Consider the following 95,024-nt stretch of genomic DNA (forward strand, 5'->3'; position numbering starts at 1 on the left):
GGGCAGGAAGGCGAGGCTGACGGCGGCGGGCAGGCGCACGGTCGCGCCGGCGGTGGCGGCCTGGCCGACGCCGAGGCCGGTCACCAGGATGGCGATCCGCGGGCCGGTGCCGGGCTCCTCCGCCCGGGCATAGACGTCGAGGGCGCGGACCCGGCCCTCGCCGAGCTTCGGCATGATGCCGTGGCGGCCCTGCTCGCTGATCCGCGGGTCGGGCGCCGCGGCGAGCCGGGGCGCGTTGGCCGGCGGCACGCGGATCACCACGGCCTCGCTCGGGCCCGAGCCCGGGGGACGCACCACGGTCACGCCCGAGGCGGTCTCGATCTCCTCGGCGCTGCGCTGCTGCGAGCCGCCGGCATTGACCACCACCGGCCCCGGGGACTCCGGGACCGCCGCGACCGGCGCCGGGGCAGGGCGCGCCAGCGGCTCGCGCAGGGTGATCGCGACCTCGACCCGCGGCTCGCCGCCCTGCGGGTCGCCCAGAGCCAGCACCAGCCCGCAGGCCGCGAGCAGGCCGCCGGCGATCGCGCCCGCCGCGACCTTCGGCCGGCGCAGGGGCGCGACCAGGCGCGCGAACCGGCCCAGGGGCCGTTCCGGCGCTCGCGCCTCCGGCACCCCGAGGGGGCGCGTGAGGATATCGTCGGTGGGTTCGGTCAAGCGGCACTCGATGCGGATGCGCGTCCCACGCCCGATAGCAGCGGCGCGAATCCCGGCGATCATTGCCGGCCGGTATGGTTAATCTTCCGCTAACGCCCCGATCGGCCACGAAAAACCCCGCCCGGCCCATGGGCCGGACGGGGTCGTGTCGGGATTTCACTCAGGCAGAAGGGATCAGTTCGGCACGCTCGGCTTCGCCGGCGCCTGGGTGCCGTTGGCGGCGCCCTTCTGGATGCCGTGAAGGAAGTCGATCGCCGAGAGGAGCTGCTTGTCCTTGGCCGGATCCGGCGGGATGTAGGCGGAGGAGCCGCCGCGCTCGTCGGTATCCTTCTGCTTCAGGTGGCCCTTCAGCCCGGCCTCGCCCTTGGTCTCGTCCTTGCCCTTCAGCTCGTCGGGCACGTCCTGCAGCACCTCGACGTCGGGCTCGATGCCCTTCGCCTGGATCGAGCGGCCGGACGGCGTGTAGTAGCGCGCCGTGGTGAGACGCAGGGCGCCGGAGCCGCCGAGCGGGATGATCGACTGCACGGAGCCCTTGCCGAAGGAGCGGGTGCCCATAATGGTCGCGCGCTTGTGGTCCTGCAGGGCGCCGGCCACGATCTCGGAGGCCGAGGCCGAACCGCCGTTGACCAGCACAACCACCGGCTTGCCCTTGGTCAGGTCGCCGGCCTTGGCCGAGAACCGCTGAGTCTCGTCGGGGTTGCGGCCGCGCGTCGAGACGATCTCGCCGCGGTCGAGGAAGCCGTCGGAGACCATCACGGCCTGGTCGAGCAGGCCGCCCGGGTTGTTGCGCAGGTCGACCACGTAGCCCTTGAGCTTGTCGGCGCCGATCTCGCTCGAGAGCTTCTCGATCGCCGCTCGCATGCCGTCGAAGGTCTGCTCGTTGAACTGGGTCAGGCGGATATAGGCGACGTCGCCGCCCTCCACCTTCGAGCGGACCGGCTTGATCTTGATCACGTCGCGGGTGAGCGTGACGTCGATCGGATCCTTCGACTCCTTGCGGGAGATCTTGAGCTTCACGCTCGAATTCACCGGGCCGCGCATCTTGTCGACCGCCTGGTTCAGGGTCAGGCCCTGGACCTGGTCGTCGTCGATCTGGGTGATGATGTCGTTGGCCAGCAGGCCCGCCTTGGCGGCCGGGGTGTCGTCGATCGGCGTGACGACCTTGATCAGGCCGTCTTCCATGGTGACCTCGATGCCCAGCCCGCCGAACTCGCCGCGGGTGGTGGTCTGCATGTCACGGAACGCCTTGGCGTCCATGTAGCTCGAATGCGGGTCGAGCGAGGTCAGCATGCCGTTGACGGCGGCCTCGATCATCTTCGACTCGTCGGGCTTCTCGACGTAGTCGGTGCGGACCTTCTCGAAGACGTCGCCGAACAGGCTGAGCTGGCGATAGGTCTCGGCCGAGGCGGCCACCGCCCGCGGTCCCGACAGGAAGTCGGTCTGGGTCGCCACCATGGAGGTGCCGGCACCCAGGAAGGCGCCGAGCATGATCAGGGATGTCTTGCGCATCAGCCGCGAACCTTCTCGCCAAGTATCTTATCACTGGGGCTCTTCGCCCACCACGGCTCCGGATCGACGGAGCCGCCATCCTTCTTGAACTCGACGTAGAGGGTCGGCTCACCGTCGGACCCGGGCGAGCCCGCGCTACCCTCGCCCATGCTGCCCACGGGTTCCCCCGCGAGTACGAACTGGCCGACCTCTACGCTAATCTGATCCATCCCCGCCAGCAGAAGATAGTAGCCATCGCCCGCGTCGATGATCAAGAGACGCCCATAGGACCGGAACGGCCCGGCGAATTTGACCCAGCCATCCGCCGGCGAGGAGACCAGCGCCTTCGGCCGGGTCGTGAAGGACACGCCGCGCGTGATCCCGCCATTGCCGTCGGGCTGGTTGAAGCCCCGCATCAGCCGTCCGCTGACCGGCCGCGGCACTTCGCCCCGCGCCTCGGCGAAATGCACCTTCGGGGCCAGCCGCGCCGGGTCGCGGAAGCCCGCCGCGGCGAAACGCTCCTGCGTCACCCGGGCCTCGCGCTCGGCGGCCGCCTTGGCCTCCTCGGCCGAGCGCTTGGACGCGGCGACCTCGGCCTCGGTGCGGTCGAGCAGGTCCTTCAGCGATTTCGCCTGGGCGCCGAGCTCGGCCGCGCGTCGGCGCTCCGCGGTCAGGCCGCTCTCGACCTCCGCCTGCCGGGCACGCCGGGCGGTCACGAGGGCCTGGAGCCGCTGCTGCTCGCGGGCCCAGCCGGCGAGGTCGTTGGCCAGCCCCTCCTTGTCCTGCGCGATCAGGCCACGCAGGCGGATCATCTCGGCGAGGTCCGCGGCCAGGGTGTCGACCTCGCCGCGCAGCTCCGGAACCACGGCGCCGAGCAGCATCGAGGTGCGGATCACCGCGAGCACGTCCTCCGGGCTCACCAGCACGGCCGGGGGCGGCCGCCGGCCCATCCGCTGCAAAGCCGCCAGGATCTCGGCGACGATGCCGCGGCGGGCATGCAGCGAGCGCCGGATCGCGGCCTCGCTCTCGGTCATCGCCTTGAGCCGCTCTTCCAGGCGGCTCAACCGGTCTTCGGTGGCCTGGGCCTGGCGCCCCGCATCGAGGAGGGCGCTGTCGAGCTTGGCCCGGTCCGAGCCGATGGCGGCGATCTCGGCCTCGAACTGCGCGCGCTGGCCGGCGCTGGCGGCGAGCGCGTCTTGGACCCGCTTCAGGTTCTCGGCCCGCCGCTCGCGCTCCTCGGTGGCGCGCTGGATTTTTTCCGCGTCGGCATTGGGAGCGGGATCCTCGGCGCGCGATGGTCCGCCCGAGCAGGCCAGGGCGATCAGAACGAGAGCGCGGAAGGCCGATCGCTGGATCGAGACGCCACGGGCTGCACCATCACACTGCACGGCGTCTCAGCCCGGCTCGCCGCGGTGATACGGATGGCCGGCCAGGATGGTCAGGCTGCGATAGATCTGTTCCAGGGCGAGCACGCGCACGAGTCCATGGGGCAGGGTGGCGGCCCCGAACGACAGGATCAGCTCCGCCTTCGTCCGAATTGAGGCATCGAGGCCGTCCGGCCCTCCGATCGCGACCATCAGCGCCGGCCGACCGGCATCGCGCCAGCCGGCGATCCGCTCGGCGAGGGCTTCGCTGGCGATATCCGACCGTCCCCGCTCGTCATAGGCGACCAGCACCCCGCCGGGCGGCAGATGCGTCAACAGGGCGGACGCCTCCTCGGCGCAGCGGTCCGGCGCCCGGCGGGCCCGAGATTCGACGATCTCGACGCTGTCGCAGGCGGGAAAGCCGAGCCCGCGGCCGAGCTGCGCGGCGCGGTCGCGGTATCGTGACGCGAGTTCACGCTCCGGGCCAGCCTTCAACCGGCCGATGGCTGCCAGGACGAGGCGCACGGGGCAGGGAATCTCTCGCTGTTTCGGGACGGGTTCGATGAGGCTTGCCCCAACCCTGACCCTCATCCCGAGGTGTGAGCGAAGCGAGCCGCGAAGGAGCCCTCCCGCCGGCCGCGCGATCCCTGGAGGTCTCCTTCGAGGCCTCCGCTGCGCCGCAGCACCTCAGGATAAGGGGGGTAGGTGGGACAGATGTTGCCCCGCCGTCATTGCGAGCGCAGCGAAGCAACCCAGGGCAGCGCGCGATCTCTCGACGTCGCGCCCCCGCCGGATTGCTTCGCTGCGCTTGCAATGACGGTGTAGGTCGGGCGACCGCTAATCCGCCGCCAGGCCCACCGGGCGATCCGCGCCCCACATCTTCTCGAGATTGTAGAAGCCGCGCACTTCCGGGCGGAAGATGTGGACGAGCACGTCGCCGGCATCGATCAGCACCCAGTCGCAGGCCGGCATGCCCTCGACCCGGGCATTGCCGTAGCCGCGATTCTTCATCTCCTGGATGAACTTGTCGGCGATCGAGCCGACATGGCGCTGCGACCGGCCGGAGGCGATGATCATCGTGTCGGCGAGCGAGGTCTTGCCCGCGAGGTCGATCGCGATCGTCTCCTCGGCCTTCATCTCGTCGAGGCACGAGAGGGCGAGCGCCTTCAGGTCGTCCGAGCGCGCCATTCCGGGCTCTTCCGGAACGGGGGCATGTGTGCGGATGGTCTCCGTGCGAATGGTCTCGGGCAGCGTCCTGATTCCTCGTGATGTCGCGCCGCCCTCTCAGGGTTCGCGAACCGGTATGAAATTGGCTGTATCGTGCGACGATTGCAACTGCGTCGCATTCGAGCCCTCAGCGTCCCCGTTTGCCGTTGCGGATCTGGGTCGAGGACAGGGGCGACCGCGGTCCGTGGAGGAACACCCAGGCCGGGGGTGGGCGCGTCGGCAAAGTATGGGCCGCCGCCTCGGGGATCCGGGCCCCGGCCAGCCTGTGGGCGGCCCGGGCGCTGAGCGGCGTCATGGTGAAACCCGGCCGGTCGATGATCGCGATCGGCACGAGCCGGGCGATCTCGGCGAATCCCTTCCAGCGGTGGAAATTGCCGAGCGAATCCGCCCCCATGATCCAGACGAACTGCACGCCGGGGCAGCGGCGGGTCAGGTAGCGCAGGGTCTGGACCGTGAAGCGCACACCCAGCGCCGCCTCGATGCCGGTCACCGCGATGCGCGGATGGCGGGCGATCTCCCGGGCCTGGGCGCAGCGCGCCTCCACGGAGGGCAGGGCGATCCGGCTCTTGAGCGGGTTGCCGGGGCTCACCAGCCACCACACCCGGTCGAGCCCGAGCCGGCGCAGAGCCGTCACGGTGACGTGGCGGTGGCCGCGATGGGCCGGGTTGAAGGATCCGCCGTAGAGGCCGATCCGCATGCCGGGCGCGCTCGGCGGCAGGATCAGCCGCACGCCGGGACTTCGGGTCGGATCACGGGCGGATCTGCCCGCTGCCGTGGACGCGGTACTTGAACGTCGTCAGCTGCTCGACACCCACCGGGCCACGGGCATGCATGCGCCCGGTGGCGATGCCGATCTCGGCGCCAAAGCCGAACTCGCCGCCATCGGCGAACTGGGTCGAGGCGTTGTGGGTGACGATCGCCGAATCGACCTCGGCCAGGAAGCGGTTGGCCTCGGCCCGGTCGGCCGTGATGATCGCGTCGGTGTGGTGCGAGCCGTAGGTCTCGATATGCTCGATCGCCGCGTCGATCCCGTCGACCACCCGCGCCGCGATGATCGCGTCGAGATACTCGGTGTGCCAGTCCGCCTCGGAGACGGGGGTCACCCGGGGATCCACCGCCTGTGTCTCGGCGTCGCCGCGCACCGCGCAGCCGACATCGAGCAGGGTGCGGACGAGGGGGGCGAGATGCGTCGCCGCGCAGGCACGGTCCACCAGCAGGGTCTCGGCGGCGCCGCAGACGCTGGTCCGGCGCATCTTGCTGTTGAGCAGCACGGCGAGCGCCATGTCGAGATCGGCGGCGGCCGCCACGTAGACGTGGTTGACGCCGTCGAGATGGGCGAAGACCGGCACCCGGGCCTCGGCCTGGACGCGCTCCACGAGGCCGCGCCCGCCCCGGGGCACGATCACGTCGATGCAGCCGTCGAGGCCGCCGAGCATCAGCCCGACCGCAGCGCGGTCCCGGGTCGGCACGAGTTGGATCGCGTCGGCGGGCAGGCCGGCCTCGGCCAGGCCCTCGCTCATCGCCTTGGCGATCGCCAGGGCGCTGCGATGGCTGTCCGAGCCGGCACGCAGGATCGCGGCGTTGCCGGCCTTGAGGCAGAGCGCGCCGGCATCTGCAGTGACGTTCGGGCGGCTCTCGAAGATGACGCCGATCACGCCGAGCGGCACGGCGATCCGCTCGATCAGCAGGCCGTTCGGCCGCTCGATCGCGGCGAGCTGGCGCCCGACCGGATCGGCCAGCGCCCCGACCTTCTCGACGGATTCGGCGATCGCCGCCAGGCGGCCGGCATCCAGGGCGAGCCGGTCGACCAGCGCGGCGCTCTGGCCGGCTTGGCGGGCCGCGGCGACGTCGCGGGCGTTCTCGCGCAGGATCTCGTCCGCATTCGCCCGCAGCCGCTCGGCGATGAGACGCAGCGCCTGGTCCTTGGTCTGGGCGGAGGCGAGCGCCATGCGCCGGCCGGCGACGCGCGCCCGCCGGCCGATCGCCGCCATCAGCTCCGGCAGGGCCTCGGCCTCGGCGAGATCGGATCTCAGATTCAGGACGGGCACGCTGGCGTCCTCGGTGTTCGGGGGCCGCGAAGACCGGCCCGACAGGGGATGAGCGGGTCTTTGCACATCGGGCAACGGGCCCACAAGTGTGCTGACTCACCGGGCGTGACAGAGATCGCGCCTTCTACAACTAGACAAGAACTGATCGGAATCAGTCCAGTCTAAAATATCGCGAGATCATCGCGATGCACCATCCAGGCCCGGCCCGGATAGTTGAGCAATTCCGGTATGCGCGTGCTCGGATGGCCGATGATGAGGGCCGCCTCGGCGCTGTCATAGGCCACGAGGCCGCGGCCGAGCACGCGGCCCTCGGGATCGCGGATCATCACGGCGTCGCCCCGGGAGAAGCTGCCCTCGATCGCCCGGACGCCCACCGGCAGCAGGCTGGCGCCGCCGAGCAGGGCCTTCGCGGCACCGGCGTCGATGGTCAGCGTCCCGCGCGGCTCCAGGGAGCCGGCGATCCAGGTCTTGCGCGCCGCGGTCGGCGTCGAGCCCGACAGGAACCAGGTGCAGCGCGCACCCTCGCGCACCGCCTTCAGGGGGTTCTTGCCCCGCCCGTCCGCGATGACGAGGTGCGTGCCCCCGGAGGCCGCGATCTTGGCTGCCTCGACCTTGGTGCGCATGCCGCCCCGGGACAGTTCCGAGGCCGGGCCGCCGGCCATTGCCTCGATCTCCGGGGTGATGCGCTCCACCACCGGCAGGTGGCGCGCATCCGGGTCCGATTGGGGCGGCGCCGTGTAGAGCCCGTCGATATCCGAGAACAGCACCAGCACGTCGGCATCGATCATCGTGGCGACCCGGGCGGCGAGCCGGTCGTTGTCGCCGTAGCGGATCTCCGAGGTCGCCACCGTGTCGTTCTCGTTGACCACCGGGACGGCGCGCATCTCCAACAGCTTCAGCACGGTCGCCCGGGCGTTGAGGTAGCGGCGGCGCTCCTCGGTGTCCTGCGGGGTCACCAGGATCTGGCCTGCCACGATGCCGTGATGGCCGAGCGCTTCCGCCCAGTGCCGGGCCAGGGTGATCTGCCCGACCGAGGCCGCCCCCTGGCTCTCCTCCAGCCGCAGGATCCCCGGCGGCAGGCCGAGCACCGTCCGCCCGAGGGCGATGCTGCCGGACGACACGACCAGCACGTCGACGCCCCGCCCGTGCAACTCGGCGATGTCCTCCGCCAGAGCCGCCAACCAGGCGTGGCGCAGCCGGCCGGCATTGCGATCGACCAACAGGGCCGACCCGACCTTGATGACGACGCGGCGGAATTCTTCGAGGGCCGGGATCATAATTCTTCGCAGAGACGAGGCATCGATGCGGTTTGGACGAAGTCCGCGCGAATGAACAGCGTGCGGAAGCGCGACGGCCTTTCGAAGACGCCGAGCCCGGCATTGCCGCGGTCCTGCGGGATTGAACCCCTCGGCCGATCAGGCGCGCGGGTTGTAGGCCGGCACCAGATCAGTGTGGATGAAGTCGTTCCCCTTGAAGAGGAGGGGCACCGCATAGACCTTGGCCACCGCGTAGGCCAGGCAATCGCCGAAGTTCAGGTAGGCAATGTGCCCCTGGCCCTTTCCATATTGCCTGAAGGCATCGGCAGCGGCACGGAAAGCGTCCAGGCCAAAATTCGTGGTTCGGATACTCGGCATCGCGATGAGCCGATCAAGAAACGCATCGGCGAATGTTGGCATCAGCGAACCAAGCACCATGCGTGTTTCTAAAAGCGTCGGCGCTCCGATGATCGCCCGATGACGAACAATCATCTCGGCGAAGATCCGTCCCTCGGGCTCATCGAGAGCAATGGCAACGAGCGCGGAGCTGTCCAGCGCAATCATGCCGGCATGCCGTTCCAATCGTAGAGCCAGCCATGATCGTTTTGAGCTCCGGGAACGATGTGGGGACGTGCCTCGGCCACCAGAGCTCGAAGAGCGTCAAGTTCAGCCTGCTGCGCAAAGTCGAGGCCGCGATCCGGCCCCGTACGACGGTCCAGATCGTGGAGGGCTTTCGCCACTGCATCATCCAAAGAAGTCCCGAGCCGGCCGGCAATGTCGCGGGCCAGCTCAAAATCCTCGTCGCGAATCGTCAGTTGCTGCGTCATCGGGATTTCTCCGACGCCAGATTAGCCCGCGCGTCCCGCCCCGTCACTCACGGCTGCCAAGCCACCGCCGGCCGGGCGTCCGCCTCCGCGGCTGTGCTCGTGTCGATCTCGGTCTGGATCGCCCGGAGCGCTTCCGGCACGCCCTTGCGGCTGGCCGAGGACAGGACCAGCGGCGCCCGGCCGGCGGCGCGCTTCAGCTTGGCGACCTGGCTCTTGAGCGTCTCGGCATCGAGCGCGTCGGCCTTCGAGAGCGCCACGATCTCGGGCTTGTCGGCCAGGCCGTTGCCGTAGGCCTCGATCTCGCCGCGGACGAGCTTGTAGGTCTTGCCGGCATGCTCACTGGTGCCGTCGACGAGGTGCAGCAGCACCCGGCAGCGCTCGACATGCGCCAGGAACTTGTCGCCAAGCCCGACGCCCTCGTGGGCGCCCTCGATCAGGCCGGGAATGTCGGCCAGCACGAATTCGCGGTTGTCCGAGCGCACCACGCCCAGGCCCGGATGCAGGGTCGTGAACGGGTAATCGGCGATCTTCGGCTTGGCCGCGGTGACGCTCGCCAGGAAGGTCGACTTGCCGGCATTGGGCAGCCCGACGAGGCCGGCATCGGCGATCAGCTTGAGCCGCAGCCAGATCCACATCTCCTGGCCTTCCAGGCCCGGATTGGCGTGTTTCGGGGCGCGGTTCGTGGAGGTGGTGAAGTAGGCGTTGCCGAAGCCGCCATTGCCGCCCTTGGCGAGCCGGATCTTCTGGCCAACCTCGGTGAGGTCGGCGATCAGGGTCTCGCCGTCCTCGGCGAAGATCTGCGTGCCGGCCGGCACCTTCAGCACCACGTCGGAGCCGTTGGCGCCGTGGCAGTTCGAGCCCATGCCGTGCTCGCCCTTCTTGGCCTTGAAGTGCTGCTGGTAGCGGTAGTCGATCAGGGTGTTGAGGCCCTCGACGCACTCGACCCAGACGTCGCCGCCGCGCCCGCCGTCACCGCCGTTCGGGCCGCCGAACTCGATGAACTTTTCCCGCCGGAACGAGACGCAGCCGGGACCGCCGTCACCGGAGCGGACATAGACCTTGGCTTCGTCGAGGAATTTCACAGCTCTATCCCTTGTCGAGCACCGTCCCGGATCCGGAATCCGAGCCGATGCTCTAAGTACCTAGGTGGCATCATCATTGTCCGAAAGTCCGAAACCCTTCGGCGATGACGCTCTCCGATGCGGATCAGCGACCCGCACCCTCATTCCGTCGGCGATTGCGCTCCATTGCCAATGTCGAAGGCCGCGCGCTCAAGCCGCCTCCGTCAACACCGCCTCGGCGGCGCAGGCCCGCCACCGGGCCCGATCCAGATGGAACAGGTCCACCGGCAGATCGCCGCCGCGGGCCGGGAACAGCTTCGTGCCGGTGCCGGCATGCACGAACCCGCAGGCCTCCAGCACGCGCCGGGAGGCCGGGTTCACGATCCGCGCCGAGGAGGCGAGATCGGTCCCGCCCGCATAGGCGAAGAACGCATTGCAGAGAGCCCGCACCGCCTCGCGCATCAGGCCGGCGCCCCAATAGGGTTGGCCGAGCCAGTAGCCGAGCTCCGGCGTGCCGTCGCTGCCGGGATGGATGGCGACGACACCGATCAGGCTCGCCGGCGCCGAGCGCCGCGCCAAGGCCAGCGTCAGGCCCGCGCCGGTCGCGTTCTCGGCCCGCGCCTGCAGCAGGAACGCGTCGACCACCGGGGCCGGCAGCGGGTGCGGCACCCGCGCCAGCATCTCGGCCACCGCACGGTCGCCGGCCAGCTTCAGAATGGCGTCCCTGTCCTTGGCCGTCGGCCAGCGCAGCCAGAGCCTGCGCGTCTCGATCCGGAAGACATCGTCGCGGGTGAGATCGGGGAACATCGTGCCCTCGCAGGGCGGCGTTCCCGGCTCCGGGGCACCGCCTCAAGACGACGAAGGGGAGGATGGTGCCCCATCCTCCCCGGTGTTCCGTCCGATCCGTCCCGTGAGGGGCTCGGCATCGACGTCTCCGGTCCGGTGTGGGACACCGGGCGGGACGCCAGCTTCGCCGCTCGGGCGCCCGCCTGTTATTCCGCGGCCTGGGCCAGCGGGGTTACGGCCACGAAGGCGCGCCCGCGGCGCGTCTCGAAGCGGACATGGCCCGGTACCAGCGCGAACAGCGTGTGGTCCTTGCCCATGCCGACATTGCTGCCGGGATGCCATTTGGTGCCGCGCTGGCGCACGATGATGTTGCCCGGAATCACGGCTTCCGAGCCGAACTTCTTGACGCCGAGGCGCCGGCCTTCCGAGTCGCGGCCGTTGCGGGACGAGCCGCCTGCTTTCTTGTGTGCCATGGGATCTGCTCCGAATGCGTGTGGGTCGCGCGGATCGCGGGCCTCGCCTGGGGCCCGCGCTCGATCACGCGGAGATGCCGGTGATGCGCACCACGGTGTGGTGCTGGCGGTGACCGCGCTTGCGGCGCGAGTTCTGGCGGCGGCGCTTCTTGAAGGCGATGACCTTCTTGTCGCGGCCGTGGCTCACGATCTCGCCCGTGACGCTGATGCCCGACAGGGTCGGCGCACCGACCTGCGTGGCGCCCGCACCGTCGGCGAACAGGAGGACCTCACCGAAGGTCACGGTTTCACCGGCCTCGCCCGGCAGGGTGGCGATGGTGATGGTGTCGTTGGCGGCGACGCGGTACTGCTTGCCGCCCGTCTTGATGACTGCGAACATCGTTGCTCTCGTGTTCTCGAACGGCCTCCGGGGCGGCTGCCCCTGGACCGGCTTCTTGTTTGAAGTCATTGCACGGGCGGACCCGGACAACGCGAAACGCGCGGACCTCGTCGAGGAGGCCGCGCGCCATGCCGGGTCAGTAGGGGCGGGGTGGCTCCGTGTCAATCCTGCACAGGGTCAGCGGATCGGTGCGCCGGTCGCCAGGATGCCCTTGGCGACGCTGCCCTGAGGACCGAAGGCGGCCAGCGCCTGCGTGCACCACGCCTCCCGGCCGTCGGCCGCGAGCTGCTGGCGGACCTGCGTCGCCCGGGTCCGCAGCTTCTCCTGGAGGATCGGTTCCTGTGCCGCGCCGACCTTCGTGGCAAGACGCAGGGTCGTCAGCTGCCCGGCCTTCACCTGGATGCCCGGGCAGGCCTGTTCGGCGATGATGGTCGTCGCCGCCGCCTCGGCATAATTGTCGAGCGGGGAGGGCGTGGGCGGCGCAGGCGCTTGCGCGCAGGCCGGACCCGCCAGCACCAGAGACCAGATCAGCCAAGCACCGCGCAACGCTCAGACCTCCATGGCAACGATCGGCGCGCCGACCGCGACGGGCGCGGCCCTCTCGGGCGACCGGTCCGAACTAGGCGCACGACCGGCGCTGCCTATACCGGCCCGGGCGCCAAGGCCATCTCGGCGCCGGCTCGATCTCCCGCCTTCGCGGAGCCGAGACTCAGGGCGCCGCCTTGAACTCGCCCTCGATGCGCAACGACACCTCGTCGCCCAGAGCGGGCAGGTAGGCGTTCACGCCGAAATCCGACCGCTTCACCACGGCGCGCCCGTCGAAGCCGACGGTGTAGCGCTGGTCCACCGGGTGGATGCCCGCCTGGTTGAAGGTCGCGTCGATCGCCAGCGGGCGGGTCACGCCGCGCAGGGTGAGGTCGCCGGTGATCCGCGCGGTGGTCGGGCTCGTCGGCTCGACGGCGGTCGCCGTGAAGGTCGCGCTCGGGAACTTCGCGGTGTCGAAGAAATCCGGCGCGGCCAGGTGCTCGTTCAGGCGCGGGCTGCCGGTGACGACGCCGGCGAGCGGAACGGTGACCTCCAGGCGGCTCTTGTCCGGGGCCTTCGGGTCGAGGTCGAGCTTGCCGGACAGGCCGGTGAACTGACCGTAATAGGTCGAGTAGCCGAGATGGCTGACCGACCACGTGATCTTGCCGTGATCCGGGTCGAGGACATAGGCGCCCGCCCGGACCTGGGTCGGATCCTTGCTCGGGGCGGCTGCGGCCGGGTCGTCCGCCGCCCGGGCGGGACCGAGGCACAGGAGGCCGATCAGGGCGAGTATGGGCGCGCGCATGGTCGTTTCCCCGCTCGTCCGGCCCGGCAGGATCGTCTCGAAGCCTGACCGTTACGGCCCCCTGATTTCACGAAGTGCCCCGGGGCTCAAGCGCGTCTGGCGGACGCGCCCCGGCTTCTATAGGCATCGCCACGACAGCGGACGGGCACAGAATGATCGGCAAGCTCAAGGGCGTGGTGGATTCGTTCGGCGAGGATTTCGTGATCCTCGACGTCTCCGGCGTCGGCTACATCGCACATTGCTCGGCGCGCACGCTCCAGCGCATGCCCAAGGTCGGCGAGGCGGCGGAGCTGTCGATCGAGACCCATGTCCGCGAGGACATGATCCGGCTCTACGGCTTCCGCTCGGATGCCGAGCGGGAGTGGTTCCGCCTGCTCCAGACCGTCCAGGGCGTCGGCGCGCGGGTCGCCCTGGCGATCCTGTCGGTGCTGGAACCCGACGCCCTCGCGAACGCCATCGCCACCGGTGACAAGGGCACGATCAGCCGGGCGCCCGGCGTCGGGCCGCGCCTGGCGGCCCGGCTCACCGCCGAGCTGAAGGACAAGGCCCCCGCCTTCGCCCCGGTCGATCCGGCGCTGATCGCGCTGACCGGCGCCGTCGAGGAGGGCGCCGCCCCGAGACCCGTGGCCGACGCGATCTCGGCGCTGGTGAATCTCGGCTACCCGCAGGTGCAGGCGGCTTCCGCGATCGCGGCGGCCCTGAAGGGCGCGGAGGAGGGGGCCGAGGCCAAGGTGCTGATTCGGCTGGGCCTGCGCGAACTCGCCCGCTGAGGCCGGATGTCCCCCGTGACGCCTCCGATCTTCGAGGCCTCTGACCGGATCTGAGGAATCGCTCGCGACGCAGTGATTGGCTTCGCCTTGACCCGCCGGGGCAGCGGTGCCATCTCCCCGATGACCAGTAAGATATTGAAAAGTCTTCTACTTTTCAGTCGTTCTAATCTGGTAGGTCCGAATTGCCTGGCCCGACGCGTTCGGGTCTGGCCCGAGGAAGACGGGTTCTGCACCGCGCATGATCGTCTGTTCTTGCAACGTCCTGTCCGATGGCGCCGTTCGCAGCTGCCTGTCGCCCGGCCCAGGCTGTCCCCGCACCCCGGCGCAGGTCTATGCCTGCCTCGGCTGCAGCCCGAAATGCGGGCGCTGCGCCCGGACCATCCGGGAGATCATGCGCAATGCGCAGAGAGAAGCGGCGGCCGATCAGGGCAGCCATGAATGCTCCACGGCTTGCGCGAGCGCTTGCAGTTTGGTTTTATTCCAAACTGCGGAGGACGGGATCACGGCGTGACGCCAATGCCCCCCCGCTAGAATAGCTGTAAGGAGTACGGGGGCATGAAGGGCGACACCAAGGTCATCGAGTACCTGAATCGCGGCCTGAAGAGCGAGCTGACTGCAGTCAGCCAGTACTGGCTGCATTTCCGGATGCTCAATGACTGGGGCTATATCGATCTCGCCAAGTTCTGGCGCAAGGAATCGATCGAGGAGATGAACCACGCGGATCGGTTCATCGACCGGATCCTGTTCCTCGACGGCTTCCCGAACCTGCAGGAGCTGGAGCCTCTGCGAATCGGTCAGACCGTGCAGGAGATCATCGAGTGCGATCTCGCCGCCGAGAACGGCGCGCGCAGCCTGTACCTCGAAGCTGCCCAGTACTGCGAATCGATCAACGACCGCGTCTCCGAGCGCCTGTTCGAGGATCTCGCCGAGGACGAGGAAGGCCATATCGACTTCCTCGAGACCCAGCTGGAGCTGATCAAGCAGATCGGCCTGCCGCTCTACGCGCAGAAGCATATCGGCGGTCTCGAGGCGATCGCCCCCGAGAAGGACTGATTGTAACGCAGGCTCCCGCGCCCTTTTCATCGGAGAGAGGCTGCGGGAGCCCCCGCCCGAAACAGTCCCGGCCGGCGTCCAGCCCATTGATGGCGCGCCCGACATCGGCCAGGCTTGTCCGGGACTGAACGACGACAGGACAACATTGATGCGGCTCGTGGTGGTCGGCGCGGACGGGCGCATGGGGCGGATGCTGGTGCGGGCGGTGGCCGAGGCCGAGGGCTGCACCCTCGCGGCGGCGATCGAGCGCGAGGGCTCGCCGGTCCTCGGGCAGGATGCCGGCGTGCTGGCCGGCCTGCCGCCCCTCGACGTTCCGGTCACCGACGACCCGCTGAAGGCCTTCGCCACCGCGGACGGGGTGCTCGACTTCACCGCCCCGGCCGCCACCGTGCAATTCGCCGAGCTGGCCGCCCAGGCCCGCATCGTCCATGTGGTCGGGACCACCGGCCTGTCCGACGACGACCTCGCCAAGCTCCGGGCCGCCGCCTACCACGCGCGCATCGTCCGCTCGGGCAACATGTCGCTCGGCATTAACCTGATGGCCGAGCTGGTGCGCCGGGTCGCCAAGGCGCTGGGCGACGAGTTCGACATCGAGATCGCCGAGATGCACCATCGCATGAAGGTGGATGCGCCCTCCGGCACCGCGCTTCTCCTCGGGGAGGCCGCCGCGGAGGGCCGCGGCGTCGACCTGAAGGACGTGCGGGTCTCGACCCGGGACGGGCATACCGGCGCGCGCCGCCCCGGCGATATCGGTTTCGCCACCCTGCGGGGCGGCTCCGTGGTCGGGGACCACAGCGTGATCTTCGCAGGCGCCGGCGAGACCCTGACCATCAGCCACCATGCCGCCGACCGCGGGCTGTTCGCCGCCGGCGCCGTCAAGGCCGCGCTCTGGGCACACCCGAAGCCGCCGGGGCTCTATTCCATGGCGGATGTGCTCGGGCTCTAGACCACCAACCAGGGATACGATCTGCCGATGGAGCGACTGCTCGTCCTCGCTCGCCATGGCCAGAGCGAGTGGAATCTCAAGAACCTGTTCACCGGCTGGCGCGACCCCGGTCTCACCGAGCGCGGCGTCGACGAGGCGCGTGCGGCCGGTCGAGCCCTGAAGCAGGCGGGCTACGGGTTCGATATCGCCTTCACATCTGAACTCGTCCGGGCGCAGCGCACCTGCGCGCTGATGCTGGAGGAAATGGGCCTCCCGGATCTCGACGTGCAGCGGTCGCAGGCCCTGAACGAGCGCGATTACGGCGACCTCGCGGGGCTCAACAAGGACGATGCCCGCGCCAAATGGGGCGCGGAGCAGGTCCACCTCTGGCGACGCTCCTACGACGTGCGGCCGCCCGGCGGTGAAAGCCTGAAGGACACCGCCGCCCGGGTCCTGCCCTATTACATCGAGACGATCCTGCCCCGGGTGATGGCCGGGCAGCGGGTCCTGGTCGCGGCCCACGGCAATTCGCTGCGCGCGCTGGTGATGGTGCTCGACCATCTCGGCCCCGACACCATCGCCGGCCTGGAGATCAAGACCGGGGAGCCGCTGGTCTACCGGTTGGCCGCCGACACCACGGTCGCCTCCAAGCAGATCCTGGCCCGCGACGGCGAAGCGGACCGCTGATTGGCGACCGAACTCGCGCCGGGCCTGATCCACCATCCGGGCTTCCTCGATCCGGCCGCCCGCGCCCGGCTCGCCGCCGAAGTCGCGGCGGTCCTGGCGGCCGCGCCACCCGTCACCCCGTGCATGCCGCGCACCGGAAAGCCCTTCTCGGTGCGGATGTCGAATGCCGGGCCGCTCGGCTGGGTCTCCGACCGGAGCGGCTACCGCTACCAGCCGAACCATCCGGAGACCGGCCAGCCGTGGCCCGCGATCCCGCCCTGTGCGCTGGCCGCCTGGGACGCGCTGGCGGCGTTTCCGGCACCGCCCGAAGCCTGCCTGATCAACCTCTACGCCCCGGACGCCCGGATGGGCCTGCACCAGGACCGGGACGAGGCCGATTTCTCCGCCCCGGTCGTCTCCCTGTCGCTCGGCGCCACGGCCCTGTTCCGCTACGGCGGCCTGCAGCGCTCGGACCCGACCCGCTCGATCCGCCTCCATCCCGGCGACGCCCTGGTGATCGGCGGCGCCTCGCGCCTGATCCACCACGGGGTCGACCGCCTCTATGCGGTGAACGACCTGCTCGCGGAGAATCCGCTGCCGGGCTTCCTGCCGGATGGCGGGCGCTGCAACCTGACCCTGCGCCGGGTCACCGCCGGCGTCACCGGAAAGCCATGACGGTGATTCGCTCTCTCGGCCGCAACCTTACGGGATCCAGCCATGCGGCCAGCCTCTTTCGCGCGACGTGACAGCGCGGCGGCGCAATGGCCGCCCATCGCCCGGTTCATCGCGGCCGAGCACCGCCTGGGCGACGCCGCTGCCGCCCGCGGGCCCGTCGCGGCGGCGCTCTACGAGTTCCTGCGTTTCGGCGTGAAACAGGGCTGGGCCTGCCTGTTCGGCGGCCTGCTGCTCGCGCTGATGATCGGCACGCGCCTGGTCTGGCCGGCCCACGCGCCGCTTGCGCGCTACGACGCGCTGTTCCTCGCCGCGCTGGCGCTTCAGGCGATCCTGCTCGCGACCAAGATGGAGACCTGGACCGAGGCCAAGGTCATCCTCGTCTTCCACGTCATCGGTACGGTGATGGAGGTGCACAAGACGGCGATCGGCAGCTGGGTCTACCCCGAAATCAGCGCCTTCCGGATCGGCGGTGTGCCGCTCTTCACCGGCTTCATGTACGCCGCCGTCGGCAGCTACCTGGCCCGTGTCTGGCGCCTGTTCGACTTCCGGTTCACCCGGCACCCGAACCTGACTTTTCTGTCGGCCCTCGCGGTGGCGATCTACGTCAACTTCCTGACCGATCACCTGGGTTACGACCTGCGCTACGGCCTCCTGGCGGTTGCGGTGGTCCTGTTCGCGCCGGCCACGATCCATTTCCAGGTCTGGCGATCCCATCGCAGGATGCCGCTCCTCCTCGGCCTGCTCCTCGTGGCGCTCTTCATCTGGTTCGCCGAGAATGTCGGGACCTTCACCGGCACGTGGCTCTACCCGAACCAGAAGCTTCATTGGTCCCCCGTCCCGCTCGCGAAACTCTCGTCCTGGTTCCTACTGATGATCGTGTCCTACACGCTGATCGCGCGGGTGAACGGAATCAGCCGCCTGAGCGCTCGGCCCCTCGCTTCCCCGGCATCGGCGGGCGTGGCCGTGCCATGAGCCGGACACGCTCCCTCGGCGCAGCCGCGGCGTTCATCGGCCTCGGTCTGCTGTTGCGGCTGCCAAAGTGGAATCTGCCCCTGGCGATCCACCATTACGGCGGCGGCATCCTCTGGGGTGCGATGCTGTTCGCGCTCGTTGCTGCCGTGCGGCCACCCGGCTGGCGCGTGCCGGGCTGTTGGGTCGCCGCGGGCGTCATAGCGGCCGGCATCGAAGGCAGCCGCCTGTTGCACGGTGCCGAGCTCGACGCGTTCCGCAGGACGCTGGCCGGCCAGCTGCTTCTCGGCAATATCTTCTCGGCCTGGAACCTGGCGGCCTACGCATGCGGTATCAGTCTCGCCGCGTTGATGATCGTCTCTCCCCGGACCGATCGCGCGTCCGCCTCATTGTCGGCTTGACAGATAATGGCCGCGGGCAGACCCATCGCACGAAGCGGGCCCGCTCGGGTCCTCGCGCGTGGAGAACCGGTTTCCGATGCTGGTGCGTAACCTGACGCTGCGTCTCGGGCGGGTTCTGTCCCTGGCCGTCCTGATGGCCGGGCTCGGATCCGCGGCGTCTGCCGCCGATCCGGTCTATCCACCGGGCTCCCGCTTCGGTTTCGAGCCGCCGGCCGATATGGCGCTGTCGCGGCGCTTCTCGGGCTTCGAGCGCAAGGAGGGCGGCGCCACCCTGTCGGTGGTCGAGCTGCCGCCGAACGCCTTCGCGGAACTGGTCAGCGGATTCACCGACGCCAACCTCCTGAGCCAGGGTTTCGCGGTGGAGAAGCGCGAGGAGGTGAAGGTCGGCGACAACGAGGGCATGCTCTACACTGGCGAGCAGCCCGCCGATCCCAACGCCACCGCACCGGCGATCCGCAAATGGATCCTGGTGGTCGGCACGCCGACCGTGACCGGCCTGATCATCGCCCAGGCTCTGCCGGATGCCGAGACCGAGGAGACGATGCGCAAGCTGGTGACTGGCGTCACCCTGCGCCCGCCGCTCACCCTCGACCAGCAGGTCGAGGCCCTGCCGTTCCGCATCGGCAACATGGCGGGCTTCCGACCGATCCGGGTGCTGGCCGGCAATTCGGTCCTGCTCACGGCGGGCCCGAAGGACCAGATGCAGAATCTGGAACAGCCGATCCTGGTGCTGGCCCAGGCGGTCCAGCAGCCGCCCGCCGCCGAGCAGCGCGACGGCTTCGCCCGGGCGGCCCTGGCCTCGAACCAGACGATGAAGGATTTCGTGATCGAGCGCGCACAGAGCTACCGCTCCAACGGCGTCGACTGGCACGAGATCGTCGCCCGGGCCGTCGACATGCCGACCAACGTTCCCGTGGTCGTCTCACAGACCATCCGATTCAATCCGGACGGGTACCTGCGCGCCCTGGGCGTCGTGCGCGAGGATCAGCGCACCGGCGTGCTGGCCAAGTTCCGTGAAGTCGTCGACAGCGTGCAGGTCAAATAAGCGACGCAGTGCCGAGGCCGCGATCGCCTGCGACGCGGATCGATTACGAAGGGCTCAAGTCGGCGGTCGCCCGACCCTCCTGCCGCACCCTAAGGAGCCCGCGTCTGCGCGCCTCGGAGGAGCGCGCCGGGGCCCACATGGGCCGCTGAAGAACTCCTTTGACGCTCGCACCTCAGGATGCGGCGGTGCGTGACTGAGCCCCAAAAACGCGAAAAACGCGGACCCGAGGGCCCGCGCTTCTCACCGTCAGGGATAGGGCTCGGCTTAGTACGGGCGGCCGTACAGCGGCGAGGTCGGGTCCAGCCGGTCGACGAACGACAGGTCGACGTTGCGGACGGCCGTGGAGCGCGCGCCGATGAACGGGCCGTTGGTGATCGGGTCGGGCAGGATCCCGCGGCCGAAGCGGTCGTTCGGGCCGAAGGCCGGGTTCAGCTGGTTCGACGCGGCGATCAGGTAGGGGTTCAGGGCCGGGTTGCCCGAACCGCCGGCGCCCGGAACGTTCGAAGTCAGGGGCACGTTGCCGGCGTCGAGCCAGCTGCGCGGACGGACGCGGATCGGGAGCGGACGGCTGACGCTGTAGACGCGACCCGGGCCGAAACCCTCCTGGGCCTGGGCGGGCGCAGACGCCAGGGCGCCGAAGCCGGTGGCGGCGATGACGCCGAGAAGAGCGATCTTAAGCGAGCGCATGGCCAACCTTGTCTGTGAGTGCCATCAGTATGGCGACCGAAGCTTAACACTTCGCCGCCTTTGATAGAACGACGCTTGAGTGGGGCTGTGGTTCCGCGAAAATGGCCGAGCTTCGGCGATTTGCCGTATTCTGGCCCCATTTTTTCGTGTGCGATCGCCGACGACCGATCGATCCGGTCGGTTCGGAGGCATCCGCGACCGTCGTTACTGGACATCCCTGATCCGTCCGGGGGGCCATGAAGGCCGCGGTCGCGTCGGGATCCGCCGGGTCGTCGAGGCTCAGCGCATCGACCATGCAGCCCAGGGTTCGCGCCTCGGGGGGATGCCCCAGCGGTGCGCAGAGCCAGCCGTCCAGCCGGAAGGCGGTCTCGCGGCTGACGAAGCCCAAGCAGGTCCGCCGTGTCGGGCCGCCGAGGGTGACCTCCAGTGTCTCCACGGCGCCGAACTTGGTGGCGACCGTGCCGCCCGGCCCGGTGCGGATCACGGCCAGCGCCGGCCCATCGGTCGCGGCCCGCCGGGCCAGCAGGATGAACAGGCCGGGTGCCCGCCCGGCCGCGTCGCCGCGGGTCAGCGTCACCCGAAGGGCCGGGGCTTCGAGCGCCTCGAAGGCACCCCGCGCCAGCGCATCCTCGCGTAGACCGGTCACCGGATCGATCCGGCCGGCCGCGACCCGGACCGGGTCGAGGCCGGGCTCCGAGAGCTCGAACCGCACCGGGGCGGCCGGGGCGGGCGCTTTCGGCGCGGGCGTCGCCGGTACGAACGCCGCCGTGACGGGCATTGCCACCTGCGGCGCCATCGGCGCGTGCCGGGCATAGAGACAGAGACCGGCGATCATCGCCGAGGCGACGACGAGGCGCAGGCCGAGGCCGACCAGCGAGAGGGCGCGCCGACCCTTGGGCGCGCCGGAAGCGCCCACCTCATCTGTGCTCGGTCGGTCGGTCTGCATGATGCCCCGTGCGGACGGCCGCTCGTCCTGGCCGCCCGCGATCATCACCGCGCTAAGTTGATCACCACCCTCCAACCGGCCGTCATGCCCGGCATTCCCGCCACAGGGTGAATCGAGTCTTGCGGCCTCAATCCCGGCCTTGACAGCCCCACGCCTTGGGCGCCTTGCTCGGACAGGCCGTCGCCCCCACTTCGTGAGGGTTCGCGGCCGCGCCCGTTCGCCGGGCGCCCCTTCGGCGCGAACGATCCTTCGGCCGAGTTTGCTGGCAAGAGCGCGGCACCCGGATCGGTCGGGGTTTTCCGCGCGGAGACGAGAGATGGGTTACAAGGTCGCCATCGTAGGCGCCACGGGCAACGTGGGCCGTGAGATGCTGGATATCCTGGCCGAGCGGGCCTTCCCCGCCGACGAGGTCGTGGCGCTGGCCTCGCGCCGCAGCCAGGGTCAGGAAGTCTCCTTCGGCGACAAAACGCTCAAGGTCAAAGCCCTCGACACCTACGATTTCTCCGACACCGACATCTGCCTGATGTCGGCGGGCGGCGAGACCTCCAAGGAATGGTCGCCCCGGATCGGCCAGCAGGGCTGCGTGGTGATCGATAACTCGTCGGCGTTCCGCTACGACGCGGACGTGCCGCTGATCGTCCCCGAGGTGAATGCCGACGCGGTGGTGGGCTTCACCAAGCGCAACATCATCGCCAACCCGAACTGCTCGACCGCTCAGCTGGTCGTCGCCCTCAAGCCGCTGCACGAGGCGGCCACGATCAAGCGCGTCGTGGTCTCGACCTACCAGTCGGTCTCCGGCGCCGGCAAGGAGGCGATGGACGAGCTGTTCAACCAGACCCGCGCCGTCTTCACCGCCGGCGACATCAAGGAAGGCGGCAAGTTCACCAAGCGCATCGCCTTCAACGTCATCCCCCACATCGACGTGTTCATGGAGGATGGCTACACGAAGGAAGAGTGGAAGATGGTCGCCGAGACCAAGAAGATGCTCGACCCGAAGATCAAGCTGACCGCCACCGCGGTCCGCGTGCCGGTCTTCATCGGGCATGCGGAGGCGGTGAACGTCGAGTTCGAGCGTCCGCTCTCGGCCGAGAAGGCCACCGAGATCCTGCGCTCGGCGCCGGGCGTCCTGGTGATCGATAAGCGCGAGAACGGCGGCTACATGACCCCGCACGAGGCGGCGGGCGAGGATGCCACCTACATCTCGCGCATCCGCGAGGACGCGACCATCGAGAACGGCCTGAACTTCTGGTGCGTGTCGGACAACCTGCGCAAGGGCGCCGCGCTCAACACGGTGCAGATCGCCGAGGTGCTGGTGAACCGCAAGCTGCTGAACCGGGCCAAGCCCAAGGCCGCGTAAAGCAGCAAGAGTCTGAAGTTGGGCGGCCGCGATCGGAGACGATCGCGGCCGTTGCCGTTTTCAGGGCTGCGATCGGCTCAGTGGCCGCCGCCGAGATAGGCCGCCCGCACCGCCGGGTCGCTCTTGAGCTGGGCCGCCGGGCCCTGGAAGCGGATCCGGCCGTTCTCCAGCACGTAGGCGTGGTCGGCGACGCCGAGCGCCGCCATGGCGAATTGCTCGACCAGCAGCATCGTCACGCGCTCCTCCTTGAGCTGGCGGATGATGCGGAAGACCTCCTCCACCAGCTTGGGCGCCAGCCCCATGGAGGGCTCGTCCAGCAGCAGGATCTCGGGTCGCAGCATCAGGGCGCGGCCCATGGCGAGCATCTGCTGCTCGCCGCCCGAGAGCGTCCCGGCCAGCTGGGTGCGCCGCTCCTTGAGGCGCGGGAACAGGCTGAAGGCGCGCTCGCGGTCGGCGGCGACATTGCCCTTCGGCCGGGACCCGGTCAGCCGCGGGAAGGCGCCGAGCGTCAGGTTGTCCTCCACCGACAGGGTCGGGAACACCCGGCGGCCCTCCGGCGAATGCGCCAGCCCCTCGCGGGCGACGTCGTGGCTGTCGAGCCCGCCGATGTCGCGGCCGTTCAGGCGGATCGTGCCGGCGCGCGGGCGGATCATCCCTGAGAGCGCACGCATGGTCGTGGTCTTGCCGGCGCCGTTGGAGCCGATCAGCGTGACCACCTGGCCCTTCGGCACCTGGAACGTGAGGCCGTGCAGGACCTCGATCTGGCCGTAGCCGGCGTGGAGATCGGAGACCTCAAGCATGGGCGTGCTCCGGGCTGCTGCCGCCCATGTCGTCGGGGGCGCCGAGATAGGCCTCGATCACCTTGGGATCCTGCTGCACCGCGCGGGCGCCGCCCTCGGCGATCTTGTGGCCGAAATCCAGGACGCTGACCCGGTCGCACAGGCCCATGACCACGTCCATGTGGTGCTCGATCAGGATCACCGTGATGCCGGCGTCGCGGATCTTGCGGATGATCGCCACGAGGTCGGCGATGTCGGGCGCGGTGAGGCCGGCGGCCGGCTCGTCGAGCAACAGGAGCACGGGGTCGAGGGCGAGGGCGCGGCCGATCTCGAGCAGGCGCTGCTTGCCGTAGGGCAAGTTGCGCGCCTCCTCCTGGGCGAGGGCGCCGAGCCCCATGAAGTCGAGGATCGACATGGCCCGGGCGCGGGCCTCGCGCTCCTCGCGCCGGCGGCGGGGCGTACCGAGGATCGCGTCGAAGATCGTGCCCCGGAAGGTGTGGTGCAGGCCGACCAGCACGTTCTCGAGCGCGGTCATCTCGTGGAACAGCTGCACGTTCTGGAAGGTGCGGGCCACCCCCGACAGGGCGATCTCGGAGGGCGTGCGCCCGTCGAGGCGCCGGCCGCCGGCCACCGCCAGCGTCACCGAGCCGGCCGTGGGCTTATAGATGCCGGTGAGCACATTCATCATCGTGCTCTTGCCCGAGCCGTTCGGCCCGATGAGGCCGTGGATCGTCCCCGGCTTCACGGTGAGGTCGATCCCGGCGAGCGCCTTCAGGCCGCCGAACTGCATCAGCACCTGCTCGAACTTCAGCAGCGCGTCCCCGCCTGCATCGCCGCGCTGGGCGATCAGCGCCGCGCCGCCGGCGGCGAGGTCGCGGCCCTCCGCCGTGTGGGCCGGCCGCAGCGCCGGGATCTTCTGGCGCAGGAAGCCGACGATGCCGTCCGGCAGGTAGTAGACCACGAACAGGATCATCAGGCCGAAGACCGTCAGGCGGAAATCGGTGACCGATTGCAGCGCCAGGGTCGCCGGCAGGAACAGCACGCACAGCACCACCGGCACCAGGATCGCGTAGCGGTTCGGCTGCTTGCGGATGAAGGCGAGGGCGCCGACGATCACGGCCGCGGCCGCGATGAGGCCTGCCATGATCCGAACGAGCTCGATATCGGCCAGGATGTTGGGCATCATCACGATGATCGCGGAGCCGATCAGCGGCCCGGAGCGCGACTTGCGCCCGCCCATGGTGACGGCGAGCAGGAATAGCACGGTGAGCTCGAAGCCGTATGAGTTCGGCGCGACGTAGCGCTCGGACCAGGCGAACAGCGCCCCCGCGAGGCCGGCGAGCGCCGCCGAGACCACGAAGGCGTAGACCTTGTAGCGATAGACGCTGACGCCCATGCAGTCGCAGGCGATCGGCGAGTCGCGCAGCGCCTCGAAGGCCCGACCGAAGGGCGAGCGCACAACCCGGTTCACCACCAGGATGGTGAGCAGCAAAGCCGCGCAGACGAGATAGTAGAATTCCAGCTTGCGCCCGGCCGCGCCCCAGGGCGCCTGCATGCCGATCAGCGAGAAGTCGAGCACCCGGGCCGGCGGCAGGGTGATGCCAAGCGGCCCGTTGGTGATCGGGGTCAGCTCGTTGATGAAGATCTGGATGATCGTGCCGAAGGCCAGGGTCACCATCGCCAGGTAGGGCCCGGTCACCCGCAGGGCCGGGACCGCCAGCAGGACGCCGAAGGCCGCCGTGACGCCGATGCCGGCGAGCAGCCCCAGCCAGATGCCGATCTTGAAGTGCAGGAACAGCGTCGCGGCCGCGTAGGCCCCGATGCCGAACAGGCCGGCATGGCCGAGGGAGACCTGGCCGGTATAGCCGACCACGATGTCGAGCCCGAGGATCAGGATCGCGTAGATCGCGATCACGGTCAGCAGGTGGATGTAATAGGTGCTCGTCACCACCAGGGGGAACGCCACCAGGGCGACGACCAGCAGCACGGCGCCGATCAGCCCGAGGCCGCGGGCATTCGTGGCGGGCGGGTGCGCGGCGGCGGCGGGCGCGAGGGCGGAATGCGCCATGACGGTCAGACCTTCTTGATCACGGCCTTGCCGAACAGGCCGACCGGGCGGATCGAGAGCACAACGAGGAGGAGGATCAGGCCCGGCACGTCCTTGTAGCCGGTCGAGATGTAGAAGCCGGTCAGCGTCTCTGCGACGCCAAGGATGAGGCCGCCGACGATCACGCCGAGGCCGGATTCGAGCCCGCCGATGATCGCCACCGCGAAGGCCTTAAGCGCGAGCACCGCCCCCATCGTGGCGCCGGTCAGCGTCACCGGGGCGACGAGCACCCCCGCGAAGGCCGCCGTCATGGCGCTGATCGAGTAGGACAGGGTGATGATCCGCTTGGTGTTGATGCCCATCAGGCCGGCGGCGTCGATGTCGTTCGAGGTGGCGACGACCGCCTTCCCCCAGATCGACTTGCGGTTGAAGATCTCGACGCAGAGCATCATCAGCAGCGCGCCGGCGACGATCAGCATCTCCATCGGCAGCACGCGGATGCCGCCCATCTCCACGGCCGCGTCGGGCAGCGGGGAGGGGAATTTCAAATCGTCCCGGCCCCAGATGTTCTCCGCGAGGTTCCGGAAGATGATGCCGAGCGCGATGGTGGCCATGATCCACCCGTACTCGGACTTGATCTTGATCGCCGGGCGGACCGCGAGGCGCTCGACCACCGCCCCGAGGGCGAAGCCGAAGACCAGCACCAGCGGGATCATCAGCCAGTAGCCGGTGAACGGCGCCAGCGTCAGGCCGAATAGGGCGCCGAGCGCCAGGGCCTCGCCCTGGCCGAAATTCAGGGTCTTCGAGGTGGCGAAGGTGAGCTGGTAGCCGAACGCGATGGCGGCGTAGATCATGCCGACCGCGACGCCCGAGGCGACGAGCTGAAGGAAGATGGTCATGGTGTCGAAGCCGTCCCAGGCGTCACGGGGTAGGCGGGCAGCCGGCCGTTCTGGCTCAGCTGCCCGTCGTTCGGACCCGTGCCGGGGGGCACGGATCCGCGCGCGTCAGTTCGAGGACTTTTCCTTGACGCGGACGACGCCGGCGTTCTTCGCGTCTTCCGGCTTGGCGTAGACGATCTTGCCGTCCTGGACTTTGCCGAACACGACCATGTTGCGCGAGATCGCGTTGTGGTCCTTGGCGGTGAACGGGTGATCGTAGGTGGTCACCACGCCCTCGACCTTGGTGTTCAGGTTCTCGAGCGCTTCGCGGATCTTCGGGCCGTTGGTCGAGCCGGCCTGCTTGATCGCCGCGGCGATCAGGTAGACCGAATCGTAGCCCTGGGCGCCGGCTACCGGGGTCGGGATCTTGGTCACGCCGTAGGTCTTGTAGTAATCGTCGAGGAACGACGCACGCTTGGCCAGCGTCTTATCCTCGATGAACGTCTGGGGCATGATCACGCCGTTGCCGTTGGTGCCGGCGATATCGATGAAGCTCTGCATCGAGGCCGGCCAGGACGCGATGATCGGCACCTTCCAGCCGAGCTTGGCCATGCCGTTGGCGACCTGGGCCAGCTCCGGGCCGATGCCGTAGGCGAGGATCACGTCGGCGCCGGCCTGCTGCGACTTCAACAGCTGGGCCGTCATGTCGACGTCCTTGATGTTGAACTTCTCCACCGCGACCGGCTTCACGCCCTTGGTCGCGAGGTACTTCTCGATATCCTCGCGGCCGAGCTGGCCGTAATTCGTCGAATCCGCCAGGATGGCGATCTTCTTGAAGTTCTGCGCCAGCGCCTCGTCGACCATCATGCCGGCCTGGAGGACGTCGTAGGCCGAGTTCCGGAAGACGTAATTGACGTCGTAATCCGGCTCCTTGAACTGATTGGTGATCACCGTGCCGGTGGCGACGTTGTTGAACACCGGGATCTCGGCTTCCTGGTAGAAGCGCTGGGCGGCCAGGGCGACGCCGGTGTTGATGAAGCCCACCGTGGCGACGACCTTCTCCTTGTTGATCAGTTCCTGCGCGACCTGGGCGCCGACCTCGTTCTTGGCCTCGTCGTCGCGCTCGATCAACTGGATCGGGCGGCCGAGCACGCCGCCGTTCTTGTTGATCTCGGCGGCGGCCAGCTTGGCGCCGTCGCGCATCGAGACGCCCATGGACGAGGAGCCGCCCGTATAGGGGCCGGTGAGCCCGATCTTGATCGGGTCGGCGGCCTGCGCCGGCACGAGCCCCAAAGCCGTGGCGCCGAGCAGGGCGCCCATAAGGGCGCGTTTCGTCAGGATCATCGTTTCCTCTCCCAAGCGCGTCCCGGGCCGCGTTTCGATCGGCGGATCCCGTTGTGGCGTATCGATCGTGTTGGATCCGCTGTGCGCCTGCAGTCGACGCGCCGATCAAGGCCGCGTCTCAAGAGCGTTCAAGCGTCCGCGGGCTGCCCTTCAATGTGGCATACCGGATGCGGTTACTCACTCTTTCAGCAAAGATCGCGCTAACGTCAAGGTCTCAGCGACGACGTTACGCGACGGCCGCCGTTCTCTGTGGAAGAGGCGCGGTCCTCAGCATTTAACCGCCGGCACGATCATGTGAATGGACCGGGCGAGGGCGGATTAAGACTCGGCCCGGTACGTATTTCCGCGGTTCTCCGGGGCGGCTTCAGCCGATCGCCCAGTCTTGCGCCTATCTGGCGGCTGAACCCCTGCAGGCCTGGCAGCGCTCAAACGCCGGGTCCCTGTCATGGCGCTGTAATCTTCGCCGGCCACGCCGCTGCCCGGATCGGTCGGAGATTCGTCATGCGTCGCGTCATCGTTGCCTGCCTCGTCGGATTGTGCGCCTCCGGCGCCGCCCGTGCCGAGACGCGGCCCCACAACGTCATCCTGTTCGTGGCCGACGGCCTCCGGGCCGGGATGGTGAACCCGCAATCCGCGCCGACCATGGACCGGCTGATGAAGACCGGCGTGCGCTTCACCAACACGCACTCGATGTTCCCGACCTTCACCATGCCGAACGCCACCGCGATGGCGACCGGCCACATGCTGGGCGATACCGGCCAGTTCGGGAACACGATCTACACCGCTTTCCCGGTGCCCGGCGCCGGCGACAGCCTGACCCCGTTCCTGGAGAGCGACCCGGTGCTCGGCGACGTCGACGAGCACTTCGCCGGCAATTACCTCAACGAGGAGACGATCCTGAAGGCCGCCCGGGCCAAGGGCTTCTCCACCGCCAGCATCGGCAAGCTCGGGCCGTCCCAGGTCTTCGACCACACCGAACGCACCGGCCAGTACAACATCCACATCGACTACAGCACCGGCCGGGCCGGCGGCATCCCGCTCGGCGACGCGTTCCGCGCCCGACTCAAGGAGGTCAACCTGCCGGATCAGGCGCCGACCCGCGGGGCGAACGGCCAGGCCGGCACCGCCGAGACGCCCGGCACGGTCGCGGCCAATGTCGGGCAGCAGGGTTATTTCGCCGCCGTCGCGACCAAGGCCGTGCTGCCGCTGTTCAAGGCCCGGCAGAAGCCGTTCGTGCTGGTGTTCTGGTCGCGCGACCCCGATGGGACGCAGCACAACCAGGGTGACAGTCTCGGGCGGCTGGTGCCCGGCATCAACGGGCCGACGAGCCTGGCCTCCATCCGCAACGCCGACGACAACCTCGCCACCCTCCAGGCCGCCCTGCGCGAGCAGGGCCTGGCCGAGACCACGGACATCGTCCTCACCTCGGATCACGGCTTCTCCACGATCTCGAAGGAGAGCGCGACGAGCTTCGCCGCGTCGCAGACCTACAAGGGCGTGCCGGCCAAGCAGCTGCCGCCGGGCTTCCTCGCCATCGATCTCGCCCACGACCTCGGCATGACCCTGTTCGATCCGGACGCGAAGGGCGCGAAGCTCGATGCCGGGGTTTTCCCGAGCCGGGCCAACGGCCTGATCGGTTCCGATCCGGCCAAGCCCGACGTGGTGGTCGCGGCCAATGGCGGCTCGGACCTCGTGTACGTGCCGAGCAACGACAAGGCGCTCGCCCGCAAGGTGGTCGAGGCCCTGTCGCGCCAGGATTACGTCAGCGGCCTGTTCGTCAGCGACTCCCTCGGGGCGATCCCCGGAACCCTGCCGCTCTCGTCCATCGCCCTCGACGGGTCGGCCCTGACCCCGATGCCGGCGATCGTGGTGAACTTCCGCAGCTTCTCGACCGGCTGCGCCGATCCCACCACCTGCGGCGTCGAAGTATCGGACACCACCCTGCAGCAGGGCCAGGGCATGCACGGCAGCTTCGCGCGCTCGGACACCCGCAACGTCATGGGCGCGGTCGGCCCGAGCTTCCGGGGCGGCCTGGAAAGCGACATCCCGGCGAGCAACGCCGATCTCGGCAAGACCATCGCCCGGATCCTGGATCTCGACATCCCCAACAAGGGCAAGCTGGTCGGCCGCGTCCTGACCGAGGCGATGGTCAACGGCGCCAAGCCGGCGGCCCAGAAGCATATCCGCCGCTCGGAGCCGGACGCCGCCGGCATCGTGACGGTGCTGAACTACCAGACAGTCGGCGAGACCCGGTATTTCGACGCCGCCGGATATCCGGGCCGGACCCTGGGCCTCGTCGAGGAGACGCACGCCGCGGGCGGGCATTGAACGCTCATCCAACCCGCCTTTGCCATCCGCCACCTCATCCCGAGGTGGCGTAGCAAGGCGGAGCCCTCGAAGGAGACCTTCAGCCTGCCGCGCGATCCCTGGACGCTCCTTCGAGGCTCACTGCGTTCGCACCTCAGGATGAGGGCGCGAATCGGGATTTCCAGTCGAACACTCTTCGGGGTTTGGGGCGGCGCAACCCTCAAGCTGAGACCCGAACGAGAAAAGGCCGCACCTGTTTGGGTACGGCCTTTTGCAGTCTCAACGTGATCCATCCGCCGACCGGCTATCCGGCTCGGCGGCGGCTGGGGCTACGCCATGCCGAGGGCCTGCATGTAGAGCTCGAGGATCGCCTCCTGCTCCTGGCGCTCGCTGTGATCCTGCTTGCGGATCCGGATGATCGTGCGCACCGCCTTCGCATCGAAGCCGCGGCCCTTCAATTCGGCGAACACCTCCTTGATGTCGCCCATGATGCCGGCCTTCTCCTCCTCGAGGCGCTCCAGGCGCTCGATGAACTGCTTCAGCTCGTCGGCGGCCACGCCCTCGGCCGACGAAACGTCGCCGCCGGGCCGCTGGGCTGCTGCGGTGGGCATCGAATGGGCGTTCATGGGGCTCTCCGGGATGCGCGGCGCGGTTGCGCCCTGGACCGGTGGTTAACGGGCCGAACTTACCGGAAGCTTAGCCGATTCTCGCGGCCCCTCTCGGCCGGTCAGTGATCCTTGGTTTGCGACGCCGAAAAACCCGCCTGCTGCTTGGGGCTCGCCTCGGTCTGGTGCTTCGCCTTCCAGTCGCTGTAGGGCATCCCGTAGACCGCCTCGCGGCTCTCGTCCTTGGTGAGCGGCACGCCCTTTTCGTCGGCGGCATCCTTGAGCCAGTTCGACAGGCAGTTCCGGCAGAAGCCCGCCAGGTTCATCAGGTCGATGTTCTGCACGTCGGTGCGGGTGCGCAGATGCGACACGAGCCGGCGGAACACCGCGGCTTCGAGTTCGGTCTGGGTCTGCGGGTCGATCTCGGGCATCGTGGGAAACGCTTTCAGGTGAGGGCCGTCGGCACGGATCTCGGGATCGGCCGCGTCCGGATCAAGCCGCGATCAGCGGGCGCAGGATGCGGGCGAAGCGCTCGGCCCATTCCTCCTGGCCGGCCGCGCCGGCGATGAGGTCCTGGCGGATCTCCACCAGGGCGTTGGGCAGGCCGCGGGCGGTGGCGTGGCGGTCGATCGTGTCGCCCGGCAGGCCGCCGCCATAGGGCTGGTTGTCGCCGACCGTGAGACCGGCCGGATCCGCCTCGAGCGCCGCGATCAGCGGCCGGGCGAAGCGCTCATCCCGGTCGTACAGGATGCCGACCTGCCAGGGCCGGGCGATGCCGCGCCAATAGGGCGTGAAGCTGTGCATGGTCAGGATCACCGGCGGGCGCCCGGCAGCCTCGGCAGCCGCCACCGCCTCGTCGATCGCCGCATCGAACGGCGCGTAGAAGCGCGCGATCCGGGCCTGCTTGCCGGCTTCGTCGATCCGGGCGTTGCCCGGCACCACGGCGCCGTCGGACAGGCGCATCACCAGGGTCGGGTCGGATCGGCCGCGGTTCGGGTCGATGATCAGGCGAGAAAAGTTCGTGAGGATCGCCGGCACGTTCAGCCGGGCCGCGAGCCCGCGGGTCACCGCCGCCGCGCCGATATCGTAGGCGATGTGCCGGCCGAACTCGGATTCCGGCACGCCGAGCTCGATATCCGCGGGCACGAAGTTCGACGCGTGGTCGCAGGCGATCACGAGGCCGCAGGCGGGATCACCCGGGATGATCTCGCACGGGTGCGGGGCCGGGGGGCGCGCTTCGATCTCCGGACGGGTCACGGGGCTCCGAGGGTTGGATCTGTGGGACGGCGCCGATCGCGCTTGCCGTGAGGCGGCGGCTCGGGCAGATCACCTGACAAGGCGCGATGCCTATCAAAGAACGTGCGCTCACGGCAACAAACGGGCCCGCCGCCCACCAATGAATGGGCGGGGATCGCACGCGCAAATCACAGTGAGGAGCCCGTCCGACGCCATGCCCGAGACCGTCCCGCCCATCGCCGATCCCGCCATCCTCAAGCAGCGCGCGCTGCTCGAGACCCTGCTGTATGCCGGCATTCGCGCCGCCCATCCGGATCTGTGCCTGCCCGCGCACCTGCCGGCGCCGAGCCCGGGGCGCCTGATCATCCTGGCGGCCGGCAAGGCGGCGGGCAGCATGAGCGCGGTGGCGAGCCGGTTCTACCGGCAGCAGCACGGGCTCGGCGACGACCGGATCGTCGGCCTCGCGGTGGCGCGCCACGGCTACGGCCAGGACGCGCCGGGCATCCACATGGTCGAGGCCGGCCACCCGGTCCCCGACGAGGCCGGCATCGCCGCCACCCAGGAAGCCCTGCGGCTCGCCACCGAGGCGGGGCCCGACGATGAGGTGCTGGTCCTGCTCTCGGGCGGCGGCTCGGCCAACTGGATCGCCCCGGCCGGGGACCTGACCCTCGCCGAGAAGCAGGCGATCACCCGGGCGATGCTGCGCTCCGGCGCGCCGATCGGCGAGATCAACACCGTCCGCAAGCACATCTCGCGGATCAAGGGCGGCCGGCTCGCCATGGCGGCCCGCAACGCCCGGCGGATCCTGACGCTCGCGATCTCCGACGTGCCCTTCGATGATCCGGCGGTGATCGCCTCGGGCCCGACCGTGCCCGATCCCTCGACCCTGGCGGATGCCCGGGCGATTTGCGAGCGCCGGGGCATCCCGCTGCCGGAGACGGCAATCCGTCTGCTGAACGACCCGAACAACGAGACCCCGAAGGCCGGCGATCCCGCCTTCGCCCGGGCCGAGTACCGCATCATCGCCCGGCCGATCGACGCCCTGGAGGCTGCCGCCGCGGCCGCCCGGGAGGCGGGCTACGAGCCGATCATGCTGGGCGCCGACCTCGAAGGCGAGGCAAGGGAGGTCGCCGCCGTGCATGCGAGCGAGGCCAAGCGCTACAAGGCCGCCGGCCAGCGCGTGGCGCTGATCTCGGGGGGCGAGCTGACCGTGACGATCCGGGGCGAGGGCCATGGCGGCCCGAACCAGGAATACGCCCTGGCGCTGGCGGTGGCCCTCGACGGCGAGCCCGGCATCTTCGGGATCAGCGCCGACACCGACGGCACCGATGGCGGGCGCGGCCTCGCCACCGACCCGGCCGGCGGCCTGGTCGACCCGACCACCCTGGACCGCGCCCGCGCCGCCGGCCTCGACCCCGCCGCGATGCTGGCGCAGAACGACTCGACCGCGTTCTTCGCGGCCCTTGGCGACCTCGTGAACCCCGGCCCGACCCGTACCAATGTCAACGATTGCCGCATCATCCTCGTCGGGTAGATTTTTTGGGAGCGGAGCCGCGTCGCCGCTCATGCTGTCGGTGGTCCTGGGGGTCGGCGTCGCTCTGCTCGGCGTCGGCCCCGCCAGGGCGGACCTGCGCCTGTGCAACCAGACCGCCAGCAAGGTCGGCATCTCGCTGGGCTACCGGGACCCGCAGGGCTGGGTCACGGAGGGCTGGTGGGATCTGGCCCCAAAGGCCTGCGAGACCCTGCTCAAGGGCGCGCTGGCGGCGCGGTTCTACTACGTGTTCGCGGTCGACTACACGCGCGGCGGCGAGTGGAGCGGGCGCTCGCTGATGTGCACCCGCGATTCCGAGTTCACGATCCGCGGCGTCGAGGATTGCCTGGCCCGCGGCTACGACCGGAACGGCTTCTTCGAGGTCGATACCGGCGAGCAGAAGAGCTGGACCATCCAGCTCACCGATCCCAACCGGGCGGACGCGCCGGCCAAACCGTGAGGGCGCCGCCGCGCCCTTGACGCTGCCCCGGGCGGGATGCCTACACCGCCACCCAACGAACCGAACCGACGCCGTCGCGGGCCGAGCCTGCGCGGACGCGGCGGAACACCCGGAGGATCACGCTTGAAACGCTCGCGCCGCACCAAGATCGTCGCCACCCTCGGGCCGGCCTCGGATTCGCCGGAGATGATCGAACGCCTGTTCCGGGCGGGCGTGGACGTGTTCCGGCTCAACATGAGCCACCTTCCGCGCGAGAAGCTGCCCGAGAAGGTCGAGGTGATCCGGGCGATCGAGCGCGAGGCCAAGCACCCGATCGGCATCCTGGTCGATCTGCAGGGGCCGAAGCTCCGGCTCGGTACCTTCGCGGAGGGCGCCGTGATGATCGAAACCGGGGCCACCTTCGTGCTCGACGGCGACCCGACGCCCGGCGATGCCGGCCGGTGCCACCTGCCGCATCCGGAGATCCTGGAAGCCCTGGAGGCCGGCCACGCGATCCTGCTCGATGACGGCAAGCTGCGCCTCAGCGTGCTCGAGACCTCGGAGAACCGCGCCGTGACCCGCGTCGAGGTCGGCGGGAAGATCTCGAACCGCAAGGGTGTGTCGCTGCCCCACACGGTGATCCCAGTTCCGGCGATGACCGAGAAGGACCGGGCCGATCTCGATGCCGGCCTCAACGCCGGGGCCGACTGGATCGCCGTTTCCTTCGTGCAGCGTCCCGAGGACGTGGCCGAGGTCAAGAAGGTCTGCGCCGGCCGCGCCCTGGTCATGGCCAAGATCGAGAAGCCGCAGGCCCTGACCCGCCTCGACGAGATCATCGAGATCTCGGACGGGTTGATGGTCGCCCGCGGCGATCTCGGCGTGGAGATGCCGCTGGAGCAGGTCCCCGGCGTGCAGAAGCGGATCACCCGCAGCGCCCGCCGCTTCGGCAAGCCGGTGGTGGTGGCGACCCAGATGCTCGAATCGATGATCACGGCGCCGGTCCCGACCCGCGCCGAGGTCTCGGACGTGGCCACCGCCGTCTACGAAGGCGCGGATGCGGTGATGCTCTCGGCCGAGAGCGCGTCGGGCGCCTTCCCGGTCGGGGCCGTGGAGACGATGAACCGCATCGCCGAGCAGGTGGAGCGGGACGCGGTCTACTGGTCGATCATCCGGGCGCAGAGCGCGACCCCGGACGAGACCGCCGCCGACGCCATCGCGGCGGCCGCCCACCAGATGGTCGATGCCCTGAACCTCGACGCGATCATGGCCTGGACCAATTCGGGCTCGACCGCCCTGCGCCTGTCGCGCGAGCGCCCGAACGCCACGGTGATCGCCCTCACGCCCCGGCGCGAGACCGCCCGCCGCCTGGCGCTCGCCTGGGGCACGCACCCGATCGTCACCAAGGATGCCAGCGACGTGGACGACATGTCTTTCCGCGCCGCCAAATTCGCCGTCCGAGAGAAATTCGCTGCGGTGGGCGACCGGGTGATCGTGGTGGCCGGCCTGCCCTTCGGGACGCCCGGGGCGACGAACCTCGTGCGGCTGACCTTCATCACCCGGGAGCACGCCGAGAAGGCGTGAGGTCTAATCCCTGACGAGAGGAGCGGCCTCGCGCCGCTCGCCGGCGAACCGGGCGATCTCGTCGGTCAGGCGCTCCGCCGCCACGAAGTGGAGCATGTGGCCGATACCCGGCAGCAGCACGAGCCGTGCGCCGGGGATCGCCTTCGCCAGGGGGACCGCCTGGGTCTCGCTGCGCACGATCGGATCGGCCGCGCCCGAGATCACCAGGGTCGGGACGCACAGGTCGCCGTAGCGCGGGCTCTGCGCCGCCAGAGCGGCGGGCAGGCCGACGAGATCCTGCACGTTGGCGAGCAGGGTTCCGGGCCGCAGCACCAGGGCGGCGCGGACGGCTTCCGCGTAGCGGGGGACTTCGAACTGCGGCTGAAAGACCCGCTTGGCCGTCTCGGGGAGATAAGACTGTGCGAGCGGCGGCCCGATGGTGCGGCTCAGCAGCCAGGCTATCGGCGGCTGCAGCGCGAGACGCCAGTACCAGGGCAGCACCAGCATCTGCGCCGGCATCGGCATCGCCACGGGCGCCGCGAGCACGAGGCTCGACACCCGCGCGGGATGGTCGAGGGCGAGCGCCAGGGCCAGCGCGCCGGCCCAGGAATGGCCGAACACTATTGCCGGCCCGACGCCCAGCTTCTCCAGCCCCTCGGCGATGATCCGCGCCTGGACGGAGGGCGCGGCGGCCTCGCTCCCGGCGATGCGGTCGCTCCAGCCGAAGCCCGGCCGGTCGAAGGCGATGACGCGGAAACCCTTCTCGGCGAGACGGCGGCCGAAACCCTCCATCGGGTCGGAGGCGTTGGCCGAGGCCCCGTGCAGCAGGATCACCGGCGGGCCGTCGGCCGGCCCGGCCTGGATGGTCGCCAGCCGTCCGCCGGCAACCTCGACGAAAGGTCCGGCCGGCGGATTCTCCGCACCGGCCCGCAGGGCGATGACGAGGCTCGCCACCGCGCCGAGCGCGAGGACCAGGCCCAGGATCGCGAAGGGGAGGGCGAGGATCGTGATGAGAAGTGCGGCCACCCGGCTCACAGGTCGCGGCCGTCAACCTCCGGGGCAAGGCGGTCGACCGCCTCGCCGATCTTCTCCATCTTCGGATAGAGCGCCTTGGCCCGGCGGAAGGCGGCCAGAGCCCGGGCCTTGTCGTCGAGGGATTCGTAGATCCGCCCCATGGCGGCCCAGGCCTCGAAGTGGCGCGGCTCCAGCACCAGGGCGCGGCGCAAATCGGCGATGGCGTCGTCCTTGTCGGTCAGGAGCCAGAACACCGTGGCGCGCCGGTTCCAGCCCTCGGACCAGTTCGGCTCCAGAGCGGTGACCCGATCCATCAGCTCGGCTGCCAGGGGAAAGTCGTGGGCCGCGATGGCCTGCCGGGCGCGGTCGGTGAGCAGGTCGGCGGTCGGGCTGCCCGAGGCGTCGAGGCGGCGCTCGATCAGCTTGGCGATCCCTTTCGCCTCGGCCGGATCCTCGCTGGCGCGCAGGCGCGCGAACAGCTCGTCGAGGCTCACGGGCTTCGGCGCCGGCTTCGCCCCGGGCGCCGGGCGGCCGGTATCCGGGGCCGCGGCGGCGATCGGTGCCGCGAAGACCGGCAGGCAGACCAGGGCGGCGAGGAGACGGGTCGGCTTCATCATCCCAGAGTGTGCGCGGCTGTGGGGCTCGTCAACGTGCCGCGGTGCCGCGCACGCGAAAGCAGCCGCAACCCGGTCGGGCGCGGCTGCTTTCGCGTTGACTGACCCGACCGAGGCCGGGGGCAGGCTTCAGCCCTGGCGGGCCTTGAAGCGCTTCTGGGTCTTGTTGATCACGTAGACCCGGCCCTTGCGGCGCACGAGCTGGTTGTCGCGGTGACGGCCGCGCAGGGACTTGAGGGAATTACGGATCTTCATCGGTCTCTCGAGCCCGGGTGGGCCGTCCATTCACGGGGGATCGGGAACGTGGTCGCGAGGCAGGACGCGAGGTCGCGTCCAGCGATCACGGCACACGCATCGCGGGATGGCGCCGCCATATCAGGATTCGCCACCGCAAGGCAAGGCGTCGCAGGCGCGGCGGCTCAATGGACGCTGTCGGAGGCCGGCACCGCGGCGGTGACGACCAGCTGCCGGCCGATCTCATGCAGCAGCGCGTCGATCAGCGGCTTCAGCCGCTCGAAATCGTCGATCGCCAGGCTTTCGGCCACGGTGAACAGCGCCAGCGCCAGCTCGGCAACCCGGTCGATCCCGCCGCCCGGGGCGTCGATCGCGCAGAAGGTGGCCGGGTCGAGGAAACCGTCCCGGCTGCTCTCGGTCACGTCGATGACGATGCCGCGGGCCTCGCTCACGATCCCGTCCGGGCCCATGACGAAGCGTCCGCGCGCCAGAACCCAGCGCACGTCGTCGGGCGCGATCACGGCGCGGTACTGGGCGACGTACAGGCCGCCGTGACGCTGCAGGTCACCGACAATCGCGGCGATGCGCGGCCGGTCCTGCGGATGGATCCGGTCGAAGAACATGGCGTAGGTCGTGCCCCGCCCGGCCGCCGCCCGGGGAATGCCCAGCATCGTGGCGGCGACGGAATCGCAGCGCACGACGTCGTCGGCGATCCGCCACTCCCACGTCCCGACATTCGACGCGGCGAGCGCGCGCGCGATGATCTCGCTGTCCCGCCGCTTCGGCGACGCATCGACGCCCACGGATCTCGTCTCCAGAACGGAAGGAAAGTCTCTGATCGCCACGGCGATATTTTGTCGACACAGTAACGCGCGGCGCTCGGCCGTACAACGCGAACGGCTTTTTGGCCGCCGGCCAATCCAAGCGCCGCGATACCCGGCCTCAGACCCGCGCGTAGGTGCCGATCAGCCGTCCCTTGCCGATCACGTGGCCGCGCATCGCGTCCAACAGGGCGGTGCGGCCGGGGTTTTCGGGAACGTCGAGTGCGTCGCGAAGCGCGTACAGCTGGAAAACGTAGGCGTGGCTTCCGTGGCCGCTGGGCGGATCGGGCGGGAGCCATTCGGATCGCAGGAAGCTGTTTTGGCCGAGGCTGAGCGGGCTGGACCGCTGATCCGGGCTCGGCAACGCTCCTTCCGCGAGGCTTCCGGCGGCGATCGACAGGTTCCACACGATCAGGTGAACGAGCGGTTGCGGCGTCGGGCTGCCGGCATCCTCGACCAGGAGGACCAGGGACGAGGCCCCGGCCGGCAATCCCTCCCAGGCGAGCGGCGGCGATGTCCCGGGCCCGTCTGCGGTGAAGCGCGCCGGGATGTCGGCGCCATCTGCGAAGGCGGGGCTCGTCAGCTGCAGCGTCTCCGGAATGTCGGCGAAGGCCGCGTGATAGGCGGTCTTCTCCATCCCGGCCTTGAGGCCGGACAGCGCCGCGCCCACCGCGGTGGGGATCTTCTCGAGCATGGTTCGGGTCTCCGCTGCGGTCTCAACCGGGAAAGGAGCCTCCGGTTCAGGCCCGACGCTCGGCCGCGACCATGTAGTTCACCGCCTTGTCCCGGCTGGTGCGCCAGCCGTCGGTGAGCGGGTTATAGGCGACGCCGATCGTATCGGTGACGTCGAGGCCGCCCGCCCGGATCGCGCGGCTGAATTCCTCCGGCGTCACGAACTTCTCCCAATCGTGCGTGCCCCGCGGCAGCCAGCCGAGGATGTATTCGGCGCCGACGATGGCCATCGCAAAGGAGCGCATCGTCCGGTTGAGGGTCGCGCCGAACAGCATGCCCCCGGGCTTCACCGCCGCGCAGGCGGTGCGCACGAAGGCGGGCATGTCCGCGACGTGCTCGATCACCTCCATGATCAGCACCGCGTCGAAGGTCTGGCCGGCGGCGACCACGGCCTCGATGGTCTCGCCGCGGTAATCCACCGGCACGCCGGCGGACTCGGCGTGGGCGCGCGCCACCGCGATGTTCTGCTCCGCTGGATCGAGGCCGGTGACCTGAGCGCCGAGGCGGGCGAGGGGCTCGGACAGCACTCCGCCGCCGCAGCCGACATCGCAGATGGTCAGCCCGTCCAGCGGGAAGGGCGTCTGCGGATCCCGGGCGAAGCGCCGGCACAGCGCGTCGCGGATATAGGCTAGCCGCACCGGGTTGAAGCGGTGCAGCACCCGCATCGGGCCCGCTTCGTCCCACCAGGTGGCGGCGAGGGCGTCGAAGCGCGCGACCTCGCCGCGATCGACGAATCCGTCCGTCCCGGGGTTCGTGGCTGCCCTGTCCATGCGCGTTCCGTCCAGAAGATGCCGGCCGTGTCCGGGCGATGCCCGAGCGCCGGGCGCTCGACGCGTGATCCGGATCGGGGCCATCGGCGGGACCTGTCGGGGTCGCCATAGCACGCCTGACCTAGGGCCGTCGCCGCGACGCCGGAGCCATGCCCGAGCGGTTGTTGACACCTCAACGAGCCGCTTGTACCCGCCGGGCACTGTCCGGGGCCCGCCAGGGCGGTCCCTCTCCCAGACGTCGGGAACCCGCGAAGAACCAACATGCCCCGTCTGGTGATGAAATTCGGCGGCACGTCCGTCGCCAATGTCGACCGCATCCGCAACGTGGCCCGCCACGTCGCCCGCGAGGTCGCGGCCGGCTATGACGTCGCCGTGATCGTGTCGGCCATGTCCGGCAAGACCAACGAGCTGGTCGACTGGGTCAAGGACGCCAACCCGCTCTACGACCCGCGCGAGTACGACGCCGTCGTGGCCTCGGGCGAGCTGGTCACCGCAGGCCTGCTGGCGGTCGCCCTGCAGAAGGATGGCCTCAAGGCCCGCTCCTGGCAGGGCTGGCAGATCCCCGTGGTCACCTCGGACGCGCATGGCTCGGCCCGCATCGCCGAGATCGACCCGAAGAACCTCGAGGCGGGCTTCGCCAAGGGCGAGGTCGCGGTGATCGCCGGCTTCCAGGGCATCCATGCCGAGACCGGCCGGGTGACCACCCTCGGGCGCGGCGGCTCGGACACCTCGGCGGTGGCCGTGGCGGCCGCGATCCAGGCCGAGCGCTGCGACATCTACACGGACGTGGACGGGGTCTACACCACCGATCCGCGGATCGTGCCGAAGGCCCGGCGCATGGAGCGCGTCACCTTCGAGGAAATGCTGGAGATGGCGTCGCTCGGCGCCAAGGTGCTGCAGGTCCGCTCGGTGGAACTCGCCATGGTCCACCGGGTGCCGACCACGGTCCGGTCCTCCTTCGATCCGCCGGACGCCGCGCGCCCTGGCACCCTCATCTGCGACGAGGACGACATCGTGGAACAGCAGATCATCACCGGGATCGCGTTCTCCCGGGACGAGGCGCAGATCACCCTGCGCCGGGTCAAGGACAGCCCCGGCGTGGCCGCCGCCATCTTCGGGCCGCTGGCCGACGCGAACATCAACGTCGACATGATCATCCAGACCGTGTCGGGCGACCAGTCGACCACCGACATGACCTTCACGGTCCCGGCCGCCGAGTACGAGCGCACCCGCGCGATCCTCGACCAGGCCAGCCCGCAGATCGGCTATGCGCAGATCGAGGGCGCCACCGACGTGGTCAAGGTCTCGGCGATCGGGGTCGGGATGCGCAGCCATGCCGGCGTCGCCGCCAAGGCGTTCCGGGCTCTGGCCGAGAAGGGCATCAACATCCGCGCGATCACCACCTCGGAGATCAAGTTCTCCGTGCTGATCGACGCGGCCTATACGGAGCTTGCCGTGCGCACGCTTCACTCGCTATACGGCCTGGATCAGGCCTGAGCCTGAGAGGGTCTAGATTAGCGCGCCCCGGGGCCGGAACGGATGCTGGTTCGGTGACGGGCGCGCGCTGAAACAAGGACTTGGACTTAAGCCTGGAATCGTGTCCGATCGGGCGGGATCCAGGAGCGGATCGGGTGTCTTGAACTAGAACAGTCACGGGCCGGTCCGCCGATCCCAGAGGTGCTCTGGGGCATGCGGCACGGTCCATCGGGCGCCTTCCGTTTCGATGGTGGCGCCAAGGTTGCAGGGTGGTCGACGCCAAGGCCACTCGCCACGTTGGAACGACGAACCGATGCCCGCTGCGCCCGGAGGCCCGCGCCTGCTGCTGCGCCGCCTCCGCGAAGCGATGGCGGAGCCGGTCAGCCCCCAGGCGCGCCTCGACCGCATCGTCGTCCTGATCGCCGCCAACGTGGTCGCCGAGGTCTGCTCGGTCTACGTCCTGCGGGACGACAACACCCTCGAATTGTTTGCCACCGAAGGCCTCAACCGTGAGGCGGTGCACCTGACGCGGATGCACGCCGACGAGGGCCTCGTCGGCCTGATCGCCCGCACCGCCGAGCCGCTCTCCCTCTCGGACGCCCAGAACCACCCGGCCTTCTCGTACCGGCCGGAGACCGGGGAAGAGGCCTACCACGCCTTCCTGGGCGTGCCGCTGCTGCGGGCCGGCAACACGCTCGGCGTGCTCACGGTCCAGAACAAGACCTACCGGGTCTATTCCGAGGAGGAGATCGAGGCGCTCCAGACCACCGCGATGGTGCTCTCGGAGATGATCGCCTCCGGCGAGCTGGAGGGCCTGGCCCCGGATGCCGGCACCGCCGCCCGCCGACCGGTGGTCGCGCGCGGCATCGCGCTCGCCGACGGGATCGGCCTCGGGCACGTGGTACTCCACGAGCCTCGCGTCGTGGTGAAGACGCTGATCGCCGAGAATGTCGAGCGCGAGGTCGCGCGGCTCGACGCGGCGATCGAGGAGGTCCGCTCGGCCATCGACGCGCTCGTGGAGCGCGGCGACCGGATCGGCACCGCCGAGTCGCGCGAGGTGCTGGAGACCGTCCGGATGTTCGCCCACGACAAGGGCTGGCTCCGGCGCATGCGCGAGGCGGTAGCCTCGGGCCTGACCGCCGAGGCCGCGGTCGAGCGGGTGCAATCGGACAATCGCGCCCGAATGATGCGCCAGTCGGACCCGTATCTGCGCGAGCGCCTGCACGATCTCGACGACCTCGCCAACCGGTTGCTGCGGGCCCTGATCGGCCCGGAGGCGGCCGGGATCGTGGTCCTGCCCGAGAACGCCATCCTGGTGGCGCGCACCATGGGCCCGGCAGCGCTGCTCGACTACGATTCCTCGACCCTGCGCGGCATCGTGCTGGAGGAGGGCGGGCCGACCAGCCACGTTGCCATCGTCGCCCGGGCGCTCGGCATCCCGGCGGTGGGCGAGGTCGAGAACGCCTCGGCCCTGTGCGACGCGGGCGATGCCATCATCGTCGACGGTGTGGCCGGCGAGGTCCATGTCCGGCCGGGCCCGGAGGTCGAGGCCGCCTATGCCGAGATGGTGCGGCTGCGCGCCCGCCGGCAGGAACAGTATCGCGCGCTGCGCGACGTGCCGGCCCAGACCCGGGACGGGGTGCGGGTGGCCCTGCAGCTCAATGCCGGCCTGCTGGTCGATTTCAGCCACCTGCACGAGACCGGAGCCGAAGGCGTCGGCCTATTCCGCACCGAATTGCAGTTCATGGTCGCCCAGCGCATGCCCTCGGCGGCGGAGCAGCAGGAGCTCTACCGCAAGGTGTTCGTCGCCTCGGCCGGCAAGCCCGTGACGGTCCGGACCCTCGATATCGGCGGCGACAAGATCCTGCCCTACATGGCCAAGCTCGAGGAGGAGAACCCGGCGCTCGGCTGGCGGGCGATCCGGATCGGCCTCGACCGGCCGGCCCTGCTGCGGATGCAGTTGCGGGCGCTCCTGAAGGCTGCCGACGGCGACCCGCTCAAGATCATGTTCCCGATGGTCGCCACGGTGGACGAGTTCGTGCGCGCCCGCGGCATCGTCGAGCGCGAGAAGGCCTATCTGCGCCGCCACGGCTACCAGCTGCCCACCGAGTGCCGCCTCGGCGCGATGGTCGAGGTGCCCTCGCTCCTGTTCCAGATCGACGAGATCGCCCGGGAGGCCGACTTCCTCTCCGTCGGCTCGAACGACCTGATGCAGTTCCTGTTCGCGGTCGACCGCGAGAACCGTCGGGTCGCCGACCGGTTCGACCCGCTCTGCGTCGCGGCCCTGCGCGCGTTCCGGCTGATCGCCGAACGGGCCAATGCCGCCGGCTGCCCGGTGACGGTCTGCGGCGAGATCGGCGGACGGCCGCTCGACGCCATGGCGCTGATCGGCCTCGGCTACCGCAGCCTCTCGATGTCGCCGGCCGCCATCGGCCCGGTCAAGGCGATGGTGCTGAGCCTCCATGCGGGCGCGGTCTCGGAGCTGATCGAGACCGAGATGGCCCGGATGCAGGACGGCGATTCCCTGCGCCCGGCGCTCACCGCCTTCGCGCATGCCCACGGCGTACCTATCTAACCCGTCATGCGACCCTTGCCGAAGGTTCGGCCGGGGTTGTACGGCAAAGCCACGACGATTTCGGTCGATGCGCGGCGGCCTCCGCTCTCGAAGGGAAGCGGTGTCGGGTAGGGGATTTGTCTCGCCGCGTCGGTCAGCTCCCTGATCCCGCGCTCGCACCCCTGAGACGAGACCCCGCCCCGCCCGGAACGCCGGACGTCAAAACCTGCAGAAACACGGGCGATGATCCCCTTTCCCACCGAGCGCCTCGACGCCATCCTGGCGCGGCACGAATTCGTCACCGCGCAACTCGCCACGGGCGAGGGTGAATCCGAGACCGTGATCCAGCTGTCGCGGGAGCTGTCGGACCTCGATCCCGTGGTGGACGCGATCCGCACGTACCGGGCTGCGCTCGCGAACCTGGCGGATCTCGAGGTGATGATCGACGAGCCGGGCACCGATCCGGAGATGCGCGCCCTGGCGGCCGACGAGAAGCCGGAGGCCCAGGAACGGCTCGAGGAGACCCACCGGGCGCTCCAGCTCATGCTGCTGCCCAAGGACGCGGCCGACGAGAAGAGCGCGATCCTGGAAGTCCGGGCCGGCACCGGCGGCGACGAGGCGGCCCTGTTCGCCGGCGACCTGTTCCGGATGTACGCGAAATACGCCGAGTCGAAGGGCTGGCGGGTCGAGGTGATCTCCGAGAGCGAGGGCACGGTCGGCGGCTTCCGCGAGGTCGTGGCCGAGGTGAAGGGCAAGGGCGTGTTCGCGCGCCTGAAATTCGAGAGCGGCGCCCACCGGGTGCAGCGGGTGCCGAACACCGAGACGCAGGGGCGCATCCACACCTCGGCGGCCACCGTGGCGGTGCTGCCGGAGGCCGAGGAGGTCGATATCGTCGTCAACGACGCCGACCTGAAGATCGACACGATGCGCGCCCAGGGCGCCGGCGGCCAGCACGTCAACAAGACCGAGTCGGCGATCCGCATCACCCATCTGCCCACGGGCATCGTGGTGTTCGTCCAGGAAGAGCGCTCGCAGCACAAGAACCGGGCCCGCGCCATGGCCCTGCTGCGCGCCCGGCTCTACGACGCCGAGCGGACCGCCAAGGATTCGGCCCGGGCCGCCGACCGGCGCGCGCAGGTCGGGTCCGGCGACCGCAGCGAGCGGATCCGTACCTACAACTTCCCGCAGGGGCGGGTGACCGACCACCGCATCAACCTGACCCTCTACAAGCTGGAGGAGGTGATGGCCGGCACGGCGCTCGACGAGGTGGTCGACGCCCTGATCACCGAGCACCAGGCCGAATTGCTGGCCTCCGAGGGCATGGCCTGAGCGGCGCCGTGACGGGCGATACCAGTCAGGGCCTGACGCGCCGGGCGGCCCTGCGCCGGGGCACAGCCCTGCTGAGCGAGGGCGGCATCGCGGAGGCCGCGGGCGACGCGCGCTTCCTGATGCTGGGCCTTCTCGGCCTCGAGACCCGCGACCTCCTGCTCGACGGCGACGAAAGCCTCGGCGCGGACGAGGCGAGACGCCTCGATGCCGCCCTGGCGCGGCGGCTCACCGGCGAGCCGGTGGCGCGCATCCTCGGCGCTTGGGAATTCTGGGGCCTCCCGTTCCAGCTGGCGCCCGAGACGCTGGTCCCGCGCCCCGATACCGAGATCCTCGTCGAGACGGCGCTGGCATCCGTGCCGGACCGGACGGCGCCCCTGCGCTGCCTCGACCTCGGCACCGGCTCGGGCTGCATCCTGGTGGCGCTCCTGAGCGAATTGCAGAACGCATTCGGGATCGGCCTCGACCGCTCGCCGGGCGCCTTGCGCGCGGCGCATCACAATGCCGTGGCGAACGGGGTCGGCAGCCGTGCCGCCTTCGTGGCGGGGGATTGGTGCGATGCCCTTCGGGGCGGCTTCGACCTCGTGGTGTCGAACCCGCCCTACATCGCGCAGGATCTCATCGCGCATCTCGACCGGGACGTCCGCCAGCACGATCCCCGCGCGGCCCTCGACGGCGGCCCGGACGGGCTCGACGCCTACCGGCGTATCCTGGAGGGCGTGCGTGCGTGCGCGCTGCTGGCACCGGGCGGGACGCTTTTGTTCGAGATCGGCTACGACCAGGCCGATGCCGTCCGCGCCCTCGCGCGCGGGGCCGGCTTCGCCGATCGCGGGCTCACCCAGGACCTCGCGGGCCATGACCGGGTGCTGGCATTCAGCCTCTCACCGGGTCTTTCTTCCGGCCACACGGATGCCTAACTCGGCAACGACGATCGGTGCGTTGAGAAAATGCTTGTTGCATCTCCTTGGGAACGCTAGACTCCGCTTGAAGATCGCGAACGGTTCGTTAAGACGGACGACTGTAAGGTCGGTGACGATCTCTGGTCGCCGCTTGGTTCGCTGATCCCCCGTACCGTTGGACTTGAGCGCGCGTGCGACTGCGCGGCGGTTCGACAGCACTCGAACCTGACAATCGACTGGTTTCTGGCGTCTGTGCCCGGGCGCGCGGTGCTGAGGGATGGTCAGGCAGACGCGCGGACCGCGGAGCGGTCATACGTGCGGCTCCACCGGGTGCATTTGGCCGGAGCGCGTCTGAAGATCGACGCCGGGCGCCCCGAAGAACGTCGTTTGCGTGAACGAGGGTCACTGAAGACCGATGAGACCAAACCAGAATCGACGGATGCGCGGCCGCAACCGGCCGAAAGGTCCGAATCCGCTGACGCGCTCGTACGAATCCAACGGCCCAGACGTCAAAATTCGCGGCACGGCGCAGCACATCGCCGACAAGTACGCGCAGCTGGCCCGCGACGCGCAGGCGGCCGGTGACCCCGTCGCGGCCGAAAACTATTTCCAGCACGGCGAACACTATTTCCGGATCGTCTCCGGCGCCCAGGAGCAGACTCGCCCGGCCAATACCGGCGGCTATGCCAGTCGCGCCTACGACGACGAGATGGACGAGGGTGACGACGAGGGCCAGGGCAACGGCTCGGGCCCGAACGGCCACGCCTATAACGGCTACGACGACAACGATCCCGGCCAGCAGCCTCAGCCCTACGAGATGCGCCAAGAGCCGAACCAAGACGGCCGTCAGCAGGGCCGCGACCGGTTCCAGAACCGGGACCAGCGCCGGTTCGAGAACAACGGCCGGCAGGATTACCGGCGGCAGGATCAGCCCCGGCAGGACTACCAGCGCCAGGATTCGCCGCGGCAGGATTACCAGCGCCCGGACTACCGGCAGGATCGGCAGGAGAACCGGCAGGACGCGCGCCAGGATTACGGCCGGCAGGATTACCGCCAAGACCGCCAGGACAACCGTCAGGATGCCCGCGGCGACCAGAACCGCTACGAGTCCGGGCGCTCCGAGACCGCGCGGCCGGAGGCTCGCCAGCCCGAGAACCGATCGCAGGAGAGCCGGGCCGAGGCTCGCTCGGAGGAGCGTCCGCCGCGCCGGTCCGCCGAGCCCCGGGGCGAGGCTGCTCCCCGCGCCGAGACGCCGCGTCAGGCCGAGCCGGCGCCCCGCCGCGAGCGCCGTCGCGAGGCAGCCCCGGCTCCGGTCACCGCAGAGGATCCGGCGAGCCTACCGGCTTTCCTGATGACGCCGCCGCGCCCCGTGGCCGCCACGACGCCGGTCGAGCAGCCGGCTTCCACCCCGGCCCCCGAGGCCGCGGCCGAAGAGGCGCCCGTGAAGCCGCGTCGCCGCCGCCGGCCGCGCTTCGAGGGGATCGCCCCGGAGGAGGGTGAGGCGCGCACGCCCACCGAGGACGCGCCGACCGAGTAAATCGGAGCGCCGTCGCCGTCAGACAAAGCCGCCCCGGGCAACCGGGGCGGCTTTTTTCCTTTTCGATGCACCGCTCGCATTCATTGCGCGCGTCCGCGAAGCGAACCAGCGATGCGCTGCATTCCGGGACCGCGCGCCGCCCTGGGCCGCTTCGCGCCGCTCGCAATGACCCTGTCGGCCCACAACCCGGAAGCCGATCAGCCCCGGGCGGCGCGCCAATCCGGATAGGCGTGGACGCGATGGATCAGCCGGCGGCGCCGGCTGACCTCGCCGAACGGCGCGAGTTCCCAATCCCAGGCCTCGGTCGGCGGCGGCAGCATCACGCCGAACATCAGGTCGAGACTGTCGGTCACCCGCCCGGCCCGGTCCTCCGCACGCTGGACCGTGTCGGTGATCAGGCAGATCCGCTCCACATGGCCCGCCAGCCGGTCGAGGGCGGCGAGATGGGTCTCGACGATCTGCGTGCCGAGCCGCGGCGGTGCCTCAAGGCTCCGCGCCTCGTAGGCCTCGATCGGGACGATCGGCAGTTGCGACAGGAGGTTGGCCGAGACGATCAGGTCGGCGGCCGCGCAGAGTCCCGCGAGGCCGGGATCCGTCAGCCTGGCGCTTATCTCGGCGGTCGTGAGGGCGACGTTGCCGTGCCGCCGGGCGGCGAGCCGCGCCGGCCAGGGATGCACCGCGTCCACCAGGGTCACCCGGTCGAACAGCTTTGCCAGCGCATCGAGCGGCACGTCGTCGAGGAGCCCGGAGCCCAGCACCACCGCCGAACCCCGGCCCACCGTCGCCTCCGCGGCGGCGAGGATGACGCTGCGCGCCCGCACCAGGTGCGGCGCCCAGGCAGCGCGGCAGCGGCGGGACCGGGCGTGGAGCAGGCCGCTCTGTCGGACGTAGCCGCGCCGGCGCAGGCGCAGCGGCGCGGGATTGACCAGCGATAGCGCCCAAGCGAGCAGCATCGCGGCGGGGTCAGGCCTCGTCGGCCGTCGCGGCTCGGGCGGCGACGCTGCGATAGCCGGTGGCCAGCACGTAGAGCTCGCTTGAATCGGAGCGGCTGGCCGCCGGCTTCACGTGGCGCACGGTGGTGAAGTCGCGCTTCAGGTCGGCCAGCAGGGCGTTCTCGGTGCCGCCCTGCAGCACCTTGGCCAGATAGGCGCCCCCCGGGGCCAGGATCTCCCGGGCGAACTCGGCGGCGGTCTCGGCCAGACCGATGATCCGCAGGTGGTCGGTCTTCTTGTGGCCGGTGGCGTTGGCGGCCATGTCGGACAGGACGAGGTCGGCCGGGCCGCCGAGCAGCGTCGTCAGCTTTTCCGGCGCCTCGGGATCGAGGAAGTCGAGGGTGATGAACTCGACGCCCGCCATCGGCTCGATCTCGAGCAGGTCGATGCCCACGACCCGCCCCGTGGCCCCGACGATCCGCGCCGCGACCTGCGACCAGCCGCCGGGGGCGGCGCCGAGATCGACCACCCGCTGGCCCGGCCGCAGCAGCTTGTAGCGCTCGTCGATCTCGATCAGCTTGTAGGCCGCGCGCGAGCGATAGCCCTCGCGCTTGGCCCGGGCGACGTAGGGGTCGTTGAGCTGGCGCTCCAGCCAGCGCTTCTGCGACAGCGTCCGGCCGCGGCCGGTCTTCACCCGTTGCTTGAGGTCGCCGCGCACGCCCCCGGTGGAGCCCGCGCCCCCGCGCCGGTCCGTCATCGCCGAATCCTCATCGAACGGCCTTCCGGTTCCAGACGCCGTCCTCCCGCATCATGTTCATCAGCAATCCCTCGCGCAGGCCCCGGTCGGCGATGCGCAGACGGTCCGACGGGAAGGCCCGCCGGATCGCTTCCAGGATCGCGCAGCCCGCCAGTACCAGATCCGCGCGGTCCCGTCCGATGCAGGGATTGTCGGCCCGCTGCTCCAGGCGGGTGTCGAGCAGGTCGTCGATCGCCGTCGAGACCTCGTGGTCGCTCATCCACAAGCCGTCGACGCGCCGCCGCTCGTAGCGCGCCAGGCGCAGGTGCATGGCGGCGATGGTCGTTACGGTGCCGGAGGTGCCGAGCAGGTGGAAATGCGGCGCCGTGGCCGCGGCCGCCGCGCGGATTGCGAAGGCGGACAGCTTTTCCGCCACCTCCTCGACCATGCCCTCGAACATCCGCCGGGTCACCTCGGCCCCGCCATGGCGCTCGGCCAGGGTCACCACGCCCACCGGCAGGGAATCCCAGGCGCGGATCCGCAGGGTCGGGTCGGTGGACGGGTTGGCGGCCTCGCCGTCGAGCCAGGCGATCTCGGTGGAGCCGCCGCCGATATCGAAGATCACCACGGATTCGGCCGCCGGGTCGGCGAGCGCGGCGCAACCGGTGACCGCCAGATACGCCTCGGTCTGCCGGTCGACGATCTCGAGATCGAGCCCGACGCCGCGGCGGACACGGTCGACGAAGGCCGCGCCGTTCACCGCGAGGCGACAGGCCTCGGTGGCGATCACCTTGGCGCGCCGGACGCCCCGGGTCTGCATCTTGGTCCGACAGATGCGCAGGGCCTCGACGGTCCGCTCGATCGCCGCCTCGTTCAGCCGGTCCGAGGTGCCCAGTCCCTCGCCGAGCCGGACGATGCGCGAGAACGCGTCGATCACCCGGAAGCCGCTGAAGGTCGGCTCGGCGATCAGCAGGCGGCAATTGTTGGTGCCGAGATCCAGCGCCGCGTAGGCGACGCGACGCCGGTCGCGGCCCGGCAGCGGGGCCGGAGTCTGGAGCGGCGCTGCGCCGGTCGATGGGCGGGACGGCGCGGCCGCGGCGGTCTCGTCCCTCATCGGCGCGGCCGTCGGTCCTTCGGGTCGGCCATGAGCGTCGCGCTCGGCCATTCTTGGTGAAAGACCCTACAGGGTCGGTCGGGAACTGCAACGTCCGATCGAGACCGTACTCAGGCGACCGCCTTCATGGCGCTGGTCCGGCGCGGGATCGGCCGCAGCAGGCTCTTCACCTGCGAATAGGGGCGGGGCCGGTTGATGACCTCGTCGAGCCGGGACCACAGGGTCTTGGGCGAGAACGGCTTCGCGATGATCTCGTTGACCCCCAGCGCCACCGCGCGGTCGACCACATTCCGGCGCGGCTGGGCGAGCATCAGGATGATCGGGATGGTCGGGCAGGGGGAGGTGGTCGGGGTACGGGCCAGACGGATGAACTCCTCCCCCGACAGAATCGACAGGTCCCAATCGATGATGCTGATATCGGGCTTGCTCTCGGCCAGCACCCCGAGGGCCTCGGCGCCGTCCGGCGCCTCGAGCACGCGCTTGATGCCGACCCGCATGAGCATGTCGCGCACGATTCGCCGGATGTAGAGGCTCTCGTCAACGACGAGGGCCGAGAGATCGGGGAATGTCGGGGTCGCGATCATGGCCGGGTGCCGTTACGGGGCGCGACGCGAGTCTAGCCGAACAGCCTTTGCGTTTCGCTAACGCCCTCGTCGGCAAGGCGAACGCCGCGACGAGCCGTCCTGTCGCCCTGCGTTGTTTGCCGCAAGAAAGTAACGAAACCGGCGCGTCTTGGCCAAGAAGGTCCTTGCGGTCAAGGCCCGATTGCGTCAGGACTGGGGCGTTATTCTTGGTTACCGCGACCGGGGGTAATGATAGTGCGGGGCGTGGGCTGTCTGGGATGGCGCGCACGCGGTATTCGAGACCAGGGCGGCGGACGGTTTTTGCGAGCTTTCGATGGGACGTGGTCGTGATTTCAGGGGGCCGCAGAAGCGCGGCTTCGACGAGGCTGGCGAGCCGAGATGGCCTGATCAGGCTCCCCCCAGCGGCGGATACGGCGGTGGTGGTTTCGGTGGTGGCGGCGGTGGTGGCGGTTTCGGCGGTGGCGGTTTCGACCGTGGCCCGGCCCGCGGCGGCGCGGCACCGGTGGCAACCGGGCCGGAGCGTGATGCGACGGTCAAGTGGTTCAACAAGGAGAAGGGCTTCGGCTTCGTCGAACTCGGCGACGGTTCGGGCGATGCCTTCCTCCACATCCGCGCCGTCGAGGCTGCTGGCCACGCCGATCTGATGCCGGGCACCCGGCTGACGGTCACCACGGCGCAGGGTCAGAAGGGTCCGCAAGTCACGAGCGTCACCAGCGTCGACACGTCCACGGCCGAGGCGCCCGCGCCCCGGCGTGAGATGCGCCCGCGCACTGGCGGCTTCGGCGGCGAGCGCTTCGGCGGTGGCGGCGGCTACGGTGGTGGCGGCGGCGGTTACGGCGGCGGTGGCGGCTACGGCGGTGGTGCCGGCGGCGGCTTCAGCGGCGGTGGCCGTGCAGCCTCCGGCCCGTCGGTCGAGATGAGCGGCACCGTGAAGTGGTACGATCCCGCCAAGGGCTTCGGCTTCGTCTCGGTCAATGACGGCGGCAAGGACGTGTTCGTCCACCGTTCGGCTCTGTCCCGCGCCGGCCTCGAATCGCTGGCCGAAGGTCAGCAGGTCACCCTCGGCGTCGTCGAGGGCCAGAAGGGTCGCGAAGCTTCGAGCATCAACGTCGAAGATTGATCGGTGTCGCGGCCGTCTTGCTGCCGCGATCCGTGAGAATGCTGGAAGGCGGCGTCCCCGAACCGGGGGCGCCGCCTTCTGCGTTTCGGGACCGCCATGCGTACTGTGTTGATGCCCGCGATCCTCCTCATCCTGGGCCACACGGCCGCGCGGGCTGAGGATTTCAGCGGCTTCTATGCCGGGGTGAATGCCGGCTATGCCTGGGGCAAGGGGCGCGACCGCAGCTTCGCCGCACCCGTGACCGGACCGGGCGCCGAATCCGGCCGCAACGGGAGCGGCCTGGACCTGCCGCCGAGCGCGCGGGACGCGGCGGCCGCGCTGCAGCGATCGAGCCGGAGCGGCGTCGGCGGAACACGCTGAGGTCGGGCAGAGGGCGGATGGGCGCGAACCGATTCGCCGTTGAAAGCACAAATCCGGCGCGCGGCCGGATGAACCCGTAGCCGGCGGTCGCGGCTATCGGCCGGCCGCCTAAGCGGCTCTCGCCACACTGGAATCGTTCCCAAACATAGCCGTTGCGAGTCCCGGTCGGCCGCTGCTAGGCCGCGATATGGGATCACGAAATCGGGAAACCGTGCGATGAGCGCCCGCTCGATGCCGGGGCTGACCTACCGTCTGGCGGTGGCCGGGCGCGTGATGCTGGCCGCTGTCGGCGGCTACGGCGTCGCGGCCTTGTCGGCTGCTCTCCTGGCTTTGATCCTGCCGATGGCGCGTTCCGAGGCGGTCTCGACGGGCACGCTGGCGAGCTTCGCGATCATGGCCGGCGCGGTCGTCTGGGTCTTCGCCGCGCGGAATCTGGCGCGTGCGGCTTTGGTCCTCGGAGGCATTGCGGCCTTGCTGGCCGGGGGCCTGTGGCTCGCCGGGGCGTTCTCCGCGGCGGTGGCCTCATGAGCCGGCCCGGAAAGAGCGTCCGGCAGTCGATGGCATGGCTGCACACCTGGTCCGGTCTCGTGGTCGGCTGGGTGCTGTTCGCGATCTTCGTCACCGGCACCGCGAGCTACTACCGCGCTGAGATCTCGCACTGGATGCGGCCGGAGCTCAGCGAGCCGACGGCCGATCCGGCGACGGCGGCGACCCGCGCCGCGATCTATCTGAAGCGGCAGATGCCCGATGCCCTGGCCTGGTCCGTCAAGCTTCCGACCGCCGAGCACCCGTCGACCGAGATCTATTGGTGGAACCATCCGGCCGGACCGTATCACCACGCGCTGCTCGATCCCGCCACCGGCGAGGCGTCTCAGGCGCGCGACACGCGGGGCGGCGATTTCCTCTACCGCTTCCATTTCGAGCTGAGCCTGCCGCCGATCTGGGGACGCTGGATCGTCGGGACCTGCGCGATGATCCTGCTGATCTCGTTGATCACCGGGATCATCACCCATCGGCGCATCTTCGCGGACTTCTTCACCTTCCGGCGGGACAAGTCGGCCCAGCGCGGCTGGCTCGATGCCCACAACGTCGTCGGCGTGCTGGCGCTGCCGTTCCACCTGATGATCGTCTATACCGGCCTCATCGAGCTGGGGCCGATGCTGATGCCCTGGGGCGTGAAGGTGGCCTATCGGCACGATATCCTGGCCTATTACGCCGAATCCGGAATCATGGCGGCGACGCGCAAGCCCGCGGGCCAGCCCGGCAGCCTGATGCCGCTCGGCGACATCGTCACCCGGGCGATGGCGGCCCACGGCGAGGCGCCCGAAGTCGTGATGGTCACGATGCCGGGCGATGCGGCCGCGAGCGTCACCGCGTTCTTCGAGGAGCCCCCCGGCCTGGCCCATCTGCATCCGCAGATCGTCTATGCCGGCGATACCGGCGCCGAGTTGTCGCGCACCGGCGAGGTCGGCGCGGCGACCCGCACCGGCGCCGTGATGGTCGGCCTGCACGAGGCGCATTTCGCCGCCGCGCCACTGCGGGCGCTGTTCTTCCTCTGCGGAATTATGGGTGCGGCGACCATCGCGTCCGGCCTCGTGCTCTGGACAGTCGCGCGGGCGCCGAAGGGCGCGAACCCGGCGGGCTTCGGCCTGCGTCTGGTGCGGGTCCTGAATCTCGGCACCATCGCCGGCCTGCCCACGGGTCTGGCCGCCTATTTCTTGGCCAATCGCCTGTTGCCCGTCGACCTCGCCGAGCGCGCCGGCTGGGAGGTGCGCGCCTTCTTCACCGCCTGGATCCTCGCCGCCCTGGTGGCGTCCCTGTACCCGAAGGCCAAGGCCTGGCCGTTCGCCTTGGGGATCGCGGCGCTCGCCTTCCTGGCCATCCCGGTCGCCGACACGCTCACCGTGGGCCAGGCGCGGTTCCTCGGCTTCGACGCGGCGATGCTGGTGGTCGCCATCCTGCTCGCCGTCGGCGCGCGGCTCGCGGCCAAGCGGCCGGAGCGGTCGCGGGTCGCCCGGCCGACCTTGTCCAGGGCGGTGGAAGCGTGACCGCTTCCGCGCTCGCCCTGAGCCTCTGCCTCAGCTTCTCGAGCTTCGCCGCCCTGGCGCTTAGCCTCGACCGGCACCACCGCGCCGCATTCCGGGTCCCCGCGCCGCGGGCGCGCATCCGGAGCCTGCGGGCAGCCGGATGGTCTGGACTCGCGGTGGCCTTCGCCGCAGCGGTCGCCTGCAGCGGTTGGAATTTCGGGCCGGTGCAGTGGATCGGCGGCCTGACCGGGGGGGCGCTGCTGGTCGTGGCGGTGATGTCCTATCGCCCGGCCTGGCTGCGAGCCGCCGCGGTCGCGGCGTTGCCGCTGGCGATGCTCGCCCTGCCGTTCGCCCTGGGCCCCTGAGAACCGTCTCAAGCGTCTGCCAAGCTAACGCTCAAGGTCAGCACATCGGCTTTGCAGGAATGCGACAGTGTTGGCCGAGCAATCGGCGGCTGGGCGCCGCGACGGGCCGGTCTTCGCATGGCTGCCGGGCACTTCAGAACCGGTCCAAAATTGTCCCCTCGCGATCCTGAACAGGAGGGCGTAGACTCGCCCCACTCGCGCACTGGCCAAAAGTCCACCTTGATTCGGCAGGCCAAAAGCCATTGGCTGCCATCCGAGCCGAACCGGACCGACCTGAGATAAGCGGCGGTCCGCGTACCAGCTTCAGCCCAAGAGCCGCGGTTCGCGAGGCCGGGGCTTATGGAGGGAACAGAGCCATGAACAAGCCGGAATTCCTCGGCGACGCCCGGACGAAGTCACCCTTCTCGGCCCGCTACGACAATTTCATCGGCGGCCAATGGGTCGCCCCGACCGCCGGTCGCTATTTCGAGAACACCTCGCCGATTACCGGCAAGGTCATCTGCGAGGTGGCGCGCTCCGATGCCTCCGACGTGGACAAGGCGCTGGACGCCGCCCACGCGGCTAAGGAAGCCTGGGGCCGCACCGCCCCGGCCGAGCGCGCCCGCATCCTCAACAAGATGGCCGACCGGATGGAGGAGAACCTCGATCTGATCGCGCTCGCCGAGACCTGGGACAACGGCAAGCCGATCCGCGAGACGACCAACGCCGACATCCCCCTGGCGATCGACCATTTCCGCTACTTCGCCGGCTGCGTCCGCGCGCAGGAGGGCTCGATCTCCGAGATCGACCACGACACGGTGGCCTACCACTTCCACGAGCCGCTCGGCGTCGTCGGCCAGATCATCCCGTGGAACTTCCCGATCCTGATGGCGGTCTGGAAGCTCGCCCCGGCGATCGCGGCCGGCAATTGCGTGGTGCTGAAGCCCGCCGAGCAGACCCCCGCCTCGATCCTCGTGGTGATGGAGTTGCTGGCCGACCTGCTGCCCCCGGGCGTGATCAACATCGTCAACGGCTTCGGTCTCGAGGCCGGCAAGCCGCTGGCCTCCTCGCCGCGCATCGCCAAGATCGCGTTCACCGGTGAGACCACCACCGGCCGCCTGATCATGCAATACGCCTCGCAGAACCTGATCCCGGTGACCCTGGAGCTGGGCGGCAAGTCGCCGAACATCTTCTTCGCCGACGTGGCCAACGAGGACGACGACTTCTTCGACAAGGCCCTCGAAGGCTTCACCATGTTCGCCCTCAACCAGGGCGAGGTCTGTACCTGCCCGAGCCGCGCGCTCGTGCACGAGTCGATCTACGACCGCTTCATGGAGCGGGCGATCAAGCGGGTCGAGGCGATCACCCAGGGCTCGCCGCTGGATCCCGCCACGATGATCGGCGCCCAGGCCTCGGGCGAGCAGATGGAGAAGATCCTCAGCTACATCGATATCGGCCGCCAGGAAGGCGCGCAGCTGCTCACCGGCGGTGAGCGCAACGTCAAGGACGGCGAGCTGGCCGAGGGCTTCTACGTGAAGCCGACGGTGTTCCGCGGCCACAACAAGATGCGGATCTTCCAGGAGGAGATTTTCGGCCCGGTCCTGTCGGTCACGACCTTCAAGGACGATGCCGACGCGCTGTCGATCGCCAACGACACCCTCTACGGCCTCGGCGCCGGCATCTGGACCCGCGACGGCACCCGCGCCTACCGCTTCGGCCGGGCGATCCAGGCCGGCCGCGTCTGGACGAACTGCTACCACGCCTATCCGGCCCATGCGGCCTTCGGCGGCTACAAGCAGTCCGGCATCGGCCGCGAGACCCACAAGATGATGCTCGATCACTACCAGCAGACCAAGAACATGCTGGTCAGCTACTCGGCCAAGAAACTCGGCTTCTTCTGAGTTCCGGTCCGGGTCATCCCCCGAGCTGACTTCACCCCGGCCTCACGGCCGGGGTTTTTTGTTCGGGGGAGGGGGCGCCATCCCGACGCGAGGGTTATCCAGTTCTAAACCCCTCATCCTGAGGCGGCGACGCTTCGCTTCGGCACCTCAGGATGAGGGCGGGGGTGGGAATGTCCGCTTTCGCAGCAGGTCAAATCCTGCGCGTCGTGGAAATTCGAATTCCAGCACGCATATCCAACACTCAGCACGGGAGGGCAGTATGAGCGCGGTCTCGACGCAAGAAGCCACCACCGCGGAGCAAACCGGGGCCGACGGGACGCCGCTGCGGGTGACCGCCACCCCCGCGGCTCTGGCGCTGATCGACGAGCTTCGCTCCGAATACGGACCGGTCATGTTCCACCAGTCCGGCGGCTGCTGCGACGGGTCCTCGCCGATGTGCTACCCGGTCGGCGACTTCATCATCAGCGACGGCGACGTCCATCTCGGCACCGTCGGCGGCGCGGACTTCTACATCTCGCGCTCGCAATTCGAGGTCTGGAAGCACACCCACATCCTGCTCGACGTGGTCCCGGGGCGCGGCGGCATGTTCTCGCTGGAAAACGGCCGGGAAAAGCGCTTCCATATCCGCTCGCGGCTGTTCACCGAGGCCGAGAACCGGGCGCTCGAGGGCGCGTGCAAGCTCTGAGGCGGGGAGGGGATCAATGGCCACCGTGAAGCTGTTGAGCGACGCCGAGGCGGAGGCCGATCCGCGGGTGCGGGCGGTGTTCGCCGACATCCGGGCGACCCGCGGCTCGGATTTCGTCAACAACTTCTGGCGCGGCCTCGCCAACGATCCGGGCCTGCTGGAGCGGACCTGGGCCAGCCTCAAGACCGTGATGGGACCGGGCAGCCTCGACCCGCTGACCAAGGAGCTGGTCTATATCGCGGTCTCGATCGCCAATGGCTGCCCCTATTGCATCCACTCGCACACCGCGGCGGCGGGCGCGAAGGGCCTGACCCCGGAGCAGCACGGCGAGTTCCTGGCGGTGGTCGGCATGGCGAACCAGACCAACGCCCTGGTCAACGGCATGCAGATCCCCGTGGATGCCGCATTCAAGGTGGGGGAATGATGAGCGACGAATTCGAGACCCGGAAGCCGGGCCTGGTGGTGCTGCGCGAGAGCGCGCCGTTCCGCGGCAAGCAGGGCCATATCTACCGCCCGGCCATCTCGGCGGAGGCGGTCGGCGCCAAGGCCCTGCATCTCCAGCTCCTGAGGATCCCGCCCGGCGAGCGCGCCCACGCCCACAAGCACGAATCGCACGAGACCGCGATCCACGTCCTGTCCGGCATCTCGGGCTGCTTCTGGGGCGAACACCTGGAGCACCACGTGATCGCCGGCGCCGGCGAGTTCGTCTACATCGCCGCCGACGTTCCGCACCTGCCCTACAACCGCAGCCAGACCGAGCCGGTGACCGCGGTGATCGCCCGGACCGACCCGAACGAACAGGAGAGCGTGGTCCTGCTGCCCGAGCTCGAAGCCGGCGTCGATTGGTCGAAGGCGGAGGGGTAGGCTGCCGGTCTGTTCGCCCGGCGAACGCATTTCCAAACAGAACACCTCATCCTGAGGTGCCGAAGCGTAGCGGAGGCCTCCTTCGAGGCCCCGCAATCTTCGATTGCCGGGCACCTCAGGACGAGGGCGTGGGTGGGAGAGATCCAACCCGTACGGTCCGGCTCTTCCCGCCCCAGCGCTACCGTTGCTCGATGCGCTCGTTGGCCAGCCGCTCGGCGCGGGTACGCTCCTCGCCGCTGAGCCCGGACAGGGCCTGGTCCAGCCAGGCGTCGGACAGGCCCTGCGCGGCGGCGGCGAGGTTCCAGGCCGCGGCCTCGATCGGGTTCTTGGCGACGCCGCGGCCAACCGCGTAGAGCCGGGCGACGCGGTTCTGCGCAATGGCGTTGCCGCGGGAGGCCGCGTGCAGGAAGTAGCGGGCGGCCGAACGCTCGTCCTTGGTCACGCCGTTGCCGTTGAACAGCAGGATCGCGTACTCGACCTCGCTGGCGAGATCGCCGTTATCGGCGCCGCGCCGGAACCACTGGGCCGCCTGGCTGGCATCCTTGGGGACGCCACGGCCCTGGAGATAAAGCACACCCAGATCGTGCTGGGCCGGCCCGATCTCGGCCTCCGCGGCCTTGCGGAACTGCGCGGCGGCCGCCACCTCGTCGGCAGTGGCGCCGGTGCCGATCAGGATCAGGCCGAGATTGTAGGCCGCCGTGGCCGAGCCGTTGGCGGTGGCCTGCTCCAGCCAACGCCGCCCGGCCTTCGGGTCCTTGGGCATGCCGCGCCCGTCGAGCGCCATCAGGCCGAGCGAGGACATCGCGGCAGCGTCGTTCTGGGCGGCGGCGAGGCGGTACCATTCGGCCGCCTTCACGGGGTTCTGCTTGACGCCGAGTCCCTGGTTGTAGAGCTCGCCCAGCAGCGTCATCGCCGCCGCATCCTTGGGATTCGCCTCGATGCGCTTGGTCGCCTCCCGGAAGGCGGTGACGTACTGGCCGCGCTGGTAGGCGCCGTAGGCGAGGTCGACTGGCTGGCCGCTATTGGGCGGCACGGCGCCCCGGGAGTAGTTCGGCGTGTAGGGGCTTGGAAGTTCCGGCGTCGTCTTCTTGTCGGACGGGGCGGCGGTCTTGGCCGGATCGAGGGGACCCGGGGCGGCGAGCGCCGGCACCGGCAGCACCGCGACCAGGAGCACCGCGAAACGCAGGACGCGAAGGCTCACGCGGCCTGCCCCGCGAGCACGGCCTGCGCCCGGGCCACGGCGTCGGGCTCGTTCAGCCATAGGCTGCTCTCCAGGCCGACGAACTCGGCACCGGTGGCCGCGAGCGGGCCGATCTCGTCCGGTGCCGCGGCAACCGCGACGCAGGGCGTCTCGAAGATCTCGGCCCACCATTCGGCCCGGGCCAGCACGGTCTCGGCCTCGGGGGCGACACCGTCCGGATAGAGGCCCCCGAACATCAGGTAATCGATGCCGGCCTCGCCCGCCTCCATGGCGCCGTGCTTGGTCTCGAGGCCGCCCGCCCCGAGGATGCGGCCGTCCCGGAGACGGTCGCGCAGGTCCTTCAGGTCGCGCGGCTTGTCGACATGCACCCCGTCGGCGCCGCCCCTCGTCGCCACCGAGACGAGGTCGCCGGTAAAGCCCGGGCAGGCCACCACCAGCGCCGCGCCGCAGCCCTGGGTGATCGGCGCGATCTGCTTCACCCGGGCGGTGAGCCCGCGCTCGTCGGTGGCGGCGAGCCGCAGGATCACGGCCGCGACATCGCCCGCCTTGCAGGCCGCGTCGAGCGCGACCGCGAAGGCGTCGATGCCGTCGGCATCCAGGTTGTGGGGCCCGAGCAGGGCGAGGCGCTGTTGGCTGCTCATCGAACCGGCCGGCCGGCGCGTTACTGCGTTCCAATCTTCGGATCCAGCGCGCCGCTGGCGTAGCGCTTGGCCATCTCGGAGACGGAGATCGGCCGGATCTTCGAGCCCTTGCCGGCAGTGCCGAACTCCTCGAAGCGCTGCTTGCACAGCTTGGTCATCGCCTCCATGGCGGGCTTCAGGTACTTGCGCGGGTCGAACTCGGACGGGTTCTCGGTGAGCACCTTCCGGATCTGGCCGGTCATCGCCATGCGGTTGTCGGTGTCGATGTTGATCTTGCGCACGCCGTGCTTGATGCCGCGCTGGATCTCCTCGACCGGCACGCCCCAGGTCGGCTTCATCTGGCCGCCATACTGGTTGATGATGTCCTGCAGCTCCTGCGGCACCGACGAGGAGCCGTGCATCACCAGGTGGGTGGTCGGCAGGCGGCGGTGGATCTCCTCGATCACGTTCATCGCCAGAACGTCGCCGTCCGGCTTGCGGGTGAACTTGTAGGCGCCGTGGCTGGTGCCCATGGCGACCGCGAGGGCGTCGACCTTGGTGGCCTCCACGAACTTCACCGCCTCGTCCGGGTCGGTCAGCAGCTGGTCGTGGCTGAGCGTGCCCTCGGCGCCGTGACCGTCCTCGGCCTCGCCTTGGCCGCTCTCCAGCGAGCCGAGCACGCCGAGCTCGCCCTCCACCGAGACGCCGGCCCAATGGGCCATCTTGGTGACGTTGCGGGTGATCTCAACATTGTAGTTGTAGTCGGCCGGGGTCTTGCCGTCGGCCTTGAGCGAGCCGTCCATCATCACCGAGGTGAAGCCGTACTGGATCGCGGTGGCGCAGGTCGCCTCGTTGTTCCCGTGGTCCAGATGCATGCAGACCGGGATATGCGGGTAGATCTCGACCAGGCCGTCGATCAGCTTGGCCAGCACGACGTCGTTGGCATAGGCGCGGGCACCGCGGCTCGCCTGCAGGATGACCGGCGAGTCGGTGGCATCGGCCGCCGCCATGATCGCCAAGCCCTGTTCCATGTTGTTCAGGTTGAACGCCGGCACGCCGTATTCGTGCTCAGCGGCGTGGTCGAGAAGCTGCCTGAGGGTGATCCGTGCCATCGTCGTCTGTCTTCCCGCTTACCGTCTGGTGGTCCGCCCGATCGCCCACGGCGACGGAAATCTAGTGTGCCTCGTTGTCCAGGCTGGCGATCAGGTTGTCGATGTCTTTGACACAGGCATCGAACTCGCTGGCCGAGGCGCGCATGGTCGCGAGCAAGGCGATCGCCTTGCTCTGATCCGCCGGTATGGTGGCTTCGAGGCTGTCGAGTCGAGCCAAGGTCTCGGTCCGCGATTGCACGATCTTCGCCTGCATGTCCCTCAGGATCTCGATCGTGACGGTTTCCAGAGTCTCGCTCATCGACACGCCCCTGGCCGGTGGAGGCCAAGCTTTAGATAGGTGCGCGGCGTTGTCGGGCCAGAACCCGATACCGCCGCGCCGTTCTCATCCCTTGGCCCGCAGCGCCTCGACGCCCGGCAGAGCCTTGCCCTCGAGCCACTCGAGGAAGGCGCCACCCGCGGTGGAGACGTAGGTGAAGTCGGCCGCCACGCCCGCGTGGTTCAGGGCGGCCACCGTGTCGCCGCCGCCCGCCACTGAGACGAGCTGGCCGGCCTTGGTGCGCGCGGCCGCATGCTTGGCGGCGGCCACCGTGGCCGCGTCGAAGGGCGCGAGCTCGAAGGCGCCGAGCGGGCCGTTCCAGACCAGGGTCTTGGCGCCGTCGATGGCGGCGTTGATCTCGGCGACCGAGCGCGGCCCGGCATCGAGGATCATGCTGCCCTCGGGCACCGAATCCACTGGCACGGTCTCGTGCGGGGCCTGAGCCTTGAACTCGGTCGCCGCCACGGCGTCCACCGGCAGGATGATCCGGCAGCCGGCCTTCTCGGCGGCCGCCAGGATGCGGGTCGCGGTCTCGGCGAGGTCCTTCTCGCACAGGGACTTGCCCACCGCCTTGCCCTGCGCATGCAGGAAGGTGTTGGCCATGCCGCCGCCGATCACCAGCATGTCGACCTTAGCGACGAGGTTCTCCAGCAGGTCGATCTTCGACGACACCTTGGCGCCGCCGACGAGCGCGATCACCGGGCGCTGCGGCGCCTCCAGGCCCTTGGTCAGGGCTTCGAGCTCGGCCTGCATCTCGCGGCCCGCAAAGGCCGGCAGGCGGTGGGCCAGGCCCTCGGTGGAGGCGTGGGCGCGGTGGGCGGCCGAGAAGGCTTCGTTGACGTAGACGTCGCCGTTGGCCGCCAGCGCGTCGGCGAAGGCCGCGTCGTTCTTCTCCTCGCCGGCGTGGTAGCGGGTGTTTTCCAAAAGCAGGATGTCGCCGTCCTTCAGGGCCGACACCGCCCGGGCCGCGTCGTCGCCGACGCAGTCGGCCGCGAAGGCGACCGGGCGGCCGAGCGCCTGGCTCAGCGCCGGCACCACCGGCTCCAGGGAATCCTTCTTCTCGCGCTTGCCCTTCGGCCGACCGAAATGGGCCAGCAGGATCACCCGGGCGCCCTTGTCGGCGACCTCCCGGATGGTCGGGACGACGCGTTCGATGCGGGTCGCGTCGGTGACGCGGCCGTTCTCCATCGGCACGTTGAGATCGACGCGCATCAGCACGCGCTTGCCCGTGAGGGAACCGGCGTCGTCGAGGGTGCGGAAGGCGCTCATGCGGTCCTGTGCGGGTCGGGATTACTGGACGGTGGTGCCGGTGGTGGCGGCCGGCGAAGAAATCAGGCGGTCGAGGTTCAGGCGCTGCACCGCGACCATCAGCACGACGGTCAGGATCGCGGTGATCACCGCGGTCAGAACCAGCGCCCCGGTGCCGGGCAGGCGCCGGGTGCGGTCAGCCAATCCGCGCATCTCCGTGCGCAGGGCGGCGAGGTCGGATTGCCGGGCGGATTCGTTCATCCGGTTGGCGGCGTTCTCGACCTTGTCCTCGACCCGGGACAGCAGCGCCTCGGAGCGGGCGTACTTGTCCTCGATCCGCGAGCACTTGTCCTCGATGCGCGCGAGCTGGTCGAGGAGATGGCTGGCCGGCAGCCCCTGCGACGGCGTCGTGGCGACCGGCGTCGCGGCCGGCGGGGGGGCTACGGGTTTCGGCGCGGGCGTCACGACGGCGCCCTGTCCGCTCGACGTACCCTGCGAAGCGTCGGTCATCCCGGGATGATCCCTGGTTCGAGGTTGGGCCGTTCGGTCCGAAAAACGCCCGCCGTCCCTCTCCGGGTCGGCGGGCGGCGCGCGTCAGATAAGCTTGGCCATCGCCACGGCCGTGTCGGCCATGCGGTTCGAGAAGCCCCACTCGTTGTCGTACCACGACAGGATCCGCACGAAGGTGCCGTCCATGACCTTGGTCTGGTCGAGGTGGAAGGTCGAGGAATGCGGGTCGTGGTTGAAGTCGATCGAGACGTTCGGCCGGTCGGTCACGCCGAGCACGCCCTTGAGCGGGCCGGCGGCGGCCGCCTTGATCGCGTCGTTGATCTCCTGGACCGAAGTCGCGCGCTTGGCCGTGAACACCAGGTCCACCGCCGAGACGTTCGGGGTCGGCACGCGGATCGCGGTGCCGTCGAGCTTGCCCTTCAGCTCCGGCAGGACCAGGCCAACCGCCTTGGCGGCACCCGTGGAGGTCGGGATCATCGAGAGCGCGGCGGCGCGGCCCCGGTAGAGATCCTTGTGCATCTGGTCCAGCGACGGCTGGTCGTTGGTGTAGGAGTGGATCGTGGTCATGAAGCCGCGCTCGATGCCCACGGCCGCGTCCAGCACCTGGGCGACCGGCGCCAGGCAGTTGGTGGTGCAGGAGGCGTTCGAGACCACGAGGTGCTCGGCGGTCAGCTTGTCGTGGTTGACGCCGTAGACCACGGTCAGGTCGGCGCCGTCGGCCGGGGCCGAGACCAGGACGCGCTTGGCGCCGGCGTCGAGATGGGCCTTGGCCTTGTCCTTCGAGGTGAAGATGCCGGTGCATTCGAGGGCGATGTCGACGCCGAGATCGCGGTGCGGCAGCTCGGCCGGGTTGCGCACGGCCGTGACCTTGATGCGCTTGCCGTTGACCACCAGGAACTCGCCGTCCACCGCGACCTCGCCGGGGAACCGGCCGTGCACGGAATCGAAGCGGAGCAGGTGGGCGTTGGTCTCCACCGGGCCGAGATCGTTGATCGCCACGACCTCGATGTCGGTGCGGCCCGCTTCCGCGATCGCGCGCAGGACGTTGCGGCCGATGCGTCCGAACCCGTTGATGGCAACCTTCGTCACGGCGTCACTCCTTCCTGATGCGGCTCACCGCGCGCCGGACCGGCGGGGACGATCCTCGGCGCGGTCTCGGCAGCCCGGGTCCAGGCCGACCGGGCGGGGCGGATCTGGGCGGGCGGGTTTGAACCTGCGATGAACCGGGCCGGGAGAGGCCGGGCTCCGCTTCCCTCACGCGTCGGCTCCGACGGTGGCGGCAGGGGTCTCGGGACTGTCACGGACCGGCCATCCGGCATGTCTCTTGCGGTCTCTTCCGAGAGCGCGCGGCTGTCTAACATGGCGCCTCGACCTGTCAAACGCGAGCCTGTGACAAACACGGGCGTATCCCACATCCAATAAACAGCCTTCGGCGCAGGCGATTGCTGAGACGTGACGGTTCAAGCCGCACGCGATGACGTCGCGATCGCGGAGAGCCGCTCCGCGAGACCCGTCGCGCGCCGCGGGCGGCGGGCGTCGCGCCGGGTCGCCGCCGACAATTCGGGCTGGCATTCTCGGGGCATCCGGTCGAAACTTGCCTCCCTGACGCATCGTCCTTCCCGAAGCCGGCGCCCCCGTTTCGGGGCGATGCGCGCGGTACGCGGAGCCCCATGGCCGACGACACCCCAGACCCGAGCCCCATCGACGCCGCCTTCGCCCGGCTGGAGGCCGCGCTGACCCGCCTCGACGCGGTCGTCGCCCGCCGCCTGGAGGCCGAGGCCGAGCCGGACGACCGGGATGCCGAGCTGGCGCTGATGGACGAGGACCGGGCCCGGCTCGCCGCCGCCCTGGACGCGGCGAGCGCGCAGCTCGCCGCGGTCGAGGCGACCACCGGCGTGGTCGGCCAGAGGCTCGACCGCGCGATCCAGACGGTCCAGGGCGTGCTCGGACGCGCCTGACCGGTATCCTGACGCGCCGCCCACCGGAGCGATCCTTGCCCCAGATCAACGTGACCATCGACGGAAAACTCTACCGCATGGCCTGCGGCGCCGGCGAGGAGGAGCATCTCACCGGGCTGGCCGAGAGCTTCGGCACGCGCATCGGCGAGATGCGCAAGAGTTTCGGCGAGATCGGCGACATGCGCCTGCAGGTGATGGCGGCCCTCACCATCGCCGACGAGCTGGCCGAACTGCGCGCCCGCCACGCCGCCCTGGAGGCCGAGACGGCCGAGCTGCGCAAGGCCGCCGAGGCCGCCGAGCGCAACCGCGCCGAAGACGCCGCCCGCGCCGCCGACGGGATCGGGCGCGCCGCCGAGCGGATCGGCCAGCTGGCGGATGCGCTGGGCGGGAGCGGCGTGGGGAAAGGTGGGGTGGCGCGGGAGGTGGTGTGAGGGAAGACGGCGGGAGGTCGCCGTGGGCCCTCAGCAGGGGGGAGGCGTTCTTCGCACAGGGGGCGCCGTTCCGGTCGGATCGAGATGCTAGCCCCTATCGATCAGTATCGATGAGACGTGCCTAACCGGACCGAAATGTTTACGGCCCGGGACAATCGAGGATGCCGGGTTGCGTAAGACGAGACCAGCAAAACCGGTTCCTGCTTCCGAGAAGCCCGCGCCGGGTCGATTGCGTGCCGCCGTCAAATCGCCTCGCGGCGGCCGCCCGACCAAGGACGAAGCCGAACAACTCGGTTCGCGCATCCTGACGGCGGCGGCCGAGCTGTTCGCGCGACAGGGGTTCGCCGCCACATCGATGGCGGCAATTACGTCGCGGCGCTGATCGCACCGCCGACCGCGCCCATCACCGCCCCGAATGCCGGCCAGACTTTCCCGCCCATCGTCTTGGACCAGAAGGAAGTCGGGCTGAAATACGATTTCGGTTCCTTCGGAACCAGCCTCGCATTCTTCGAGATCACCCGGGCCAACGCGTCCCAGGACCCGGCCACGCTGCAGTTTGCCGTCAACGGCCTCCAGCGCAACCGCGGGATCGAACTCAACGTGTTCGGCGAGCCGGTCCCGAGCCTCCGGCTCCTCGGCGGCGTCGCTGCGATCGATGGGCGCCTCGTCCGGACGGCCGGCCACACCTTCGACGGAAAGGCCGCCCCGGGCGTGCCCGACATCACGATCAACCTGTACGGTGAGTACGATCTCCCGGCGTGGCTTCTGCCCGGCGTCACCGCCACCGGCCGCGTCATCCATACCGCCCGGCAGTTCTACGATCAGGGCAATCGACAGGTCGTTCCGGACTGGACGCGCGTCGATACCGGACTACGCTGCACATTCGTCGGATCTTGGGGGAAACCCGTAACTCTGCGCGCAGACATCGTGAACGTGTTCAACAAGAACTATTACGCGTCGTCGGGCTTCTCGGGGATCATGTCGCTGGGAACACCGCGGACATACCTGCTCTCGGCACAGATGGATTTTTAGGCGCCATTCCTGGAAGCTCCGGGGTGATTCCGCAAAGGAGCTGCCTGAGACGATGACCGACGCCCCGCGTGTGCGTGCCTTCCGGATATGGTCGCTGATCCATACCTGGACCAGCCTGATCAGCATGATCTTCCTGCTGATGCTGTGCCTGACCGGCCTGCCGCTGATCTTCCACCACGAGCTCGATCACCTGCTCGGTTACGAGCCACCCCTGCCCGAGATGCCGGCGGGTACGCCCCACGTTCCGCTCGACCGGATCGTGGCGACGGCCGCGGCGACGAGGCCGGCGCAGGTCGTGCAGTTCGTCTTCTTCGACAAGGACGAGCCCGATGCGGTGCTGATCGGGCTCGGCAAGACGCTCCAGACGGTTCCGGCCGACAGTTTCGTGGGGCTCGATCTCCGCACGGCGGAGGTGCTGATGGAGACGGCACCCGGGGCCGGCCCGATCGGCTTCCTGCTCAAGCTGCACACCGACCTGTCCCTCGACCTGCCCGGCAAGCTGTTCCTCGGGGTGATGGCGCTCCTGTTCGTCGTCGCGATCGTCTCGGGCGTGGTGCTTTACGGTCCCTTCATGCGGAAGCTCGATTTCGGCACCGTGCGCCGGGGCCGCGCCGCACGGATCAAGTGGCTCGACTGGCACAACCTGTTGGGCGCCGCGACGATCGTCTGGGCGCTCGTTGTCGGCACGACCGGCGCCGTCAACACCTGGGCCGACCTGATGCTCAAGCTCTGGCAGATGGGCCAGCTCGCCGAGATGACCGCACCCTACCGCGACGTGCCGCGTCCTGAGACGCTCGTCTCGCTCGACCGGGCGGTGGCGACGGCCCAGGAAGCGGCGCCGGACATGCGCACGCAGTTCATCGCGTTCCCCGGGACGCCGTTCTCCAGCAACAATCACTACGCGGTATTCATGGCCGGCAACACGCCGCTGACGGCGCGGCTGCTCAAGCCGGCCCTGATCGACGCGCAGACCGGCGCCCTCACCGACATGCGCGCCATGCCCTGGTACGTGCAGGCCCTGTTCCTGTCGCAGCCGCTGCATTTCGGGGATTACGGGGGCCTCCCGCTCAAGCTCGTCTGGGCCCTGTTCGACCTGGCGACGATCATCGTGCTGGGGAGCGGCCTCTATCTCTGGGTCGCGCGCCGGCGGTCGCGGGCGTCCCGGGCCGCTGTTCCCCCGAGCCGGGTGAAGGCATCCGAGGGAGCGGCTCGATGACGGACCGGACGCATCGGATCTGGACGGCCCCCGGGATCATCGCCGCCGCGACTGCGGTCAGCCTCATCGGCGCCCTGTTGGCCGAGGGGATCTGGGACGCCGTCGCAGCCGGCCTGCTCTTCGCGGCGCTGGCCTATGCGGCGGGGTTGGGCCTCAGGTCGACCAAGGGTTAGGCCCCGTCCCGCACCCTCACCCCACCGTCTCCGCGATATACCGCCCCAACGCCGCCGCGGCCCGCAGCATGTGCGCCCGCATGCGCTTCGCGGCCAGCTCGCCGTCGCCCTCGGCGATGGCGGAGAGAATCTCGCCGTGCTCGTCCCGGGAGCGGCGGATCCGGTCGGCGTGGCGGAGCTGCGTCCGGCGGAAGGCGGCCAGGCGCTCGCGGATCGCCAGGGCCTGCTCGGCCATGAAGCCGTTATGGGTCGCCGCGTAGAGCGACTCGTGGAAGGCGCGGTTGAGCCGGTCGTAGGCGTCCACGTCCCCGGCCTCCACGGCGGCGGCGGAATCCTCGTGGAGGTCCATCAGCCGGCCGCGCTCGAGCGGCGTCATCCGGTAAGTCGCGAGCCGGGCGCACATCGCCTCGATCTCCGCGGTGGTCTCGAACATGTCGGCGATGCGCTCAGGGGTCAGCCGGGCCACCACCACGCCCCGCCGCGGCCGGACCTCCACCAGCCCCGAGGCCGCGAGCTGGCGCAGCGCCTCCCGCACCGGGGTGCGCGAGGCGCCGTAGCGCTGGGCGAGGTTCTGCTCGTCGAGCGCCGTGCCGGCCTGGAGCTCGCCCGCGGTGATCGCGTCGGTGAGCGCGTTGCGGATCCGGTCCGAGAGCAGCCCGCCGTCGATCTTCTGGAATTCGCCGTGCATCAACTGGTCCCGCGCCCCGGGGATCCTCAACCGACCAGCGCCCGCACCGTCAAGTAGAAGATCGAGGGACCGACCAGGCAGCCGATTCCGGTGTGGAAGGTGGCGGTGAGCGCCCCGTAGGGCACCAGCTTCGGGTCGGTGGCCGCGAGCCCGCCCGCGACCCCGCTCACCGTGCCCATCAGGCCGCCATAGGCCATGGCCGAGCGCGGGTTGTCGAGGCCGATCAGCTTGGCCACCAGCGGCGTGCCGACCATCACCATCACGGCCTTGGTCACCCCGGTGGCGATGGACAGCGCCATGACGGTGGAATCCGCGCCGATCGCTGCCCCGGTTACCGGCCCGACGATGTAGGTGATCGCCCCGGCGCCGATGGTCGTGATCGACACCGCGTCGTGGTAGCCGAAGGCGACGGCCGTGAGCGTGCCGACGAGGAACGGGATGATCGTGCCGAGCGCCAGCGCCAGCACGCCGATCAGCCCGGCCCGGCGGGCCTCGGTCACGTCGACCTCGAAGGCGGTGGCGACGATGGCGAAGTCGCGCAGCATCGCCCCGCCCATCAGGCCGATCCCGGCCAGGGCCGGGATGTCGGCGATGCCCTTCTTCCCGCCGGTATACAGGCCGCCGAGATAGGCGAGCGCCAGCCCCAGCACGATCGCGATGGCTGAGCCGTGAACGCGGCCCTTCGTGAAGCGTTTGGCTGCCAGGTTGGAGACCAGGATCAGAGCGCCCACCACCGCGAAGGCCGCCACCAGGCTCTGCTCGACGAAGACGTGCTCGATGCCGTGCCAGACGTCATGTCCGAATTTCATGGCGCTCACCCCCGTCTCGCGGCCGGGATCGCGGGCGGTGCGCCCACGATCGGATCCGCCTGGCCGCCGATCACCGACCCGCCGTGCTCGACCTCCGGGCTGCCCGGGTCGCGCCGGCCGATCCGGCTCAGCAGCGCCACGGCGCCGAAGCACAGGACGAGCGAGCCGGTGGCCGCGATGATCACGATCGGCCCGCCGCTCACCGCCGCGACCACGTTCTGCTGGGCCGCCATGGCGACCACGATCGGGATGTACATGCCCGCCCAGAACTCCACGCCGAACTGCACGCCCTTGGTCAGGCTGCCCCGGCGGGAGAGCCAGAGCCGGGCGACGATCAGCAGGATCATGGCGATGCCGACGCCGCCGACATTGGCCTTCACCCCCAGCGCGACGCCGAGGAGATCGCCGAGATACACGCCGATCAGCGTGCACGCGGCCAGGAGGGCGACACCCAGGACGATCATCGGCGTTGCCCTCCGGCAAGACCGGTCTCGGCGCAGCGCTGCGCCCGTCTCGACGCGCTCGGCATGGGGCGTTTCCTTCCCGAATCAGCCGTTTGTTGCTTGCTGGCTAGTATGCAAGATATTGACACTTCGGCAATCCCGTATACGAAACCGTGATTGGAACGGGGTAGAAAATGCGCAAACCGGGACCTACCCTGGTTTGCGCATACACGAGGGGGACGCCGGATGACCCAGTGGCGCGGCGAACGAGAGGCGCGCGATGCCCGCATCGCGGCGGGGCGCGCCCATGCCGACGGCAAGGTGGTCCCGGCCGGGTCCGTGGTCGACCTGCTGGAGGCGGTGCTCCGCCCCGGTGACCGGGTCTGCCTGGAGGGCGACAACCAGAAGCAGGCGGATTGCCTGGCCAGGGGTCTCGCCGCCTGCGACCCGGGCAAGGTCCACGACCTCCACATGGTCCAGTCGGGGATCGTGCTGCCGGAGCATCTCGACGTGTTCGAGACCGGCATCGCCAAGCGGCTCGACTATTCCTATTCCGGCCCGCAGGGCGCGCGCATCGCCAAGATGCTCTACGGCGGCCAGATCGAGCTCGGCGCGGTCCATACCTACCTCGAGCTGTTCGCCCGGTATTTCGTGGACCTCACGCCCCACGTGGCGCTGATCGCCGGCGTCTCGGCCGACCGGGACGGCAACCTCTATACTGGCCCCAACACCGAAGACACGCCCACCGTCGTGGAGGCCACCGCCTTCAAGAACGGCGTGGTCATCGCCCAGGTGAACCAGATCGTCGACCAGGTCCCGCGGGTCGACATCCCGGGCGACCGGGTCGACTTCGTGGTCGAGGCCGACACGCCGTTCTACGTGGAGCCGCTGTTCACCCGCGACCCGGCGGCGATGACCGAGACCCAGATCCTGATCGCCATGATGGCGATCAAGGGGATCTATGCTGAGTACGGCATCCGCCGGCTCAACCACGGGATCGGCTTCGGCACGGCGGCGATCGAGCTGCTGCTGCCGACCTACGGCGAGAAGCTCGGGCTCAAGGGCCAGATCTGCACCCATTGGGCGCTCAACCCGCACCCGACCCTGATTCCCGCGATCGAATCCGGCTGGGTCCAGCAGGTGCACTGCTTCGGCTCGGAAGTCGGCATGGACCGCTACATCCGGGCGCGGCCGGACATCTTCTTCACCGGGGCGGACGGGTCCCTGCGTTCCAACCGTGCGTTCTGCCAGACGGCCGGCCTCTACGCCTGCGACATGTTCATCGGCGCGACGCTGCAGATCGACCTGATGGGCCATTCCTCGACGATCACGCAGTCGCGGGTGGCGGGCTTCGGCGGCGCGCCCAACATGGGTTCGGACCCGCATGGCCGCCGACACCCGTCCGATGCCTGGATGAAGGCCGGCCGCGAAGGTCAGGTCGTCGGCGACCCCGCGCTGATGCGCGGCCGCAAGCTGGTGGTGCAACTGGTCGAGACCTTCGGGGAGAAGCTGGTGCCGACCTTCGTAGAGAAGCTCGATGCCCTGGAGCTGGCGAAAAAGATTGGGCTCGAGCTGGCGCCGGTGATGATCTACGCCGACGACGTCACCCACATCGTCACCGAGGAGGGCATCGCCAACCTCCTGCTCTGCCGCGACGCGGACGAGCGCGAGCAGGCGATCCGAGGGGTGGCCGGCTACACCGATGTCGGCCGCGGCCGGGACCGGGCCAAGGTCGAGGAGCTGCGCGCCCGCGGCGTGATCCGCCGGCCCGAGGATCTGGGCATCGAGCCCCTCGATGCCGACCGGGCGCTGCTCGCCGCCAAGTCGATCAAGGATCTGGTCCACTGGTCGGGGGGCCTCTACGAGCCGCCGGCGAAGTTCCGGAACTGGTAGGGACGCGCGTTGAACCGGGCCTCTCCCACCCGCGCCCTCATCCTGAGGTGCCGGGCGACCGTAGGTCGGCCGGCCTCGAAGGAGGCCTTCAGGAGCCGCCGAGATCACTGGACGCCTCCTTCGAGGCCTCCGCTCCGCTTCGGCACCTCAGGATGAGGTGTTCTGTTTGGATGACGGGACGTCCGGCGAGGAACCGACCATGGAATCCCTGACCTTTCGCCACACGACGAAGAAACCGCTGCCCGGCTCGGTGCCGAATGCCATCACGGGCGTGGTGGCCTCGGGCAACCTCGAGATCCTGCTGGAGCGGGTGTTGCCGCCGGATGCCTGCGAGGTCGCGATCGAGACGCCGATCGCCGGCTACGGCGCCGTCTGGGAGGCGGTGGTGGCGGATTTCGTCGCCCGGGCCCAGCCCGGCGGCCTGCGCATCAGCATCAACGACGGCGGCGCCCGTCCCGACACCGTGTCCCTGCGCCTGCTTCAGGGCGCCCGGCTGATGGAGGCCTGACCATGGCTGGCGCGCACGCCGCGAGCACCGATCCCGACGCCCTGAGCTGGTACGAGGCCACGGCCCGTCAGCGCGTGGTGGCGCTGGCCGATCCCGGCAGTTTCCGGGAGTTCCTGCCCCCGACCGAGCGGCGCATGAGCCCGCATCTGCCGCTGTTCGACCTGCCGCGCGCGTTCGACGACGGCATCGTGGTCGGCCGGGCCAAGCTCGACGGCAAGACCGTGCTCGTGGCCGCCCAGGAGGGCCGGTTCATGGGCGGCGCCTTCGGGGAGATCCACGGCGCGAAGCTCGTCGGCCTGCTGCGCGCCGCGCTCACCCTGAAGCCGGCGGCCGCGCTGATCCTGTTCGACACCGGCGGCGTCAGGCTGCAGGAGGCCAATGCCGGCGAGACCGCCATCGCCGAGACCATGCGGGCGATCGTCGACGTTCGGGCGGCCGGCATCCCGGTGATCGGGCTGATCGGCGGCCGGGCCGGCTGCTACGGCGGCGGCGGCCTGATCGCCGGCACCTGCTCGCGGCTCGCCGTCTCCGAGGGCGGCCGGATCTCGGTCTCGGGCCCCGAGGTGATCGAGACCAACAAGGGCGCGGAAGAGTTCGATTCCCGCGATCGGGCGCTGGTCTGGCGGACCATGGGCGGCAAGCACCGCCGGCTGATCGGCGGGGCCGACGCCTTCTGCGCCGACAGCGTCTCGGCCTTCCGCGAAGCCGCCCTGGACCTGATCGGCCGGGCGCCCGCCTTCGACCTCGCCACGCTCGAGGCGGAGCAGGCGCGCCTCGAATCGCGCCTCGCACGCTTCGGCGATTGCCGGGACGCCACGGATGTCTGGGCCCGGCTCGGCGTCAACGACCCGGACGCGGTGCCCGCCATGGACACGCGCGCCTTCGACGAGACCGTGGCCCGCGTGCGGGAGGCTGACCATGACGCTCGCTGAGATCCTGGCCGGGCTGTTTCCGCAGGGCCATTCCGTCAGCGTGCGCGACGGCCTCGTCACCGGGGGCGGCGCGTTCGCGGACGGGACCCTTCATGTCGTGGGGGTCGACGGCGACACGCCCCTCGGGGTCGATGGGGCGCTCGTCCTGTCCCGCGCCGTGCTCGACGCGGTGCGGGCCGGCGATAGGGCGCCGATCCTGGTGGTGGTTGATTCCGACAGCCAGCGCATGAGCCGGCGCGACGAGCTCCTGGGGCTCAACGAGTGCCTCGCCCATCTCGCCAAGGCGCTGCTGCTCGCGGACCGCTCCGGCCACCCGACCATCGGGCTGATCTACGGCCATTCCGCCGCCGGCGCCTTCATCGCCACCGCGCTGGCGACGAGAGTGCTCGCCGCGTTGCCGGGCGCCAACCCGAGCGTGATGGACCTGCCGTCCGTGGCGAAGGTGACCAAGCTGCCCCTCGACAAGCTCCAGGAGATGGCGAAGTCGACGCCGGTCTTCGCCCCCGGGATCGACAACATGGTGGCGACCGGGGCGGTCCACGTCGTGCTGGATCCGGCCAAGCCGCTCGACGGCCAGATCCGCGACCTGATCACCAACCTCCAGCCCGGCGACGACCGCGACCGCCTCGGCGAGGAGCGCGGCGGCCGGCCGGTGGCGCGGGGGATCAGCGCGGCGGTGATCGCCCAGGCCGGGCGCGGATAGCACCCGCACCCGTCATTGCGAGGGCAGCGAAGCAACCCAGCGATGCGCTCCGTCTCGAGAGCGCGCGCTGCCCTGGGTTGCTTCGCTGCCCTCGCCATGACCGAACGGGAGGCTGAAGATCGTATGTCCCGGCGCCCCAGGAAACGATCGCGGATGGGACAGATGCCTCACCCAACCATCGAGCCCCACCGGCCCGACACCGTCACCCGGCAGGACCTCGTCCGCGCCGATCCCGACGCCTGGGCGTCGTGGCTCCGCACCCGGGAGGATCTCGCGGGCGTGCCGCATCTCGCCGGCTGGGCCGAGGCGGGCCGGCCGTTGATCGTCCGCCGCCGGGTGCCGGGGGAGGGCGCCGCGGCGGTGCCGCTCGGCCTGCCGCTGCCGCCCGCCGACGGCAAGCGCCGGATCGGGCTCGCCCTGCCGGCCGAGCACCTCGCCCGCCTCGACGGCCCGAGCCTGGCGGAGGCCGCGGCCCATGCCCCCGCCGCCTGGCAGGCGACGATCGCGGCTATTGTCGCGCTCGGCGAGCGCTACGGCCTGAACCCGCGCCCGTTCGGCGGCCTGCTGTGGCAGGCGGTGACCGGGCTCACCTACCTGAATGCCGCCTCCGACCTCGACCTGCTCTGGCCCTGCCAGGAACCGGTATCGATCGGCCTGCTCGACGAGCTCGCCACCATCGCGGTGACCGCCCCGATGCGTCTCGACGGCGAGATCCTTCTGCCGGACGGGACCGGCCTGCACTGGCGCGAGGTGCGCGACGCGCCCGAGGGCGGGACCGTGCTGGCCAAGGGCCTGGACGGCCTGGCGATGCGCCCGGCCGCCGGGCTCCGAACCCGGGAGCCCGCATGAGCGTCGCGATCCTGCTTTCCGGCCAGGGCGGCCAGCATCCGGGGATGTTCGACCTCACCGCCGACCATCCCGCGGCGCAGGCGGTGTTTTCCGCCGCGGCGCCGCTCCTCGGCGGCACCGATCCGCGCGACCTCGCCCGGAGCGGCGGCGACGCGCTCCACGCCAACCGGGCCGGCCAGATTCTGTGCTGCACCGCCGCGCTCGCCGCCTGGCGGGCGTTGGGCTTCACCGGCCGGGCCATCGTGGCCGGCTACAGCATCGGCGACCTCGCCGCCTGGGGCGTCGCCGGGCGGATTGCCGATGCCGACATCCTCGCCCTAGCCGCCCGCCGGGCCGAGTCCATGGACGCCGCCTTGGGGGAGGGGTTCGGCCTCGCCGGGATCCGGGGCCTCACCTGCGACGCGCTCGACGCCCTGGCCCTCCGGCACCGCTGTCACCTCGCCATCCGCAACGCCGCCGACAGCTTCGTGGTCGGGGGTCGGCGCGACGCCCTCGACGCCCTGTGCCGGGACGCCGCCGCGGCCGGAGCGCAGCGGGCAATCCTGCTGGCCGTCCATACGCCCTCGCACACGCCGCTGCTGGCGGAAGCGAGCGAGGCCTTCCGGGACGCACTCGCCACTGTCACCCTGCGCCGCCCACCTGCCGGAGCCCCCCGCCTGGTCAGCGGGCTCGACGGCACCACGATCTTCCGGCCCGAGGACGGCCTCGACAAGCTCGCCCGCCAGATCTCCCACACAATCGACTGGGCCGCCTGCCTCGACGCCTGCCAGGAATACGGCGCCGACCGGGTCCTAGAGCTCGGCCCCGGCCACGCCCTGGCGACGATGGCGCGCACGGCGCTGCCCGATGCCCGGATCCACGCGCTCGAAGAGTTCCGCTCGGTCGATGGCGTCACGGCCTGGCTCATCCAACCCTAGGGCGTGTGCGGGGGCTCGTCCGAGGCCGCGCAATTCTTCGCGGGAACGGGCAAGGCCGCGCCGGATCTCGCCGCTCCGCGAAGGCGATGCGCGTTCCGGGCCCGCCTTGACGCGAAGGCCGCCGCGGTCGTAGCAGCCGGGCAGCAACGGGACGGGACGGTTTCATGACGGGCAAGCGCGCGCTGATCACGGGGGTTACGGGCCAGGACGGCGCGTATCTGGCGCAGCTGCTGCTGCAGAAGGGCTACACGGTCACCGGGATCGTGCGCCGCTCCAGCCATGCCGGGGTGTTCGACCACAGGTTGAAGTGGCTCGGTATCCTCGACGATGTCGAGCTGGTCGACGGCAACCTGCTGGACCAGTCCGCGCTGCTGCGCATCGTCCAGACCGCCAAGCCCGACGAGATCTACAACCTCGCCGCCCAGTCCTTCGTGACTTCGTCCTGGCAGCAGCCGCTGCTCACCGGGCAGGTGACGGGCCTCGGCGCCGTGCACATGCTCGAATGCCTGCGCTCGGTCGCCCCCCAGGCCCGGTACTACCAGGCCTCGACCTCCGAGATGTTCGGCCTGATCCAGGAGGCGCAGCAGAGCGAGACGACGCCGTTCTACCCGCGCTCGCCCTACGGCGTGGCCAAGCTCTACGCGCACTGGATGACGATCAACTACCGGGAGAGCTTCGGGCTGCACGCCTCGAACGGCATCCTGTTCAACCACGAGAGCCCGCTGCGCGGCGTCGAGTTCGTCACCCGCAAGGTCACGGACGCGGTGGCGCGGATCAAGCTCGGCAAGCAGAAGGAGCTGCGGCTGGGCAACATCGACGCCAAGCGCGACTGGGGCCACGCCCGGGACTACGTGCAGGCGATGTGGCTGATGCTGCAGCAGGACAAGCCGGACGATTACGTGATCGCCACCGGCCGGACCACGACGGTGCGGGACATGTGCGTGATCGCGTTCAAGCATGTCGGGCTGAACATCGACGACCACCTGGTGATCGACCCGGCCTTCTTCCGGCCGGCGGAGGTGGAGGTGCTGCTGGGCAACCCGGCCAAGGCCAAGGCGACCTTCGGCTGGGAGGCGCAGACCAGCCTCGAGTCGCTGATCACCGAGATGGTCGACGCCGACATCAAGCGTCTCAGCGCCAACGCCTGAGCGGCCCTGCGCCGGCCGGTCTCGTCACCGGCCGGATTTCGGCTCATACCGCGCGCATCATTCGCGAGAGAGGCGCGCCGTGAAAACCTATCAGCTCTACATCGACGGCCAGGACGTCGATCCGGTCGAGGGTTCGTGGTTCGAGTCCATCGACCCCTACCGGGGCGAGCCCTGGGCCAGGATCCCGCGCGCCTCCAAGGCCGATGTCGACAAGGCGGTCGCCGCCGCCAAGCGCGCCATGTGGGACGGCCCCTGGGCCACCATGACCGCTTCGGCCCGCGGCAAGGTCCTGCGCCGGATCGGCGACCTCGTGGAACGCGAGGCGAAGGCCCTCGCAGAGGTCGAGGTCCGCGACAACGGCAAGTTGTTCGCCGAGATGTACGGCCAGACCCGCTACCAGCCGGAATGGTGGTGGTACTATGCCGGTCTCGCCGACAAGGTCGAGGGCGCTCAAGTGCCGATCGACAAGCCGGAGACCTTCGCGTTCACCCGGCATGAGCCGGTAGGCGTGGTCGGGGCGCTCACCGCCTGGAACTCGCCGCTGCTGTTCGTGGCTTGGAAATGCGCCCCCGCGCTCGCGGCCGGCTGTGCCGTGGTGGTCAAGCCGTCGGAATTCGCCTCCGCCAGCACCCTGGAATTCGCCCGCCTGACCAAGGAAGCCGGGCTCCCGGACGGGATGTTCAACGTCGTCACCGGCTACGGCGGCGAGGCGGGCAGCGCCATCGTCGAGCACCCGGACGTCGCAAAGATCACCTTCACGGGCTCGGATGTCACCGGCGCGAAGGTCTACGAGGCGGCCGCGCGCCAGATCAAGCGCGTGTCGCTCGAGCTCGGCGGCAAGTCGCCCAACATCGTGTTCGCCGATGCCGACCTGAAGGCGGCCGCCGCGGGCGCGATCTCGGGCATCTTCGCGGCCACCGGCCAGACCTGCATCGCCGGGTCCCGCCTGCTCGTGCAGAACAGCATCCGCGAGGAATTCGTCGCCCGGTTGATCGAGTTGGCCCGCACGGCCAAGCTCGGCGACCCGATGCAGGCGGACACCAATATCGGGCCGATCACCACGCCGCCGCAATACACCAAGGTGCTGGACTACATCGCGCTCGCCAAGAGCGAGGGCGCGCGCTGCGTGCTCGGCGGCAATCCTGCGTCCGGTCCCGGCGTGATCGGCGGCCAGTTCGTCGAGCCGACGATCTTCACCGGGGTCACCAACGACATGCGCATCGCGCAGGAGGAGGTGTTCGGCCCGGTCCTGTCGATCATCGGGTTCGAGGACGAGGCCGAGGCGCTCAAGCTCGGCAACGACGTGATCTACGGGCTCGCGGCCGGCGTCTGGACCCAGGATATCGGCCGGGCTCTGCGCATGTCGAAGGGCCTGCGCGCCGGCACGGTCTGGGTGAACACCTACCGGGCCGTCAGTTACATGATGCCGTTCGGCGGCATGAAGCGGTCCGGCATCGGCCGCGAGAGCGGCATCGAGTCGATCCGCGAGTATCTGGAGACCAAGAGCGTCTGGATCTCCACCAGCCGCGACACGCCCGAGAACCCGTTCGTGATGCGGTAGGGCTCTTAAGCCGCTTCGGCGGCAGCAATCTCGGCGCAGCGGTTTTTGGCCCCTGCGCCGGGGAAGCGCCTATCTCGAGAAATGCGTGGTCGACATCCGGTCGGTGACGAGTTCGAACGGCACCCAGTCGTATTGCTGCACCGGCTCCCGCCGGATCAGCTTGAGGGCGTCGTCCACCGCCCGGCGGGCCTGCAGGCCGGCATCCTGATAGACGGTCACGGCCATGCGCTTGCGCTGCATCGCCGCCAGGCCGTCGGGGGTCGCATCGATGCCGCCGATCAGGATCCGATCGGGCGGGATCCCGGCAGCCTCGATCGCGTCGGCGGCCCCGATGGCCATCTCGTCGTTGCTGGCGACGATCGCGTCGAGCGCGCTGCCCTCCGCCAGCCATCCGGCGACGAGCGTCGCGGCCATCCGACGATCCCAATCCGCCGCCCCCTCCTCGACGATGCGCAGTCCCGGGAACTCGGCAGCCACTTCCTTGGCGCCCTGCGCGCGCAGGGCGGTTCCCGAATGCGTCGGGGGGCCCTTGATGATCGCGACGCGGCCCTTGCCGTCCAGCATCTGCGCGAGCTTCCGCATCTGCAGCCGGCCGGCGACGAGATCGTTGGACAGGACGAACGCGACACGGCCGGCAAACCAATCCTCGCGGGGGGCCATATTGGCGTAGACGAGGGGGATGTCGGCTTCCTGCGCGAGCCGCGTGATCGTCGCGTTCGAGGCCGTATCGACCGGCAGGACCAACAGGGCGTCGACCTTCGCGGCGATGAAACTCCGGACCTGCTCGACCTGCCGCTCGCCCGCTCCCTGCGGGGCATAGGCGAAGGTCACCGAAAGGTCGGGTTTCGTCTTGGCGTAAGTCTCGATACCGTCGCGGAGCAATGCGGTGAACCCGCTCGGCTCGATCATCGTGACGCCGATCGTGGTCGCCGAGGCCGGCATTGTGAGGCTCGCGAGCACCACGGCCCACACCGCAGGCTTCGGCCCCCTGACCCCAAGGGAAGCCCGACAGAGGCCGCGGAGATCGATGCGCGAGCGGAGCGCCCGGGCGAGCGTTCGGGCCAGGGCCCGCATGCGGAGCGTTCGGATCATGGCGCTTGCACATCCTTGGACTGCGCGCGGCCTCGGCGATCGGTCGGGTCCAGAGATACGCGCAGGATCAACACGTCTGAGCTGGGTTCGCCGGCGCCGAACGTCGGTACGATCCGCGTCGGGGACGATGTCGGAGCGGGTGGGTTGCCTGTTCCCGCATCGCGCGCGCGCCGCATCAGGCCGCCCGGATGCTGCTGAGGAAGCGCTGAACCTCGTCGCCCAGCCGCTCGGCGTCGCGCGACAGGGCGCTGGCCGAGGTGAGCATCCGGTCCGCGGCCGCGCCGGTATGCTCCGCCGTTCCGGCGACCGTGGTGATGTTGGCCGTCACCTCGCCGGTGCCGTTGGCGGCCTGCGAGATGTTGATCACGATCTCCTGGGTGGCGGCGCCCTGTTCCTCTACGGCCGCGGCGATCGAGGCGGCGGCGCCGCTCATGTCCTGCACCCGGGCCGCGATTCCCTCGATCGCCGCGACGGCGTCGGACGTCGATGCCTTGATCACCGAGACATGGCTGGCGATGTCGTCGGTCGCGCGCTTCGCCTCGCCCGCCAGCTGCTTGACCTCGGCGGCCACCACCGCGAAGCCACGGCCGGCATCGCCGGCCCGCGCGGCCTCGATGGCGGCATTGAGGGCCAGCAGGTTGGTCTGCGTCGCGATCTTCGCGATCAGCCGGACGACGTCGCCGATCCGGTCCGCCGCCCCGCTGAGCACCTGCACGAACGCGATGGTCTGGGCGGCTTCCGCGGCGGCGCCATTGGCCATCGCGGCGGAGCGTTCGGCCTGTCGCCCGACCTCCTGGACCGAGGCGCCGAGTTCGTCGGCGGCGGCGGCGATCATCCGCACATTCGACTCGGCCTGCTCGGCCGCCGCCGCGACCGTCGTCGACTGGGTCGCCGTCTGACCGGCGACCTCGCTCATCTGGTGCGCCGTTCCCTGGAGCTGCGTCACCGCCGAGGCGACGGTGCCGACGATTCCGCCGACCGTCTCCTCGAAACGCTGGGCCATATCGCGCAGGACGACCTTGCGCTGCTGCTCTGCCTCCTGGCGAACCCGGGCCGCCTCCTCTTCCAGGGACTTGGCATGCAGCATGTTCTCCTTGAACACCTGCACCGCCCCGGCGATGGCGCCGATCTCGTCGCCCCGCTCGCCCCCGGGGATCGCTACGGCAAGGTCGTTCTCGGCGAGACGCGCCATCACCCGCGTGATCATCGCGATCGGCGCGGCCACCCGGCGAACGATGAACCAGCTGATACCCAGCGTGAGAATGGCCGCGATGGCCAAGGCCGCGATCACCGCCAGTCGCGAGGAGGCGCCGACGGCATCGGCGGCCGCCGTCTGCTCGAAGGCCCGCGCCTGCCGATGGACCAGGACCGTGTCCACCGCCTGGGTGAAGGCGACGGCGTCGGTCTGGAACGGCACGGCGAACACCGTATCGGCCAGTTCCCGCTCGCCGGCCCGATCCAGAGCGGTCGCCTCGGCCTCCACCGCGAGAAAGTGCTGCCAGGCCTCGCGCAACCGGTGCGCCAGCTGCTGCTCATCGGTTCCGGCGACGGTCGGTGCATAGGCACTCCAGGCGGCGGAGAAGGCCTCCTGGGCTCGGACGGCATCGGCGAGATAGCGGCGGCGCTCATCGTCGGAGTGCGCGTTGTGCGCCAGCACGTCCAGGGCCCGCAATTCCTGGCTCAGTTCCTTCATCCGCCCGAGGATCGTGACGGCCTTGATCTCCCCGGCAATCGTTCGGCTGACCTCGTTCATCATGCCGATGCGAAAAACAGAAAACAATCCTATTGCCGCCGATACAACAAACAGCGCGACCGAAGATCCGATGATGATGGAACGCAGATTTAGAGACGAGGTTTTTCGCGGCTGTGAAGAAGCGGCGTCCATATGCCATGTCCAAGAATACTGATATTATTTTCCTATCATACTCTCGCAAACAAATCAATAACTTAACGCTACGCATTTGATGTTATCGATATGCAATCCTCGGACGATTTGAGATCTTGCTGTCTGTATCGACTAAAATATACAGACCGTCAGAGCATGCGAAGTCCCATCCGACACAGAACATCGACTTCCGTCGATGACCCCAATAGACGGTCGTCCGTCGATACGGCTCGACGGGGCCAAGTCCCGTCCCCGACGCGGCTCAGGCCTGGACATTCATCTCGGGTTGCTGGCGCCGGATCAGGTGGTCCGAACGGGAATCACCGAGCCGCGATACCGGTCGCGCATGAACCGGGCCACCTCGGCGGAAGTCAGCAGGGCGGCGAGGCGCAGGATCCGCTCGTCCTTCGCCAGGGCTTGCGTGGTCACCAGAACATTCGCGTAGGGATTGCCCTCGGCGCGCTCCAGGGCGAGCGCGTCACGAGCCGGGACGAGCCCGGTTTCGAGGGCGTAATTGCCGTTGATGACGGCCAGGCTGACGTCGTCGAGGGAACGCGGGAGCTGCGCCACGGCGACTTCGACGAAGCGGAGGCTCTTCGGATTCTCGGCGACCTCCCCTGCGGTCGCGAAGGCCCCGTCCCCACCGGGGCGGAGCCGGATCAGCCCGCTCTCCTGCAGGAGCTTCAGGCCGCGGCTGAAATTCGTGACGTTGTTCGGCAGGGCAACGCTCGCCCCCTGCGGCACCGCGGCGAGCGTCGTCACGCGCCGGGAATAGATCCCCTGGGGCTCGATATGCACCGCAGCCACCACGGCGAAGGTCACGCCGAGCTGGGCCTCCTCCGCGTGCAGGAACGGCGCGTGCTGGAAGAAATTCGCGTCGGCATCCCCGTCCCGCAGGAGGGCGTTCGGGCGGATATCCCCGCTGGTCTCGATGAGTTTCAGCGGAAAGCCCGGCGCGAGCGTCCGCGTCACGAATTCGAGGATCTCCGAATGCGGCACCGAGGACGCGACCACCCGCAAAGGGGCGGCCGCTCGGGCGCCGCGCGCCGTCAGGACCAGAGCCCCGGCGAGGACGGTGCGGCGGGTCGGTGAAGGCATCGGCATCTCGCGGGCCTGCATGTGACGGGGAGGGGAGGGCCGATCGGTCTGCGAGGGCCGCGCCGCTCACGGACGATCGGCTGCGGCGGCCATCAAGGCAGGGCCGCGCTGGCGATCGTCGCCGGCGGATCGCCCAGCAGGATCGCCCGCAGGGACCCTGCCGCGCCGGGCCGTGAATGCGCGAGGGCACGGCGAAGCGCCGCGATCGGCTTCGCGCAGGCGGGTTGCGCCGCGCGATGAACCAGCGACGCGGCGCGGCTCGGCATATCGTCGACAGGGCTCACGGCCGGCATGTTGGACGAACGCCGCGCGAGGAGCGACGCCAGGCCGGGGGCGCCGGCCCGAACGCGCCTGAGGGCCTCGTCGAGCGCGACGAGGTCGCCCTGCGCCAGGGCATGACAGGTTTCCGCTTCCGCCTTATTCGCGAGGACGAGGCGCCCGAGGGTACGGATGCTCGCGTCATCGACAACGCGCAACCGCTGCCGCAGCGCCGCCGATGCCCGTTCGCGCAGACCGGCAAGGGCCTCCGCCTCCGTCCGGCCGGCCAGATACCCGTCGCGATACCAGGTGGCGATCGCATCGACCGCCCCGGGATCCAGACTGGACAGGATCGGGAGATTGCGGAGCACTTCCGCTCGGGCCGCTTGCGGACTGGGATCGGCGTCGAGGGTCGAGTCGGGGAACCGGTCGCTCCCGACCATCTCGGTCACGACGCCCGCCTCGCGCAGCCGGGACGGCTCGGGGATCCAGATATCCGCCGGCGCCACCGACAGAGTCCGGGTCACGAAATCCGAGGTCAGGCCCGCCGCGAGATACGCCGCGCGCTCGGCGGCTGGGTCGACCGTCTCGATCCGGCCATCCGGTCCCAATTCGTAGGGGGCGTGAAATCCGAGTTGCGCCCCCGTCGCCAGGTAGCGCGTGCGGCCGCGGACGAACACGAGGGTGCAGGCCGAGGCGCAGGCATCGGGCACGTAGGTCGCGAGCCGCCGTTCCGCGACCAGCGCTCCGAGCGCCACAGCCTCATCGACCAGGCCGCCATCGCTGGTCAGATGGATGCGTTCCACGCCCGGATTCGCGGCCAGCAGCGCCGCCACCCGCGCCGCGACACCCTCGATCAGGTCGCCGGCCAACCGGATATCCCGGCCCCCCGGGCCGAGCGCCACGCGCGCTGCCACTTCGGGCGATCCGTCATCGAGCCGTTCGGCTTGGACGGCACGCGCCGGCACGGCGGCGGACACCGCCCCGTCTTCCAGCGGCGCGATCGCAGCGAAACAGGCGGCGCCCATCAAGGCGACGCGCAGAAGCGCCTTCGCCGGGTGAGCCCACCCGGACGTCAGCATCGTGTTCATGGCGGATACTCCAGCCCGGGTCGTCGCGCGTGGGACCGGTCGCGGGGACGCTCTGGAGCGGTCGCTGCGCTGTCGGGCGTTCGAAGGCGGGGAGCCGGCAGAGCCTATTGCAGGTAGGCGACGAACATCTCGGCGACCGCTCGCGCCGCGTAAGCGGACGGCGTCTCGCCGCGCCAGACCGGGAACGCGTCGACGATCTCTCGGCCATCGAGGATCTGGGCGACCTCATCGGCCATCAGCCCTTCGTCGAGGGCATTCGCCAGGGCTGCGCGCCCATGCGCGTGATAGGGCGGCAGATCGCCGGGCCGGGCGGGCTGATCCGCGGATCCGAAGATGAAGAGCCCCCGTGGGGCCGTGTTGTTACGGAACGTCGTGGAATTCAGGGTGCCGTGCATGCGCATAGTCAGTCGTCTCCAAAGTCAAGTTGCGTATCGGTCTCTCGAACCGACAACACCGCGCCTGATACGACTGTGCAGCCAGAGTTTTCCGTCCGTCGATACTCACGCGACTCTCCATCCGGCGGGTCTATCGTCCGCTTCCGGGACGGGGGAAGATTAGTATGTGGGGGCGGAAATGTGCTTCCAAACTTCCGCCTGCATGCAGTCCGGTATCGTCGCTCAAGCGGAGGTCCGGAGCAGGGATTGGTCACGACACGCTGCAGGCCGACAGGGCTTATGACGCCGGTCCCCGTCGGCGCGTGCTGAGCGAACCGGATCCTGCCCGGCATTGCGGATCAGGGCTTCGGGATCAGCGAGAAACGCGGCCGCCACCACTGGGCCGTGGAGCGGAGGCGCGTTTGCCACTTCGGCGCCTCGGAATGGCCGCCCGGAGCGGCGCGGAATGGAATGGCGGCGCGGTGTAGCGAGCGCCTTTCCGTTGCAGGCCGGCCAAGAGATCGTCGCGCCGCCGCTTGGCGTCAATGCGCGCCGCCGGTCTCGACGAACTTGAACAGGAACAGGGCGGCGATCACCCAGACGACCGGCTTCACCTCGCGCGCCCGGCCGGTCAGCAGCTTCAGCGCCGCGTAGGTGATGAAGCCGAAGGCCACGCCGGTGGCGATCGAGTAGGTGAACGGCATCAGCAGGGCCGTCACGCAGGCCGGGATCACCTCGGTGGGGTCGTCCCAGGCGAGGTCGACGAGCTCGCGCAGCATCAGGCAGGCGACGTAGAACAGGGCCGGCGCGGTCGCGTAGGGCGGGACGGCGCCCGCGAGCGGCGCGAAGAACAGGCAGGCCAGGAACAGCACCGCGACGGTGGCGGCGGTGAGGCCGGTGCGGCCGCCCTCCGCGACCCCGGAGGCGCTCTCCAGATACGCCGTGGTGCTCGACGTGCCGAGCAGCGAGCCCACGAAGATCGCGGCGGAATCGGCCATCAGCGCCCGGTCGAGCCGCTGCATCCGGCCGTCGGTGAGCAGGCCGGCCCGGCTCGCAACCCCCATCAGCGTGCCGGTGGCGTCGAACAGCTCGACCAGGAACAGCACTAGCACGACGTGGAGCAGGCCGCCCGAGAGCGCGCCGGAGAGGTCGAGGGCGAACAGGGTCGGGGTGATCGCGGGCGGCAGGGAGACGACGCCCTGGAAGGCGTTGCCGGCCCAGAAGAAGCTCAGGACCGTCACGGTCAGGATGCTGCTGAGGAGCGCCGCCTTCACCTTTCGGGCGGAGAGCGCGGCGACCATCAGGAATCCGATCACCGCCAGAACCGTCCCCGGCTTGTGCAGGTCGCCGAGCGTCACGAAGGTCGCGGGGCTGGCCGCGATGATGCCGGCGTTCTTGAGCGCGATCACGGCCAGGAACAGGCCGATCCCGACCGTGAGCGCGATCCGCATCGAGCGCGGGATGCCCTCGACGATGATCGCGCGCAGGCCCGTGAGGGTGACCACCAGGAAGCACAGGCCGGAGATGAACACCGCCCCGAGCGCCGCCTGCCAGGTGAAGCCCATGCCGAGCACCACCACGTAGGCGAAATAGGCGTTGAGACCCATCCCGGGGGCCAGGGCGATCGGGTAGTTGGCGTAGAGCGCCATCACCAGGGAGCCGAGCGCCGCGACCAGGCAGGTCGCCACGAACACTGCGCCCTTGGGCATGCCGGCATCGGCCAGGATGCTCGGGTTGATGAAGACGATGTAGGCCATCGTCAGGAAGGTGGTGAGGCCGGCGAGCAGCTCCGTGCGCACGGTGGTGCCGTGCTCGGCGAGCCGGAACCGACGTTCCAGGAAGCCTGCCCGATCCGGCCCCGGGATCGCAGCGTCGCGCTTGATGTCCATCACCCGTCCCCGCTCACGCCGGCCATCACGGCGCGGAAGATCCTGTCGGGCGCGAACGGCGTGGCGGTGAGCCGGGCCCCGGTGGCGTCCCGGATCGCGTTGCCGAGTGCCGCCGCCACCGGATTGTACGGCGACTCGCTCATCGACTTCGCCCCGAGCGGCCCGACGCTGTCATGGGTGTGCGCGAACAGCACCTCGGTGTCCGGCACATCGGCGCAGGCCGGGATGTGATAGTCGCGCAGCGCCTGCGTGACGACCCGGCCGGCGGCGTCGATCGCAAGATCCTCGTAGAGCGCGGCGCCGATCGCCTGCGCGACGCCGCCTTCGACCTGGCCGCGGCACTGCATCGGGTTGATTACCGTGCCGGCATCCGCGGCGTGGATGCTGCGGAGGATGCGGACCGCGCCGCTCACCGGATGGACCGCCACCCGGAAGGCCTGGACGTTGAACGCCACCGAGCGGGGGCTGCCATCCGCCCGGCCGCCCGCGGCGAGCGGGCCGAGCGCTGCGAGGGCCAGCGGGCCGCCTGGCGTCTCCACCGCGCCGCCGGTGAGCCGGCACGCATCCGGCGCGGCACCGGTCAGCGCGGCGGCGCGCCGGCGGATCAGCATCGCCAGCGCCTCGGCCGCGCGCAGCACCGCGAGGCCGGCAACGACGGTTCCGGTGCTGCCATAGGCGCCGGTATCATGGCCGACCGCATCGGTGTCGGCGCCCGCGACGCGGACGCGGTCGGCCGCGATGCCGAGCGCCGAGGCGGCAATCTGGCGATGCACCGTGGCGGTGCCGTTGCCGAATTCGGCGGTGCCGACGCGCACGGTGACGCCACCATCCGGCTCCAGGCTGACCTGCGCGTCGGCGTGGTGGCCGCGCGGCGGGATCGTGTCGATCATGGCCATCGCCATGCCGGTGCCCGCGCGCCAGCCGGTTTCCGGCTCCGGTCCGGGATCGGCCTGCAGGGCTTGCTGGACGCGGTCGAGGCACTGGTCGAGCCCGTAGCTGCCATAGACGACATCGTGCGGCTCGAGGCTGTTCGACACCATCGGGTCACCCGGCCGCACGGCGTTGATCCGGCGCAGCTCGAACGGGTCGATCGCCAGCGCGCGGGCAACCTCGTCCAGGGCCGATTCCAACGCGAAGATCGTCTGGCTGAGGCCGTAGCCCCGGAAGGCGCCGGCCGGCACCGTGTTGGTGTAGACCGCGTAGCCGTCGACCCGTTTGTTCGGGCAGGCATAGACGGCCAGCACCTCGTTGCAGCCGTGGTGGATCACGCCGCCGGCATGGTTGCCGTAGGCCCCCGTATCCGAGAGCACGTCGAGGCTGATCGCGGTCAGGCGGCCGTCCCGGCGCGCGCCGACCTTCACGGCGAGCCGCATCGGATGGCGGGTGGTGGTGGCGGTGAACTGCTCCTGGCGGGTCAGCTCCCAGAGCACCGGCCGGCCCGTGCGCAGGACCGCCAGCGCCACCAGATCCTCGGTCAGCATCTCCTGCTTGCCGCCGAAGCCGCCCCCGACCCGGCCGCAAACCACCCGCACGGAATCCCGCTCCAGGCCGACCAGATCGCACAGGGCGTCGCGCGTCAGGAACGGCACCTGGCTGCTGGTCCGAAGCGTGAGGCGTCCGTCCGGATCGCGCCAGCCGACGCAGCCATGGGTTTCGAGGGCACCGTGCTGGACCCGCTGCGCGCGAAAGGTTTCCTCGTACACCACGTCGGCCTCGGCGAAGCCCGCCGCGACATTGCCGATCGCGCCATGGACTTCGGCCGCCAGGTTCGGGTGGCGCATCAGAGGCGGCGCATCGTGGCCCGGCCGGTCCACCGGATCGTGGACCTTCGGCGCGTCCGGATTCAGCGCCAGGTCCGGGTCGCGGAGCGCGGGACGCAGCGCGTAGGTGACCCGCAACGCCCGGCATCCGGCCTCCGCGGCCGCCACGGATTCGGCCACCACCGCGGCGACCCGCTGGCCGACGAAGCGCAGGACGGGATCGAGCACCATCGTGTCGGCCGCGTCGTCGCGCGGGTCCTGGTGGCGGCCGGTGGAGAACCGGCGCTGCGGTGAATCCGCATGGGTCAGGACCGCGACGACGCCCGGGATCGCGACCGCCTCCGCGGTGTCGATCGCCACGATCCGGGCATGGGCATGGGGCGAGCGCAGGACCCTGAGATGGAGCGCGTCGGCCGGCGGCGCGTCGAGGGTAAAGCGGGCGCGCCCAGTCACCACCTCGGGGGCGGCCGGGGCGGGCAGGCTCCGGCCGACCGGATCGCCGCTCATGGCCGTGTCGCGATGCGCGATCCCGGCGATGGCGTCCCGGATGGCGCGGTATCCGGTGCAGCGGCAGAGATTGCCCTTCAGGGCGGCGCCGAGATCCCGCTTCTGGCCCTGATCGAGGGTGGCGGCGGTCATGATCATGCCCGGCGTGCAGAACCCGCACTGGAAACCCTGCGCCGCCAGGAAGGCCGCCTGCATCGGGTGCACGGCGTCGGGGACGGGATCCTCCGGCCGGCAGGGCCCGGCCAGGCCTTCGATGGTGGTGATGCTGCGTCCCTCGGCGCGGAACGCCGGGAGCAGGCAGCTATGGACCGGCTCGCCATCGAGATGGACCGTGCAGGCACCGCAATCGCCGGCGTCGCACCCCTTCTTCACCCCGAACCAGCCGGCCTCGCGCAGGTAGGTGCGCAGGCATTGTCCGGGGCGCGGCGCGCCGGCATGGGCGTGGCCGTTGATCGTGAGCCTCATGCCGAAACCTCGTCGGCCAGCGCCGCGCGGATCTCCTGCGCGAGGTGCACGGTCATGTGGCAGCGCCAGTCCGGCGTTCCGTGCACGTCGTCGTACCAGAGGTCGTCCGGAATCGCGTCGGCGAGCGCCCGATGGAGGGTGTCCGGATCCGGAAGAGTGGCGAAGGCGAGGCGCAGGGGCCGTCGGGTCGAGGCCGTAACGGTGAGCGCGAAGGCGCCGCCCGAGCCGCGCGTGCCGATCAGGAGCGCGCCGGACCGGCCGTTCGGGCTCAGGCTGATGCGCCGAAACGCGGCGCGGCGAGCCAGAGCGGCCGCGGGCAGGAACAGGCTGCGCAGGATCTCCCCCGGGCGGAGCGCATTCCGCTGCGGCCCGACCACGAAATCCGCCGCCGGCAGATGCCGTTCGGTCCCGTCCGGCGCCCAGATCGTGCAGGTCGCCTCCAGGGCCGCGGCCAGAGCAATCATCGGCCCGGCCGGCAGGGCCATGCACAGGTTGCCGCCCACGGTGGCGACGTTCCAGATCTTGAACGATCCGAGCAGGGCCCGACAGCATTGCCCGAACAGCGAGGCGGCGATCCAGTCCGGCGGGAGTTCCAGCCGATCGAGCTGGGCGATGGTACAGGTCGCGGCCAGGGTCAAACCTTCGGCCGCGACGGTGTGGGACGGCCAGCCGAGCGCCGTCAGGTCGACGAGACGCCGCATCTCGGGCTGCGGCTCCGAGAACAGCCAGGTCCCGCCGGCCAGGCAGGCATCGCCGGCGCGCCAGTCCGGCAGGTCGGCCCGGGCGCGGGGCCGGATGACGGTCTCGATCGTGTTGAGGTCCACGGCCGCTCCCTGGAATCCTCCCGGCAGGATGCCGGTCAGGCTAGCAATATGTCTGCCGATGCGGGGCCCCGCATTGGAGAAGCGCCCGCTCCCACCCTAAGCTCCCGCTCCGCACGGCCCCGCTCGGGGCGTCCACTCGGGGATCATGATGGCTCTGACGGCATCGCGATACGGCAAGGACCGGGTCCGGGTGATGCGGCTGACCCGCTCCGGCGACCACCATGTCCCGCGGGAGCTGACGCTCTCCGTGCTCCTGACCGGGCGTTTCGACGCCGCCTGGACCGAGGGCGACAACCGCGCCTGCATCGCCACCGACAGCGTGAAGAACATCGTCAACGTCACGGCGGCCAGAAACCTCTCCCTCGACGCGGAAGGCTTCGCGGTGGCGGTGGCGCAGGTCCTGCTCGAGACCTATCCGCAGGTGGAGACCGTGACGATCGAGGCCGAGGAGACCCGCTGGCAGCGCCATGCGGTGGACGGTGTGCCGCACGGCCACACCTTCACCCGGGACGGGAATGGGTCCGGCTATGTGGGTCTCGAGGTGACCCGGTCCGGATCGATCCTGAGGTCCGGGATCCGCGGCTACACCTTCATGAAGACCACCCAATCGGGCTGGGCCGGCTTCGTCGCGGACGGCTACCGGACGCTCCCGGACGCCACCGATCGCATCGCCGCCACCAGCATGGACGCAACCTGGACCTGGTCGGCCGCCCCGGCGGATTACGAGGTCGCGAATGCCCGGATCCTCGCGACGTTGCTCACGGTCTTCGGCACGACTTACAGCCGAGGCGTGCAGGACAGCATGTACCGGATGGGCGAGGCCGCGCTCGCGGCCGTCCCTGAGGTGGCCGAGATCGCCTTCGTCATGCCGAACAAGCACTACGTGCCGATCGACCTGAGACCCTTCGGTCTGGAGAATCCCGGTACGGTGTTCCTGCCCACCGACGAGCCCCATGGCCGGATCGAGGCGACGATCGGCCGAGCCGACTGACAAGCGGTCGGGCGTCGCCCCGGCGGGGTCGGCGCTACCGCGCGGCGCGTGCCTGAATTCGTATCAGGCAGACGCGGACGAGCACCGGCTGAAGGCACGAGACCGATCCGTCCGCGATGCGGGCTGTGTCGCTTCTGCGCCTCCGAGAACGCGGAGCCTAAGGTTCCGCGCCGCCGCCGCCGGGATGGCTGTGCCGACCCCAAAGGTGCGGGATTCGGAGCCGTCCGCCTCACATTCCCGTGACGCGTGCTGTGATGCCGTGCGCGACCTGCCAGCGCCCATGCACGGACACGTTGCAAGCCTTCGCACTCCCCCGTGCAGCGGCGCATGGTGCGGCATCACAGGTCGGGCGGGGCTGCGATCGTCGCGCACGCATGAGCGGCGTCCCGTCCAGGCCGACCACGCCATTCGTATGGCACGCCGCCACAACAGCGGATCGCGTGCAGCCAGAGTATGGCGTAAACCATCACACGTTATAAAATCCGGTGTCTTGGTAGTCGTTCCGCCCCACCGAGGCATCCATCGGCTGCCGGGTTGAGACAAAAGTCAAAGTTCGAGCCTGCAACCGCTGCGTGCGGTTGCGATTTTTTTCTTGGAAATGCTCGAACGGAATCGGATTTGTCATAGTTTATGACGGGTTCGGCGATTTAACCTGCGATCAAGGCGCCTCGGTTACTGGCATCCCAAGACTGCCGATGCTGGGGCGGGCCCGCCGCCGGCATCCCGCATGGCGATGCCGGTCTGTGCCGTGCGACGGGCCTGCGCATCTGGAGGAAACGATGTTCGATCACCTGACGGGTGGACGGAGCCAACGGGACAAATGGGCGGCCTTGGATCGGTCGCTGGCCACGATCGAGTTCGCCCTGGACGGCACGATCCTGGACGCCAACGCGAATTTCCTGGCGGTCATGGGCTACACGCTCGGCGAGATCCGGGGGCGCCCCCACAGCCTGTTCGTCGACCCGGTCGAGCGCGAGAGCGACGCGTACCGGCAATTCTGGGACAAGCTGCGGGCCGGGACCTTCCAGAATGCGGAGTACAAGCGCATCGGCAAGGACGGACGGGAAGTCTGGATCCAGGCGTCCTATGTCCCGGTTCTCGACCGGGCCGGGAAGCCGACCACGATCGTCAAGATCGCCACCGACATCACGGCGCAGAAGCTGCGCGCCCTCGACCTCGACGGTCAGATCGCCGCCCTTCACCGCTCGCAGGCGGTGATCGCCTTCGCGCTCGATGGGACGATCCTGAGCGCCAACCAGAACTTCCTCGACGCGGTCGGCTACAGCGCGGACGAGATCGTCGGCCGCCACCATGGCGTGTTCGTCACGGATGCGGAGCGGTCCAGCGAGGCCTATCGCGCGTTCTGGGCGGCGCTGGCACGGGGCGAATTCCAGTCCGCCGAGTATCGGCGGATCGGGAAAGGCGGGCGGGAAATCTGGATCCAGGCGACCTACAACCCGATCAGCGACGGCAATGGTCGGCCCATCAAGGTGGTCAAGTTCGCAACCGACATCACCGCGCAGGTCCGCGAACGCCAGCGCCGGGCCGAGGCCCGGGAAGCGATCGACACCGATCTCGACGCGATCGGGCAGGCCGTCACGGATGTGACGCGGCAGACCGGGACGGCCGCCGATACCGTCGGTCGGGTGTCCGACGACATCCAGGCGGTCGCCTCGGGCGCGGAGCAGCTCTCAATCTCGGTGAACGAGATCAGCCGCCAGGTGAGCCACGCGGCCTCGATCGCCGGGCAAGCGGTGACCCAGGCGCAGCACACCGGCAGCATCGTGGCCGGGCTGAGCGATCAAGCCACCCAGATCGGTGACGTGGTCGGCCTGATCGCCGGCATCGCGGCGCAGACCAACCTGCTGGCGCTCAACGCCACGATCGAGGCGGCTCGGGCCGGGGAAGCCGGCCGCGGCTTCGCGGTGGTCGCCTCGGAGGTCAAGGCCCTCGCCGAGCAGACGGGCCGGGCTACGGACCAGATCCGCGGCCAGATCGCCGCGACCCAATCGGCCACGCGGGAGGCTGTGGACGCAATCGATACGATCCAGGGCACGATCCGGACGCTGAACGAGGTATCCTCGACCATCGCGGCCGCGGTCGAGGAGCAGTCGGCGGTGACCCGCGAGATGTCCGGCAGCATGCAGACGGCCTCGCACGGCGTTTCCAGCATCGCGGCCGGCATGGACACGATCGCCCGGGCCACCGAGCAGGTCGATCGCGCGACCCGACAGGTCCGGGAAGCCTCGCGCGCCGTGGGGTGAGATGATCGGTCCAGCAATCGCCGGCGTTTCGGAAGGGATGGATCCGAAGCGCCGGCGATTCGCCGGGTAGCGGCGAGGTGTCGCCGCGCCACGGACGACATGTTTCCCGGAAAAGACCCGGTTGAATCGGCGGTTCACGATCACCCTGAACCCACGCGGATCGGCTGGATTTAACTCTCTGCTGAACGCCGTAACCATTACAGCGGAGCCGGCCGGCGTTTCGGCGAGCGGTGCCGGCACGTCCAGCACCGCCCACGAGCCGCTTCATGAAGCACAACGTCGAATGAGCGCGATTGTCGGGCACGCCAGACCGGACTGCTGCGCCGATCGACTGTTTCGAAATTTCCGGGCCTTCAATTCATCGCACTTCAGGCGTCATGCCTCGGTATAATTTAATTTAATTTGGTTAAAATAACGCATTATCGCGTCATGATGCATGGATTGCGGAGACAATAGCCTCAAATCGCGGCACAGCGACCTGCGTAAGGCGGAACATTCACAGTCCATCGACGTTCGCGCGCTTTGCGAAAGTCCCGGCTCCACGGTACAAGCTGGAATCACGTCACCGGGTCCTGCTTGTCCTTGCGTCAGGAAATGTTTCGAAGATGACTCCGTCCGGTCAAAAGATATGCTTGTCGATGATCGTCAAGAACGAGGCGCCGGTTATTCGACGCTGCCTCGATTCTGTGAAGCCGGTTATTGATCATTGGATCATCGTCGACACCGGCTCGACCGACGGAACGCAGGACATCATCCGGGCCGCCATGGCCGATATTCCGGGCACCCTGGTGGAGCGCCCCTGGGTCGATTTCGCCTACAACCGCACCGAAGCCCTGGATCTTGCCCGGCGGCATGGCGACTATACGCTCGTCATCGATGCGGACGACGAGTTGATAATTCCGGACACCGAGCTGCCCGTCGCGCCTGGCTTCGCGATGCCAGACCTGGATGCTCCAGGCTACGACATGCAGATTCATGACACGAATCTCCATTATCCGCGCACACAATTGTTCAACAACAATTTTCCGTGGCATTATCGCGGTGTCTTGCATGAAATTGCTCAATGCAAGACACCGGTGTGGACTGGAAAATTGCCGATTGCGATGCGTCGAGGGCATGATGGGGCGCGCCGACGCGACGAAAACACTTATGTGAGAGACGCTGAGGTTTTCGAAAAGGCATTGAAAACCGAAAAAGATCCGTTTTTGATCTCTAGATACACATTCTATCTTGCTAATAGTTATCGAGATTGCGGTGAAATTCGTAAATCTATTGAACTTTATCTGAAGCGCACCGAGCTTGGATTTTGGACCGAGGAAATCTACATTAGTTTTATGAACGCTGCATTGCTGATGGAATCTCTGGATCATCCGTTCGATGATGTTATCGCCACGCTTGACAAAGCTATCGCGGTAAACCCACGCCGTGTCGAAGCGCGCTGGCATGCCTGTCGGTATTGCCAAGACAAAAAGCGCTACGTTGAGGCTTACCATTACGCAGAGCCAGGACTCGAATTACCGGTGCCATCGGACGGACTCTTCCTTCGTCCCTGGATGTACAATTATGGATTGCAAGACAAGTTCGCGGTAATTGCTTTCAACACAGGGCAGTACCGGGCGTGCCTGTCAGCCTGCCTCGCCACGCTCGGGTGCCCGGACTTTCCACACGAGAATCGACTGGAACGTGTGAGCCTTGCTCGTAAGGCGCTCGCGAAAATGGTCGATCCCGCTTGGGGTGCCAATCACTCTGCTTTCACTTCTGTCTTTGAGCCGAACTGGCATTTTTCTGATTAGGACTGCCGTGAGTCCGATCGCCACTCTTATGACGGATCGAGAGATGACGTTTGATATAACGTCTCTGCGCATCAGCCGCAGTCGAAACTGCAGCCTCGATATGGCGAGTGGATCCGGAGGTCGATGATAGACTAGATTCGAATTTGCCGAGCGAATTTTGCTCGATATGTGTGGGCGATTTCGCCGCGACGATCTTGGACTTGAGGTCGTCCCGGTTCCGCCGCAGCCTCACTCGCCCTCGCTAGGTGGGCCGCGGGCGGGTCGAGAACTGAGCTGCACGGTCGGGCATTTTGAGCTGTCCCCGGGCGGTTTGAATTGCTGAGGGTTAGGCGGTCTGGCTCGTAAGTGAGGCACTGGACGGGCTTACAAGCGCGGAGCGCGATGCCGTCAGCCCTATCGATCGGCGCGAGCGTGCGGTGGCTTCGATTGAGGACGGGAGTCGCGCTCGGGCGTTTCCGGATCGGTCCAGCTGATGCGGTACGCCCGCACGAAGGGTTCGCACGGGAAAGTCGCGTGCGAGCCAAGCGGATGGGCGGCAACCAGCGCTCGCATGCCATGACGGCACAGGCCGACCGGATTCGGCAGACCTACGAGGCGCAGTCCGCGCTGTTCCTCCACGCGCTGTGCGCGCGGCTAGAGCGTTTTCGGTTTAATCTGGGTCGTATCCTGCGGCAGCGAAGAAGTTGGCGCACTCGTCTGGGGTGACAG

Annotated in this window: 99 protein-coding genes (1 of these 99 only partly in view); 46 read left to right on the forward strand and 53 right to left on the reverse strand. The window is 69.5% G+C overall.

The annotated features are described in order from the left end of the window. The 16 genes from LGR69_RS18795 to LGR69_RS18870 all read right to left on the reverse strand — a co-directional run. Positions 1-654, reverse strand: the 5' portion of a protein-coding gene (locus LGR69_RS18795) for a divergent polysaccharide deacetylase family protein (protein WP_230366955.1). Its footprint begins 582 nt before the window's first position; the window shows 654 of its 1,236 coding nt (coding positions 1-654); it begins with the start codon at positions 652-654; its stop codon lies off the left edge, out of view. Positions 655-828: 174 nt separating this feature from the next. Then, a complete protein-coding gene (locus tag LGR69_RS18800; protein WP_007568231.1) occupies positions 829-2,163 on the reverse strand; it encodes a S41 family peptidase in 1,335 nt (444 codons plus the stop codon). After that, positions 2,163-3,530, reverse strand: coding sequence for a murein hydrolase activator EnvC family protein (locus LGR69_RS18805; RefSeq protein WP_230366956.1), 1,368 nt, complete (start codon positions 3,528-3,530; stop codon positions 2,163-2,165). Before LGR69_RS18805 ends, LGR69_RS18800 begins: the two co-directional genes overlap by 1 nt. 6 nt (positions 3,531-3,536) lie before the next feature. Further along, on the reverse strand, positions 3,537-4,031 hold the full coding sequence (gene rlmH, locus LGR69_RS18810) for a 23S rRNA (pseudouridine(1915)-N(3))-methyltransferase RlmH (protein ID WP_007568227.1): 495 nt from the start codon (positions 4,029-4,031) through the stop codon (positions 3,537-3,539). 312 nt (positions 4,032-4,343) lie between these two features. Continuing rightward, the gene (gene rsfS, locus LGR69_RS18815) at positions 4,344-4,694 is read right to left on the reverse strand and encodes a ribosome silencing factor (RefSeq protein WP_007568224.1); all 351 of its coding nucleotides are present in this window, start codon (positions 4,692-4,694) and stop codon (positions 4,344-4,346) included. 166 nt (positions 4,695-4,860) lie between these two features. Further along, positions 4,861-5,430: a nicotinate-nucleotide adenylyltransferase gene (locus tag LGR69_RS18820; RefSeq protein ID WP_007568222.1), complete on the reverse strand. Its 570-nt coding sequence runs from the start codon at positions 5,428-5,430 to the stop codon at positions 4,861-4,863. A gap of 52 nt (positions 5,431-5,482) precedes the next feature. Continuing rightward, positions 5,483-6,781, reverse strand: a complete 1,299-nt coding sequence (locus LGR69_RS18825; RefSeq protein ID WP_230366957.1) for a glutamate-5-semialdehyde dehydrogenase — start codon at positions 6,779-6,781, stop codon at positions 5,483-5,485. Between the two features lie 161 nt (positions 6,782-6,942). Beyond that, positions 6,943-8,058, reverse strand: coding sequence for a glutamate 5-kinase (gene proB, locus LGR69_RS18830; protein ID WP_230366958.1), 1,116 nt, complete (start codon positions 8,056-8,058; stop codon positions 6,943-6,945). Between the two features lie 138 nt (positions 8,059-8,196). After that, on the reverse strand, positions 8,197-8,601 hold the full coding sequence (locus LGR69_RS18835) for a type II toxin-antitoxin system VapC family toxin (protein WP_230366959.1): 405 nt from the start codon (positions 8,599-8,601) through the stop codon (positions 8,197-8,199). Then, positions 8,598-8,864: a type II toxin-antitoxin system VapB family antitoxin gene (locus LGR69_RS18840; protein WP_230366960.1), complete on the reverse strand. Its 267-nt coding sequence runs from the start codon at positions 8,862-8,864 to the stop codon at positions 8,598-8,600. The genes LGR69_RS18835 and LGR69_RS18840 overlap by 4 nt, the downstream gene beginning before the upstream one ends. A gap of 47 nt (positions 8,865-8,911) precedes the next feature. Continuing rightward, positions 8,912-9,946, reverse strand: coding sequence for a GTPase ObgE (gene obgE / locus LGR69_RS18845; RefSeq protein WP_091859938.1), 1,035 nt, complete (start codon positions 9,944-9,946; stop codon positions 8,912-8,914). A 189-nt stretch (positions 9,947-10,135) separates the two neighbouring features. Beyond that, on the reverse strand, positions 10,136-10,732 hold the full coding sequence (locus LGR69_RS18850) for a GNAT family N-acetyltransferase (protein ID WP_230366961.1): 597 nt from the start codon (positions 10,730-10,732) through the stop codon (positions 10,136-10,138). Between the two features lie 185 nt (positions 10,733-10,917). After that, entirely contained in the window at positions 10,918-11,184 is a 267-nt protein-coding gene (gene rpmA, locus LGR69_RS18855; RefSeq protein WP_007568208.1) for a 50S ribosomal protein L27, read from the reverse strand. Positions 11,185-11,248: 64 nt separating this feature from the next. Further along, positions 11,249-11,563 carry a 50S ribosomal protein L21 gene (gene rplU / locus LGR69_RS18860; protein ID WP_007568206.1) on the reverse strand — a complete coding sequence of 105 codons (315 nt, stop codon included), beginning with the start codon at positions 11,561-11,563 and terminating at the stop codon, positions 11,249-11,251. A 177-nt stretch (positions 11,564-11,740) separates the two neighbouring features. After that, positions 11,741-12,109, reverse strand: a complete 369-nt coding sequence (locus LGR69_RS18865; RefSeq protein ID WP_007568204.1) for a hypothetical protein — start codon at positions 12,107-12,109, stop codon at positions 11,741-11,743. A 163-nt stretch (positions 12,110-12,272) separates the two neighbouring features. Next, positions 12,273-12,893: a YceI family protein gene (locus LGR69_RS18870; protein WP_230366962.1), complete on the reverse strand. Its 621-nt coding sequence runs from the start codon at positions 12,891-12,893 to the stop codon at positions 12,273-12,275. Positions 12,894-13,045: 152 nt separating this feature from the next. On the opposite strand from LGR69_RS18870, the gene ruvA reads away from it, so the two are divergent. From ruvA to LGR69_RS18915, 9 genes are all read left to right on the forward strand, one after another. Further along, positions 13,046-13,663: a Holliday junction branch migration protein RuvA gene (gene ruvA / locus LGR69_RS18875; RefSeq protein WP_007568199.1), complete on the forward strand. Its 618-nt coding sequence runs from the start codon at positions 13,046-13,048 to the stop codon at positions 13,661-13,663. 238 nt (positions 13,664-13,901) lie between these two features. Continuing rightward, a complete protein-coding gene (locus LGR69_RS18880; protein WP_230366963.1) occupies positions 13,902-14,174 on the forward strand; it encodes a (2Fe-2S)-binding protein in 273 nt (90 codons plus the stop codon). A gap of 44 nt (positions 14,175-14,218) precedes the next feature. Further along, positions 14,219-14,716: a bacterioferritin gene (gene bfr, locus LGR69_RS18885; protein WP_230366964.1), complete on the forward strand. Its 498-nt coding sequence runs from the start codon at positions 14,219-14,221 to the stop codon at positions 14,714-14,716. A 148-nt stretch (positions 14,717-14,864) separates the two neighbouring features. After that, positions 14,865-15,662 carry a 4-hydroxy-tetrahydrodipicolinate reductase gene (dapB, locus tag LGR69_RS18890; RefSeq protein ID WP_007568195.1) on the forward strand — a complete coding sequence of 266 codons (798 nt, stop codon included), beginning with the start codon at positions 14,865-14,867 and terminating at the stop codon, positions 15,660-15,662. Positions 15,663-15,689: 27 nt separating this feature from the next. Then, positions 15,690-16,328: a 2,3-bisphosphoglycerate-dependent phosphoglycerate mutase gene (locus tag LGR69_RS18895; protein ID WP_230366965.1), complete on the forward strand. Its 639-nt coding sequence runs from the start codon at positions 15,690-15,692 to the stop codon at positions 16,326-16,328. Continuing rightward, positions 16,329-16,982 carry an alpha-ketoglutarate-dependent dioxygenase AlkB gene (locus LGR69_RS18900; protein ID WP_230366966.1) on the forward strand — a complete coding sequence of 218 codons (654 nt, stop codon included), beginning with the start codon at positions 16,329-16,331 and terminating at the stop codon, positions 16,980-16,982. Between the two features lie 42 nt (positions 16,983-17,024). Next, positions 17,025-17,954 (forward strand): DUF817 domain-containing protein, encoded by a 930-nt coding sequence (locus tag LGR69_RS18905; protein ID WP_230366967.1) that lies wholly within the window; start codon positions 17,025-17,027, stop codon positions 17,952-17,954. After that, on the forward strand, positions 17,951-18,352 hold the full coding sequence (locus LGR69_RS18910; RefSeq protein WP_230366968.1) for a ribosomal maturation YjgA family protein: 402 nt from the start codon (positions 17,951-17,953) through the stop codon (positions 18,350-18,352). The genes LGR69_RS18905 and LGR69_RS18910 overlap by 4 nt, the downstream gene beginning before the upstream one ends. Positions 18,353-18,428: 76 nt before the next feature. Beyond that, positions 18,429-19,397 (forward strand): hypothetical protein, encoded by a 969-nt coding sequence (locus tag LGR69_RS18915; protein ID WP_230366969.1) that lies wholly within the window; start codon positions 18,429-18,431, stop codon positions 19,395-19,397. Between the two features lie 264 nt (positions 19,398-19,661). On the opposite strand, the gene LGR69_RS18920 is transcribed toward LGR69_RS18915, so the two are convergent. Both LGR69_RS18920 and LGR69_RS18925 read right to left on the reverse strand, forming a co-directional pair. After that, positions 19,662-20,084: a hypothetical protein gene (locus tag LGR69_RS18920; protein ID WP_007568184.1), complete on the reverse strand. Its 423-nt coding sequence runs from the start codon at positions 20,082-20,084 to the stop codon at positions 19,662-19,664. Positions 20,085-20,127: 43 nt separating this feature from the next. Beyond that, complete coding sequence (locus LGR69_RS18925; RefSeq protein WP_230366970.1) at positions 20,128-21,000, reverse strand: hypothetical protein; 873 nt, start codon at positions 20,998-21,000, stop codon at positions 20,128-20,130. Positions 21,001-21,346: 346 nt separating this feature from the next. Between LGR69_RS18925 and LGR69_RS18930 the strand changes: the two genes are divergently transcribed. After that, positions 21,347-22,387 carry an aspartate-semialdehyde dehydrogenase gene (locus LGR69_RS18930; protein WP_007568179.1) on the forward strand — a complete coding sequence of 347 codons (1,041 nt, stop codon included), beginning with the start codon at positions 21,347-21,349 and terminating at the stop codon, positions 22,385-22,387. Positions 22,388-22,464: 77 nt separating this feature from the next. Here the strand turns inward: LGR69_RS18930 and LGR69_RS18935 are convergent, their stop codons facing one another. The 4 genes from LGR69_RS18935 to LGR69_RS18950 all read right to left on the reverse strand — a co-directional run bounded on the left by LGR69_RS18935 (position 22,465) and on the right by LGR69_RS18950 (position 27,411). Continuing rightward, positions 22,465-23,187: an ABC transporter ATP-binding protein gene (locus LGR69_RS18935; RefSeq protein ID WP_230366971.1), complete on the reverse strand. Its 723-nt coding sequence runs from the start codon at positions 23,185-23,187 to the stop codon at positions 22,465-22,467. Next, positions 23,180-25,234, reverse strand: coding sequence for a branched-chain amino acid ABC transporter ATP-binding protein/permease (locus LGR69_RS18940; protein ID WP_230366972.1), 2,055 nt, complete (start codon positions 25,232-25,234; stop codon positions 23,180-23,182). The genes LGR69_RS18935 and LGR69_RS18940 overlap by 8 nt, the downstream gene beginning before the upstream one ends. A 5-nt stretch (positions 25,235-25,239) precedes the next feature. After that, positions 25,240-26,112 (reverse strand): branched-chain amino acid ABC transporter permease, encoded by an 873-nt coding sequence (locus LGR69_RS18945; protein WP_007568176.1) that lies wholly within the window; start codon positions 26,110-26,112, stop codon positions 25,240-25,242. Between the two features lie 105 nt (positions 26,113-26,217). Then, positions 26,218-27,411, reverse strand: coding sequence for an ABC transporter substrate-binding protein (locus LGR69_RS18950; protein WP_122162641.1), 1,194 nt, complete (start codon positions 27,409-27,411; stop codon positions 26,218-26,220). A gap of 525 nt (positions 27,412-27,936) precedes the next feature. Here LGR69_RS18950 and LGR69_RS18955 point away from each other — a divergent pair. Then, positions 27,937-29,763 (forward strand): alkaline phosphatase family protein, encoded by a 1,827-nt coding sequence (locus LGR69_RS18955; protein WP_230366973.1) that lies wholly within the window; start codon positions 27,937-27,939, stop codon positions 29,761-29,763. Between the two features lie 308 nt (positions 29,764-30,071). Here the strand turns inward: LGR69_RS18955 and LGR69_RS18960 are convergent, their stop codons facing one another. The 3 genes from LGR69_RS18960 to LGR69_RS18970 all read right to left on the reverse strand — a co-directional run bounded on the left by LGR69_RS18960 (position 30,072) and on the right by LGR69_RS18970 (position 31,604). Continuing rightward, positions 30,072-30,353 (reverse strand): DUF2312 domain-containing protein, encoded by a 282-nt coding sequence (locus LGR69_RS18960; RefSeq protein ID WP_039904239.1) that lies wholly within the window; start codon positions 30,351-30,353, stop codon positions 30,072-30,074. A 116-nt stretch (positions 30,354-30,469) separates the two neighbouring features. Then, entirely contained in the window at positions 30,470-30,778 is a 309-nt protein-coding gene (locus tag LGR69_RS18965; protein WP_230366974.1) for a DUF1244 domain-containing protein, read from the reverse strand. A gap of 61 nt (positions 30,779-30,839) precedes the next feature. Next, entirely contained in the window at positions 30,840-31,604 is a 765-nt protein-coding gene (locus LGR69_RS18970; RefSeq protein WP_230366975.1) for an N-formylglutamate amidohydrolase, read from the reverse strand. A gap of 193 nt (positions 31,605-31,797) precedes the next feature. Between LGR69_RS18970 and LGR69_RS18975 the strand changes: the two genes are divergently transcribed. From LGR69_RS18975 to pyk, 3 genes are all read left to right on the forward strand, one after another. Continuing rightward, positions 31,798-33,117, forward strand: coding sequence for a glycerate kinase type-2 family protein (locus tag LGR69_RS18975; RefSeq protein ID WP_230366976.1), 1,320 nt, complete (start codon positions 31,798-31,800; stop codon positions 33,115-33,117). Positions 33,118-33,148: 31 nt separating this feature from the next. Then, the gene (locus LGR69_RS18980; RefSeq protein ID WP_007568165.1) at positions 33,149-33,574 is read left to right on the forward strand and encodes a DUF1036 domain-containing protein; all 426 of its coding nucleotides are present in this window, start codon (positions 33,149-33,151) and stop codon (positions 33,572-33,574) included. 123 nt (positions 33,575-33,697) lie between these two features. Beyond that, positions 33,698-35,134 carry a pyruvate kinase gene (gene pyk, locus LGR69_RS18985; protein WP_007568163.1) on the forward strand — a complete coding sequence of 479 codons (1,437 nt, stop codon included), beginning with the start codon at positions 33,698-33,700 and terminating at the stop codon, positions 35,132-35,134. Positions 35,135-35,137: 3 nt separating this feature from the next. Here pyk and LGR69_RS18990 read toward each other — a convergent pair whose 3' ends face one another. The 6 genes from LGR69_RS18990 to ubiG form a co-directional block, all read right to left on the reverse strand. Continuing rightward, positions 35,138-36,148, reverse strand: coding sequence for an alpha/beta fold hydrolase (locus LGR69_RS18990; protein ID WP_230366977.1), 1,011 nt, complete (start codon positions 36,146-36,148; stop codon positions 35,138-35,140). Next, positions 36,145-36,741, reverse strand: a complete 597-nt coding sequence (locus LGR69_RS18995; protein WP_230367022.1) for a tetratricopeptide repeat protein — start codon at positions 36,739-36,741, stop codon at positions 36,145-36,147. Before LGR69_RS18995 ends, LGR69_RS18990 begins: the two co-directional genes overlap by 4 nt. 129 nt (positions 36,742-36,870) lie before the next feature. Further along, positions 36,871-36,996, reverse strand: coding sequence for a type B 50S ribosomal protein L36 (gene ykgO / locus LGR69_RS19000; protein ID WP_003601867.1), 126 nt, complete (start codon positions 36,994-36,996; stop codon positions 36,871-36,873). Positions 36,997-37,160: 164 nt separating this feature from the next. After that, complete coding sequence (locus LGR69_RS19005) at positions 37,161-37,778, reverse strand: PAS domain-containing protein (protein WP_230366978.1); 618 nt, start codon at positions 37,776-37,778, stop codon at positions 37,161-37,163. Between the two features lie 139 nt (positions 37,779-37,917). Further along, a complete protein-coding gene (locus LGR69_RS19010; RefSeq protein ID WP_230366979.1) occupies positions 37,918-38,490 on the reverse strand; it encodes a YbhB/YbcL family Raf kinase inhibitor-like protein in 573 nt (190 codons plus the stop codon). A gap of 46 nt (positions 38,491-38,536) precedes the next feature. Further along, positions 38,537-39,298, reverse strand: coding sequence for a bifunctional 2-polyprenyl-6-hydroxyphenol methylase/3-demethylubiquinol 3-O-methyltransferase UbiG (gene ubiG, locus LGR69_RS19015; protein ID WP_230366980.1), 762 nt, complete (start codon positions 39,296-39,298; stop codon positions 38,537-38,539). Positions 39,299-39,559: 261 nt separating this feature from the next. Here ubiG and LGR69_RS19020 point away from each other — a divergent pair, with 261 nt between their 5' ends. The 5 genes from LGR69_RS19020 (at position 39,560) to LGR69_RS19040 (ending at position 47,090) form a co-directional block, all read left to right on the forward strand. Next, positions 39,560-40,795, forward strand: coding sequence for an aspartate kinase (locus LGR69_RS19020; RefSeq protein ID WP_007568135.1), 1,236 nt, complete (start codon positions 39,560-39,562; stop codon positions 40,793-40,795). A 292-nt stretch (positions 40,796-41,087) separates the two neighbouring features. Continuing rightward, entirely contained in the window at positions 41,088-43,349 is a 2,262-nt protein-coding gene (gene ptsP, locus LGR69_RS19025) for a phosphoenolpyruvate--protein phosphotransferase (RefSeq protein WP_007568133.1), read from the forward strand. A gap of 222 nt (positions 43,350-43,571) precedes the next feature. Continuing rightward, entirely contained in the window at positions 43,572-44,657 is a 1,086-nt protein-coding gene (gene prfA, locus LGR69_RS19030; RefSeq protein ID WP_122158956.1) for a peptide chain release factor 1, read from the forward strand. An 8-nt stretch (positions 44,658-44,665) separates the two neighbouring features. After that, a complete protein-coding gene (gene prmC, locus LGR69_RS19035; protein ID WP_230366981.1) occupies positions 44,666-45,571 on the forward strand; it encodes a peptide chain release factor N(5)-glutamine methyltransferase in 906 nt (301 codons plus the stop codon). A gap of 421 nt (positions 45,572-45,992) precedes the next feature. Further along, positions 45,993-47,090 (forward strand): DUF4167 domain-containing protein, encoded by a 1,098-nt coding sequence (locus tag LGR69_RS19040; RefSeq protein ID WP_230366982.1) that lies wholly within the window; start codon positions 45,993-45,995, stop codon positions 47,088-47,090. A gap of 197 nt (positions 47,091-47,287) precedes the next feature. Here LGR69_RS19040 and LGR69_RS19045 read toward each other — a convergent pair whose 3' ends face one another. The 4 genes from LGR69_RS19045 to LGR69_RS19060 form a co-directional block, all read right to left on the reverse strand. Beyond that, positions 47,288-48,043 (reverse strand): hypothetical protein, encoded by a 756-nt coding sequence (locus LGR69_RS19045; protein ID WP_230366983.1) that lies wholly within the window; start codon positions 48,041-48,043, stop codon positions 47,288-47,290. A 10-nt stretch (positions 48,044-48,053) separates the two neighbouring features. Continuing rightward, positions 48,054-48,779, reverse strand: a complete 726-nt coding sequence (locus LGR69_RS19050) for an RlmE family RNA methyltransferase (protein ID WP_122158964.1) — start codon at positions 48,777-48,779, stop codon at positions 48,054-48,056. 10 nt (positions 48,780-48,789) lie between these two features. Continuing rightward, complete coding sequence (locus LGR69_RS19055) at positions 48,790-49,872, reverse strand: Ppx/GppA phosphatase family protein (RefSeq protein WP_050732396.1); 1,083 nt, start codon at positions 49,870-49,872, stop codon at positions 48,790-48,792. 110 nt (positions 49,873-49,982) lie between these two features. Beyond that, positions 49,983-50,456 (reverse strand): response regulator, encoded by a 474-nt coding sequence (locus LGR69_RS19060; protein ID WP_007568119.1) that lies wholly within the window; start codon positions 50,454-50,456, stop codon positions 49,983-49,985. A gap of 313 nt (positions 50,457-50,769) precedes the next feature. Between LGR69_RS19060 and LGR69_RS32070 the strand changes: the two genes are divergently transcribed. The 9 genes from LGR69_RS32070 to LGR69_RS19110 all read left to right on the forward strand — a co-directional run bounded on the left by LGR69_RS32070 (position 50,770) and on the right by LGR69_RS19110 (position 57,757). Continuing rightward, on the forward strand, positions 50,770-51,576 hold the full coding sequence (locus tag LGR69_RS32070) for a cold-shock protein (RefSeq protein ID WP_039904215.1): 807 nt from the start codon (positions 50,770-50,772) through the stop codon (positions 51,574-51,576). A 96-nt stretch (positions 51,577-51,672) separates the two neighbouring features. Continuing rightward, positions 51,673-51,936, forward strand: coding sequence for a hypothetical protein (locus LGR69_RS19075; protein ID WP_230366984.1), 264 nt, complete (start codon positions 51,673-51,675; stop codon positions 51,934-51,936). 216 nt (positions 51,937-52,152) lie between these two features. After that, entirely contained in the window at positions 52,153-52,464 is a 312-nt protein-coding gene (locus LGR69_RS19080) for an iron transporter (RefSeq protein ID WP_230366985.1), read from the forward strand. Continuing rightward, positions 52,461-53,984: a PepSY-associated TM helix domain-containing protein gene (locus LGR69_RS19085; RefSeq protein WP_230366986.1), complete on the forward strand. Its 1,524-nt coding sequence runs from the start codon at positions 52,461-52,463 to the stop codon at positions 53,982-53,984. The genes LGR69_RS19080 and LGR69_RS19085 overlap by 4 nt, the downstream gene beginning before the upstream one ends. Continuing rightward, a complete protein-coding gene (locus LGR69_RS19090; protein ID WP_230366987.1) occupies positions 53,981-54,328 on the forward strand; it encodes a DUF3325 domain-containing protein in 348 nt (115 codons plus the stop codon). The genes LGR69_RS19085 and LGR69_RS19090 overlap by 4 nt, the downstream gene beginning before the upstream one ends. A 356-nt stretch (positions 54,329-54,684) precedes the next feature. Next, on the forward strand, positions 54,685-56,208 hold the full coding sequence (gene adh / locus LGR69_RS19095; protein ID WP_050732390.1) for an aldehyde dehydrogenase: 1,524 nt from the start codon (positions 54,685-54,687) through the stop codon (positions 56,206-56,208). Positions 56,209-56,467: 259 nt separating this feature from the next. After that, positions 56,468-56,893 (forward strand): DUF779 domain-containing protein, encoded by a 426-nt coding sequence (locus tag LGR69_RS19100; RefSeq protein WP_007568104.1) that lies wholly within the window; start codon positions 56,468-56,470, stop codon positions 56,891-56,893. A 16-nt stretch (positions 56,894-56,909) separates the two neighbouring features. Further along, positions 56,910-57,317, forward strand: a complete 408-nt coding sequence (locus tag LGR69_RS19105) for a carboxymuconolactone decarboxylase family protein (RefSeq protein ID WP_007568103.1) — start codon at positions 56,910-56,912, stop codon at positions 57,315-57,317. Continuing rightward, positions 57,317-57,757, forward strand: a complete 441-nt coding sequence (locus tag LGR69_RS19110; protein WP_230366988.1) for a cupin domain-containing protein — start codon at positions 57,317-57,319, stop codon at positions 57,755-57,757. The genes LGR69_RS19105 and LGR69_RS19110 overlap by 1 nt, the downstream gene beginning before the upstream one ends. Before the next feature lie 178 nt (positions 57,758-57,935). Here the strand turns inward: LGR69_RS19110 and LGR69_RS19115 are convergent, their stop codons facing one another. From LGR69_RS19115 to gap, 7 genes are all read right to left on the reverse strand, one after another. After that, positions 57,936-58,958 (reverse strand): tetratricopeptide repeat protein, encoded by a 1,023-nt coding sequence (locus LGR69_RS19115; protein WP_230366989.1) that lies wholly within the window; start codon positions 58,956-58,958, stop codon positions 57,936-57,938. After that, entirely contained in the window at positions 58,955-59,599 is a 645-nt protein-coding gene (locus LGR69_RS19120) for a thiamine phosphate synthase (protein WP_230366990.1), read from the reverse strand. The genes LGR69_RS19115 and LGR69_RS19120 overlap by 4 nt, the downstream gene beginning before the upstream one ends. Before the next feature lie 20 nt (positions 59,600-59,619). Continuing rightward, positions 59,620-60,690: a class II fructose-bisphosphate aldolase gene (gene fba, locus LGR69_RS19125; RefSeq protein WP_230366991.1), complete on the reverse strand. Its 1,071-nt coding sequence runs from the start codon at positions 60,688-60,690 to the stop codon at positions 59,620-59,622. A 61-nt stretch (positions 60,691-60,751) separates the two neighbouring features. Further along, entirely contained in the window at positions 60,752-60,988 is a 237-nt protein-coding gene (locus tag LGR69_RS19130) for a hypothetical protein (protein WP_230366992.1), read from the reverse strand. A gap of 84 nt (positions 60,989-61,072) precedes the next feature. Next, positions 61,073-62,275 carry a phosphoglycerate kinase gene (locus tag LGR69_RS19135; RefSeq protein ID WP_230366993.1) on the reverse strand — a complete coding sequence of 401 codons (1,203 nt, stop codon included), beginning with the start codon at positions 62,273-62,275 and terminating at the stop codon, positions 61,073-61,075. A 21-nt stretch (positions 62,276-62,296) separates the two neighbouring features. Continuing rightward, on the reverse strand, positions 62,297-62,764 hold the full coding sequence (locus LGR69_RS19140) for a hypothetical protein (protein ID WP_230366994.1): 468 nt from the start codon (positions 62,762-62,764) through the stop codon (positions 62,297-62,299). Positions 62,765-62,848: 84 nt separating this feature from the next. Then, the gene (gap, locus tag LGR69_RS19145; protein WP_007568089.1) at positions 62,849-63,853 is read right to left on the reverse strand and encodes a type I glyceraldehyde-3-phosphate dehydrogenase; all 1,005 of its coding nucleotides are present in this window, start codon (positions 63,851-63,853) and stop codon (positions 62,849-62,851) included. Positions 63,854-64,434: 581 nt separating this feature from the next. Here gap and LGR69_RS19150 point away from each other — a divergent pair. From LGR69_RS19150 to LGR69_RS19175, 6 genes are all read left to right on the forward strand, one after another. Continuing rightward, on the forward strand, positions 64,435-64,722 hold the full coding sequence (locus LGR69_RS19150) for a DUF4164 family protein (protein WP_007568088.1): 288 nt from the start codon (positions 64,435-64,437) through the stop codon (positions 64,720-64,722). 35 nt (positions 64,723-64,757) lie between these two features. Continuing rightward, a complete protein-coding gene (locus tag LGR69_RS19155; RefSeq protein WP_091859838.1) occupies positions 64,758-65,153 on the forward strand; it encodes a cell division protein ZapA in 396 nt (131 codons plus the stop codon). A gap of 169 nt (positions 65,154-65,322) precedes the next feature. Beyond that, entirely contained in the window at positions 65,323-65,535 is a 213-nt protein-coding gene (locus LGR69_RS19160) for a TetR family transcriptional regulator (RefSeq protein WP_230366995.1), read from the forward strand. Further along, the gene (locus tag LGR69_RS19165; protein ID WP_328505089.1) at positions 65,535-66,185 is read left to right on the forward strand and encodes a TonB-dependent receptor domain-containing protein; all 651 of its coding nucleotides are present in this window, start codon (positions 65,535-65,537) and stop codon (positions 66,183-66,185) included. The genes LGR69_RS19160 and LGR69_RS19165 overlap by 1 nt, the downstream gene beginning before the upstream one ends. A gap of 52 nt (positions 66,186-66,237) precedes the next feature. Further along, positions 66,238-67,401 (forward strand): PepSY-associated TM helix domain-containing protein, encoded by a 1,164-nt coding sequence (locus LGR69_RS19170; protein WP_230366997.1) that lies wholly within the window; start codon positions 66,238-66,240, stop codon positions 67,399-67,401. Next, positions 67,398-67,574 carry a hypothetical protein gene (locus LGR69_RS19175; RefSeq protein ID WP_007568083.1) on the forward strand — a complete coding sequence of 59 codons (177 nt, stop codon included), beginning with the start codon at positions 67,398-67,400 and terminating at the stop codon, positions 67,572-67,574. Before LGR69_RS19170 ends, LGR69_RS19175 begins: the two co-directional genes overlap by 4 nt. Before the next feature lie 16 nt (positions 67,575-67,590). Here the strand turns inward: LGR69_RS19175 and LGR69_RS19180 are convergent, their stop codons facing one another. From LGR69_RS19180 to madL, 3 genes are read right to left on the reverse strand one after another with little or no spacing between them, the layout of a single operon-like run. Then, positions 67,591-68,262 carry a GntR family transcriptional regulator gene (locus tag LGR69_RS19180; RefSeq protein ID WP_230366998.1) on the reverse strand — a complete coding sequence of 224 codons (672 nt, stop codon included), beginning with the start codon at positions 68,260-68,262 and terminating at the stop codon, positions 67,591-67,593. 26 nt (positions 68,263-68,288) lie between these two features. Beyond that, entirely contained in the window at positions 68,289-69,071 is a 783-nt protein-coding gene (gene madM / locus LGR69_RS19185) for a malonate transporter subunit MadM (RefSeq protein WP_230366999.1), read from the reverse strand. A 5-nt stretch (positions 69,072-69,076) separates the two neighbouring features. Then, positions 69,077-69,535 (reverse strand): malonate transporter subunit MadL, encoded by a 459-nt coding sequence (gene madL / locus LGR69_RS19190; RefSeq protein WP_091859818.1) that lies wholly within the window; start codon positions 69,533-69,535, stop codon positions 69,077-69,079. Positions 69,536-69,760: 225 nt separating this feature from the next. Between madL and mdcA the strand changes: the two genes are divergently transcribed. The 8 genes from mdcA to LGR69_RS19230 all read left to right on the forward strand — a co-directional run bounded on the left by mdcA (position 69,761) and on the right by LGR69_RS19230 (position 78,025). Further along, a complete protein-coding gene (gene mdcA, locus LGR69_RS19195) occupies positions 69,761-71,407 on the forward strand; it encodes a malonate decarboxylase subunit alpha (protein WP_230367000.1) in 1,647 nt (548 codons plus the stop codon). 199 nt (positions 71,408-71,606) lie between these two features. Further along, positions 71,607-71,915: a malonate decarboxylase acyl carrier protein gene (gene mdcC, locus LGR69_RS19200; protein ID WP_007568076.1), complete on the forward strand. Its 309-nt coding sequence runs from the start codon at positions 71,607-71,609 to the stop codon at positions 71,913-71,915. A 2-nt stretch (positions 71,916-71,917) separates the two neighbouring features. Further along, on the forward strand, positions 71,918-72,847 hold the full coding sequence (locus LGR69_RS19205) for a biotin-independent malonate decarboxylase subunit beta (RefSeq protein ID WP_230367001.1): 930 nt from the start codon (positions 71,918-71,920) through the stop codon (positions 72,845-72,847). Further along, positions 72,834-73,550, forward strand: coding sequence for a biotin-independent malonate decarboxylase subunit gamma (gene mdcE / locus LGR69_RS19210; RefSeq protein WP_230367002.1), 717 nt, complete (start codon positions 72,834-72,836; stop codon positions 73,548-73,550). Before LGR69_RS19205 ends, mdcE begins: the two co-directional genes overlap by 14 nt. A 162-nt stretch (positions 73,551-73,712) precedes the next feature. Further along, on the forward strand, positions 73,713-74,399 hold the full coding sequence (gene mdcG, locus LGR69_RS19215; protein ID WP_230367003.1) for a malonate decarboxylase holo-[acyl-carrier-protein] synthase: 687 nt from the start codon (positions 73,713-73,715) through the stop codon (positions 74,397-74,399). After that, a complete protein-coding gene (locus LGR69_RS19220; RefSeq protein ID WP_230367004.1) occupies positions 74,396-75,316 on the forward strand; it encodes an acyltransferase domain-containing protein in 921 nt (306 codons plus the stop codon). The genes mdcG and LGR69_RS19220 overlap by 4 nt, the downstream gene beginning before the upstream one ends. Positions 75,317-75,480: 164 nt before the next feature. After that, complete coding sequence (gmd, locus tag LGR69_RS19225) at positions 75,481-76,464, forward strand: GDP-mannose 4,6-dehydratase (protein WP_050732376.1); 984 nt, start codon at positions 75,481-75,483, stop codon at positions 76,462-76,464. Between the two features lie 79 nt (positions 76,465-76,543). After that, positions 76,544-78,025: an aldehyde dehydrogenase gene (locus tag LGR69_RS19230; RefSeq protein ID WP_230367005.1), complete on the forward strand. Its 1,482-nt coding sequence runs from the start codon at positions 76,544-76,546 to the stop codon at positions 78,023-78,025. Between the two features lie 69 nt (positions 78,026-78,094). Here LGR69_RS19230 and LGR69_RS19235 read toward each other — a convergent pair whose 3' ends face one another. The 8 genes from LGR69_RS19235 to LGR69_RS19270 form a co-directional block, all read right to left on the reverse strand. Further along, entirely contained in the window at positions 78,095-79,117 is a 1,023-nt protein-coding gene (locus LGR69_RS19235) for a substrate-binding domain-containing protein (protein ID WP_230367006.1), read from the reverse strand. 175 nt (positions 79,118-79,292) lie between these two features. Continuing rightward, entirely contained in the window at positions 79,293-81,002 is a 1,710-nt protein-coding gene (locus LGR69_RS19240) for a methyl-accepting chemotaxis protein (RefSeq protein WP_230367007.1), read from the reverse strand. Between the two features lie 300 nt (positions 81,003-81,302). After that, a complete protein-coding gene (locus LGR69_RS19245; RefSeq protein ID WP_230367008.1) occupies positions 81,303-82,100 on the reverse strand; it encodes a MetQ/NlpA family ABC transporter substrate-binding protein in 798 nt (265 codons plus the stop codon). A gap of 92 nt (positions 82,101-82,192) precedes the next feature. After that, the gene (locus LGR69_RS19250) at positions 82,193-83,449 is read right to left on the reverse strand and encodes a hypothetical protein (protein ID WP_230367009.1); all 1,257 of its coding nucleotides are present in this window, start codon (positions 83,447-83,449) and stop codon (positions 82,193-82,195) included. 104 nt (positions 83,450-83,553) lie between these two features. Continuing rightward, a complete protein-coding gene (locus tag LGR69_RS19255) occupies positions 83,554-83,844 on the reverse strand; it encodes a hypothetical protein (RefSeq protein WP_230367010.1) in 291 nt (96 codons plus the stop codon). A 521-nt stretch (positions 83,845-84,365) separates the two neighbouring features. Next, on the reverse strand, positions 84,366-85,712 hold the full coding sequence (locus LGR69_RS19260) for an NCS2 family permease (RefSeq protein WP_230367011.1): 1,347 nt from the start codon (positions 85,710-85,712) through the stop codon (positions 84,366-84,368). Continuing rightward, positions 85,712-88,444 carry a molybdopterin-dependent oxidoreductase gene (locus tag LGR69_RS19265; RefSeq protein WP_230367012.1) on the reverse strand — a complete coding sequence of 911 codons (2,733 nt, stop codon included), beginning with the start codon at positions 88,442-88,444 and terminating at the stop codon, positions 85,712-85,714. Before LGR69_RS19265 ends, LGR69_RS19260 begins: the two co-directional genes overlap by 1 nt. After that, entirely contained in the window at positions 88,441-89,268 is an 828-nt protein-coding gene (locus LGR69_RS19270) for an FAD binding domain-containing protein (protein ID WP_230367013.1), read from the reverse strand. The genes LGR69_RS19265 and LGR69_RS19270 overlap by 4 nt, the downstream gene beginning before the upstream one ends. A 148-nt stretch (positions 89,269-89,416) precedes the next feature. Here LGR69_RS19270 and pucL point away from each other — a divergent pair, with 148 nt between their 5' ends. The 4 genes from pucL (at position 89,417) to LGR69_RS32225 (ending at position 95,021) form a co-directional block, all read left to right on the forward strand. Beyond that, a complete protein-coding gene (pucL, locus tag LGR69_RS19275) occupies positions 89,417-90,259 on the forward strand; it encodes a factor-independent urate hydroxylase (RefSeq protein WP_230367014.1) in 843 nt (280 codons plus the stop codon). 779 nt (positions 90,260-91,038) lie between these two features. Continuing rightward, entirely contained in the window at positions 91,039-92,523 is a 1,485-nt protein-coding gene (locus LGR69_RS19280; protein ID WP_230367015.1) for a methyl-accepting chemotaxis protein, read from the forward strand. Between the two features lie 638 nt (positions 92,524-93,161). After that, positions 93,162-94,316 carry a tetratricopeptide repeat-containing glycosyltransferase gene (locus LGR69_RS19285; RefSeq protein ID WP_230367016.1) on the forward strand — a complete coding sequence of 385 codons (1,155 nt, stop codon included), beginning with the start codon at positions 93,162-93,164 and terminating at the stop codon, positions 94,314-94,316. 528 nt (positions 94,317-94,844) lie between these two features. Then, the gene (locus LGR69_RS32225) at positions 94,845-95,021 is read left to right on the forward strand and encodes a hypothetical protein (protein WP_412768913.1); all 177 of its coding nucleotides are present in this window, start codon (positions 94,845-94,847) and stop codon (positions 95,019-95,021) included. The last annotated feature ends 3 nt before the right edge of the window (positions 95,022-95,024 follow it).

It is taken from the genome of Methylobacterium brachiatum (genome assembly GCF_020523825.1).
GTDB classification, from domain to species: Bacteria; Pseudomonadota; Alphaproteobacteria; order Rhizobiales; family Beijerinckiaceae; genus Methylobacterium; species Methylobacterium brachiatum.

What these genes read in the sequence shown, in the direction of transcription:
- LGR69_RS18800 (WP_007568231.1), bottom strand. Translation starts at nt 2,163, where the DNA reads ATGCGCAAGACATCCCTGATCATGCTCGGCGCCTTCCTGGGTGCCGGC.
- rsfS (WP_007568224.1), bottom strand. Translation starts at nt 4,694, where the DNA reads ATGGCGCGCTCGGACGACCTGAAGGCGCTCGCCCTCTCGTGCCTCGAC.
- LGR69_RS18820 (WP_007568222.1), bottom strand. Translation starts at nt 5,430, where the DNA reads ATGCGGATCGGCCTCTACGGCGGATCCTTCAACCCGGCCCATCGCGGC.
- proB (WP_230366958.1), bottom strand. Translation starts at nt 8,058, where the DNA reads ATGATCCCGGCCCTCGAAGAATTCCGCCGCGTCGTCATCAAGGTCGGG.
- LGR69_RS18835 (WP_230366959.1), bottom strand. Translation starts at nt 8,601, where the DNA reads ATGATTGCGCTGGACAGCTCCGCGCTCGTTGCCATTGCTCTCGATGAG.
- LGR69_RS18840 (WP_230366960.1), bottom strand. Translation starts at nt 8,864, where the DNA reads ATGACGCAGCAACTGACGATTCGCGACGAGGATTTTGAGCTGGCCCGC.
- LGR69_RS18850 (WP_230366961.1), bottom strand. Translation starts at nt 10,732, where the DNA reads ATGTTCCCCGATCTCACCCGCGACGATGTCTTCCGGATCGAGACGCGC.
- rpmA (WP_007568208.1), bottom strand. Translation starts at nt 11,184, where the DNA reads ATGGCACACAAGAAAGCAGGCGGCTCGTCCCGCAACGGCCGCGACTCG.
- rplU (WP_007568206.1), bottom strand. Translation starts at nt 11,563, where the DNA reads ATGTTCGCAGTCATCAAGACGGGCGGCAAGCAGTACCGCGTCGCCGCC.
- LGR69_RS18870 (WP_230366962.1), bottom strand. Translation starts at nt 12,893, where the DNA reads ATGCGCGCGCCCATACTCGCCCTGATCGGCCTCCTGTGCCTCGGTCCC.
- ruvA (WP_007568199.1), top strand. Translation starts at nt 13,046, where the DNA reads ATGATCGGCAAGCTCAAGGGCGTGGTGGATTCGTTCGGCGAGGATTTC.
- LGR69_RS18880 (WP_230366963.1), top strand. Translation starts at nt 13,902, where the DNA reads ATGATCGTCTGTTCTTGCAACGTCCTGTCCGATGGCGCCGTTCGCAGC.
- bfr (WP_230366964.1), top strand. Translation starts at nt 14,219, where the DNA reads ATGAAGGGCGACACCAAGGTCATCGAGTACCTGAATCGCGGCCTGAAG.
- dapB (WP_007568195.1), top strand. Translation starts at nt 14,865, where the DNA reads ATGCGGCTCGTGGTGGTCGGCGCGGACGGGCGCATGGGGCGGATGCTG.
- LGR69_RS18895 (WP_230366965.1), top strand. Translation starts at nt 15,690, where the DNA reads ATGGAGCGACTGCTCGTCCTCGCTCGCCATGGCCAGAGCGAGTGGAAT.
- LGR69_RS18905 (WP_230366967.1), top strand. Translation starts at nt 17,025, where the DNA reads ATGCGGCCAGCCTCTTTCGCGCGACGTGACAGCGCGGCGGCGCAATGG.
- LGR69_RS18910 (WP_230366968.1), top strand. Translation starts at nt 17,951, where the DNA reads ATGAGCCGGACACGCTCCCTCGGCGCAGCCGCGGCGTTCATCGGCCTC.
- LGR69_RS18915 (WP_230366969.1), top strand. Translation starts at nt 18,429, where the DNA reads ATGCTGGTGCGTAACCTGACGCTGCGTCTCGGGCGGGTTCTGTCCCTG.
- LGR69_RS18920 (WP_007568184.1), bottom strand. Translation starts at nt 20,084, where the DNA reads ATGCGCTCGCTTAAGATCGCTCTTCTCGGCGTCATCGCCGCCACCGGC.
- LGR69_RS18930 (WP_007568179.1), top strand. Translation starts at nt 21,347, where the DNA reads ATGGGTTACAAGGTCGCCATCGTAGGCGCCACGGGCAACGTGGGCCGT.
- LGR69_RS18935 (WP_230366971.1), bottom strand. Translation starts at nt 23,187, where the DNA reads ATGCTTGAGGTCTCCGATCTCCACGCCGGCTACGGCCAGATCGAGGTC.
- LGR69_RS18940 (WP_230366972.1), bottom strand. Translation starts at nt 25,234, where the DNA reads ATGGCGCATTCCGCCCTCGCGCCCGCCGCCGCCGCGCACCCGCCCGCC.
- LGR69_RS18945 (WP_007568176.1), bottom strand. Translation starts at nt 26,112, where the DNA reads ATGACCATCTTCCTTCAGCTCGTCGCCTCGGGCGTCGCGGTCGGCATG.
- LGR69_RS18950 (WP_122162641.1), bottom strand. Translation starts at nt 27,411, where the DNA reads ATGGGCGCCCTGCTCGGCGCCACGGCTTTGGGGCTCGTGCCGGCGCAG.
- LGR69_RS18955 (WP_230366973.1), top strand. Translation starts at nt 27,937, where the DNA reads ATGCGTCGCGTCATCGTTGCCTGCCTCGTCGGATTGTGCGCCTCCGGC.
- LGR69_RS18960 (WP_039904239.1), bottom strand. Translation starts at nt 30,353, where the DNA reads ATGCCCACCGCAGCAGCCCAGCGGCCCGGCGGCGACGTTTCGTCGGCC.
- LGR69_RS18965 (WP_230366974.1), bottom strand. Translation starts at nt 30,778, where the DNA reads ATGCCCGAGATCGACCCGCAGACCCAGACCGAACTCGAAGCCGCGGTG.
- LGR69_RS18975 (WP_230366976.1), top strand. Translation starts at nt 31,798, where the DNA reads ATGCCCGAGACCGTCCCGCCCATCGCCGATCCCGCCATCCTCAAGCAG.
- LGR69_RS18980 (WP_007568165.1), top strand. Translation starts at nt 33,149, where the DNA reads ATGCTGTCGGTGGTCCTGGGGGTCGGCGTCGCTCTGCTCGGCGTCGGC.
- LGR69_RS18995 (WP_230367022.1), bottom strand. Translation starts at nt 36,741, where the DNA reads ATGAAGCCGACCCGTCTCCTCGCCGCCCTGGTCTGCCTGCCGGTCTTC.
- ykgO (WP_003601867.1), bottom strand. Translation starts at nt 36,996, where the DNA reads ATGAAGATCCGTAATTCCCTCAAGTCCCTGCGCGGCCGTCACCGCGAC.
- LGR69_RS19010 (WP_230366979.1), bottom strand. Translation starts at nt 38,490, where the DNA reads ATGCTCGAGAAGATCCCCACCGCGGTGGGCGCGGCGCTGTCCGGCCTC.
- ubiG (WP_230366980.1), bottom strand. Translation starts at nt 39,298, where the DNA reads ATGGACAGGGCAGCCACGAACCCCGGGACGGACGGATTCGTCGATCGC.
- LGR69_RS19020 (WP_007568135.1), top strand. Translation starts at nt 39,560, where the DNA reads ATGCCCCGTCTGGTGATGAAATTCGGCGGCACGTCCGTCGCCAATGTC.
- ptsP (WP_007568133.1), top strand. Translation starts at nt 41,088, where the DNA reads ATGCCCGCTGCGCCCGGAGGCCCGCGCCTGCTGCTGCGCCGCCTCCGC.
- prfA (WP_122158956.1), top strand. Translation starts at nt 43,572, where the DNA reads ATGATCCCCTTTCCCACCGAGCGCCTCGACGCCATCCTGGCGCGGCAC.
- LGR69_RS19040 (WP_230366982.1), top strand. Translation starts at nt 45,993, where the DNA reads ATGCGCGGCCGCAACCGGCCGAAAGGTCCGAATCCGCTGACGCGCTCG.
- LGR69_RS19045 (WP_230366983.1), bottom strand. Translation starts at nt 48,043, where the DNA reads ATGCTGCTCGCTTGGGCGCTATCGCTGGTCAATCCCGCGCCGCTGCGC.
- LGR69_RS19050 (WP_122158964.1), bottom strand. Translation starts at nt 48,779, where the DNA reads ATGACGGACCGGCGCGGGGGCGCGGGCTCCACCGGGGGCGTGCGCGGC.
- LGR69_RS19055 (WP_050732396.1), bottom strand. Translation starts at nt 49,872, where the DNA reads ATGAGGGACGAGACCGCCGCGGCCGCGCCGTCCCGCCCATCGACCGGC.
- LGR69_RS19060 (WP_007568119.1), bottom strand. Translation starts at nt 50,456, where the DNA reads ATGATCGCGACCCCGACATTCCCCGATCTCTCGGCCCTCGTCGTTGAC.
- LGR69_RS32070 (WP_039904215.1), top strand. Translation starts at nt 50,770, where the DNA reads ATGGGACGTGGTCGTGATTTCAGGGGGCCGCAGAAGCGCGGCTTCGAC.
- LGR69_RS19075 (WP_230366984.1), top strand. Translation starts at nt 51,673, where the DNA reads ATGCGTACTGTGTTGATGCCCGCGATCCTCCTCATCCTGGGCCACACG.
- LGR69_RS19080 (WP_230366985.1), top strand. Translation starts at nt 52,153, where the DNA reads ATGAGCGCCCGCTCGATGCCGGGGCTGACCTACCGTCTGGCGGTGGCC.
- LGR69_RS19085 (WP_230366986.1), top strand. Translation starts at nt 52,461, where the DNA reads ATGAGCCGGCCCGGAAAGAGCGTCCGGCAGTCGATGGCATGGCTGCAC.
- adh (WP_050732390.1), top strand. Translation starts at nt 54,685, where the DNA reads ATGAACAAGCCGGAATTCCTCGGCGACGCCCGGACGAAGTCACCCTTC.
- LGR69_RS19100 (WP_007568104.1), top strand. Translation starts at nt 56,468, where the DNA reads ATGAGCGCGGTCTCGACGCAAGAAGCCACCACCGCGGAGCAAACCGGG.
- LGR69_RS19105 (WP_007568103.1), top strand. Translation starts at nt 56,910, where the DNA reads ATGGCCACCGTGAAGCTGTTGAGCGACGCCGAGGCGGAGGCCGATCCG.
- LGR69_RS19110 (WP_230366988.1), top strand. Translation starts at nt 57,317, where the DNA reads ATGAGCGACGAATTCGAGACCCGGAAGCCGGGCCTGGTGGTGCTGCGC.
- LGR69_RS19120 (WP_230366990.1), bottom strand. Translation starts at nt 59,599, where the DNA reads ATGAGCAGCCAACAGCGCCTCGCCCTGCTCGGGCCCCACAACCTGGAT.
- fba (WP_230366991.1), bottom strand. Translation starts at nt 60,690, where the DNA reads ATGGCACGGATCACCCTCAGGCAGCTTCTCGACCACGCCGCTGAGCAC.
- LGR69_RS19130 (WP_230366992.1), bottom strand. Translation starts at nt 60,988, where the DNA reads ATGAGCGAGACTCTGGAAACCGTCACGATCGAGATCCTGAGGGACATG.
- LGR69_RS19135 (WP_230366993.1), bottom strand. Translation starts at nt 62,275, where the DNA reads ATGAGCGCCTTCCGCACCCTCGACGACGCCGGTTCCCTCACGGGCAAG.
- LGR69_RS19140 (WP_230366994.1), bottom strand. Translation starts at nt 62,764, where the DNA reads ATGACCGACGCTTCGCAGGGTACGTCGAGCGGACAGGGCGCCGTCGTG.
- LGR69_RS19150 (WP_007568088.1), top strand. Translation starts at nt 64,435, where the DNA reads ATGGCCGACGACACCCCAGACCCGAGCCCCATCGACGCCGCCTTCGCC.
- LGR69_RS19170 (WP_230366997.1), top strand. Translation starts at nt 66,238, where the DNA reads ATGACCGACGCCCCGCGTGTGCGTGCCTTCCGGATATGGTCGCTGATC.
- LGR69_RS19175 (WP_007568083.1), top strand. Translation starts at nt 67,398, where the DNA reads ATGACGGACCGGACGCATCGGATCTGGACGGCCCCCGGGATCATCGCC.
- LGR69_RS19180 (WP_230366998.1), bottom strand. Translation starts at nt 68,262, where the DNA reads ATGCACGGCGAATTCCAGAAGATCGACGGCGGGCTGCTCTCGGACCGG.
- madM (WP_230366999.1), bottom strand. Translation starts at nt 69,071, where the DNA reads ATGAAATTCGGACATGACGTCTGGCACGGCATCGAGCACGTCTTCGTC.
- madL (WP_091859818.1), bottom strand. Translation starts at nt 69,535, where the DNA reads ATGATCGTCCTGGGTGTCGCCCTCCTGGCCGCGTGCACGCTGATCGGC.
- mdcA (WP_230367000.1), top strand. Translation starts at nt 69,761, where the DNA reads ATGACCCAGTGGCGCGGCGAACGAGAGGCGCGCGATGCCCGCATCGCG.
- mdcC (WP_007568076.1), top strand. Translation starts at nt 71,607, where the DNA reads ATGGAATCCCTGACCTTTCGCCACACGACGAAGAAACCGCTGCCCGGC.
- LGR69_RS19205 (WP_230367001.1), top strand. Translation starts at nt 71,918, where the DNA reads ATGGCTGGCGCGCACGCCGCGAGCACCGATCCCGACGCCCTGAGCTGG.
- mdcE (WP_230367002.1), top strand. Translation starts at nt 72,834, where the DNA reads ATGACGCTCGCTGAGATCCTGGCCGGGCTGTTTCCGCAGGGCCATTCC.
- mdcG (WP_230367003.1), top strand. Translation starts at nt 73,713, where the DNA reads ATGCCTCACCCAACCATCGAGCCCCACCGGCCCGACACCGTCACCCGG.
- LGR69_RS19220 (WP_230367004.1), top strand. Translation starts at nt 74,396, where the DNA reads ATGAGCGTCGCGATCCTGCTTTCCGGCCAGGGCGGCCAGCATCCGGGG.
- gmd (WP_050732376.1), top strand. Translation starts at nt 75,481, where the DNA reads ATGACGGGCAAGCGCGCGCTGATCACGGGGGTTACGGGCCAGGACGGC.
- LGR69_RS19235 (WP_230367006.1), bottom strand. Translation starts at nt 79,117, where the DNA reads ATGATCCGAACGCTCCGCATGCGGGCCCTGGCCCGAACGCTCGCCCGG.
- LGR69_RS19240 (WP_230367007.1), bottom strand. Translation starts at nt 81,002, where the DNA reads ATGGACGCCGCTTCTTCACAGCCGCGAAAAACCTCGTCTCTAAATCTG.
- LGR69_RS19245 (WP_230367008.1), bottom strand. Translation starts at nt 82,100, where the DNA reads ATGCCTTCACCGACCCGCCGCACCGTCCTCGCCGGGGCTCTGGTCCTG.
- LGR69_RS19250 (WP_230367009.1), bottom strand. Translation starts at nt 83,449, where the DNA reads ATGAACACGATGCTGACGTCCGGGTGGGCTCACCCGGCGAAGGCGCTT.
- LGR69_RS19255 (WP_230367010.1), bottom strand. Translation starts at nt 83,844, where the DNA reads ATGCACGGCACCCTGAATTCCACGACGTTCCGTAACAACACGGCCCCA.
- LGR69_RS19260 (WP_230367011.1), bottom strand. Translation starts at nt 85,712, where the DNA reads ATGGACATCAAGCGCGACGCTGCGATCCCGGGGCCGGATCGGGCAGGC.
- LGR69_RS19265 (WP_230367012.1), bottom strand. Translation starts at nt 88,444, where the DNA reads ATGAGGCTCACGATCAACGGCCACGCCCATGCCGGCGCGCCGCGCCCC.
- pucL (WP_230367014.1), top strand. Translation starts at nt 89,417, where the DNA reads ATGGCTCTGACGGCATCGCGATACGGCAAGGACCGGGTCCGGGTGATG.
- LGR69_RS19280 (WP_230367015.1), top strand. Translation starts at nt 91,039, where the DNA reads ATGTTCGATCACCTGACGGGTGGACGGAGCCAACGGGACAAATGGGCG.
- LGR69_RS19285 (WP_230367016.1), top strand. Translation starts at nt 93,162, where the DNA reads ATGATCGTCAAGAACGAGGCGCCGGTTATTCGACGCTGCCTCGATTCT.
- LGR69_RS32225 (WP_412768913.1), top strand. Translation starts at nt 94,845, where the DNA reads ATGGGCGGCAACCAGCGCTCGCATGCCATGACGGCACAGGCCGACCGG.